This window comes from Kluyvera sp. CHPC 1.251, from assembly GCF_036759945.1.
GTDB lineage: Bacteria > Pseudomonadota > Gammaproteobacteria > Enterobacterales > Enterobacteriaceae > Kluyvera > Kluyvera sichuanensis.
Window position 1 is genome coordinate 116,297 of record NZ_JAPKIC010000009.1, and the last position, 95,377, is coordinate 211,673.

79 protein-coding genes, 3 tRNA genes, 1 other RNA gene, 3 pseudogenes and 1 other annotated feature are annotated in these 95,377 nt (G+C 53.7%); of the genes and pseudogenes, 43 read left to right on the forward strand and 43 right to left on the reverse strand.

Annotation, left to right across the window (positions count from 1 at the left end):
- Positions 1–11 precede the first annotated feature (11 nt).
- The 8 genes from V6940_RS17480 (at position 12) to luxS (ending at position 4,333) form a co-directional block, all read left to right on the forward strand.
- Positions 12–88, forward strand: a tRNA-Arg gene (locus tag V6940_RS17480).
- 62 nt (positions 89–150) lie between these two features.
- Positions 151–227, forward strand: a tRNA-Arg gene (locus V6940_RS17485).
- Positions 228–261: 34 nt separating this feature from the next.
- Positions 262–338, forward strand: a tRNA-Arg gene (locus tag V6940_RS17490).
- Positions 339–503: 165 nt separating this feature from the next.
- On the forward strand, positions 504–818 hold the full coding sequence (locus tag V6940_RS17495) for a BON domain-containing protein (RefSeq protein ID WP_035897502.1): 315 nt from the start codon (positions 504–506) through the stop codon (positions 816–818).
- Between the two features lie 123 nt (positions 819–941).
- On the forward strand, positions 942–1,508 hold the full coding sequence (yqaB, locus tag V6940_RS17500) for a fructose-1-phosphate/6-phosphogluconate phosphatase (RefSeq protein WP_333496710.1): 567 nt from the start codon (positions 942–944) through the stop codon (positions 1,506–1,508).
- The gene (locus V6940_RS17505) at positions 1,505–1,933 is read left to right on the forward strand and encodes a YqaA family protein (protein ID WP_185668706.1); all 429 of its coding nucleotides are present in this window, start codon (positions 1,505–1,507) and stop codon (positions 1,931–1,933) included. The genes yqaB and V6940_RS17505 overlap by 4 nt, the downstream gene beginning before the upstream one ends.
- 79 nt (positions 1,934–2,012) lie before the next feature.
- Positions 2,013–3,557, forward strand: a complete 1,545-nt coding sequence (gshA, locus tag V6940_RS17510; RefSeq protein WP_185668707.1) for a glutamate--cysteine ligase — start codon at positions 2,013–2,015, stop codon at positions 3,555–3,557.
- A 260-nt stretch (positions 3,558–3,817) separates the two neighbouring features.
- Positions 3,818–4,333: an S-ribosylhomocysteine lyase gene (gene luxS, locus V6940_RS17515; RefSeq protein WP_185668708.1), complete on the forward strand. Its 516-nt coding sequence runs from the start codon at positions 3,818–3,820 to the stop codon at positions 4,331–4,333.
- Between the two features lie 196 nt (positions 4,334–4,529).
- On the opposite strand, the gene emrB is transcribed toward luxS, so the two are convergent.
- From emrB to V6940_RS17555, 8 genes are all read right to left on the reverse strand, one after another.
- Positions 4,530–6,068 carry a multidrug efflux MFS transporter permease subunit EmrB gene (gene emrB, locus V6940_RS17520; RefSeq protein WP_333496711.1) on the reverse strand — a complete coding sequence of 513 codons (1,539 nt, stop codon included), beginning with the start codon at positions 6,066–6,068 and terminating at the stop codon, positions 4,530–4,532.
- A 16-nt stretch (positions 6,069–6,084) separates the two neighbouring features.
- A complete protein-coding gene (gene emrA, locus V6940_RS17525) occupies positions 6,085–7,257 on the reverse strand; it encodes a multidrug efflux MFS transporter periplasmic adaptor subunit EmrA (RefSeq protein ID WP_185668711.1) in 1,173 nt (390 codons plus the stop codon).
- Positions 7,258–7,371: 114 nt separating this feature from the next.
- Entirely contained in the window at positions 7,372–7,902 is a 531-nt protein-coding gene (mprA, locus tag V6940_RS17530) for a transcriptional repressor MprA (protein WP_185668712.1), read from the reverse strand.
- Between the two features lie 135 nt (positions 7,903–8,037).
- Positions 8,038–9,219 (reverse strand): MFS transporter, encoded by a 1,182-nt coding sequence (locus V6940_RS17535; RefSeq protein ID WP_333496712.1) that lies wholly within the window; start codon positions 9,217–9,219, stop codon positions 8,038–8,040.
- 283 nt (positions 9,220–9,502) lie between these two features.
- Positions 9,503–10,498, reverse strand: a complete 996-nt coding sequence (gene proX / locus V6940_RS17540; protein ID WP_333496713.1) for a glycine betaine/L-proline ABC transporter substrate-binding protein ProX — start codon at positions 10,496–10,498, stop codon at positions 9,503–9,505.
- 65 nt (positions 10,499–10,563) lie between these two features.
- Entirely contained in the window at positions 10,564–11,625 is a 1,062-nt protein-coding gene (gene proW, locus V6940_RS17545; protein WP_333496714.1) for a glycine betaine/L-proline ABC transporter permease ProW, read from the reverse strand.
- On the reverse strand, positions 11,618–12,823 hold the full coding sequence (gene proV, locus V6940_RS17550; RefSeq protein WP_220440948.1) for a glycine betaine/L-proline ABC transporter ATP-binding protein ProV: 1,206 nt from the start codon (positions 12,821–12,823) through the stop codon (positions 11,618–11,620). Before proV ends, proW begins: the two co-directional genes overlap by 8 nt.
- A gap of 409 nt (positions 12,824–13,232) precedes the next feature.
- The gene (locus V6940_RS17555) at positions 13,233–13,664 is read right to left on the reverse strand and encodes a carboxymuconolactone decarboxylase family protein (RefSeq protein WP_333496715.1); all 432 of its coding nucleotides are present in this window, start codon (positions 13,662–13,664) and stop codon (positions 13,233–13,235) included.
- Positions 13,665–13,750: 86 nt separating this feature from the next.
- On the opposite strand from V6940_RS17555, the gene pdxR reads away from it, so the two are divergent.
- Positions 13,751–15,100 (forward strand): MocR-like pyridoxine biosynthesis transcription factor PdxR, encoded by a 1,350-nt coding sequence (gene pdxR / locus V6940_RS17560; RefSeq protein WP_333496716.1) that lies wholly within the window; start codon positions 13,751–13,753, stop codon positions 15,098–15,100.
- 68 nt (positions 15,101–15,168) lie between these two features.
- Here pdxR and V6940_RS17565 read toward each other — a convergent pair whose 3' ends face one another.
- Entirely contained in the window at positions 15,169–15,495 is a 327-nt protein-coding gene (locus V6940_RS17565) for a DUF883 family protein (RefSeq protein ID WP_333496717.1), read from the reverse strand.
- A 150-nt stretch (positions 15,496–15,645) separates the two neighbouring features.
- On the opposite strand from V6940_RS17565, the gene V6940_RS17570 reads away from it, so the two are divergent.
- Positions 15,646–15,990, forward strand: a complete 345-nt coding sequence (locus V6940_RS17570; RefSeq protein WP_333496718.1) for a DUF2002 family protein — start codon at positions 15,646–15,648, stop codon at positions 15,988–15,990.
- A 43-nt stretch (positions 15,991–16,033) separates the two neighbouring features.
- Here V6940_RS17570 and alaE read toward each other — a convergent pair whose 3' ends face one another.
- The 4 genes from alaE to V6940_RS17590 form a co-directional block, all read right to left on the reverse strand.
- Complete coding sequence (alaE, locus tag V6940_RS17575; protein ID WP_123652669.1) at positions 16,034–16,483, reverse strand: L-alanine exporter AlaE; 450 nt, start codon at positions 16,481–16,483, stop codon at positions 16,034–16,036.
- 465 nt (positions 16,484–16,948) lie between these two features.
- Positions 16,949–17,128: a hypothetical protein gene (locus V6940_RS17580; protein WP_333496719.1), complete on the reverse strand. Its 180-nt coding sequence runs from the start codon at positions 17,126–17,128 to the stop codon at positions 16,949–16,951.
- A gap of 27 nt (positions 17,129–17,155) precedes the next feature.
- The gene (locus tag V6940_RS17585) at positions 17,156–17,695 is read right to left on the reverse strand and encodes a rhodanese family protein (protein WP_333496720.1); all 540 of its coding nucleotides are present in this window, start codon (positions 17,693–17,695) and stop codon (positions 17,156–17,158) included.
- 12 nt (positions 17,696–17,707) lie between these two features.
- On the reverse strand, positions 17,708–18,007 hold the full coding sequence (locus V6940_RS17590) for an ArsR/SmtB family transcription factor (protein WP_333496721.1): 300 nt from the start codon (positions 18,005–18,007) through the stop codon (positions 17,708–17,710).
- 626 nt (positions 18,008–18,633) lie between these two features.
- Here V6940_RS17590 and V6940_RS17595 point away from each other — a divergent pair.
- From V6940_RS17595 to V6940_RS17610, 4 genes are all read left to right on the forward strand, one after another.
- Positions 18,634–19,206, forward strand: a complete 573-nt coding sequence (locus V6940_RS17595; RefSeq protein ID WP_333496722.1) for a fimbrial protein — start codon at positions 18,634–18,636, stop codon at positions 19,204–19,206.
- 64 nt (positions 19,207–19,270) lie between these two features.
- Positions 19,271–19,936 carry a fimbrial biogenesis chaperone gene (locus V6940_RS17600; protein ID WP_333496723.1) on the forward strand — a complete coding sequence of 222 codons (666 nt, stop codon included), beginning with the start codon at positions 19,271–19,273 and terminating at the stop codon, positions 19,934–19,936.
- Between the two features lie 41 nt (positions 19,937–19,977).
- Entirely contained in the window at positions 19,978–22,470 is a 2,493-nt protein-coding gene (locus V6940_RS17605; RefSeq protein ID WP_333496754.1) for a fimbria/pilus outer membrane usher protein, read from the forward strand.
- 11 nt (positions 22,471–22,481) lie between these two features.
- Positions 22,482–23,588, forward strand: a complete 1,107-nt coding sequence (locus tag V6940_RS17610) for a fimbrial protein (protein ID WP_333496724.1) — start codon at positions 22,482–22,484, stop codon at positions 23,586–23,588.
- Positions 23,589–23,717: 129 nt separating this feature from the next.
- Here the strand turns inward: V6940_RS17610 and V6940_RS17615 are convergent, their stop codons facing one another.
- The 10 genes from V6940_RS17615 to V6940_RS17660 all read right to left on the reverse strand — a co-directional run bounded on the left by V6940_RS17615 (position 23,718) and on the right by V6940_RS17660 (position 34,885).
- A complete protein-coding gene (locus tag V6940_RS17615; protein WP_333496725.1) occupies positions 23,718–24,728 on the reverse strand; it encodes an ABC transporter substrate-binding protein in 1,011 nt (336 codons plus the stop codon).
- A gap of 11 nt (positions 24,729–24,739) precedes the next feature.
- Positions 24,740–26,872: a TonB-dependent receptor gene (locus tag V6940_RS17620; RefSeq protein WP_333496726.1), complete on the reverse strand. Its 2,133-nt coding sequence runs from the start codon at positions 26,870–26,872 to the stop codon at positions 24,740–24,742.
- Positions 26,873–27,098: 226 nt separating this feature from the next.
- On the reverse strand, positions 27,099–27,521 hold the full coding sequence (locus V6940_RS17625) for a hypothetical protein (RefSeq protein WP_333496727.1): 423 nt from the start codon (positions 27,519–27,521) through the stop codon (positions 27,099–27,101).
- A 136-nt stretch (positions 27,522–27,657) separates the two neighbouring features.
- A complete protein-coding gene (locus tag V6940_RS17630; protein ID WP_333496728.1) occupies positions 27,658–28,425 on the reverse strand; it encodes a heme ABC transporter ATP-binding protein in 768 nt (255 codons plus the stop codon).
- Positions 28,422–29,414, reverse strand: coding sequence for a FecCD family ABC transporter permease (locus tag V6940_RS17635; protein WP_333496729.1), 993 nt, complete (start codon positions 29,412–29,414; stop codon positions 28,422–28,424). The genes V6940_RS17630 and V6940_RS17635 overlap by 4 nt, the downstream gene beginning before the upstream one ends.
- Before the next feature lie 50 nt (positions 29,415–29,464).
- A complete protein-coding gene (gene chuY / locus V6940_RS17640) occupies positions 29,465–30,088 on the reverse strand; it encodes an anaerobilin reductase (RefSeq protein ID WP_333496730.1) in 624 nt (207 codons plus the stop codon).
- Positions 30,088–30,582 carry a heme utilization cystosolic carrier protein HutX gene (gene hutX, locus V6940_RS17645; RefSeq protein WP_185668731.1) on the reverse strand — a complete coding sequence of 165 codons (495 nt, stop codon included), beginning with the start codon at positions 30,580–30,582 and terminating at the stop codon, positions 30,088–30,090. The genes chuY and hutX overlap by 1 nt, the downstream gene beginning before the upstream one ends.
- Positions 30,583–30,594: 12 nt before the next feature.
- Entirely contained in the window at positions 30,595–31,932 is a 1,338-nt protein-coding gene (gene hutW, locus V6940_RS17650) for a heme anaerobic degradation radical SAM methyltransferase ChuW/HutW (protein WP_333496755.1), read from the reverse strand.
- A gap of 23 nt (positions 31,933–31,955) precedes the next feature.
- Positions 31,956–32,780 (reverse strand): heme/hemin ABC transporter substrate-binding protein, encoded by an 825-nt coding sequence (locus V6940_RS17655; RefSeq protein ID WP_333496756.1) that lies wholly within the window; start codon positions 32,778–32,780, stop codon positions 31,956–31,958.
- Between the two features lie 2 nt (positions 32,781–32,782).
- Positions 32,783–34,885, reverse strand: a complete 2,103-nt coding sequence (locus V6940_RS17660; RefSeq protein ID WP_333496731.1) for a TonB-dependent receptor — start codon at positions 34,883–34,885, stop codon at positions 32,783–32,785.
- A 524-nt stretch (positions 34,886–35,409) separates the two neighbouring features.
- Between V6940_RS17660 and V6940_RS17665 the strand changes: the two genes are divergently transcribed.
- The 4 genes from V6940_RS17665 (at position 35,410) to V6940_RS17680 (ending at position 39,471) form a co-directional block, all read left to right on the forward strand.
- Positions 35,410–35,742: a DUF1971 domain-containing protein gene (locus V6940_RS17665; RefSeq protein ID WP_035894643.1), complete on the forward strand. Its 333-nt coding sequence runs from the start codon at positions 35,410–35,412 to the stop codon at positions 35,740–35,742.
- A 10-nt stretch (positions 35,743–35,752) separates the two neighbouring features.
- Entirely contained in the window at positions 35,753–36,091 is a 339-nt protein-coding gene (locus tag V6940_RS17670) for a DUF1869 domain-containing protein (RefSeq protein WP_333496732.1), read from the forward strand.
- A gap of 764 nt (positions 36,092–36,855) precedes the next feature.
- Positions 36,856–38,688 (forward strand): PDC sensor domain-containing protein, encoded by a 1,833-nt coding sequence (locus V6940_RS17675; RefSeq protein WP_333496733.1) that lies wholly within the window; start codon positions 36,856–36,858, stop codon positions 38,686–38,688.
- Positions 38,689–39,471, forward strand: coding sequence for a putative bifunctional diguanylate cyclase/phosphodiesterase (locus tag V6940_RS17680; RefSeq protein WP_333496734.1), 783 nt, complete (start codon positions 38,689–38,691; stop codon positions 39,469–39,471).
- Between the two features lie 35 nt (positions 39,472–39,506).
- Here V6940_RS17680 and V6940_RS17685 read toward each other — a convergent pair whose 3' ends face one another.
- On the reverse strand, positions 39,507–41,087 hold the full coding sequence (locus tag V6940_RS17685) for a sensor domain-containing diguanylate cyclase (protein ID WP_333496735.1): 1,581 nt from the start codon (positions 41,085–41,087) through the stop codon (positions 39,507–39,509).
- Between the two features lie 382 nt (positions 41,088–41,469).
- Here V6940_RS17685 and V6940_RS17690 point away from each other — a divergent pair.
- A pseudogene (locus tag V6940_RS17690) lies at positions 41,470–41,751 on the forward strand (transposase); the annotation flags it as partial.
- Between the two features lie 57 nt (positions 41,752–41,808).
- A pseudogene (locus V6940_RS17695) lies at positions 41,809–41,892 on the forward strand (IS3 family transposase); the annotation flags it as partial.
- Between the two features lie 447 nt (positions 41,893–42,339).
- Here V6940_RS17695 and V6940_RS17700 read toward each other — a convergent pair.
- From V6940_RS17700 to V6940_RS17725, 6 genes and pseudogenes are all read right to left on the reverse strand, one after another.
- Positions 42,340–42,825: pseudogene (locus tag V6940_RS17700) on the reverse strand (integrase core domain-containing protein); the annotation flags it as partial.
- Between the two features lie 599 nt (positions 42,826–43,424).
- On the reverse strand, positions 43,425–45,758 hold the full coding sequence (locus V6940_RS17705; RefSeq protein WP_333496736.1) for a primase-helicase zinc-binding domain-containing protein: 2,334 nt from the start codon (positions 45,756–45,758) through the stop codon (positions 43,425–43,427).
- A 14-nt stretch (positions 45,759–45,772) separates the two neighbouring features.
- Positions 45,773–46,093: a DUF5375 domain-containing protein gene (locus tag V6940_RS17710; protein ID WP_333496737.1), complete on the reverse strand. Its 321-nt coding sequence runs from the start codon at positions 46,091–46,093 to the stop codon at positions 45,773–45,775.
- Positions 46,090–46,317, reverse strand: a complete 228-nt coding sequence (locus tag V6940_RS17715; RefSeq protein WP_199999022.1) for a hypothetical protein — start codon at positions 46,315–46,317, stop codon at positions 46,090–46,092. Before V6940_RS17715 ends, V6940_RS17710 begins: the two co-directional genes overlap by 4 nt.
- Positions 46,314–46,871 (reverse strand): host cell division inhibitor Icd-like protein, encoded by a 558-nt coding sequence (locus V6940_RS17720; protein WP_333496738.1) that lies wholly within the window; start codon positions 46,869–46,871, stop codon positions 46,314–46,316. Before V6940_RS17720 ends, V6940_RS17715 begins: the two co-directional genes overlap by 4 nt.
- A complete protein-coding gene (locus V6940_RS17725; RefSeq protein WP_000556587.1) occupies positions 46,868–47,134 on the reverse strand; it encodes a helix-turn-helix transcriptional regulator in 267 nt (88 codons plus the stop codon). The genes V6940_RS17720 and V6940_RS17725 overlap by 4 nt, the downstream gene beginning before the upstream one ends.
- 540 nt (positions 47,135–47,674) lie before the next feature.
- Here V6940_RS17725 and V6940_RS17730 point away from each other — a divergent pair.
- The 3 genes from V6940_RS17730 to V6940_RS17740 are packed head-to-tail and all read left to right on the forward strand — an operon-like array spanning position 47,675 to position 49,237.
- Positions 47,675–48,412 carry a glycoprotein 3 gene (locus V6940_RS17730; RefSeq protein WP_333496739.1) on the forward strand — a complete coding sequence of 246 codons (738 nt, stop codon included), beginning with the start codon at positions 47,675–47,677 and terminating at the stop codon, positions 48,410–48,412.
- Positions 48,409–48,654 carry an ogr/Delta-like zinc finger family protein gene (locus tag V6940_RS17735; RefSeq protein ID WP_000984211.1) on the forward strand — a complete coding sequence of 82 codons (246 nt, stop codon included), beginning with the start codon at positions 48,409–48,411 and terminating at the stop codon, positions 48,652–48,654. Before V6940_RS17730 ends, V6940_RS17735 begins: the two co-directional genes overlap by 4 nt.
- 16 nt (positions 48,655–48,670) lie before the next feature.
- The gene (locus V6940_RS17740) at positions 48,671–49,237 is read left to right on the forward strand and encodes a phage polarity suppression protein (protein WP_153752444.1); all 567 of its coding nucleotides are present in this window, start codon (positions 48,671–48,673) and stop codon (positions 49,235–49,237) included.
- Between the two features lie 353 nt (positions 49,238–49,590).
- Here the strand turns inward: V6940_RS17740 and V6940_RS17745 are convergent, their stop codons facing one another.
- The 3 genes from V6940_RS17745 to ssrA form a co-directional block, all read right to left on the reverse strand.
- A complete protein-coding gene (locus V6940_RS17745; protein WP_333496740.1) occupies positions 49,591–51,822 on the reverse strand; it encodes a hypothetical protein in 2,232 nt (743 codons plus the stop codon).
- A gap of 25 nt (positions 51,823–51,847) precedes the next feature.
- Positions 51,848–53,050, reverse strand: coding sequence for an integrase domain-containing protein (locus V6940_RS17750; RefSeq protein WP_200047633.1), 1,203 nt, complete (start codon positions 53,048–53,050; stop codon positions 51,848–51,850).
- Positions 53,051–53,234: 184 nt separating this feature from the next.
- Positions 53,235–53,597: a transfer-messenger RNA gene (ssrA, locus tag V6940_RS17755) on the reverse strand.
- 555 nt (positions 53,598–54,152) lie between these two features.
- On the opposite strand from ssrA, the gene V6940_RS17760 reads away from it, so the two are divergent.
- The 4 genes from V6940_RS17760 (at position 54,153) to V6940_RS17775 (ending at position 71,050) form a co-directional block, all read left to right on the forward strand.
- Positions 54,153–66,302, forward strand: a complete 12,150-nt coding sequence (locus V6940_RS17760; RefSeq protein ID WP_333496741.1) for an Ig-like domain-containing protein — start codon at positions 54,153–54,155, stop codon at positions 66,300–66,302.
- Between the two features lie 97 nt (positions 66,303–66,399).
- On the forward strand, positions 66,400–67,713 hold the full coding sequence (locus V6940_RS17765) for a TolC family outer membrane protein (protein ID WP_255581327.1): 1,314 nt from the start codon (positions 66,400–66,402) through the stop codon (positions 67,711–67,713).
- Positions 67,714–67,736: 23 nt separating this feature from the next.
- On the forward strand, positions 67,737–69,884 hold the full coding sequence (locus V6940_RS17770; RefSeq protein WP_333496742.1) for a type I secretion system permease/ATPase: 2,148 nt from the start codon (positions 67,737–67,739) through the stop codon (positions 69,882–69,884).
- Positions 69,881–71,050 carry an HlyD family efflux transporter periplasmic adaptor subunit gene (locus V6940_RS17775; protein ID WP_333496743.1) on the forward strand — a complete coding sequence of 390 codons (1,170 nt, stop codon included), beginning with the start codon at positions 69,881–69,883 and terminating at the stop codon, positions 71,048–71,050. Before V6940_RS17770 ends, V6940_RS17775 begins: the two co-directional genes overlap by 4 nt.
- Positions 71,051–71,094: 44 nt before the next feature.
- On the opposite strand, the gene smpB is transcribed toward V6940_RS17775, so the two are convergent.
- Complete coding sequence (gene smpB, locus V6940_RS17780; RefSeq protein ID WP_035894933.1) at positions 71,095–71,577, reverse strand: SsrA-binding protein SmpB; 483 nt, start codon at positions 71,575–71,577, stop codon at positions 71,095–71,097.
- 151 nt (positions 71,578–71,728) lie between these two features.
- On the opposite strand from smpB, the gene V6940_RS17785 reads away from it, so the two are divergent.
- Together V6940_RS17785 and V6940_RS17790 are read left to right on the forward strand one after the other, a co-directional pair.
- Entirely contained in the window at positions 71,729–72,166 is a 438-nt protein-coding gene (locus tag V6940_RS17785; protein ID WP_220439695.1) for a type II toxin-antitoxin system RatA family toxin, read from the forward strand.
- Entirely contained in the window at positions 72,156–72,440 is a 285-nt protein-coding gene (locus V6940_RS17790) for an RnfH family protein (RefSeq protein WP_333496744.1), read from the forward strand. The genes V6940_RS17785 and V6940_RS17790 overlap by 11 nt, the downstream gene beginning before the upstream one ends.
- Positions 72,441–72,555: 115 nt before the next feature.
- Here the strand turns inward: V6940_RS17790 and bamE are convergent, their stop codons facing one another.
- The 3 genes from bamE to nadK all read right to left on the reverse strand — a co-directional run bounded on the left by bamE (position 72,556) and on the right by nadK (position 75,667).
- The gene (gene bamE, locus V6940_RS17795) at positions 72,556–72,894 is read right to left on the reverse strand and encodes an outer membrane protein assembly factor BamE (RefSeq protein ID WP_035894936.1); all 339 of its coding nucleotides are present in this window, start codon (positions 72,892–72,894) and stop codon (positions 72,556–72,558) included.
- 148 nt (positions 72,895–73,042) lie between these two features.
- The gene (gene recN, locus V6940_RS17800) at positions 73,043–74,704 is read right to left on the reverse strand and encodes a DNA repair protein RecN (protein ID WP_333496745.1); all 1,662 of its coding nucleotides are present in this window, start codon (positions 74,702–74,704) and stop codon (positions 73,043–73,045) included.
- A gap of 84 nt (positions 74,705–74,788) precedes the next feature.
- Positions 74,789–75,667: an NAD(+) kinase gene (gene nadK / locus V6940_RS17805; protein ID WP_185668761.1), complete on the reverse strand. Its 879-nt coding sequence runs from the start codon at positions 75,665–75,667 to the stop codon at positions 74,789–74,791.
- A gap of 121 nt (positions 75,668–75,788) precedes the next feature.
- Here nadK and grpE point away from each other — a divergent pair, with 121 nt between their 5' ends.
- Positions 75,789–76,382, forward strand: coding sequence for a nucleotide exchange factor GrpE (grpE, locus tag V6940_RS17810; RefSeq protein WP_333496746.1), 594 nt, complete (start codon positions 75,789–75,791; stop codon positions 76,380–76,382).
- Between the two features lie 43 nt (positions 76,383–76,425).
- Here grpE and V6940_RS17815 read toward each other — a convergent pair whose 3' ends face one another.
- Entirely contained in the window at positions 76,426–77,712 is a 1,287-nt protein-coding gene (locus V6940_RS17815) for an HlyC/CorC family transporter (RefSeq protein WP_185668763.1), read from the reverse strand.
- Between the two features lie 16 nt (positions 77,713–77,728).
- The gene (locus V6940_RS17820) at positions 77,729–78,520 is read right to left on the reverse strand and encodes a cytochrome C assembly family protein (protein WP_185668764.1); all 792 of its coding nucleotides are present in this window, start codon (positions 78,518–78,520) and stop codon (positions 77,729–77,731) included.
- Between the two features lie 225 nt (positions 78,521–78,745).
- Between V6940_RS17820 and ffh the strand changes: the two genes are divergently transcribed.
- From ffh to V6940_RS17870, 10 genes are all read left to right on the forward strand, one after another.
- Positions 78,746–80,110 (forward strand): signal recognition particle protein, encoded by a 1,365-nt coding sequence (gene ffh / locus V6940_RS17825; protein WP_185668765.1) that lies wholly within the window; start codon positions 78,746–78,748, stop codon positions 80,108–80,110.
- 222 nt (positions 80,111–80,332) lie between these two features.
- Entirely contained in the window at positions 80,333–80,581 is a 249-nt protein-coding gene (rpsP, locus tag V6940_RS17830) for a 30S ribosomal protein S16 (RefSeq protein WP_185064520.1), read from the forward strand.
- An 18-nt stretch (positions 80,582–80,599) separates the two neighbouring features.
- Positions 80,600–81,148: a ribosome maturation factor RimM gene (gene rimM / locus V6940_RS17835; protein ID WP_035894946.1), complete on the forward strand. Its 549-nt coding sequence runs from the start codon at positions 80,600–80,602 to the stop codon at positions 81,146–81,148.
- A gap of 30 nt (positions 81,149–81,178) precedes the next feature.
- The gene (trmD, locus tag V6940_RS17840) at positions 81,179–81,946 is read left to right on the forward strand and encodes a tRNA (guanosine(37)-N1)-methyltransferase TrmD (RefSeq protein ID WP_333496747.1); all 768 of its coding nucleotides are present in this window, start codon (positions 81,179–81,181) and stop codon (positions 81,944–81,946) included.
- A gap of 41 nt (positions 81,947–81,987) precedes the next feature.
- Entirely contained in the window at positions 81,988–82,335 is a 348-nt protein-coding gene (gene rplS, locus V6940_RS17845) for a 50S ribosomal protein L19 (RefSeq protein WP_006687325.1), read from the forward strand.
- Between the two features lie 184 nt (positions 82,336–82,519).
- Positions 82,520–82,927 carry a DUF2946 domain-containing protein gene (locus V6940_RS17850; protein WP_333496748.1) on the forward strand — a complete coding sequence of 136 codons (408 nt, stop codon included), beginning with the start codon at positions 82,520–82,522 and terminating at the stop codon, positions 82,925–82,927.
- Between the two features lie 55 nt (positions 82,928–82,982).
- Entirely contained in the window at positions 82,983–84,353 is a 1,371-nt protein-coding gene (locus V6940_RS17855; protein ID WP_333496749.1) for a PepSY-associated TM helix domain-containing protein, read from the forward strand.
- A gap of 226 nt (positions 84,354–84,579) precedes the next feature.
- On the forward strand, positions 84,580–85,650 hold the full coding sequence (aroF, locus tag V6940_RS17860; protein WP_333496750.1) for a 3-deoxy-7-phosphoheptulonate synthase AroF: 1,071 nt from the start codon (positions 84,580–84,582) through the stop codon (positions 85,648–85,650).
- A 9-nt stretch (positions 85,651–85,659) separates the two neighbouring features.
- Positions 85,660–86,781, forward strand: a complete 1,122-nt coding sequence (gene tyrA, locus V6940_RS17865) for a bifunctional chorismate mutase/prephenate dehydrogenase (protein ID WP_035894955.1) — start codon at positions 85,660–85,662, stop codon at positions 86,779–86,781.
- A 62-nt stretch (positions 86,782–86,843) separates the two neighbouring features.
- On the forward strand, positions 86,844–87,716 hold the full coding sequence (locus V6940_RS17870) for an SMP-30/gluconolactonase/LRE family protein (protein ID WP_333496751.1): 873 nt from the start codon (positions 86,844–86,846) through the stop codon (positions 87,714–87,716).
- Here V6940_RS17870 and pheA read toward each other — a convergent pair.
- The 4 genes from pheA to bamD all read right to left on the reverse strand — a co-directional run bounded on the left by pheA (position 87,713) and on the right by bamD (position 90,497).
- Positions 87,713–88,873, reverse strand: a complete 1,161-nt coding sequence (gene pheA, locus V6940_RS17875) for a bifunctional chorismate mutase/prephenate dehydratase (RefSeq protein WP_333496757.1) — start codon at positions 88,871–88,873, stop codon at positions 87,713–87,715. The genes V6940_RS17870 and pheA overlap by 4 nt on opposite strands.
- A gap of 23 nt (positions 88,874–88,896) precedes the next feature.
- Positions 88,897–89,021: a sequence feature (Phe leader region), on the reverse strand.
- On the reverse strand, positions 88,973–89,020 hold the full coding sequence (pheL, locus tag V6940_RS22795; protein ID WP_369709598.1) for a pheA operon leader peptide PheL: 48 nt from the start codon (positions 89,018–89,020) through the stop codon (positions 88,973–88,975). Its footprint overlaps the feature before it by 48 nt.
- Positions 89,022–89,137: 116 nt before the next feature.
- Positions 89,138–89,479 carry a ribosome-associated translation inhibitor RaiA gene (gene raiA, locus V6940_RS17880; protein ID WP_185668771.1) on the reverse strand — a complete coding sequence of 114 codons (342 nt, stop codon included), beginning with the start codon at positions 89,477–89,479 and terminating at the stop codon, positions 89,138–89,140.
- A gap of 274 nt (positions 89,480–89,753) precedes the next feature.
- The gene (gene bamD, locus V6940_RS17885) at positions 89,754–90,497 is read right to left on the reverse strand and encodes an outer membrane protein assembly factor BamD (protein WP_062779280.1); all 744 of its coding nucleotides are present in this window, start codon (positions 90,495–90,497) and stop codon (positions 89,754–89,756) included.
- Between the two features lie 132 nt (positions 90,498–90,629).
- Here bamD and rluD point away from each other — a divergent pair, with 132 nt between their 5' ends.
- The 3 genes from rluD to clpB all read left to right on the forward strand — a co-directional run bounded on the left by rluD (position 90,630) and on the right by clpB (position 95,041).
- Positions 90,630–91,610 carry a 23S rRNA pseudouridine(1911/1915/1917) synthase RluD gene (gene rluD, locus V6940_RS17890; protein WP_035894959.1) on the forward strand — a complete coding sequence of 327 codons (981 nt, stop codon included), beginning with the start codon at positions 90,630–90,632 and terminating at the stop codon, positions 91,608–91,610.
- Positions 91,607–92,338 carry a purine nucleoside phosphorylase YfiH gene (gene yfiH, locus V6940_RS17895; RefSeq protein WP_220439699.1) on the forward strand — a complete coding sequence of 244 codons (732 nt, stop codon included), beginning with the start codon at positions 91,607–91,609 and terminating at the stop codon, positions 92,336–92,338. The genes rluD and yfiH overlap by 4 nt, the downstream gene beginning before the upstream one ends.
- A gap of 129 nt (positions 92,339–92,467) precedes the next feature.
- A complete protein-coding gene (gene clpB, locus V6940_RS17900; RefSeq protein ID WP_185668773.1) occupies positions 92,468–95,041 on the forward strand; it encodes an ATP-dependent chaperone ClpB in 2,574 nt (857 codons plus the stop codon).
- Positions 95,042–95,377: the final 336 nt, after the last annotated feature.

Sequence of the window (95,377 nt, forward strand, 5' to 3'; positions counted from 1 at the left end):
AGTTTCCCGATGCATCCGTAGCTCAGCTGGATAGAGTACTCGGCTACGAACCGAGCGGTCGGAGGTTCGAATCCTCCCGGATGCACCATCTCTTACTTGATATCGTTTTTATAGCGGTATCAATATCGGCAGTAAAGCAAATTTCCCGATGCATCCGTAGCTCAGCTGGATAGAGTACTCGGCTACGAACCGAGCGGTCGGAGGTTCGAATCCTCCCGGATGCACCATTCTTTGTTTTGCACGATAATTAGCTTTTCCGATGCATCCGTAGCTCAGCTGGATAGAGTACTCGGCTACGAACCGAGCGGTCGGAGGTTCGAATCCTCCCGGATGCACCATTATCTCGAAATATCCATTCTCTCAAATTTCTCCCCCAGTTAATCTTTCTCTTTTACTCAATAAAATCTTCTTCACACTTTTCTGATTGGCAACCCATTCTTTCCACTATAATTTATCTCTGTGACACCCTTATTCTGGTGATCTGAGTGCAAGGAGAGAAATCCATGAAATGGTTCAAAGCAATGGCTGCGTCTTGTGCAGCGCTTCTGGTAGCTATCTCGCTGTCTGGCTGTGCGGGTTCTTCAACCAAGGAAAGTACCGGCGGCTATATCGATGATACGGTCGTAACCACTAAGGTGAAAACCGCGCTGTTTAGCGACAAACAGATTAAATCCAGCGAAATTAACGTACAGACCTTTAAAGGTCGCGTGCAGCTGAGCGGCTTTGTGTCGTCGGCGGCTGATGCAAAACGTGCGGTAGAAGTAACGCGCCAGGTACAGGGCGTGCGGGTTGTTGAAAACGACATGCAGATTAAATAACCCCGCAGCCAGCAATATTCAAAAAGGCACCCTTTCGGTGCCTTTGTCGTCTCTGCGGCGGGCAGCGACAATCTGCCCCTTTTACGATAAAGTAACGTCACGTTGGCGAAGGGTGAAAAGACAATGTACGAACGCTATGCTGGATTGATTTTTGATATGGATGGCACCATTCTTGATACGGAACCTACGCATCGTAAAGCGTGGCGTGACGTGCTGGGACGATATGGAATGCAGTTCGACGAACAGGCGATGGTTGCCCTGAATGGCTCTCCGACCTGGCGTATTGCTCAGGCGATTATTGAAAGCCACCAGGCCGATTTAGATCCCCATCTTCTCGCACGTGAAAAAACCGCCGCGGTAAAATCAATGCTGCTGGACTCGGTCACGCCACTGCCGCTTATTGAGGTGGTGAAGGCGTGGCACGGTCGTCGCCCTATGGCGGTCGGCACCGGTAGCGAAAGCGCCGTGGCTGAAGCGCTGCTTGCGCATCTGGGACTGCGTCACTATTTTGCGGCCGTTGTCGCCGCCGATCATGTTAAACAGCATAAGCCTGCGCCGGATACGTTCTTACTGTGCGCCGAATTGATCGGCGTGCCGCCTGAGCGCTGCGTGGTGTTTGAAGATGCCGATTTTGGGCTTCAGGCCGCTGCGGCGGCGGGAATGGATGCCGTTGACGTACGTCTGTTGTGAGTGAATTTCTGGCGCTGGGGTCGCTGTTTGCAAGCAGCTTCCTCAGTGCAACGCTGCTGCCGGGTAACTCCGAAGCCGTGCTGGTTGCGCTGCTGCTTTCGGGCGCGAGTAAGCCCTGGCTTCTGGTAGTAATAGCAACAATGGGTAATAGCCTTGGCGGGGCTACTAACGTTATTCTTGGTCGTTTTTTTCCATTACGCAAAACATCGCGATGGCAGGAAAAGGCAGTGGGCTGGCTCCGACGCTACGGCGCGGCGACGCTACTGCTGAGCTGGATGCCGGTTATCGGCGATTTGCTGTGCCTGTTGGCAGGGTGGATGCGTATTTCCTGGGGACCAGTACTCTTTTTTTTATGCCTGGGGAAAGCGTTACGTTACGTCGCAGTCGCGGCGCTGACGCTTCAGGGCATGACGTGGTGGCACTAATTGGATGGCAGGTGGAATATCGCATCTCCACGATGACAATTATGCTTAATAAAATGAATTCGACAGGCGGGAGGTCAATTTGATCCCGGACGTATCACAGGCGCTGTCCTGGCTGGAAAAACATCCTCAGGCTCTTCAGGGGATCCACCGCGGACTTGAGCGCGAAACGCTGCGTGTTAATGCAGATGGTTCTCTGGCAACAACCGGTCACCCGGAAGCGCTTGGCGCAACCCTGACCCACAAATGGATCACCACGGACTTTGCAGAAGCCCTGCTGGAGTTTATTACTCCAGTCGACGGCGACATCGACCATATGCTGACGCTTCTGCGTGACGTGCATCGCTACACCGCACGTCAGCTGGGCGACGAACGCATGTGGCCGCTGAGCATGCCTTGCTACATTGCACCGGGTCAGGAGATTGAGCTGGCGCAGTACGGCACGTCGAATATCGGCCGCCTGAAAACGCTGTATCGTGAAGGTCTGAAGAACCGCTACGGCGCGTTGATGCAGACCATCTCTGGCGTACACTACAACTTCTCGCTGCCAATGGCCTTCTGGCAGGCGAAGTGTGGCACCGACGATAAAGAGGCAATTTCAGCCGGTTATTTCCGTCTGATTCGCAACTACTACCGCTTTGGCTGGGTGATCCCGTATCTGTTCGGGGCGTCACCGGCAATCTGCTCTTCGTTCCTGCAGGGCAAACCGACCACGCTGCCGTTTGAGAAAACGGAATGCGGCATGTACTACCTGCCGTACGCCACCTCTTTGCGCCTTAGCGACCTTGGCTATACCAATAAATCGCAAAGCAATCTCGGAATTACGTTTAACGAACTGCACGAGTATGTGGCAGGATTAAAGCGTGCGATTAAAACCCCGTCGGAAGAGTATGCCCGTATCGGCCTTGAGAAGGACGGTAAGCACCTGCAGATCAACAGCAACATTCTGCAGATTGAAAACGAGCTGTACGCGCCTATTCGCCCTAAGCGCGTCACGCGCGACGGCGAGACGCCTTCCGATGCGCTGCTGCGCGGCGGTATCGAATACATTGAAGTGCGTTCACTCGATATCAACCCGTTCTCGCCAATTGGCGTCGACGAGCAGCAGATTCGCTTCCTTGACCTGTTTATGGTCTGGTGCGTGCTGGCGGATGCGCCAGAGATGAGCAGCGACGAACTGCTGTGTACGCGCACGAACTGGAACCGCGTGATTCTGGAAGGGCGTAAGCCTGGCCTGACGCTGGGCATTGGCTGCGAAACGGCGCAATTCCCGCTGACCAAAGTGGGTAAAGATCTGTTCCACGATCTTAAGCGCGTGGCGCAGACGCTGGACGGCATCAACGGCGGAACGGCATACCAGAAGGTATGTGATGAGCTGGTTGCCTGCTTTGATAATCCAGATTTAACTTTCTCTGCACGTATTCTGCGTTCTATGCTTGATGAAGGCATTGGCGGTACCGGCAAGGCGCTGGCCGAACAGTATCGTACGATGCTGCGTGAGGAGCCGCTGGAGATTCTGAGCGAAGAGGATTTTGCGAAGGAGCGTGATGCTTCCCGCGCACGTCAGCAGCAGATTGAAGAGGCGGATAACGAACCGTTTGAAGCACTGCTGGCGAGACACGCCTGATACAAAAGAAAAAGGCCACATCACTGTGGCCAAAATATACATCTCTGAATCAGGGATGATGATAACAAATGCGCGTCTTTCATATACTAAGACTGGCATGGGAACAAAGAGTTCAGTTTATTTTTAAAAAAATCACATTATCCTGAAGCGGAGCGCGGTGAATTGCATAAAGTTGAATCTATTCATGTTGTTAGGTGATTTGGTGGATAGAAAAAAAGTGCAGCACGCGTGAGCATGAAGGTGATATCGGAGGTTACGAAATGCCGTTGTTAGATAGCTTCACAGTCGATCATACCCGTATGGAAGCCCCAGCCGTTCGCGTGGCGAAGAAAATGAACACCCCGCACGGCGACGCGATCACGGTTTTTGACCTGCGTTTTTGCATTCCGAACAAGGAAGTGATGCCAGAAAGAGGGATCCACACTCTGGAGCACCTGTTTGCTGGCTTTATGCGTGACCATCTGAACGGTAACGGCGTTGAGATTATCGATATCTCACCAATGGGTTGCCGTACCGGTTTCTACATGAGCCTGATTGGTACGCCGGACGAGCAGCGCGTAGCCGATGCCTGGAAAGCGGCAATGGCAGACGTACTGAAAGTGCAGGATCAAAATCAGATCCCTGAGCTGAACGTATACCAGTGCGGGACTTATGAGATGCACTCCCTCAGCGAAGCGCAGGAGATTGCACGTCACATTATCGATCGTGGCGTGCGCATTAACAGCAATGATGAGCTGGCGCTGCCAAAAGAGACGCTGAAAGAACTGCATATCTAGTTTGTGCGTTCAGCAGGCTGATAAAACCCGGAACGCTCCGGGTTTTTTTATTGCCCGTCGTTCAGGCCGGATAAGGCAACGCCGACACCCGGCAATCTGCGCCGGGCTGCCTGATGGCGCCACGCTTATCAGGCCTACCGAGCATGCGGGAATTCAGGTCAAAAAAAAGCCAGCTCAACCGAGCTGGCTTTTTTCATCAGTGGGCGCCTCCGCCTCCACCACCCGCACCAAACGGCGGTCTGGCGAACCATACCAGGCCCAACAGGATGAGGAATATCCCGGCCGAAACCCAGAAGATTTCGTTGGCGGAGACAATCAGCCCCTGGTTGGTGATCTGCTGGGCTATCCAGCCGGAAGCCTGTTGCTGCGTCATGCCCATACCCTGTAGCTGATCGTACATCTGCTGGGCGTTCGGGTTGAACGGCGTCACGGATTCCGTCAGCTGCGCATGGTGCAACGCCTCGCGGTTGGTCCACAGCGTGGTGGTTATCGAGGTGCCGATAGAACCTGCTAGCGTACGGGTAAAGTTCGACAAGCTCGAGGCAGCCGCCAGACGCTCAGGCGGTAGCCCGGAGAGCGTGATGGTGGTCAACGGCATGAAGAAGCACGCCACGGCGAAGCCCTGAATAAACTGCGGCCATGCCGATGCGCCGAAGTCCATCCCCGGTTCGAAGGTATAAGCGCGCCAGTAGAAACAGACGGCGTACATAATAAAGCTGAAGGTGACCAGACGGCGCATATCCAGCTTGTGGGCAAATCGACCGATGATCGGTGACAGCAGTACCGGGATAACCCCGACCGGCGCGGACGCCAGACCTGCCCAGGTTGCGGTGTACCCGTAGACCTCCTGCAATAGCTGCGGCAACAGAACAATGGCGCCGAAGTAGAGCATATAGGCAAGGCTGATACACAGACAGCCGATGGTAAAGTTTCGCGACTTAAACAACGACAGATCGACTATCGGGTTATCGTCGGTTAGCTCCCAGACAATCAGGAAACTCAGCGATACCACTGCCACCACCGTCAGTACGACTATCTCGGTTGAGTTAAACCAGTCGAGCTCTTTACCCTGGTCGAGCATGACCTGAAGGCTACCAATACCCAGCACCAGCAGCGCCAGGCCAATACCATCAATACGCCGCTGCTCGGTCTTCGTTTCACGGCCACGCAGGCTCTGGAGGCTTAACAGCACGACCAGGGCACCGATTGGCACGTTGATGAAGAAGATCCAGCCCCAGTGATAGTTATCGCTGATATAGCCGCCAAGAATTGGCCCGCAAATAGGTGCCACAATCACCGTCATCGACCACAGCGCCAGCGCGACGGCGCGCTTGGCCGGCGGGTAGTTGTTGAGCAACAGACTTTGCGACAGTGGGATCAGCGGCCCGGCAACTACCCCCTGAATCACGCGGAAGAAGATCAGCATGCCCAGGCTGTTAGATACCCCGCACGCCCATGACGCAATGACGAAGGCGACGGTTGACCACAGGAACAGCTTCACCTCGCCGACGCGTTTTGCCAGCCAGCCGGTAATCGGAATGGAGATGGCGTTCGCCACCCCAAACGAGGTGATGACCCATGTCCCCTGGCTCAGCGATGAGCCAAGGTTACCGGCGATGGTCGGAATAGCCACGTTGGCGATGGTGGAGTCCAGCACCTGCATGAAGGTGGCTAGCGACAGCGCAATGGTCATAATGACCAGCTGCGCGCCTTCCAGCGGTTTTTGCTGTTGCATTACGCGCACCCCAGCATTAGTTGGCGTTGGCCTGGACGATGTCGTTGATCAGCTTGTTAACCGGGTCGAGGCTGATTTCACGCGCGTTACTCTCGTAAACCGGGCTGGTGCGGATCTGGTTAGCCAGCATCTGACCGTCACGGTTGGAGGTGTCCACTTTCACCAGCGTAGACAGACCAATACGCAGCGGATGTTGTTCCAGCTGTTTCTCGTCCAGCTCGATACGGACCGGCAGACGTTGTACCACTTTGATCCAGTTACCGGTGGCGTTCTGCGCTGGCAGCAGGGAGAAGGCGCTACCGGTACCCATATCCAGACCGACCACTTTACCGGTGTATTTCACATCATCGCCGTAGATATCGCTGACGACGGTGACCGGCTGGCCAATACGCATATGCGCAAGCTGCGTCTCTTTGAAGTTCGCGTCTACCCACAGGTTGCTGGCAGGCACAACGGCCATCAGCGGTGTGGTTGGGCTAATCTGCGCACCCGGCTGTACGGAACGACGGGAAACGTAACCGCTCATCGGGCTGACGATTTTGGTACGCTGCAGGGCAAGCCATGCGTTACGTACTTCGGTCGCCGCCTGACGAACCGTAGGCTGATCTTCAAGCTTAGTGCCGAGGATCATCGCCTGGTTAGCGTTGTACTGTTGAATTGCCACGTCCAGAGCAGCCTGCGCGCTGGTGACGGCGTCTTTGGCGTGTTGCAGCTCTTCGCGGCCAATCAGGTTGGCGTTGCCCAGCGGAATACGACGGTTAAGGTCGGTTTGCGCCTGAGCCAGCGTGGTTTTGCGAATATCGATATTCGCCTGCAGCTGCTTGTTGTTGATCATCAGCTGACGCATCTGACGGACGCTTGAGGCAAGCTGAGTCTGCGCTTTCTCAAAGGCCTGCTGAGCATCGGTCTGATCGAGGGTGACCAGTACGTCGCCCTGCTTAATATAGTCGGTGTTATCAGCCCAGACTTTGGTCACGCTGCCAGATACCTGCGCCATGATTTGAACCTGGTTACCTGCCACGTAAGCGTCATCGGTTTCTTCATAATGACGCAACACCAAAAACCAGTAGCTCCCATAGGCTACGGCAATAATAACAAAGAGCAAGGTCAACAAGATGAGGGCGCTTTTACGTTTGCCTTTCTTGTTGGCGGTTTGCTGCGGGGCTTGAGTCTCCGCATTTGCGCTCATGTGATTCTCCACATTCTTATTATTTGTTTCGGCTTAGCCGACCTGTTTTTCCTACCAGAAAGGCCAGCAGAAGTTATCTGCTGGCCTTTCATCTGCTTTTTTAACGCGGTGATATCAGCGCAGGGCATCCAGTACGGAACCATCTTCTTCCATCTGATCCAGACGGGTGAGGAGCTTGCGGGTGATATGTTCGAGCTGGTCTTTTTCAGCCAGGCTCAATGAAGACCAAAGCTGATGCAGACAGTGATGCTGAGGAGGCAGCACCTCGCGCAGGAACTCATGACCCTTTTCGGTCAACTGCAGGTGCAGACAACGGCGGTCATTGTCGCTTTCACGACGTTCAATCCAGCCGCGTTTTTCCAGTTCATCGGCGATACGCGTGGCGTTGGTGCGCGATGAACCCAGCGCGCAGCTGAGCTCGGAAGGCTGAATACTGTGATTTTCTTGAGACTCCAGCGTGATTAGCGCCATAAACAACGTCTCGTTAATCCCCTGAGCCTTCAGCATTTTATTACGATTGTCCAGCAGCTTGCCCTGCATGTGCATGCAAAGGCGGGTGAGAAGGATCTCCTGGAAAGGGAACTCTTCGCTGCGGCTGGCGCGGAATTTCAGCATTTGTTCAATGGGCGTAAACGAACTATCCATCTGGGCATTACCTCATTAGTTACAGTCGATATAGTAACGACAGTGACAAATAAAGTAAATGAATTATTGTCCGTAATTTATGTGGTTAGTCTATGACATAACGCTGCCGGATACGTAGACCCGGCAGCAGTGCCGTTATTCCGCTTCCTGGCGATGATAACCCCACCACCAGACTAGCAGGTTAGCGACGGCCATCAGGCTGCCTGCCAGGCATACGCCCAGCCAGCCGGCGTGCTGCCAGGCAGAGGCCGAAAGCAGCGAGCCCGCCGCGCCGCCGATAAAGTAGCTGGTCATATAGCCTGCGGTAAGGCGGTTACGGGCAGCCGGCTGTACGCGGTATATCACCGTCTGGTTGGTGATATGCACGCCTTGCACCATCAGGTCGAGCACCAGAATCCCGATGATCAGCGCGATAGCGGACGTATGCCCGTACCAGATAGCGACCCAGGATAGCAGCAGCAACACCAGACCCCAGGTGGTGGTCAGATGCGCTTTGCCTTTATCCGCCAGCCCGCCGACCGGACGCGCACCCAACGCACCGGCTGCGCCCGCCAGGCCAAACAGGCCGATAGTGCCTTCAGAATAGTTAAACGGTGTGCCGGAAAGCAGAAATGCCATCGACGTCCACAGAATGCTGAAGTTGGCGAAGGTCAGGCAGCCGAGCAGCGCGCGGGTGCGCAGCAGCTTGTCGCTGGCGAAGAGGCTAAAGATGGAGCCTAGCAGCTGCGGATAGTTAAGATGCGTCTCCTGCTTGAGCTTCGGTAGCCCGCGCCACAGCGCGAAGGCCAGCAGCACCATCAGCGCGGAGGCGACCCAGTAAACGGTGCGCCAGCCGCCGAGGCTTGCCAGCAGCCCGGCAACGGTGCGCGCCAGCAGTATCCCCAGCAGCAGTCCGCTCATCACCGTACCGACAACTTTGCCGCGTTTTTCCGGTGCGGCGAGGGTGGCGGCCATCGGCACCAGTAACTGGGCGACAACGGAGAACAGCCCGGTCAGTGCGGTACCGAGGATCATCATACCGAGCGAGCTGCTGCTGGCGGTGATCAGCATGCCGCCTGCGGCCAGCAGGGTCATGAAAACGATAAGCGAACGACGCTCGAACATATCCCCGAGCGGCACCAGAAACAGCAGCCCGGCGGCGTAGCCTAGCTGAGCGGCGGTGACGATAAAACCGGCCTGTCCTGCGCTAAGCGAGAAGTGGCGGGCGATGGTCTCCAGCAGCGGCTGCGCGTAGTAGTTACTGGCAACGGCAAGGCCGGTAGCGACGGACATTAAAACGATCAAAGCCGGGCTAAGCCCGTGAGCAGGTTTAGTCATGGTATTGAGAAAGTAAGGAAAGATGCGGTCGATAATAACGAAAGGCGCGGGGGAGGGGGGAAATGATGCGTAGCGGATTGTGCTTTTTGGCGGAGCGGTGTTTTCCCGGCGCCGCGTTGCTCGGCCGGGCTACCATTCAGTGCTGCGGTCATGCCGGATGGCGCTGCGCTTATCCGGCCTACTGTCGTGCTGCTGTTCCTGTAGGCCAGATAAGGCAAAGCCGCCATCCGGCAATCGGTGGCGGCTCTGGTGCCTTCCCGGTGTCAACCGGAGGCATCACATTTTATTTCTGCGCGGCCAGCGCTTCTTTCACCCAACCATCAAATACCTGCTGGTGGGCTTTGATCCAACCGTCGACCTGACCCTGCACGTCGGCTTCTGACGCTTTACCGTCATGCATCATGGCGTTCTGTGCGTTGATGTCGGACAGCGGCAGCTTCATGATGGCAAACAGCTTCGCCGCCGCCGGGTTTTTCTCGGCCCAGGCTTTGTTGGCCACAATGTGCATGGTGCTGACTGGGAAACCGTAGTTTGCGCCGTTAGACAGCTTGGTATCGATGTTTTTCTGTACGCCCGGCAGGGAGGAGAACGGCACCTGCAGCCAGACAACATCTTTACCCGGCTTCAGCACATCGCTTACCCAGTAAGGCGTCCAGGTGTAGTACAGAATTGGCTTACCTTCTTTAAAGCGGGTGATGGTATCGGCCATCATTGCCGCATAGTTACCCTGGTTATGCTCGACCGATTTGGTCAGATCATAGGCCTCCAACTGGTGGTTAATCACCGCTTCACAGCCCCAGCCAGGGTTACAACCGGTCAGATCGGCTTTGCCGTTACCGTTGGTGTCAAACAGCCTGGCAATCTTAGGATCTTTCAGCTGTTCAATATTGGTGATGTGGTATTGGTCGGCGGTTTTTTTATCAATCAAATAACCCTGCGCCGCGCCGTTAACCAGTGTGCCTTCACGATAGAATTTCTTGTCGCCACCGGCGGCAGCGTACATATCATCATGCAGCGGGATCCAGTTGACGGCGGTGAAGGTGGCATCACCCGCGGCCAGTGAGGTGTAAGCCACGTTGTAGTCGACTTCGTTCGGCTTATCGACGGTGTAGCCCAGTTTTTCCAGCGCGCGGCTCACCAGCAGCGTCTGGAAGGTCTCTTCGGAGAGGGTGCTCTGCACCGGCTGAACGGTGATGCCTTTCCCTGGGAGGTCGGCGGCGAAGGTGCTGGCTGAAACCAGCGTAGTGAAAGCGGTAGCTAAGACGAATGAGTGTCGCATCGTTGTTCCTTTAATAGTGATTGTTGCGGAGCATTGGCCCGACGGCTGTCGGGCCAATACGATGGTTACTTAGAGAAGGGGCGCATCAGGAGGCCAACCGGGCCGGTATTGAACCAGCGACGGTTGCCTTTGCTGCGAGAATCGCGGCCTACGGCCTGGGTCAGGCGGTCGAGAATAATCGCGAGGATAACGATCCCGACGCCGCCCACGGTGGCAAGGCCCATATCCAGACGGCCGATACCGCGCAGTACCATCTGGCCCAGGCCGCCAACGGCGATCATCGAGGCGATAACCACCATCGACAGCGCCAGCATCAGCGTCTGGTTCACACCGGCCATAATGGTCGGCATCGCCAGCGGCAACTGCACTTTGAACAGCATCTGGCGCGGGCTGGCACCGAAGGAGCGCGACGCTTCGATAAGGTCGGCCGGTACCTGGTTAATCCCGAGAATGGTCAGACGCACAATCGGCGGCAGGGCAAAGATAATGGTCACCACCACGCCCGGCACGTTACCGATACCGAACAGCATGACGATCGGCACCAGATAGACGAATGCAGGCGTGGTCTGCATCGCATCGAGCAGCGGCCGGATAATCTTCGATGCCCGCGGACTGCGCGCCAGCCATATGCCGAGCGGCAGGCCTATCACCACGCAGAACAGCAGCGCGGTCAGCACCAGGGCCAGCGTAATCATCGCCTGCGACCACGCGCCGATAGCGCCGATAGCAATCAGCGAAATCAGCGTCGCAATGCCCATACCGAAGCTGGAAATCTGCCAGGCGATCAGAGCGAAAATAATAATCGCCACCGGCGCAGGCATCCCCAACAGCAGTTGCTGGAAGGCACTCAGGATATAATCGACGGGCACACGAATGCCCTGGAACACCGGGCGGAAGTGCGTGACTACCCAGTCGATCCCCTGCGTCACCCAGCTATCAAGCGGGATCAGCGTCTTATGGAACGGGTCCATAATATTGAAGTGCTCCGGTTGCGGTGCTGGCGCGTTATGCAGCCAGTCGGCGCCGCCGCCGGACGGTGCTGATGCTGGTGAACCCCAGGCATCGGCGGAGTTAGCTGCGCTATCGGCAGCCGGTGTGGTATCCCACGGATTTGATTGATCAGCCATTGTTTGTTGCCCCCTCGCGATCTAATGCCTGTAGCAGCATTCTTTTTGAAATAACGCCGACGTACTGCTGTTCTTCTCCAACAACCGGTACGGCGCAGGGTGCATGACCCACGTGAGAGAGTAATTCGCTGAGCGGCGTCTGGGCATCGACGGCCAGCGGCTCGTCAATTAATGCCGCCTCGATTCCCTGATTCGCCTTTAAGGCTTCCTTCAATGAGTCGATGGAGACAATGCCAACAAACTTATTACCGCGTTCGATGACGTAACCATATTCACGGTCATCATCCTGTAATAATTTCAATGCTGAACGAGGGCCGAAACCTGGCGTTTTACGGATAAGGCCATCCGGATTACGACGGGCAATATCTTTAGCGCTAAAGACCTGGCTAATATCCACGCCACGGAAGAAGGTGCGGACATAATCATTGGCCGGATTATTCAGAATTTCATCAGGCGTGCCAACCTGTACCACTTCGCCATTTTGCATAATGGCAATACGGTCACCAATTCGCATCGCTTCATCGAGGTCATGGGAAATAAAGACCACGGTGCGCTGATGCTTCGCCTGTAATTTTACCAACTCATCCTGCATCTCGGTGCGGATTAATGGGTCGAGCGCTGAGAAGGCTTCATCCATTAATAGAATGTCGGGGTTGATGGCGAGCGCGCGGGCTAAACCGACGCGCTGACGCATGCCGCCGGAGAGTTCGTCCGGGTAACCATGAGCGTAGTTCTCAAGGCCAACCTGACGCAGCGCATCCAGCGCTTTCTCCTGACGTTCCTGGGCGGGAACGCCGGCGAGATCCATGCCGAAGGCGGTATTTTCCAGTACGCTCATATGCGGCATTAGCGCAAATGACTGGAATACCATCGCGATTTTTTTACGGCGAACTTCCCGCAGCTCGGCATCGGATATTTTGGCAATATCCATACCGTCTATCAGCACCTGACCGCGAGTCGGTTCTATCAGACGATTGAGAAGGCGTACCATGGTGGATTTGCCAGAGCCAGATAACCCCATGATGACAAATATCTCGCCTTCTTCAATGGCCAGACTGGCGTCTTTAACGCCAAGTGATAATCCAGTTTTATCGAGAATTTGCTCTTTGGTAAAACCTTTCTCGATATATTTAAATGCTCGCTGTGGGTGCTCGCCGAATATTTTATAAAGATTCTTAACTTCTAATTTAACTGCCATGCAATATGCGATTTCCTGTTTTTAGTTTATGTCGATATGCTACCTGATGAAAATAATGACCTGTTTATACCCTAGCATACTGAGACGATGTGACAACCCTCTATCCGTTTTCAAATGAAATAACCAATAGGGTGATATCGCCGCCATTTCCCATGATATAAGGGCTGAGGGCAAATTGACGCTGATTGATTTTTTTAAGAATTTTGATAAGAAATTTGGTTGAGATCTTTAAAAAGGCATGAATATTGCCTGGGAATTCACGACCGAATTTCGCACGATATTTGTATGATGATGGTGATTTTTTAAGAAATATCCGGGTAATCACCAGGGGGATATTTGGCAGCAAAATGGAGAGTAATAGAGGAAAATAAACGCCCGCAAATAGCGATTATTTGCGGGCGTTTTTTCACTACATACGCATACTGACGGCAAGGCGGTTAAAGGCGTTCATCAGGCTGATGGCGAAGGTCATATCGCTAATCTGCTCGGCGCTGAAATGAACCAGCAGGGGCTGGTACACGCTGTCTTCCGCGCGGTTTTCAGCGATGTGGGTCAGATCTTCAGCCCAGGCCAGCGCTGCACGCTCGGCGTCGCTGAAGTGATTGCTCACTCGCCATCCCGCCAGCGCATCCAGCTTCACCTGGTCCACGCCAGACTTACGCAGCGCTTTGCTGTGCATCTCCAGGCAGAAGGCGCAGCCGTTAATCTGCGACACGCGCAGGTAAAGCAGTTCCAGCAGGGGGCGCTCCAGCGAGCTTTTTTCCAGGGCGATGCTGGCCTGAACCAGCCCGGCATAGACGTTCGGGCTCAGTTCACTATAGTGTTGGCGTAATGCAGTCATATTGTCACTCCTCGTTCAAGATGGGATAAAAATAGCACTATAATGGTCTTAAAAAGATAGCCATATTTGGAGTAAAAAATAAGACCATGAAACCGGGCGGCGTACCACGCTATCAGCAGATTGCCAGAGAACTGAAAGCGGCGATAGAACAGGGCGAACTGACGGCGGGCAGGCGCTTACCCTCCAGCCGGGTTTATGCGCAGGAGCTTGGCGTCTCAAGGGTGACGGTGGAAAACGCCTACGGCGAGCTGGTGGCGCAAGGCTGGCTGGAGCGTCGCGGGCAGGCGGGCACGTTTGTAAGCGATCACTTAACCCTTGAGCCGGTTGCTGCCGAGCCTCTCGGCTTTGGCGGAGAGCACTTCCAGCCACACCCTTTCCAGCTTGGCCTTCCCGCGCTGGATCTCTTTCCCCGCGGCCAGTGGGCGAGGGTGATGGGGCATCGGCTGCGCATCCAAACGCGCTTCGACCTTGCGCTGGGTGACGTGTGCGGTGAACTGTCTCTGCGTCAGGCCATCGTTGAGTATCTTCGTCTTTCCCGCAGCATTGAATGCGAGGCCGAGCAGGTGTTTATCACCTCCGGCTATGCGGCTTCTATGGGGCTTATCCTGCAGGCACTGGAGGCGCACGGGGAAGGAATGTGGATGGAAGACCCCGGATTTCCATTGATTCGCCCGATCATTGAACAGGCGGGTGTGACGCTACATCCGGTGGCGGTAGATGAGGACGGCATGGACGTGGAATGGATAACCCAGCACCCTACGACCGCGCGCTTTGCGCTGCTCACCCCGGCCCATCAAAGCCCCACTGGCGTGGCGCTGTCGCTGCCACGGCGTCGACAGCTGCTGGATTGGGCTGCGCATCATCACGCGTGGATTATTGAAGATGATTATGACAGCGAGTTCCGCTATCAGGGTAAACCGCTGCCGCCGCTAAAAAGCCTGGATGCGCCGCAGCGGGTTATCTACGCCGGTACTTTCAGTAAATCGCTCTTCCCGGCACTGCGCACCGCCTGGCTGGTGGTGCCGATACCGCTGGTGGCGGCATTTCGCCGTCAGGCGCAGCGGCTGGCCTGCCCGGTGCCGGTGCTCTGTCAGCAGACGCTGGCGGATTTTCTGCGCGAAGGGCACTTCTGGCGACATCTGAAGAAGATGCGCGTTCACTATGCCGAGCGTCGGCGCTGGCTGGAAACATCGCTACGGGCCAACGGCTTTCAGGTGCTGGAGCAGTTGGGGGGTATTCAACTGGTGGTGACGGTAGACGGTGACGACCACCTTATGGCGCAGCAGGCCAGACAAGCGGGGCTGGCAGTGCAGGCGGTAAACGACTGGCGAATCAGCCAGCGGGGTCAGGCCGGGCTTATCATGAGCTTTACCAATATCGTATCGCAGCAGATGGCCGATGCTCAGGTCGCTGCGCTGAAGGCGGCTATAAAATAAAAAACCCCGGGCATCAGAGATACTCCGGGGGGAGACGCGTTTTTATTATCAACATCGTTGTGATGATATTATCGACGACTGCCTAATAATACGCCAATAAAAATCCCCACTGCCGCGGCAGCGCTCACACTTTGCCACGGTTTATCGCGAATATAGTCATCGGCACAGCCCGCAACGTCACATACGCTTTGCTGTATGCGGGTACGACCATTAATGCGCGCACGGGTTTCGCTCAGCAATTTCTTCGCATTGTGGCGGACGGCCTCAATTTCGTCTTTGTCTTCACTGGCCCAGCTCTTCAGGATGCTCTCAAGGCTGTCGGCTAATTGGCTGACGTCATTATGAATATCCTGGACTTCATCATCAGCATCTTGGCGATTAAGTGATTTAAACATGAGGTTCTCCACAAATTTTGTTGGAGCAATAAGTGTAGGTCACCCGACATAATTTGCCGGAGATTGGCTGGTTTCTGGAATTATCTGAAAGCGAGGCGAATACTGATTACGGTAAGGTGGCGATGCAGTAAAAGATAAAGAGGATAATATATGTATTTACGACCTGATGAGGTGGCGCGCGTTCTTGAAAAAGCGGGCTTTACCATGGATGCGGTAACCTCGAAAGCTTACGGCTACCGTCGTGGTGAGAATTATGTGTACGTTAACCGCGAAGCGCGAATGGGGCGCACGGCGCTGATCATTCATCCGGCGCTTAAAGATCGCAGTAACAAATTTGCCGAACCGGCTTCTGATATTAAGGCCTGCGATCACTACGCAGAGTTTCCGCTCTATTTAGGCGGCGAAGTTGAGCAGCATTATGGCATCCCGCACGGCTTTAGTTCACGAATGGCGTTAGAGCGCTTTATTGATGGGCTATTTGGCGAGAAGTTGTAAGTCAGTGACTGGCTAGCTTAGCCAGTCACTTATACCAATATGATTATGCTTTTGCCTGGGTGTACTGTTCCACGCGGAACAGGCGACGGCAGAAGTCAAGGAAGTAGCCGTATGCGGCTCCCATCACCAGCGATACCACGGCGTTAGAACTTACCGCCGCCAGGATCTGGTGCCAGTCGGCACCCACGCTCAGCAGAATCAGCACATACACCGGCGACTGGAAGGTGACATAGGCCAACGGATCCGCCACGCGTTTTACCCAACCCGCCGGGCTAATGCGAGCCGCCTGTCGCATAATAAAGTCGCGATAAATACCGTACGGCCACGCAATAATAATGTTGACCGGGATAGCAACCAGACGCGATGAAAGTGACTGCTCAAAGGTCATTCCTGAGAGAAATATTTCAATCATCATGTTCACGACGGAACAGTAGACAACCATGGCGAAAGTGTCTGCTGCCGCATGACGCAGGCGTGACTGCGCAGAGAACATCGGTATGCTCCTCGAAAATGAACGGTTAATACAGAAAGTGGTCTGTTTTATGGCGTTTTGGGTTGCTTTAATTGACGTGTATAGATTATCCATCTGGATTGGAACAAACAACTAGTGAAATATTTTTATTTAATGCGCTTTTTTCAATAAAATGCTCTGTTTTTGGTTGTTTTATGTTCGTCGCGCTATTTTTGTTTTTGTTGTCTATTTTTTATATAAAAATCATTTAGTTAATCTCTGTTTCGAAATCGTAAAAAAGGATGGGAGATAGTGTGTGTCGGCGTAAAAGCACGGCAATGCTGATTTTTATGTGAATAAGGTCACATTCAGCGTTTTTATCCGTAAATAAGCGACTGTTTTGGCGTTTAGTTCTGTAGCGGGTGTTTGGAGGATATGCGTGATTTGTGGGTAACTATTCATAAACGCAGAAGTGAGGCGGTGAGCGATGCTCACCGCAGCGCAACATCAGCAAACGCCAAAGTCGCCTTCTTCACTATACGGCGCAACCTCCGCCGCCTTTAATGTGTACTGCTTGCCGTTTTCATCACTGGCCTGAACCGCCACGATGCTGTCTTCATGTGCTTCAATCACTTTTAACTTTGGTCCGCCCATTTTTGGTTGAACCAGATCGCCAGGTGCAAACATCTCAGGTGCTCCTTTGTTATTGAGTTCTTATACGCCGTTGGTGGATGAGCGCCGATTCCACGGCATCACCGCCAGCAGTCGCGCCATGCCGCAAAAACCGGTCACGCCGGCAAAGGTTAAACCTGCACCTACAAAGGCGCTGAGCAGGAAGAACGCGCTGGAGAGACTATAGCCGAGCACGACGCCCAGTAAAATTAGCACGCCGGCGGCAATCTGTACCTGGCGCATTAGGGGTAGGGGCTGCGATTTATCCACCGCCGTGGTGAGGCCGGCCTGACGCCAGGCTTCAATGCCGCCTGCCAGGAGTTTGACCTGTGCAGGTGCCGCGGCGGTGATTAAGCGGCTCTGGTTGTTGCGCGTGCGATTGCCGGACTGGCAGTGAAAAATAACGACGGTATCGGCGCTGGCTGCAAACGTTGCGCCTTGTTCTATGCTGCTGAGCGGCAGCAGGCGAGCGGCGGGGATGTGTTCACGGGCATATTCGTCCGTATCGCGGATATCAACGAGGGTTGCACCTTGCTCAATCAGCGCAAGGGCCGATTGTGGGGAGATCTCTTCAACGGTCATTTGGCTTCTCTCTTAGGGACAGTAGAGCGTTTTTAAGGTGGCGACAATCTGCTGCACCGCCTCGTTACGGATGGAATAGTGAATCCGCTGCGCATCGCGCTGGCGGTCAATCAGCCCCTCTTCCCGCATGCGTGCGAGATGTTGTGAAGTGGCTGATGGGCTGAGTCCGCTAGCTTTCGCCAGTTCACCGGCGCTGGTGCCGGGGGCATCGCACAGCATGCAGAGGATCAGCAGCCGGTTGGGGTTACTCATTGCTTTTAGCAGCGTTGCCGCTTCACCGGCACGGGCTAGCAGGCGTTCACTATCGTTCATATTTATTTAGCCTTTTCTTAATTAAGTTAATGCTAAACTAAAGAGTGAAAGTTGGCGAGATAAAAGATCAACATGTTAATGAAAATGTTGATTCTTCTGCTGGTGGTTTAAAAGTCGACGTTTGTGCATAAAAATGCGCGTAGGAATCATCTTAGTTTGGCGCGTCGACCGCATTTTTAGTCATTACTCACGGGGCGCAATGTGCATCTGCGGGTTAATTTCGTTAACTTTGCGCCAGGAATGTTAAAGCAAGTTATTATTGTTGGTGATTTATTGTGTGTTAATTTCATCTTAAAATAACATAAAGTGATAATATTCTATTTTTATTTATACAGCTTAAATGTCTTTACGGCTATTTTACTAAATAATTTATTGCATCGATTTTTAATGCGAATATGATCTTAATCGTATTTCTAATAAATTAATTGCCGCTCGCCATTGGCGTGGCGTAAATATTAAATCGCCTTTTAATTGTATACATTAATTAGAGCGGTACGGTTACGCATTTAATACCCTGCTGATGGAATAAAGATTTAATAAACATGGAGGATATGACGGCAGAGGCCGGGTAGGCCATATTGGCCTGCAGGGCGACTGCATAAGTATAAGTTAACCAGAGATCGAAAATGAAAACACAACTCCGCATCATGGCCTGTGCTATTGCTGTATTAGTTTCCGGCGCGGCTACGGCTGCTGTTTCAACTAACCCAGGTGCATCTGCCGGGACTCAGGGAACGGGCGGCCAGGTTAAATTCACCGGCGAAATTACTGATGCCTCCTGTAATGTAGACAGCAACAGCGCAAACCAGACCGTTGACCTTGGTAAATGGGCGAAATCCTATTTCACCAGTACAGGTGTCGAAACCACCAAAACGGCTTTCCATATCAAAGTCAAAGATTGCCCGACCTCCGTTAAGCAGGTGGCTGTCCTGTTCGATGGCAATAAGGATAAGGTTGATACCTCGCTGTTTGCCGTGACTGCCGGTGCAACCGGGGTGGGCATCAAACTGTACGAAGATGATCAGAGTCAGCAGATTATTCCTGGCGCCGTGACGAAAAAACATGCCGTTATTGCGGGTGCTCAGGGGGCAACCAGCACCGCCGACCTGACCTTCTATGCAGACTACCGGGCCACCAGCGCAACCGTCACTACCGGTGCAGCCGATGGCGTAGCTGATTTTAATATGATCTACAACTAATGAATCCGAGAGCAGAAGGTGACTTCTGCTCTCTTTTTTTCATTCTGGATGGTTGGGTACTCCCATGAATCGTTTGATTATGAGCGTTGCTCTTTCTTTATTTATCGTCTCAGCGACGGCGCAGGCCGGTATTGTCATGGGCGGCACTCGAGTCATATATGAAGAAGGTAAGCGTGAAGCTTCTATATCGGTAACTAACGCCGATGAAACCGTTCCCTATTTAGTGCAGTCGTGGGTTGAGAATTACGCCACCAGCGATAAAAGCCAACCGCCGTTTATTGTTACGCCGCCGCTGTTTCGCCTTGACCCAGAACAGAAAAACGTTCTCCGTATTAATTTTACCGGTGCGAAACTACCTGCCGACCGTGAGTCTGTTTTCTGGCTGAATGTGAAAAGTATTGCACCATCGAATAAGAACGACACGAATAAATTACAGGTCAATATTAAATCGAAGTTTAAGATTTTCTATCGCCCGAATAATCTTGCCGGTGAGGCCAACGACGCGTTTCAACAACTGACGTTTGAAACGCGCGGTGCCAGCCTGGTCGCGCATAACCCTACGCCGTACTTTGTCTCTTTCTTCTCATTATCTGTCGGGGGCGTTGATCTGGAATCACCGGGGATGATTGCGCCGTTTGGCGATAGAACCTGGTCCATCAGCCGCACCGGTGTGGTGAAGTGGCGGGCGATCAACGACTTTGGTGGCGCGACTGACTTCGCGCAACGGTAACCGTTTTGTCGGCTTCTCTTGTGAAAAAATATACTCCAGATATGCCGTCCGACGAGGCGGCGGTTGCTGCTAGCACCCTGCTGGCCTGTGTACCGACGGCGCTACTGCTGTTGTGTTACCACGCTCCCGCCAGGGCTGATGACTATTTTGACCCGGCAGCGGTGGAGCTAAGCGACCCGCGGCAGAAAAGCGCTGACCTGCACTATTTCGCTAAATCCGGCGGCCAGCAGCCGGGGCGCTATCCGGTGTCGGTGTGGGTTAACAACCAGCAGGTGAGCCAGGAGACAATTGAGTTTGTTGAGGATGATGGCCAACTGCTGCCGCGACTGACCACGGCCCAGCTTGCCGAATACGGCGTCAACGTCAGCGCCTTTGCTACGTTCAATCAGCTGCACGACGGCGAACCGCTGACCCGCATCGGGCGATTTATTCCCAACGCCAGCAGCACGTTTGACTTCACCGCGCAACGGCTGAATCTGAGCATTCCGCAGGCGGCGATGAACCAGCAAAGCCAGGGCTACGTTGATCCGGCGCGCTGGGATGACGGTATTCCGGCAGCCTTTGTCGACTACAACCTGACCGGAGCTCAGGCGCGGCAGGATGGCGGCGACAGCCGTACCAGCTACCTGAACCTGCGCAGCGGCGTGAACCTCGGCAGCTGGCGGCTGCGTAATATCGCCGCAATGCAGTACGACAAAACCCGCCGCTGGCGCTCGCAAAGCACTTATCTGCAGCGCGATATTCGAGCGCTGAAAAGCCAGCTGCGGATGGGCGACACCTATACCAGCGGCGATGTTTTTGACAGCGTGCAGTTTCGCGGCGTACAGCTGATGTCGCAGGAGGAGATGCTGCCGGATAGCCAGCGCGGCTTCGCGCCGGTGATTCGAGGGATGGCACACAGCAACGCGAAAGTGACCGTCTCCCAGCACGGCTATGTCATTTATGAAACCTTTGTGGCCCCCGGCGCGTTCGCGATTAATGACCTCTATCCCACCGCGCAGAGCGGCGATCTGGAGGTGACGGTGACCGAGAGCGACGGATCGGTACGCCATTTCACCCAGCCGTTTTCCGCCGTGCCATTTATGCTGCGCCAGGGGCGCATAAAGTACAGCGCCAGCATCGGACGCTATTACTCAACCCAACCGCAGACCCGTCAACCACAATTTATGCAGTCGACGCTATTTTACGGCCTGCCTGCCGATATCACCTTTTACGGTGGAGCGCTGCTGGCGGATGACTATCAGGCGTGGTCGGTTGGCCTGGGCCACGGTTTTGGCGAACTGGGTTCGCTGGGGGCCGATTACACCAGCGCCGCCACCCGCACGCCTTCCGGGCTTCGCTTTCACGGTAACTCCGCGCGGTTGCAGTACCAAAAGAGCTTCGCCTCTACCGGCACGATGCTGAGCCTGGCGAGCTATCGCTACTCCTCCAGCCGCTATTACGATTTTGGCGAGGCCAATGCGCTGGAGGGACGCTACGGTGTCTCCGATAACAAGCGCAGCCGCGAGGAACTGTCGTTGTCGCAGTCGCTCGGCGATATGGGCAGCCTGTCCGCGTCGGCCTGGACCCAGACCTACTGGCATTCACAAGGACAGGATGAGACCGTGCACGTCGGCTTTTATAGCGCCTGGAAAGGGATCTCCTGGGGTGTGGGCTACTACTTTACGCAGTCGACCCAGAATAATAAGAGCGATCGTTCGTTCTCCTTTAACCTCAATATCCCGCTGGGCAGCCAGCTGGCGGACAGCTCCGTCAGCTACAGCACCACCTCCGATAATAATGGCTATACCTCACAGCAGGCCTCGCTGTACGGTTCGGCGCTGGAGAAAAATAATCTCTACTACACCGTTCAGCAGGGGTACGGCAACAAGGGGCAGGGGAGCAACAGCGGCGTGTCGCTGGATTATCGCGGCGGCTATGGTGAAACGCAGCTGGGTTATCAGCACGATAACGTGAATAGCCAGGTGACCTGGGGGGCGTCAGGGTCGATTGTGGCGCATCCGCACGGCGTTACCTTCGGTCAGTATACCGGCGATAGCTTTGCTGTCGTGCGGGCTCCGGGCGCCAGCAACGTCGATATTCAGAACGGCGCCGATCTGCACACAGACTGGCGCGGCTACGCCATTGTGCCGACGCTCACCGCCTATCGAAAAAATGACATTAGCCTCGATACCGAATCGCTACCTGACGATGCCGACGTGGATCTGCAGGCGCAGACCGTGATCCCCGACGGCGGTGCCATTGTTGAAGCCGACTACCACACCCATATCGGCAGCCGCGTACTCTTCACGCTGCGCGGCGCGCAGGGGCCGCTGCCGTTTGGCGCCAGTGCGCGTCTGGTTGGTGACGACGAAGCAGCATCCGGCATCGTGGCGGAGCAGGGGCAGGTCTATCTCAGCGGGATGCCGGACGAGGGCATCGTTGAAGTCAGCTGGATGGACAGTCGCGTCACGCAGACCTGCCGCGCCCATTACCATCTTCCCACCACTATGCAGGCTAACCTGGTAAAAACGGTTAGCGCGCCATGTCTATAAAAGGTATGCCTATGAGCAGAAGCTATATCGTTATCCGCCTGTTTATTCTGCTGGTTGTCGCCTTTGGCTGCCCGCGCGTGTGGGCGGAAAGCTGCAGTAATACTATTGGCGATATGACGATTAATACCCAGAACATACAGTATCTGCCTACGCTGCCGGTGAACTCGCAGATGTCGCATTCGATGGCCGACAACGGCAGCGGGGTGCGATTTACCTGCGATCTCCAGCTGCCCGCCGCGAACTGGAAGCGGGTGGTCTATCAGCAGGTGGATACCTCAGGATCGGCGCTAGCCGTCAACGGGGTGCATATTTTTTCCACTCAACTGTCGGGGCTCGGCTATTCACTGGGTTTTCAGTGCAACGGCGGTGCGGTGCACTATATTGACGGCAGCAGTTCGCCGGCGGGAAGTGACTCGGCGACCATTTGTGACAGTGACGAGTTGCCGGCGCTGCTGACGCAAAAAGAGATCGTGATTAAAGCCTACGTGACCTTCTACAAAACCGGCGATGTGAATCTGTCCGGTGGCAACCATACCAACGTGAATGCCCAGCCGCAGGTCGGCAAACTGTTTGTGGAGCAGCGATCATCGGCGGTTAACGGCACGACCAGTACATTGCCAACCTTTCTGGGGCTGTCGGCGCTGAACGTGGATATCGGTGCCAGCGGCAGTTGTCAGGTGACCACGCCGACTATCAACGTGAAGCTGGGCGCGGTGAATAAAATGGAGTTTAAGGGGGTGAATACCACCGGCGGCACCGCGCAAAACTTTGCGATCCCGGTTTACTGTTCCCAACCTACCGATGTGCGCATTGGCTTCTTTGGTCAGGAAGCCGATCCGGCGTTCCCGGATACGCTGGCGATTACTCAGATGAGCGGAGCGGCTGGTGGTGTCGGCGTGAAGCTGAGCTACGGCAACAACGGCGCGCCCGCCCCGGCCGCGGGGACGGCGGTGCGTATCAACGAAGCGGCTAATCTGCCGCTGCTGAGAACGGTGAAGGCAAGCCAGGCCGCCAACGCCGAGCGCATTAACTATACTGCCCAGTATGTGCAGACCGGCAGCGTGGTGAGTGCGGGGATGGCGAACAGTATGGCGACGTTTACGCTTATTTATAACTGAGGGTGGGGAAAGACGGTGCTGGAACCCTCACCTCGACCCTCTCCCATAAAAAGGGAGGGGGAGAAAACCGCACCAAACGGTCCCCTCGCCCCTTTGGGGAGAGGGTTAGGGTGAGGGGGAAAAACATCACTACTGAGCAGGCTTCTGCGCATGCAAAATCCGCTGCGTCTCATCGTCACTGAGTGTGTAATCAAAGAAACGCTGATAGAAATCCTGCGTCACCTTCGCCATATCCACACCCGGAAAACGATTCGGGTGCAGCATCAGCGCCGCCCACTGGATCTGCAGCGCGCTTTCGGTGCCGTAACGATCCCACGGGAATACCCCGGCCGGGTTTTGCAGCACCTTGCCGTTTTTCACCGCCTTGAGCTCCGAGAACAGCGCCGCGTACGGTGAGTCAGCAATCTGCCCACTGTTTGCCCCAAGAATAATCACGTCCGGCTGCCAGGCAAGTACCCGCTCCGGCGACACCTCTTTCATATTGCCCTGAATCTCCGCCGCCGCGTTTTTCCCACCGGCGAGGTGAATCCAGGTATCAATCAGCGTCTGGCTGCCGTCCACCTTCAGCGGTTTCAGCGACTGAATATGCAGCACGCTGGGCCGTTGTTCGGCGGTCAGCCCGTGCATTTTGCTTTGTACGGTATCAATGGTGGTTTGCAGATACTGGTTATAGGCCTTTGCCCGTGCCCGCGCGTCGTCGGTACCCAGCACCTCGGCGGTGGTGGTGACCGATTTCATCAGCGACGGATAGTCGGTGAAGGCCATTTGTAGCGTAGGCAGCCCTGCCTGGCGGTAGCTCTCCGCTTTATCATTGCCCGCCGAGGTGAACACGACATCCACCTTTTTAGCCAATAGGCTTTCGGGATTAAATGCGGTGCCGCGCACCTGCAGAGCCTGATTCAACGTCGGCGCGATTTTGAACATCCACGGCTGGCTTTCCGGATGGTTGACGGTGGCGACGATTTTACTGCCTGCCCCCAGGGTCATCAGCACCGAATGGTGCGCAAACCAGCCGTCGGCGATGGTGTTCACCTGGTCGGGAACGGTAACGGTATGACCGGCATCATCCACGACCTGGCGAGAAGCCAGGGCGGGGAAGGCCAGCCAGGCGCAGAGTAACCACGCTTGGCGACGTTTCATCGAACTACTCCTTAGAAATCAATCTGCATAGAGAGTTGAGCTTCACGCGGTGCACCAAGCTGAGCGCTGGCGTTGCCCGCGCCGGTATAACCGGTTAATGCGCCCGGAACCACGTTGGTCCAGTAGCGGCGGTTAGTCAGGTTGGTGACATCCAGACGGAAGGTGACGGGGGTGTTGTACATTCGGGTGGCGTAGCTCGCTCCGGCATCCACCGTGGTGTAGCTGCCTACCCAGCTGTCATTGGCGTTATCGGTCGCGCGGCGGCCAACGTAGCGCACGTTGGTATCCACATCGACGCCCGGTAGCTGCTCAATGCTGTAAACCGCCAGCATGCTGGCAGTGAAGCGCGGTACACCGACCACCTGTTTGCCGTCAGCGCTGGTGTCTTTGGTGTCGTGCAGACGCGGGTCAAGCCAGGTCGCGCCGCCGAACAGACGTAGGTTGTGGGTGACGTGGCCGTCGGCCATCAGTTCCAGTCCGCGGTTTTTCTGCGTGCCGTCCTGGGCGAAATCACCGTTGTCATTGGTATAGGCGAAAGGACGTTTCGCCTGGAACAGCGCGGCGGAGAGCATCAGGTCACGCATTGGGGCATATTTCGCGCCCACCTCCACCTGATGGCTGCGGTACGGGTCGAGGATCTGCCCGGCGTTGTTCGTGCCGGTTGGTGCCGTGTCGCCCTGCTGCATGCTGTCAGCCCAGGTGGTGTAGAGCGTGATGTTATCGATAGGTTTGTACATCAGGCTCGCCGAACCGCTGGCACCGTTATCTTTTTTGTCGCTGGTCTGCGAGCCGGTCTTGTTGTAGTTGCTGACCGTAAACAGGTTTTCGCTGCCGGAAAGCAGCAGGCTCCACTGCGGGCTGAAGTGCAGGGTGTCGCTCAACAGGAAAGCATGCTGGGTGGTGGTCGCCGATTGATAGCGTTTATTAAAGTCCGGATACGGTGGACGCGGGTAGACCGGGTGCTGATCCAGTGAGGATTTACCCAGCGTAAAGGTGCCGCCGTCGACCGGGTTATAGTTTTTCCACACAAAGCCACGTACTCCGGTGCTGATGTCGTGGGTCAGCCAACCGGTGTCAACGCTGCCGGTCAGGTTTGCCATATAGCTATTGATGGTAAAACGGCTGGCGGCGGAGTCGGAGGTAGTGGTGGTGTAGCTGCCGTGATTATCGGTCAGCGTGTTGGTGACGGTGGTGGATTCGCGGTCGGCGATTTGACGCAGCACACCGACATCGAGCAGCCAGTTGCCGTCAAAATCATGCTTGAGGTGCAGGCTGGCGGTGCTGGTTTCATCATCGTTACCGGCATAGCTCTGACCGTATTTCGCTTTGGTCGGGTCGAGCGGGGAAGGGAAATGCACCCCTTTTGCCAGTGCGAAGGAGCCCGGCATGCCTTTTTCGTAGTAGTGGTAGTAGCTGAAGTTGCTCTCCAGTACCGTTTTATCGGTGAGCTGGAAGTCGAGGCCAAGACCGGCATACTGACGACGCTTGTGGCTGCCGCTGGTGTAGCCGTGGCCTTCATCGTTGAGCAGGTTGAGGCGGTATTTCACGCGGTCGCCGTCATCGATCGGCCCGCTAAAGTCCATTGAGGTCAGCGTGCCGTTACCGGTGCTGCCGCCGATGGTCACACGGTGCAGCGGGGTATCCGTCGGGCGTTTGGAGACCAGGTTAAACATCCCCGCCGGGTTTGCCGGGCCGTACAGCGAGCCTGCCAGACCGCTCAGCACTTCGACGCTCTGGAATTGCTCAGCCGGATATTCGGTGGTGGAGACGGCGTTCAGGCCATCAATCATATGGTTCTGTACTACGCTGCCCTGCATGCCGCGGGTTTGTGGGCGAACCCCATCACCCTGTACGGAAGGCATATAACGATAGACATCTTTGACGCTTTTGAGCTGCTGCTCGTTGATAAGCGGCGAGGACAGGGTCTGAACTGACCAGGGAACATCCATCACCGTCCGTTTTCCCAGACTGCCTAAAGTGGCCTGCTTCTCTGAAGCCGGCGGCTCCTGCGCGCTGCTGTTATCGGCAGCGGCGGCGCTGGCAGAGACCACCATGGTGTCCTCCGCATAGCCAGATTGCGACATCGCCAGGCATGAGAATGCCAGGAGCCCCGAAGCGAGCGGTATTGTTTTATTATCAAACATTTTTAGATTCAGTGTGTTAGCGGAAAGACTGGTGGTAACCGGGTTACCATCTACGCATGAGGGGAACAGCTATTATTATTTGTATGACGAATATCATGAGGATTGTCGCTATATATGTCAATACACAACGAGTGGTAGGTAAAACGGATGGGCAGAGGTGCAGGGTTGTCCTGACAGGCATAAAAAAAGCCGCATCAGCGGCTTTTTTTGACTCGGTAAGTTAGTGTTATTCGCTGACTTTTTTCTCCAGTTCAGCGGCACCGTCTTTGGTTTTATCCCAACCTTTCTGCGCTCCATCTTTGGTCGCGTCCCACCCTTTCTGGGAGGCATCTTTGGTTTTATTCCAGCCTTTCTGGGCACCTTCTTTGGTGGCATCCCACCCTTTTTCAGTCCCTTCTTTGGTTTTATGCCAGGTTTTCTGAGCGCCTTCGCTCACCTGACTACCGACGCTGTCGCTCTTACCTTCGGTGGCGTGCTTAGACTTCAGCTTAAGCTCTTCACCCTGGTTTTGTGCCTGATGCAGTTTTTCTTTCGCGGTATTCGCGTTTGCCTGTGCCTGGGCAACCGTGTCGTCGGTGGCGTGTGTGGTCGCTGCGAAAACAGGGGAAGCCAGCAGGAGTGCTGAAAGTGCAATTGTTGTTTTTTTCATAACAAATCCTCATCAGTTTGTGAGCGTTAGAAAGGATGGCACAGACGTTTGGATGAGGCTTTAGGAATAAACTGTAATTGAATCATCGTGTTCCAACAGGCGGTTTTGGCAAGTGCGCTAAACCGCCTGTGAATCATCATCTTTCCAGGACGATCATCGGAGCATCATCACGGGTTCGGGTAACGGCGACTTCCGCTTGATAGAGGTTACGCAGCGCGGATTCCGTCAGCACCTCTTGTGGCGTGCCGTTATCGACGACCTGGCCTTTTTCCAGCAGTACGATACGGTCGGCGTAGCGTGCGGCCAGGTTGAGGTCGTGCAGTACGCAGCAGACGTTAAACTGCCGATGCTGCACCAGCTCGCGTAGCAGGCGAAACAGCTGCTGCTGGTGGTGAATATCCAGCGCTGAGGTGGGTTCGTCGAGAAACAGCCACTTTGGCGTAGGTTCCGGCTCCCAAAGCTGCACCAGCAGGCGCGCCAGCTGTACCCGCTGCTGTTCGCCGCCGGAGAGGTGGCGGTAATCGCGGGCGGCCAGTTCGCGGCAGCCGCATAGCGCCATGATGTGCTCCGTCTCGTCGCGCGGGTTGCTGCTACGATGGGGGTGACGGCCCATACGGATCACCTCCATCACGCTAAAGGGAAATGCCATCTCCTGGTTCTGGCGCATCACCGCGCGGGTGCGGGCCAGCGTCTCCGTTGACCACTCATCCAGCGCTTTGCCAAACATCGAACAGCTGCCGCTATCGGGTTTCAGGTAACCGGTCAACTGGCGCAATAGGGTGGATTTTCCCGCGCCGTTGGGGCCAAGAATAGCGACTATCTCTGCGCCGGGAAGCGTCAGCGAAACGTTATGGGTCAGGCGACGGCCGTTGATGCTATAGGTGAGATTCCGGGCTTCAATCATAGCGCTCTCCGTGTCCGCAGGATTAGCCAAAGAAAATAGGGGCCGCCGATAAGACTGGTCAGTAGGCCGACCGGCATTTCAGCAGGCTGCACTAGCGTGCGCGCCAGGGTATCGGCGACCAGCAGCAGGCAGGCTCCGGCCAGCGTCGAGCAGGGCAGCAGCCAGCGGTGGTCGGCACCAATGGTCATGCGGATAAGATGTGGAATGACCAGGCCGATAAAGCCAATAACACCGCTGACCGACACCGCAGCACCCACCAGCAGGGAGCTGAGTAACAGCAGTAGCTGGCGCTTGCGCTTAACGTTCACGCCGAGGTAGTGCGCCTCTTCATCGCCCAGTTGCAGCAGGTTCAGCGTGGTGGCAAGCCAGGCGGTGGCGATCATCGCTGGCAGCGCAAACGACGCGGCAACCAGCAGCGTAGGCCACTGTGCCTGCCCCAGGCTACCCATCATCCATAGGGTCAGTTGACGCAGTTGCTGTTCATCGCCGACGTAGCTCAGGATGCCGATCGCCGCGCCGCAGAGCGCGTTGATGGCGATCCCCGCCAGCAGCAGCTGGATCATGCCGCCGTGCTGGTGGCGCAGGCTAATCAGGAAGATCACGGCGCACACCACCAGGCTGCCGACGACGGCGAAAATCATCTGTTCGTACAGCAGAAAAGCGGCGGGAAGCGAAACGGGGAAGATGATGGCGACGCCAACCATCAGCGCCGAACCGCTGCTCACCCCTAACAGACCCGGGTCGGCCATCGGGTTACGAAACAGCCCCTGCATGATCACCCCGGCGGTAGCCAGCGCGCCGCCAACCAGCACCGCCAGCAGCACGCGTGGAAGACGAATGTTGAGCCAGATGTCGCGGTAGTGCGCATCCTGCAACGAGGCAAAGGTGATTTTTAGCGCCCCCTGGCTGGCGCCGACCAGCACAAGGGTCGCCAGTACCAACAGTAGGCCGATAAAAACGCTGAAAGAAGAGAGTGAATCCTTGAACACGCCAAGCTCCGTTACATCGATGCGGCGCGATGTACCGCGCCGCAGGGGAATTACGCCGGTTTGAGGCCCGGCTCAACCAGGCTGTAAACCTGCTGGTCGAGCGCCGGGGCGCTGGCTAACGCCTGAATATGCGCTGCGACGTCCGCGCGCTGCACAAATCCGTGGACTTCCTGTTGCTGCACGCGCAGTGCGTTACCGGTAGCCTCACCGCTAAGCAGCCCTGCAGGGCGCAGAATGGCGTAGTCCAGCGTGCTGGTTTGCAGCCAGCTTTCCGCCAGGCTTTTTTCACGCACGGCCTGACCAAATGCCGCTTTGGCACGCGGTGAGAGGAACGGCCAGCTATCGCCGCAGCCGAGTGAGGTCACCAGAATCATCCGACGAATACCCGCTTTTTCGGCTTCATCAATCACCGTGCGGTGAGCGAGATAATCCTGCGCGCCGCCCATGGTGGAGATAACCGTTGCCGTTTCACCGGCGGCCTGACAGGCCTTCGCGACTATGTCAGCGTCGCAGGCATCGCCAATAAAAACCTGTGCGCCCAGCGCTTCCAGCCGAGCGGCGGCCTCCGGGTTGCGCACCAGCGCGACCACCGGGCGTTTTTCTGCCAGCGCCAGTTCGGCTGTGAGCGCACCGACGCCTTTACCGCCCGCACCAAATATTAACCACGGGGTCATCATGCCTCTCCTTTCAGCACGGCGGCGAGGGTACGGAAGGCGTCAACCTGCTCGCTCAGCAGCTGGCGATGGTCGTCGCGGCCGAGGAAAATTTTAAACATTGCGCTGCCCGCAGCGTTGAAGAACAGGATAGAGGCGGTATCCATCGCCATAAATTTGCGTTCTACCAGGGCAATGTGGGTGCAGTTTTCTGCCTTGATGTGGCCGGTCATGCCCTTCTTGCCGCGCAGGTTGAAGTAGCCGTGGCGGTGGAAGCCGGACGGCAGCTCGCCGGTGAATTCCAGAATCACATCGGCGGTATGCACAAGCGTTGTGACCTTGCCCCATTCCGCGACGGTGTCCCACACGGTGTCAAACTTGTCGCCCGTCACCAGCGTGTGGGATGGCAGGTTTTTTACCACCTCCAGCAGCGTGGTGTGGTACTGGCTGGCGATCGCTTCCAGCGTGCCGTCAGGCTCGGTTTTTAAAAAGTCCTGTAGGGATACGTTGCTCATCGTTAACTCCTGTTATTGGGTTTCAACCGCAATGCGCGGTGCATTAAGTGCCTGAATAAGTTCATCAAGAGACTGTAAAATGTTGCTCGCCCAGAAGCGCCCTTCGTTGGTCAGACGCAGGCAGGTTGAGTCGTCGCACGTCAGCCCGGCGCGGTGCCATTGGGCCAGCAGTGGGGCGAGCGTCGCGGCGTGTGGGGTCAGCGCATCCAGCGGCACGCGGGCGGTTTCTACACCAGATTGCAGCAGGTGCCGCCACTGGAAACCGCGCTCGGCGGTGCGCATCATCATCATCAGCGGCTTTTTGCCCGCGGCGATAGCGTCGTGCCAGGTATTGAGGTTGCGCTCGACCATCCACGAATAGCCGTTGACGGAGCCGCCCGCGCCGGAGCCGAGTGCCAGGCAGTCAGCGCCCTGTTTAATCAGTAAATTATAGAGATTGCGCTCGCGGGTGGTGCGCGCCCAGTGGCTGTTGCTGATGCAGCGCCAGCCGGCCTTGTCCATAAAGTCGCAGCCCTGAAGATAGAGGTCACGGCGTTCGGCGGGCTGCGGCACGCTGGTGCGTCCGTTCTCAACCGCTTTGCCGAGCGGCGTGTTGGGCAGCAGGTTGAGAGCGTAGAGGTCGACGCCGTCGAGGCCAATATCGCGGGCGATCGCCAGATCTTCTCCCCACAGCGCGGCGTTCTGGCCGGGCAGGCCAAACAGCAGATCGCAGACCACTGCGGCACGGTCGCGCTTGACCAGCCCTTCCATAAAGGCGATGGCGGTAGGGCCATCGGAGGTGCGGGCCATCTTCTTACGAATTTTGCTGTTAAACGATTGAATGCCGATGGAAAAACGGTTCGCGCCAGCATCGAGGCAGGCGTCAATTCGCGCATCGTCGAAGTTCAGCACCCGGCCTTCAATGGTGATTTCACAGTCCGGTGCCAGCGGCAGGCGCTCGCGCAGGGTGGTGATAATGCGTGCCAGATCGCGGGCTGACAGCGCCGACGGCGTGCCGCCGCCGAAATAGACCGCGTGAATAGGTGCGGACTGGTGCAGTACGCTGTCGGCCTCCATCTCGATTTCACGCAGCAGCGCGTCGGTGTAACGCGCGCAGTGGTCCTCTTCATAGCGATTCTGATAAAAGCCGCAGAAGGTACAGTGGGTGGCGCAAAACGGAATGTGCAGATATAGCAGACGCTTGCGCGGCGGCGCGGCGTGGTTCAGCACCTCCTGCCAGGTTTGCTCAAGCTGTTCTTTGGCGATAGGCACCGCGCCGCGCCAGGGCATCGTCGCCCGGCGGTCTTTAAAGGGCTGGCCGCCCTCCAGCGCAAAGTGCGGGGTTAAATCCAGGTCGATAGGGGTATTCAACATCATCGGTCTTTCAACATCCTTTAGTGTGGCCAGAACTGGCGGTGCAGCGTTTCAACCGCGTCGGCGACGCGCGGGCCCATGCCGAGGATCAGGGCCTGATCGATAACGACGATGCGCTGGTTTTTCCACGCGTTGGTGCGGGTGATCCCGGCGATCGCGCTCAGGCGGTTAAGATCGCCGTTGACCATTTGCGCGGTGACGATAATCACCTCTGGGTTGGCGGCAATCAGCGCCTCCGCGCTGTAGCTACGATACTGCGGGTGCTCAGCCACGTTGCGGGCACCGGCGAGCGCCATGATGGCGTTGGCAACGCTGCCTTTCCCCGCCACCTGCGGGGCGCTGCCGCCCGCGCTGAGAATAAACAGCGCGTTTACCGGCGATGGTTTACTGGCGCTGCTCTGCGCGACCTTTTCCAGACGCTGGCGAATGTTTTCCACCAGCGCGGTGCCGCTGTTCTCACGCCCCAGAGCGCTGGCAAGCGTGTGGATATTGGCGTACATCTGCTCAACGGTGGCGGGGACTCGTGGCAGGGTGAGCACCTCAACGTGCTGGCTGCGCAGCTGGTCAAACACCAGTTGCGGACCCGCGTCCTGCCAGGTGATAAAGCGGTTTGGATGCAGCGATAAAATGCCTTCGCTGCTGAGCTGCTTCCAGTAACCGATGTGCGGCAGCGCGGCGGTTTCCGGCGGATACGAGGTGGTTTCATCCACCCCGACCACCTGACTGCCCGCGCCCAACGCGTAAATTAGCTCGCTGAGCGAACCGCCGGCAACCACGATGCGGTCAGCAGCCTGGGCGCTGAACACGGCGGCCAGCGCCAGTAATCCGATAGCCAGTTTTTTCATCATCAGAAGTTCCATGTAAAGCCGACCGCGGCGTTCAAACCTGCCGCCGGAATGGACTCATGCGCCGTGCGATAGCGTTTATCGGTCAGGTTGTTGAGCGCCAGGTTGACCTGATACTGATCGTTAGCGCCAAATTCGGTATTTACCGCCAGGTTCAGCGTGGCCCAGCCTGGCGTGCGGGTCTCTTCCTTACCGGTATCGTCTTTGGCGCTGGAGGCCGCGCGGATAAAGAGATCGGAGGTGACGTTTGCCACATTGAGCATTAGCGTGTGTTTCACCCCGACGCGGCCGTTAATGGCGGGCTCGCCGGTATGGGTGGTTTTCCCAGCAGGGGTTTCATATTCGCGGCGGATCAGGTTACCGCTGATGTACGGTGAGACAACCCAGCCGTTATATTCGGCGCTCAACTCCATGCCCCATGTATTGGCACGGTCAATGTTGTCGTAGTAGTAGTTGCCGCTACGCGCTGAGTTGGTCGTGCCGTTGCAGATAGCCTGGCCGGAGCAGGCGACGGTAGCGATATAGTCCTTCGCCTGAGAGTAGTAGACCGCGCCATCGACCAGCCAGAGGTTACCGTTGTAGCGGGCGCCCAGTTCATAGTTGTTGGAGTGTTCGGCTTTTAGATTGGCATTGCCGTAGGTCGTCCCCCCGCCCGCGGCGGTTTGCGAAAACAGCTGTGTCAGCGTCGGGAAGACGTAGCCCTGAGCGAACGCGGCTCTCAGTTCGACGTTGTCGAAGCCCGAGTACCGCAGGCTGGTAGCACTGACCAGGGCATTGTCACTCGTTGACTGCGCGCCGATAGAGGTGTCTTTGGTGATGCCGTTCGTTGTGGCATTCGAGTCGCCGCGGGTGAGTTTTGACGACAGCCAGTACTGACGCGCGCCGAGCGTCCAGGTCCAGTTGTCGGCAAAATGCCAGTCATTCTGGGCGAATAGCGAGGTATTACTCTGCTCAGACTCGTTATAGGCGCGGGTTTGGGTCTCCCGTGACATCGGCTTCAGGTAGGTTGAGCCGTCGGTGGTTTGCGAGACGCGGTCGCGCTGGTACTGCGTGCCAACGACCAGCGCATTATTAGCAGGCAGCGAGAAGTTACTCTGTAGCGTCACGCCCTGGGTGTACTGCTTATCGTTGGTTTTGGTCTGATTATGGATAACCGACGTTAGCACCTCGTTTTCAAACTGACGGGCGATGGTCTGCTCGTAGGCATCGAAGTGAATTTTCTTCAGATAATCACCGTCGACATCTACGTCGTAGAACAGACCAACCTTTTCCCGCTCCAGCTTCGGCAGCTTGACGCTAAAGGCATCGTACTCGCCGTCCGGGTCTTCGTAATAGGTTTGGGTCGAGAGCTTGTAGCGGTCGAGAGAAAGCCCGAAATGCTGGTTATCCAGGTTGTAGCCGAGCCAGATGCCCTGGCTGTTATTGCGAAAATGGGTATTCGGCAGACGGCCGTCCGGCGTATCGCGATCGCCCTGATCGGAATAGCTGCCGTTAATTCGGTAATCAAACTGACCAATGCTGCCCCATGCCGCCGCCGACTCTTCCCAGCCCGCCGTCGCGGAGTTATAGACCGCTTTCACCGTCCCGGCGAGGGGCTTATCGCCCCCTTTTTTGGTGATAAAATTCACCACGCCGCCGATGGCCTGCGAGCCGTATAGCACCGAGTAGGGGCCTTTGACCACTTCGATGCGCTCCAGCGCCGATTCATCAATCAGTAGCCCGGCGCCGTAGTTTTGCCCGGCGCGCTGGTAGGTGACCTCCTGACCGTCGATCAGGATCAGTACGCGGGAAGAGGCTTCGCCGCGAATGCGGATTTGCTTGCGCCCGGCGAGTGCGTTATCGGTAATCTCTACGCCCGGAATATCCTGCAGATCGTCGGCAATGGAGGTACTGGTGGAGTTTTGCAGCGTCTGATGGTCGATAACCTGAATGGTTGCCGGACTGTTCCAGAGCGAGCTTTCTGAACGATTCGCGGTCACAACCAGCGTCTCTTCCTTACTGGCTTTGTGCGGCGTATCAGATGATGTGGCGGCAGAGGCCGCGCTGGAGACGCAGAGCGCCAGCGCGGAGAGTACGAAGGACCCTCGGGTAATGGAATGCAGCATCGGTATCCCTACAAATGAATATGATAATGATAATAACTATCAATTACATTTACACATCAACGGAAACACGTCCAGCCTCGAAGGTATAAACAAAATGCATCTTTGATTTGCATCAATTTATGCCAGCGACAGGGCAGTAAAATGTGATTTCGATCACCACAATACTGAGCATTATTAAGTGGTTAATACTGCTGGTTTGCGATAGGTGAGGGTGTTTAGCGGGAGGCGCAATGCTGGAAGGAGAGGGGATTATTAATTGATTACGGGAATGTATCAGCTGTCGGCGATCGCATTGAACGTTAACGGGTAAAAAAAGAATCGGACGGTTAATTACATTGTTGAATAGGCACTATCTGAGGTGGATATACGTATTTAAAATAATCTAATCCTTATTGAGTATAAATAGGGGTATAGCCTGATGAAATTAAAAAATAATACCCTCAGTGATTAAAAGGGGTATAAGATATGCAACATATTTTCCCATTCCAGACCGCGCCTGAACGCGTGGAAAGAGAGGCAGAATCATGCAGCGAATCATCATCCCCACCCATTACGTCCATACCCGTACCACGCCGCTGTGGACCAAAGAAACTGCGCCCGCATCCATCTGGAAGCGTCATCTTGATGCCGGTACGCGGCAGGGCGTGTTCCCACGCCTGGCGGTGATGCAGGGGGCGATACGCTATTATGGTTATGCCGATGAGACCAGCCCGGACCCCGTTGAAACGATGACCATCGAAGCCGGGCAGTTTGGCGTTTTCCCGGCTGAGAAATGGCACCGTATTGAAGCATTAAGCGACGACACCGTATTTAACGTTGATTTCTATGTCGATCCTAAGATTTTGATAGAAGGATGAAACTGAACTGATGAACAGTGAAAATAAAGGGTATTCATTAGCGGTTATTAATGGCAATAACAAAGAGAAACAGGAAAAAGTCTATCTGAAACCGATGGCGCTTTATGTTCCTGATATTGCCGTACAGGCTGTCGCCGAGCTTATTTCCCCGCTCTCTCCTGATAACGCGCAGGGTAAAGGTTTCTTGCTGACTGTCACCAATAATAATAACGGTGTGTCGGTGGATAAAGAATTTGCTGAATTGAGCGAGCTGCAGGACCCGACCGTTGCCGCCGATGCGGTTAAAGACCTGGTGAACATCGTTCGCGGGTATGAGTCGGATGAAGAGACTAACGTCTGCGGCTGGTAGTGTTGTCGTTCCATTCTGAACCTTACTTAGCAGCGAGCAGATATCCTGGCGGGCTATCTGCTGCTGCCTGACCCATCCCTCCCTTCATCAATATGGGCCGAGTAATCAGGATACCCCGCCCTATTTCGTTCGCTTCATTGACCTCTTGAGCTGTAGGATTTCTCTTTTGTTCCAGTCTCACCCCCTGCCATGCCGCTGCTTAGCGTACGCGTGCCAGATAGCCACAGCTAACGGCTCCCTGGTGAGCTGGCGCTTGCTGACTCCCTGAAACACGCTATCTGATCGCCGTGTTTTCTAGCGGCCTTTATAGCGTAAAAATAGTCAGGCCCTGGTGGGTTGCATGGAGCGACATCAGCTGCTCAGAATGTCCTGAACTCAGGATGTGAGTATTCACAATCGGGTAGTGCATGGGTATCTCTCTTGAGTGAGTAAATATCCATTTCTACACGAAAAATTTTAACTCAGATTAACCCCATCGTGTTAGTATCAGCAACGAAGTCAGTGAACTTATTTACTATAAAAATAAAGAGTTGTTAACGCTTCGTTTTTAAATGTTATGTTTTAAGTAAATTCTGGATGCATTATGCGATCTGTTTTACGGTGGTGATGTTTAATCTTTTCATGCAAATAATAAACTCAAATTAAAATATATTTTATTAATTATAACTTAACATTACATTTCCAATCTGCGGCGAACATATGCACGTTAATTAACAGAAAAAACGCTGGGTGTTAACGGTTCGCGAAAGGAGTGCTGGCGTCTCATGTCAAATAACGTGAAAACAAACACAGAACCATTCAGCGGTGAGATTAAGCTCGAGAGGAAGGTTTTTCCTCTATCGCTATTAAATACCGTAATAATTTTCCTTGTTTTTTCTTTTGCCGGCATTTTCTTTACCGTTTATGATTACATCAGTCATGAAACGGATGCTATTCTTGACCTTATGGTTGAGAAATTGATTCATTCAAAAGGGCAATCTGTTAAGAATGCCATCAATTATTATGTCAACATCCCGCGTCAGGCTAATTTAATTATTGCCCATGGTCTTAAGGAAAGTGGTGAAGTCATACCATCCCTGACGCTGGTACAATCAGAATTACAGAACATTGTTGATAATGTTTTTAATGAAAACAATTATCTCAGCTCTGTTGCCTTTGGTAGCAGCAATGGCGACTATGTTGGCATTGCTCGCAAAAACAACTCGTTGTCTGATAAATACCTTACCCTCAAGTCGGTGAAAACCAATAACGAGTTAACCTTTTTCAATGGTACCAGTATTGAGTCTGGGGTTGAGGATATTCTATATGGTTATGATATGTCGATCAGACCATGGTATGCCATAGCCAGTAAAACACGTCGTTCAAGCTGGACGCCGGCATACCGGGATATGAACTCCACGAATGGTGTCAGTATTTCCTATAGCTCACCAACCTATAACAAAAATGGAAAATTCACCGGTGTTGTCTCAAGTGATCTACATCTGACTGAATTAAATACATTTTTAGATACGGTTAAACCATTTCCGAACAGCTTACTGTTGGTTTTAAATAACAATAATCAAATTGTCGCTTCGAACGATGCCAGTCTGACTACCGGTAAGTCGCAGGGCCGACTGGTGGACCAGAAAGGGCTGACCCTGCCGCTGATTTCCGCATCCTCTTCAAGATCAGCGCGGGCAGCAGGCGCGCTAATGAATACGAGTGAGAAAAGCAGTCTTGCCGAATTCCATCTCAACGGTGAACGTAATTTTGTCCTGTTCATGCCAATCGGTAGGCATCTTGAGTTAGTCGACTGGAAAGTGGTCATTATTGTGCCTGAAGTGGCGCTGATGCAGGAAATGAGCCATGCCCGCCATATAGCATTGATGATCTGTCTGGCTATTTTTACCCTCGGATTAGCCTTGATTCTTGTGGTGGTCTCCCGTGTTATTTCACCACTAAAGCTCATTACTCAGAAAGCAGATAAGTTGGTCGATCAGCCCTGGATATTATCTTCAAACACCTGGCGTTTTCCCGAGATCGCCTACCTCGATCTGGCCTTTTTCCGTTTATCCCAGAAGGTGAGTCGTAGTTTTCTCGCTCTTGAGAAACAAATCAATGAAGATGCTTCAACAGGGCTAATGTCACGCGCAGGTCTACTGCAATCACTGCGTCATGCACCGGACAAAAAATATAACCTCCTGGCAGTCGTGTATACCGCTAGCCTGAGTTCAATTACCAACCTGCTAGGTAGTGAATACGCTGAAAAGTATCTCAGCGATTTTATCGAAGTCATGAAGAAAAACCTTCCCGCGGGCGTATTATTATGCCGTGACTGCGTAGATAAATTTATCATTATTTATCCGGGACACTTCAGTCAGCAGATATGCGAATATTACCAGCACCGGCTTGATGTATTATTTGGCGGGGTAAATGTCTACACAACGCATAATGTTAATAAGTATACGTTTACCGGTTATGTCGGTATGACCTATGAGGATATTACTGCTGATTCGGTACACAGCAGTATTATGAATGCTTATATTGCGTTGAAAAAGGCTCAGCAGGATGGACAGTCACGGGTCAAGCTCTACGAGCAATATATGCGCGAACAATAGTTGCGTAACATCCGTTTGCATGAAAGCCTGCGAAATGCGCTTCTGAACGATGAGTTCTATCTGGTGATGCAGCCAATCGTGGATCTGCAAACCACAGAGTGCGTGGAGGGTGAGTGCCTGATTCGCTGGCAATCACCTCAATGGGGACCTGTCTCACCGGATTGCTTTATTACGCTGGCGGAAGAAACCGGTTTAATGCTGCCTTTAGGCAACTGGATTATTGAGAAGGCATGTGCGGAACTTGCCGCCCTGATAAGCCAGGGGGCATCGCCAGATTTCAAATTGCACATTAATATTTCCGCTAACCAGTTACTACAGCACAACTTTTCAAACCATTTGCTGAAAACTATCCAACAACAGGGGTTGGTCAATCAGAACATTTGTATTGAGATTACGGAAACGGTGTTGCTGCGTGAAATTGCCTATATCAATGAAACGCTTTGCTCTCTACGTCAGCTGGGTATCAGCGTGGCGATCGACGATTTTGGTTCCGGTTTTTCCAGTCTTTCTTATTTATACAAACTGCCTTTTGATGCTATTAAGATCGACCGCCTGTTTGTTGCCGATGTCGTTACCGATAAGAAGAATGCATCAATCATTTCTTCGGTTATTACCCTCGCTGAAGGCTTTGGTGTGCCATTGATCGCAGAAGGTATCGAAACGGAAGAGGTTCGTCAGTGCTTGCTGGCGTTAGGCTGTAAAAAGGCGCAGGGCTATCATTTCTGCCGACCAGTGCCTTTTGATACCTACACGTTCAATGATGGAAAATTGGTTTACCACTGAGTCAATAGCTGGATGGTTTCGGCTCTGGCATGGGATTAGAGCGCGATTTCCGAGAGCCGGTTACGCCCCCCCTGTTTTGATTGGTATAAGGCTATATCGGTCATTTTTATTGCATATTCGAGAGTTGTACGTTCACTCGTAAAACTGGAGATCCCAAGCGATAGGGTGATATTTGTTGCATCGTCGTCAGGGAATAAATCGTGCGTATTCAGAAGACACCGACCTCGCTGTACCGCTTCCTCTAATACCATGTCCGGTAATAGAATCAGGAACTCATCACCTCCGATACGAAAAATAATATCGCTGCTGTCGGTGAATTTCCGCAAATGTTCGGCAACCCGTTTCAATACGACATCACCAAAATCATGACCCTTAGTGTCATTGATAAACTTGAATCGGTCGATATCGATCAGAATAAGCGAAACGTTTTTTGCTGAACCAGGTAGATTCTCATGATAGGGTTTGAGCGCACGTCGGTTATACAGTCCCGTCAACGGATCGGTCAGTGTTTCTGCGTGCAATTCACCGATTCGGTCGTGCATACTGCCAATACCTGTTTTCATCATTTTTCGCAGGCGTTGGGCTTCAAAATAGAAGGCACTAATGTTGTCAATCTGTTGTGTAATGGCCGGTGCATCCATACGATCCGCACACTCCGCCAGTTTATTTAACGGACGAGAAATTTTGCGTGCTGCAATAGCGATTAGCACCAGCGTAATGAGCAATACTGGAATTGTCGTTTTCAGCACTTCATACATAACCTGTTGAATGGCCTGGGTGATCGTCTGTCCCTTTGTGAGTGTTATGACCGTCCAGTCAACTGCGGACATTTTGGCAAAGCCGACAATAACCATTTTACCATCGTCTTGTTCGACTTCGCGTACTCCTTCTGAAGAGTTACCCATTGCCGAGAGGATAGACCCAGCAAGTTTGCTACCTATTTTGTATTCTTCTTCATGGTAGAGGATGGTACCGTCACTGCTGACCACCACGGTACTGGTGTTGATACGATGAAAATGATTGCGCATCATATCGGAGAGCATGTTTCTGCTTTTTAGATAGATAGTTCCCGCAACATACCCTTGGTATTTTCCCGACCCACTCTTAAGTGGTGCTGTCACCATGACGATAAGATTTCCCATCACGGAATAGAGTGGTTGACTGATATTTGTCTTTTCCAGTTGATGATTTTTAACACTGATTTGAGTATTTTTACCTATTGCTCTGATGAGAGTAGGCGCCACCGCTACCACGACATTCCGTTTATTAACGATACCAACCGAATTAAAAAAATTATTCTGCTCAAATACCAGCTGTGTTAAGCGTTCCAGTTGCTGAGGCTTGGCCATACCAGAGTCGGCTTCCTGCGCGGTATGCTCGAGTTCTCTTTTTGCCGAATTGAAAAAACCGTCCAGCGTAGAGGCCAGTTTTGATGAATATGCTTGATCATCTTTTTCTGCAAAATCGGTTAATAGCCGTTTTTGTACAAAGTAGACTGAAGCCAGGCTATTAATAAATGTTATTGCAATGCTGACAATAACGAGCAAAACAATTACAGTCTGTAATTTAATGCTTAAAGATGATTTTATGTAATTGTTCTTAATTATTTTCCACATTGTTAATAATATTATCCTAAAATCTCGCTAGTGCGAGATTAATTAACTTGATAAACGATTATTAGTTTCTAATCATAACAGCAATGAATGTCTTTGTATCGTATGGTCAGTCGTTTTATTTCTTCTTTTTTTTCTCTCAATGGGCAACCATTGGATTTTACTTTCTATCAAAAGTAGTATTTCATCTTCGTTTTAAGTCAAAAGAAAGTAACGAACTTAAAGCCACGAAAGGGTATGACTACAGTATAAAATAGCATCGCTATCCGTTTTACGGATTATCTATGGTAATAGGCGAAAAATGTGGCAAATGCAGGGAGTGTGATAGGGGATTTGGGACGGGGCCCGTCCTGGTAGACGATTTAGCCCTATAGTTTGAGCATAGGTGGAGCATAGGGGCACACCACGATTTACACCTGAATTTAAGGAAGACGTCGTCCGTCAGATAACGGCACGCGGTTACTCCGTTGCCGAATTATCTGATCGTCTGGGCGCTTCTGTGCACAGACTCTACAAGTGGCTATGGGCTATCAAACCTGATAACAGTGAACTGCATGCCTGGGGTTTAGCCGCTAAAACGTACCAAAGAAGAACGGGATATCCTGAAAAAGGCCGCGCGGTACTTTGCAAAGGAGCCCGACTGAAGTACCGCTTTATCAATGAACATTGCAACTGAACCGGATTAAAGCTGCACGCGGCTATAAAGCCCCACGTCTTATTACCGGCAGATATCTTCGATTACATTGACGTCTTCTATAACCGGTCCCGGCGACACCGTCATCTCTGCGGCGTCAGTCCGGAGGTCTTTGAACAGGCCTTGTCGCGAGAACATAATTTGTCTACGGCCGTGGGGACAGTTCACTCTTTCATGCACATACCCGCCAGAGGCTCGACAAAGTGGCGGCAAAAAAGCAGGTGCGTAAACCGTAACCCTGTCAAAGGAGCAGTCATCTGTCTTTGTATCTTTCACATGAAATAATTGCATAGAAATAAGTACTGTCCTTTCTAGATCGAGCATTCTCTCTTTTTCTTACATATCTGGAAAGATGACGAGCTATAGCTGAGGATGTTGAACCGGTAATAAATACAATTTCGGCTGCGCTCATAGCGCCTGTTCATATTCAGAATATTCTAAATATTTAGTAGATGATTTATCATCTGATTGAAATGTATCAGTAGGAAACCAGAAGCCATTTAATGGTGTGAAAAATAGTTGTGTTTCTAGCTGAAGAAGAAATTTTATCGCGTCAGTGACCTGCCGCCAGTCATTAATGGCTTTCCTGGCGTGAACGATATCGCTGAACCAGTACTCATTCAGACATTTATCGCGAAATCGTCCGTTAAAGCTCTCAATAAATGCGTTCTACGTTGGCTTGCCCAACTGGTGAACTCCGCCTCCTGGACAGTTCTTATCGTCACCGGATAGCCTCGAAGCAGTGCAATGCTGTCCAGAATACGCGTGACCTGAACGCCTGAAATCCCGAATGCGATGGTAATTGTCAGGCACTCCTTCGTGACGTCGTTCACACAGGTCAGGTTGGGGGCTGTCGGGCGGAGCAGCGGTAGCCAAAATGCCTGCGCGCCAGAGCCATCTGAAGTGCCTCCTTATCCAGCATGGCTTCTCACGCCTGGTATAAAAGGTGGCGTCGGAAATGGCGTGCTTGCGGCAGAGCTCACGGGCAGAAACCCCGGCTTCAGCTTCGTGGAGGATACTGATGATCTGTTCATCGAAAAAACGCTTCTACATGGGGATGTCTTCATGTGGCTTTTGAAGACATGGCTAACATCGCGGTGTGTTCATCAACGGAGAGTCGATCAATATCTGGATCCCTTCCATAGTGGGTACACGTATTGTGGACCACATCATAGCGTGTGCCTAAACGTGTACCAATTATCTCTGGATTCAGGGGGGTCGTCTTGGAAGATTACAGACACAAAAAAGCCCGCCAGGCTTACGCCATGCGGGCTTTCAGGACTTCATCTCAGGCTCTGGTGACCATCGACAAAGAATTTTGGTGGGCTGGCGGAGTCTGAATAATTCCCGTAACTATCTGTTATAAAGTAATTTTAACCAATTCAACTTTCATTGGTATACCTAAGCGTATACCAATGGTGATTTGTTGCAGCGCTTCCTGTGGTTAAGTGAACCTGTTTTTGAATAGATCACATCAAGAAAAAAAACTTTTTTTTAGAAAAACTGTTCACACTGTTCACTAATGGTTTTTGTTTATAATATTCATTAAGTTATGCGGTGAATGGTTGGTGAACAGTGAACACTTTACTGTTCACTTTTGCCATTTTGCAGGTAAAAAAAGACCGGCGATTGCCGGTCAGGGTAGGTTATTTCGCTATGGGTTCATCACATTTCGGCAGCCAGTCGGCGTTGCTTTCCTCTCTTAGCGCGAGATTGGTTTGTATGCCCTGATTTTTTCGGCGCTTCTCATAACTCAGCCCGTACTCTTTCAACATGGCTGGCAATCCCTTACCGAACATGGTGAGGCTGAGTGTATTCCTGTAGCCATGGGCTTCCATATACGCCAGATAGGCATGATACAGATACAGGCGCGGCTGACGCGGAATGATGTTGGCATTGCCAATATACATCCCCTCAGGCTCCGGCAGGGCTTCCAGATAGCCGCAAAAATCAAATGTCGGGTCGGCATCGCGCTTGATGCTGAGAGCCTCGTCGGAGTTCTGCTGTGACTGGAGCAGTGCGCGCGCGGTGATCGGGTCGCTGAACTTCTGCATTAACTGGCGTACAATCACGGCCAGCTCACGGGCGATTTTGTTTTTAAGCTGCGGGTCGCGTTCCTCCGGGGCAATCTGCTCCGGGAAATGCAGGATCACCCGGCGTCGGGAAACTCCGCCGCTGCGATCGGTAAAGCGCATCGGGTTATTGTTCACGGCCAGAATCACCGCCGGAATATGGGTGGAGTACGCATCCTTGTATTTCGGGTCAACGGAGACCGCATCCCCGCCGGTGATGGCCTTGAGTCCTGCCCCGTCACCACTCCACTTTTCCTGGTCTGGCAGACGGATAAGCGAGAAGCCAATTAGAGCAGCGCGTTCGCGGGGTGACTCCAGCGTTTCAATGGTGGCCGATGTGGCGTTATCTTCCCCGGCAAGCATGGTCGCAATTTCAGCCAGAATACTTTTCCCGCTGCCACCCGGCCCGGTCACTTCGAGAAAGAGCTGCCAGTCGTAGCGGTTCGCCAGTACCATAAACAGCGCGGCAAGTATCACGTCGCGTTTTTGTGGATTTTTACCGGCCGCACGGTCAAGCCAGCGCCAGAAGTTCGGCGCGTGAGTCACCAGCATTTCGCCTTCCACCGGCGGGGTAAAATCCACGTCGCACAGCGTGCGCAGCCAGTGCGATTTATGATGCGGGCTGAAAGTACCGGTGGCGGTATCGAGTACGCCGTTGCGAAAACCAATCAGACGGCGCGCCGGGGCGTCCTGCTGCGGAATAATCAGTTTCAGGGTCTCCACAACTGAGGCGATTTTCCCCGACGAGAACGGCGCGCGCAGACGCTGGAACAACCCGGCCACATCGCGGGCAAAATCTGACGGCGGAATGATTTTCCATATCCCGGCCTCATAGCGGGACAGGAGCTGGCCGTTCGCATCCACGGCCAGCGCTTCGCCGTAGTGTTCATGCACCCGCATTGCCTTTTCACTGGTGCTCATGGCGGTAAATTCCGCCTCGCTCATGGTAGTGAAAGGACTGTCAGCCGGTGGCCGGATGGCGTCATAAATCGCTTTCCGCGTCGCCTCTTCGCCTTTCTGAACGAACGCATCATTCCAGTCACCGAACACCGGCGGCAGGGCAACAACGCCCTCACAGGCATCTGCGGCCGCAACGGCTTTGCTCTGGCCGTCGCCGTTAAGGTCACGGTCGGCAGCGAGCACAATCTTACAGGCCGGATATTTCTGACGGGCAAGGCTCGCCAGAGAAAGGAGGTTCACGGAGGACAGCGCCACCATGACGGTTTCGCCGGTCAGGTGATGCACGGTGAGCGCGGTCGCATAGCCCTCCGCTATCCACAGACGTTTTCCTGCCTGTTTCTGCCCCTCGATGATATGGCATGTACCTTTTACCGCTCCGCCTTTCAGGGTGCGTTTGAGACCGTCAGAATTAATAAGCTGAAGGTTAATCAGTGCGCCGGTATCGTCATACAGCGGGACAACCACATCCCCGGCGCGGAACGTCACGCCGCCGGTTTTATGCATGACGGTGAGCGTCAGACATTCCAGAGCGGGGAAACCCTTGCGGGTGAGGTAGGCGTTGCCGGTGGCCGCAAGGGTTTTCTCCATGAGCCTGACGGCCAGCGCGGCCGCCGCTTTGCGGTCAGCCACCGTTTCAGCCTCTGCGGCCACAATCACCTCCGGGGCAACCGGCGGCAGGTTGCCGGTGACAGCATTCACCTTTTGGGCGGCCTCTGATGCGGTTACGCCGAACACTTTCTCTACCAGCTTAAGCCCGTCACCCGCGCCGCACTGGTTACAGAACCACGTCCCGCGCCCCTCTTTGTCGTCAAAGCGGAAACGGTCAGAGCCGCCGCACACCGGACAGGACTGATGGCGGTTTTTAATCACCTTCACACCCAGTGCCGGGAGAATGTTCGGCCAGTGGCCGCACGCCTGTTTTACGGTTTCCGTTACATTCATTTTCATTGTTATTTTCTCCCTCAGTGCAGTACCGGTGCGGTGATATGACGGGCGCAGAGTTCATCCATTACGGCGAGCCCAAGAAAGGACAGCGACGGCACGGCTTTGAGTGGTCCGGCTTCCATTAAATCTTCCAGCAGTGCACAGGCAATCTGGCGGCCTTTTTCCTCGCCGTGCTGGCGCAGGTAGAAGCCCTCCAGCTCGGCGGCAATGGCGCTTTCCAGTGTGTCGAGGGTGAGGTGCGGGTAGCGGTGCTGACGTTCGCACAGGGTCAGCCAGGCACAGGCCACGGCGCGACGATACAGCGCGGCGCGTAATACGGGTGGTAATGGCTTTTTCATACGTTACCCTCCCCGGTCAGCCACTGCTGATTGCAGCGTTCGACCACGCCGTCGAGCTGGGCGGTCATGAGGTAAATCACGGAGGTGAGCTGTAAGTGCTGCGCCGGGTCACGACGAACGGTGGCGCAGTCCTGTACCTGCATCAGGTCGCCGACGAGCTGGCCGACGTTGCGCATGTGCTCAAGGCATTCGAGGTCACGGGCGGTAATGGTGGTGTGTTTCATGCGCGCACCTCCGCAACCGGAAGACGGCCAGCAAACGAGAGGACGTAATCGCGAACGAGGGAAAGACGTGCGGCGTGTTCATCACCGGCAACGGTGCGAAGCATACAGATACGGGGTTTACGGTCTGCGCGACGAACAGCGGCAAACACAAAGACAAACTGCGGGTGTGACGGGGTGAGGGTAGTAGCCATGATGGCAGCCTCCTTGAAGTAGTTTGAAAAACTACCACCGGAAACGCCAATTTCACTGGTGGCAGCCCGAACGGGGTTGGCGTAACCGGCCTTCAAGGAAACCGGCCAGCCCGAAGGCTGCCCCGCCCGGACTACCATTATCAGAAAAGGACTCTGGTGCACGAATAAACACCACAGCCCTGAAAATGGGTGTGCCTGAGCAACGACATAAAAAAACACGCATGGCGCGTGTCGTGTCGCCTTGAAGTTATTCGGAACGCCAATTCCGGCTGCCGATTTTGCGACAGCGGGAAAACTATACCTGGAAACGGCGAAAAGAAGCAAGCCAGAAAAAGGGGCTGTTTGCTGAACGGTCATCATCATGCGTCATAGCCCCGGTTGCGTTCGGCAATGCGATCCGCCATCCATGCGGTGATTTCAGACTGCGCCCACGCCACGTTTTTACCGCCCAGGCTGATTTGTTTCGGGAAAGCCTCCCGGCTGATGAGGTCATAAATCGTCGACCGGGACAGGCCGCACAGATGCATCACTTCGGGCAGACGGATAAAGCGCTCATGAACGGTATCAGAGACCGGCATCAGCGGCGCGGCAGGAGCAGAAGACGGGGAAGAAAAAGCGGTGTGCATCGGGCTACCTCACAAAGTCCATACAGTGCCGGTCGTGTCCGTCCGGCTTCGGGTAGCTCTCTATTTTGTGAATATTTTCCCTCAGGGCAACAAGTCTTTTTATAGCTCCTCGCCACACAACAGAGCGATTTTTGAACAATGGCAAACGCTGGCAAACAGATGCAAATCAATGCATTACATTGCAGTAACTTTAAGTACTTTCACTTATATATTTCCTCATAATTAATCGAAAAAAAGACTAAATCCGGCAACCTAGGTAAAAAGCAAAAGGTGAACAGTAGTGAACAGTCGGTGAACAGTTACACCCTCAACTGTTCACCCTTTATCTTTCTGTATTACTTATCTTTTTCTTTTCAGTGAACAGTAGTGAATAGTTATAAGTAAAAAAACAAACGGTGAGTAAGGTTTTCCTGAGACCTTTCTCTGGCCAGCCGGGTTTTAAGGTCTGTTTGTGCCATTTTTGCCACAACGGCAATGAATCGTGTTGTTGTGTCCGGCGCGGCAGAATCTCCTCAGATTGAAACGAAGAGGAGAGCCGACATGACTCAGACCGCTGTTATTCCCGACTACCTTAAACCCGCAATAGAAAGTCTTGAGACGGCCAGAGAAGCGCATCTCACCAGTGCCCGACGCATGGATGAAACCACGGCGGCCATCAGCCAGGTGAAAGCACAAAAAAAGGAACTGGAGCAGGAAAATGAGAATGATTGCGGCGCATGGCGCACCGCCTTTCGTGCCGGTGGTGCTGTCATTACTGACGAGCTGAAACAACGCCATCTGGCACGCGTGGCACGGCGGGAACTGGCGCAGGAATGTGACAATATGGCTGAGGTTCTGTCTTTTGAACTGGACAGCCTTAAAGGAGTGTGTGACCGGACGGCCAGAGCATACCGTCAGGCACATCACAGCGTCCTCAGCCAGTACGCAGAGCATGAGCTAAATGCTGCCCTGCGTGATACCTGTAGCGCGCTGGTCAGGGCAATGAAACTTAACATACTGGTTCTGAATAACCCGCTTGCCAATACCACCGGGCATCAGGGATATATCCAGCCAGAGCAGGCCGTTATGCAGCAGGTGAAAGCGTGGCTTGAACAAGCCGTGAAAGGCTGCAATATCCGTCTGACCGATGAACCGGTGCTGTTTAAAACAGGGCTCTCATCCTCCACGCTGCCACATATGGAGCATGATGTTGCGGTCACGCCCGGCCAGCGTCAGGTATGGTTTGAGAAAATGAAAAAACGTGAGTCTGACCTTAAGGCTCGGGGGTTACTGTCATGATGCGCTGCCCTTTCTGCCGCACAGCGGCACACGTTCGCACCAGCCGCTATATGTCTGAAAGCGTCAAAGAGAGTTACCTGCAGTGCCAGAATGTACACTGCTCGGCGACATTTAAAACGCATGAGTCGATTTTTGAAGTGATACGCTCGCCGGTCGTCGATGAGAAACCCGCGCCGGTGCCGACAGCCCCCGTGGCACCCCGTCGGGTAAAAGGCTGCTACAGCTCGCCGTTCCGCCATTAATCAGGAGAGACAACCCGTGACCACTCTGACATTACAGCAGGCTTTTGAAGCCTGCCAGACGAACAAAACCGCGTGGCTGAACCGTAAAACCGAACTGGCCGCCGCAGAGCAGGAATATCAGGAATTATTGCTGGGTGACAATGCATCAGGTTCCCGCAGATTACAGTCGCTGCGTGACCTGATTGACGTAAAAAAATGGGAGGTTAATCAGGCTGCCGGTCGCTACATCTTCTCGCATGAGGAAGTGCAGCGCATCAGCATCCGTAACCGGCTGCATGATTTTATGCAGCAGAACGGCGCAGAGCTGACCGCGGCACTGGCACCGGAGCTAATGGGGATTAAAAACCAGCCCGCGATGATAAAAAATCGCGCGATTGACCGTTCAGTCTCTTACCTGAGAGAAGCTCTTTCCGTCTGGCTGACCGCTGGAAATGACATTAATTATTCTGCACAGGACAGCGATATTTTAACAGCTATCGGATACAGGCCTGACGCACCTTCGCGGGATGATAATCGTGAAAAATTCACCCCTGCACAGAACATGATTTACGCCCGTCGACGCGCCGGACTGGCCGCGCAGTAGTCTGTCAAAAAATCCCTGTAAATCCCGTCATTTTTCCCGAATTTAGCCATGCATCCCTAAGGTGCATGGTTTTGCATGCGTTTTCCCGACCCGGCACTCCCTGCCAGCGCCAGTTGCGGCGCGGCCTGAGGCCACCTTTGCACCTGCATTAAAAGCGGTCCCTTAAGCGGGCAGGCGTGGCGGGGAGAGCATTGCGCGCTGCCTGCAGAGCTAAATTATTTTATTCATCCAATTTTAGTGATGGTTGGGACGGGCCGAATTTCGTGAATTTCCGAAAAAGAGTTAAAGTTTTTATCCCAATTAACATAAAACTATATTGCGGATGTTTGTTTTAGCCCTTTCTCTCGTAAGATTCATAAAAGTATTGGCCCTTTATTAAAATCATTGGTTTTGAAGTTTATTTCAAAGTGTTTGTATATTCGAGCCGGTTTTTCGGCAAAAAGTTCGTTTGCAGTTACGATGAATGCCGGGATATCCAGTTCTTTAGCATTAAGATACTCTATTGTTTTAATGATTCGCTCATCATCCTTGCTGAGGAGACAAGAAAACATTATAAAGTCACAATTCACCAGTGCGGCTATCTTGAGAAGTTCGTCGATTTGCTTGGTGCTGAATGTAGCATTAGACTTGCATTCGCATAGGCCCAATTTATGACCAATCTTCACAAAAACATCGATGTCAGATATTAGTTTTGTTTCTTTAAATACTTCATAGTTGGATTCATAACTAAAATGGTTATAGCCTTGTTTATTAATGTAATTTATTAATAATAAAGTGGCTAATTGACCTTGGTCTACCGCGCGGGCTACTAGTTGATTTAACTTATAGTGGTCGTTTAGTACTTTCCCGTTATCGAATAAAGGTATGTTAATCACGTTCCCACATTCGACGCAGTGGTTTATCCGTTGTAAGGTTTCCAAGGGGAACCATAGCATTGCTGAACAATGCTCACATTGGAAATGCTTCCCTCTTAATAAAATGTTTGCATTATATAAGTTTTGCAACTTCCCTTGGTAGAGTGCGGGTGATGTGTTTTTGTCTTTTAATTTATTCTCTATGGTTTCCATAGGAATAATGGTGGATGATAACGATATGTCGCCTCGCTCTTTTAGAGTGCCAATGTGAGAAATTAAGTCATCGTGTGAAATATTATCTTCAAGATTAGGAAATGCCTTTTTAACAAGTCGTTCTGTCCTTGTATGCGGGGTCAGCGATACCAATAAATCAAATATTTTTTTGTCGCTAATTAATTTAGCGTTATCAACTCCGCCGAGTAGTTGTATTAATTGCTCTAAAATAAACGTTTTTGCTGTTTGCTTTAATGTGAGACTATAATGGTGGAAATGTGAGTGAAGTAAATCAACAAATGAAGGTAGTTTGAATGTTTCAGTTATTCCTGATGTGCTGTAAGGAGAGAAATGTTTGAAGTACTTGGATAACCCCTTCTTGGATAAGCGTGTAAAGTGGTGCGAAAACATTGAGTTATCTACGAGGTTATCAGAAAAACAATGGCCTAAAAAATATTTTTTTGGATAGGATAGTTCTGCTGGCCCTCTAACTTCAAAAACAAATCCTCCTCCAAAACCTATATCAGCGAATGTCTTTTCATTAGGGTGAGTTAGGGTTTTGATGTCTGATGGGTCTGTGAGATATTGGTTATGTTCAAAATTGGTCCATCTTTCTTTATTACTTGGGAAGTAGTATTTGTCAGCAATAATATATTCATTGCTTGAAAGGTTGGACGGTAATTTATTTATTTCGTTTTCATTGCTTACGACCAATATGGTTTCATTAGATATTATCTCTCCATATCTCTCAATTTCTTCAAGCGGCAACCAAGCTAATTTGGCATAGTTATAGCTGTTTCTGGTGTTCCAAAAGTAAAGAATGAAATTGAAGTCAGACGAGTGTGAGATAAACAGATAATCCTTGTCTTTATCTGCAAAAAAAACTTTATTATTATGGTTTTTGTCATAGATACTTGATGATGTATATGCAGAGCCTATAGCGTTGGTTAAATTGTGATATTTTGTTTTGTTTTCGAATATATTTGATTTTATTTTATTAGGGTCGGCGATGCATGAAATGGTTACATCTTGAAAAATTGATGGCATTCTCTTTAAGTGGACATAGTTTCTTTTATCTATTACACCAAAATTTAAAGCGAGGAATAACGAGTTGGCAGTATATTCAATATTTGATGATGCATAAACTTTACTAGGTATTAATGTTGGGTCTTTTGTGGCTAAATAAGGAGTGCTAGAGAACGTGAAAATTGGAGAGCAAAAGTTTAGTAAATTATAGTTAGTTGACTTGGAATTGTAAGTTATAGCATTAAAGAATTCTGAAATGGTTTCATCTTCAAGGTTTGAATAGTTGAGTACAACATCAGGATCATAGCTATCAACAAGTGCCTTGTTTACTTCTGAAAGCAATGAATTATCATTTTTTAAAATTAAATTTAGGATGCCATCAATATCTTGCATTAACGACATGAATATTGATAGGAATATTTCATGATCATCTTCGATGATAAACAACTTTCGAATGGGACGGACTTTGGTTGTAACAAATGAATTATACATTTTTTCGCATTCCTTTTATTATTTTTTAATTACTGGCTGATAGTGACTTAACGTAATTCCCCCACCAACCCATTAGCTCTATCCTTTGTTCTAAATAAATTGAACGATTATAAGCTCTACGTACTTCATTTTTATCGGTGTGCGCTAATGCTGACTCTATGACATCCGCATTCATCCCCGCTTCATTCATCGCTGTACTCGCAATAGACCTTAAACCATGAGCAACAAGCTTTCCACCATATCCAATTCTCTTCAGCGCAGCATTAGCCGTCTGGCTATTCATTGGTTGCTTTGGGTCATTCCTGCTCGGAAAAACGTGCTCTCGATTGGCACTAATAGGTTTCATCACTTCGAGAATCTCTAATGCCTGAGTTGAGAGAGGAACTATGTGCTCACGTTTAGCCTTCATTCGTTCGGCCGGAATCGTCCATAGCTTTGTATCGAGATCGATTTCAGCCCACCGAGCACCGGAGGCCTCAGAAGGGCGCACAAGGGTCAGGAGTTGCCATTCGATTAGACAGCGAGTCGGAACAGACAGATTTGACATGACTAAAGAACGCATCAGCTTCGGCAATTCTTCTGGCCGCAACGTCGGCATGTTTTGCTTTTTGGGCTTCTCAAAGGCCATGCCAACACCGGATGCTGGATTGGCATCAATCAGACCAGTGTTTACGGCATAAATCATGATTTCGTTAATACGCTGCACCAGTCGACGTACAGTCTCAAGCGCCCCACGTGCTTTTATTGGCTCAAGGGCTTCAACCAAAGTTCGGGCTTTGATTTGCTGAACGGGGATCTCACCGATGGCAGGGAATACATCTTTCTCCAGTGAACGCCAAATGTCTTTTGCGTAATCAGGGGTAACGCTTTTGCTTTTGAGATGGAACCAGTTAGCGGCGACCGTTGAAAAAATACTGTCCAGAGCGATTTGCTGCTGTTCCTCTGCAACTTCGGCCTGAATTTGCGGGTCAATTCCGTTGGCTAACAAGGCAAGGTAATCCGCTCTTAACCCTCGGGCGTCAGCAAGTGAAAGGGCGGGGAAAGCACCTAGCCCCATCATTGTCCGCTGTTTTGTCGCCGGACGTTGATAACGGAAACGCCAGAGCTTTTTCCCGCTGGTTTTCACTATCAGGAAAAGGCCATCGCCATCATGCAGCGTTAGATCCTTCTCTAACGCTTTAGCGCGCAGAACTTCGGTGTTGGTCAGGGGGCGTGTTGTCCGTGCCACTGTGGCCGCTCCTTCATGAATTGGTATACGCTTTTAGGTATACATCCTACCGTATACCTAAACGTATACCAATAATCACCGGATTTAGCCGGATGTTCTCGGACAACGACAGACACAAAAAAGCCCGCAGGGCTTGTGCCGTGCGGGCTTTCTGTACTTCACCGGACGTATCCGGATCATGATTTGGTGGAGCTGGCGGGAGTTGAACCCGCGTCCGAAATTCCTACATCCTCGGCACTACATGCTTAGTCAGTCTTTACATTCGCCTGGCACCTGCGGACAGACACGCCACTACCAGACTAGCCTGATTAGTTTTAACGCTTCAACCCCAGGCAGGGCTTCCACGCGATCTCTTTTGGGTTTGACCTCTCTTTGATCCCCGTCTTAAGAGCGGAAGCTAGGGAGAGAGGGCTCAGAGCAGGTTATTAAGCTGCTAAAGCGTAGTTTTCGTCGTTTGCGACTATTTTTTGCGGCTTTTTACGAGGCCAACCGCCCCTCGGCATGCACCTTGGGTTTCGCAAATCCCGTCGAATCCAGAATCAGCCCCAATAGTGTGGTAACAAGTATAACAGATTTGTTATGCGGCATACCAGCCCAGATTGTGGTGGGGTGTTGATATGGAAGATGTGGCTAGAATATGAACAGACACTGTGCAGTGGCTACGGTCTCTGTTTTTGCGTTTATGACTATAGAAACGTATCGATGATAAAATATTAAAATAAAAACATGATATATCATATATATTCGCAATATTCTTTTTAATGTGTTGATTATTTAAATTTTAATTAATTTTCTTCTATCACCGATTTAGTCAGGCTTAACTTATTTTTTGATAATTGAGAGATATATTGTACATCGTGAAAATTACCAATATTTTGTTACCTTTGCATTTGCCTATACATAGAACATTGTATATATGTGTTTATATTGCTGTTTTTTGATTTCAAAGGTTTATGATTGTTTTTCCTTTAAAAACAATCAGATGAGTTTTATTTAAGAGTGTGTAGCAGAAGCCATAAATTTCACAAATTTAATACTGTGCGTTAGCTCTCGTATAGACGAGGGTTGATGACCATATTCGAAATTTTTTCGAGGTGAATCTATGCCCCCGTCAAATAGCCTGCCAGGCGCCGTCGATGTATTAAACCGGAAAACCGGTAATCTCGTGATGGAATATACAAAAGAAAGCGATCGGGTTGTCAACCTGACGCAGTCGAGTGTCGTTCGCGTTCATGCTTCTCCTGACGTTGTGGGTTCTTATGAACGCCAGGGAAATGACTTGATTATCCATATGAAGGATGGCACGACGGTGCGCTACCAAAACTTCTTCCTGTTGGATGAAGAGGGGTTGCATAGCGAGCTTATCTTTGAAGATCAGTTGGGCGTTCATCATGCGGTATTCCCTGCGGCGGCGGAGGCGGGGCCTATTGCTGCCGAAGCGATCGTGCCTGTATTCAGCGATGTGGCGCTGGGTTCGCTGATTGGCGCGGGCGGCCTATCTGCGCTTGCCGCACTGGGCGGGATTGCTGCCATTGGCGGCGTGATTGGCGTCGCGGCAGCGGCAAGCAATAGTGGCGATAGTCATGATAATAAGCAGTCAGCGCCGACGACACCAACCATAACCATTGCTCCTGTTGCGACCGATAACATCATTAATAAACAGGAAATTGGCTCGGCGCAGACCGTTAGCGGTAGCGTTCAGTCTCAGTTTGCGGGCAGTACGCTGACGATTAGCCTGAATGGTCAGACCTGGAGCACGACGATTAATGCTGACGGTACCTGGAGCTCCCCGCTGCCGCCTTCACTTCTGCAAACGCTGGCTGATGGTATCTATTCCCTCAAAGTCACCCTCACCACCTCTGGCGGTGCGACTTATTCTAAAGAGAGTGTGATCACGGTGGATACCGTACCTCCTCAGCTAACGGTGACGCCGTTTACAACTGGGGGAACGGTGACGCAGGCGCAGCATAGTGCCGATAAGATTGTGAGCGGCACTATTGATGTGAAAGATGCGGGATCAACAATCGTTGTCACGCTGAATGGCAAACAATACACCACGGTGCCTGACGCGAACGGGCAATGGAAGTTAACTATCCCTCAGGCGGACATGGCGCAATTGAGTGATGGTCGGGACTACACGATTACCTACAGCGCGACGGATCCTGCCGGTAACGTGACCACCAGCAGCGAGACTGTTCATACGCATTTTGTTATCTCAAGCATTACCATTGATCCCTTTACGAGCGATAACAGTATCAGCAGTGCGGAAATACTGCTTAATCAGACGGTGAGCGGCCATTCCATAAATCTCCCCACAGGGACGATTCTGACCATCACCATTTCAGGGATTAATAAAGCCTATTACGCCCAGGTGTTAAGTGATGGCTCGTGGAAAACGACCATCCCAGCGGGAGATTTAGGATCGTTGGCCGATGGGACTTCAACGATTACTGTATCGGGGAGCGGTACCAGTGCGACTGAAAATTTTGCCGTTGATACGTCTCACTCCGCCATCGCCATCGCCATCCTCTCGGTCGATGATTACCTGAATGCCAACGAAGCGTCGCAGCCGCTGGAAATACGCGGCGTGGTAACGGGATTTGCGCCAGGCGTTACGGTTAGCGTAACGATAGATGGAAAACACTACCCTGTGAGCAATATTGACGCCGCCGGGAACTGGAGTGTGGCGATCCCGTCGGATGATCTCATCGCCTTGTCGGATGGACCTAAAACGATTACAGCGGAGGCCATTCTCAATACTGATACTGCAACGGATGAGCACACGCTGAATGTACAGATCCACAACCTGCCTAATCTGGAATTTGACCCGGTGTTTGGTGACGGTTATCTGAATGCGAGCGAGCAGAAATCTGATCAGACTTTGAGTGGTAGCACTCACGTAACGGGGGCGGGTCAAACGGTTACCGTTCAACTCGGCGGTAAAACCTATAATGCAACGGTCGATACCAACGGTACGTGGAAGGTCACGGTTCCTGCGGGTGATTTGCAAAAAATAGCCGATGGCGTGCTGACTGTAACGGCAAATGCTAGTGATGCCTCAGGCAATACCAGCAAAGCGTCGGCAACGGCCGTTGTGGATACCGTTCCGCCACCTCTGACCATCCTGCCGCTAACGGGAGACGGCAAGCTTAATGGCAGCGAGTTGTTGAGCGACCAGACGTTAAGGGGAATGAGTTCGGTGAGCGAAAGCGGGAAAACCGTGGTGGTGTCGCTCAATGGAAAGACCTACCCTGGCGTGCTCGTTGGAGAAGATGGTTCCTGGCAGATTTCATTGCCAACAGCGGACCTCAGTAAACTGGTAGCCGGCAATAGCACTCTGATCGCTACGTTAACCGATGCGGCAGGAAATACCACCACGGTAACGCAAACGGTCAGCGTGAAAACGGCGGTGTTGAAGATCTCGGTGCAGGCTTTCACCGACGGCAACGTGCTTGATGCGGCGGAGGTCAAATCCGATCAAATCCTGCGCGGAGGGTCGAACGCAGAGGCCAATAGTTCGGTGACGGTGGTATTGAATGGCAAAAGCTACCAAACCGTCACCAACGCATCCGGTGATTGGCAGGTTACAATTCCGGCTGCTGAGTTGCAAAAATTAGAGGATGGTTCACAAAACCTAACGGTCAGCATAACGGATGGCTACGGGCAAAACACAACGCTTAACTCCAATTTTAGCGTCGATACCAACAGCGATGCGCTGTCCATTAACATTGTCGCTGGCGATGATTACCTGAATATCGCGGAAGCCAGCGGCGGCCTGATCATCCGGGGAACCAGCGCCGGTTTGCCGCAGGGAACCGTTGTTACCGTGATGTTCAACGGTGTGGCGTATACCGCCACCGTCTTAGCGGATGGCTCCTGGCAGACAAACCCTTTATCGTTAACCGGCCTGGCGGATGGGCCGATTACGCTCACGGCGAGCGCCACAAGCAACGGGGTCACCGTGATTGATAGCCATAGCTTTACGGTGGCTATCCATACCAAATTTGCGTTTTCCGTCGATCCGCTTTTTGGCGGCGATAATATTGTTAACCTCAGCGAATCGTCTAAAGACCAAACGATTACCGGGAAAACGGGTGTTTCCGGAAGTGGTCAAAAAATTGTCGCGATGCTGAATGGTCAGCAATACGTTGGCGTTGTACAGGCTGACGGTTCATGGTCAATCACGCTGCCGAAGGGGGCGATGGGGAGCCTGGCCGATGGCGCCAATTCGATAACCTTTAACTACTCCGACGTGGCGGGTAACCCCGGTTCCACCTCTGCCTCCTTTACTGTAGATAAAACACCGCCGGTATTAACGGTCGCACCGGTTAACGCTAACGATCTGTTGGGCAGTATTAATATTGCTCAGGGCGTTACCCTGACGGCCAGCGCGTCAGCCGATGCACAATCGGTCGTGGTGACGATTAATAATAAATCCTATCCGATGACGCTTCTCAACGGCAGTTGGTCAGTTGCGCTCGACACCGTTGCGCTGTCCGTCTTACCCAACGGCGTCACGACCATTACGGTGACCGCGACGGATGCCGCAGGTAATAGCACGACGGTGAACCATAACGTCACCGTCGACACCATTGCGCCGAACGTGGTGATTGATCCCGTGACCAAAGACAATATCGTTGATATTGCGGAGCTAAATGCGGGTATTACGCTAACAGGGAAAGTGGTACCGATGGAGGCCGGTGCTAAAGTCACGGTGATTTTTAATGGTAGCGCATTGTCTGATGTCATCGTGGGTTCAGACGGCAGTTGGTCGGTATTTGTCCCTTCCTCAACGCTCTCCGGGATGTCCAAAGGAACCTATAGCGTGACGGCTACCGTCACGGATACGGCTGGCAACACCTCGCCATCGGTCAGCGAAGATTTCCGCGTTGATACCGATATCAGTGCGCTTACCGTGGGCCCCGTCGAGGGAACGGATAAAATCAACGCGGCGGGCATCGATGATGGGTTGACCATCAGCGGTACCTCTGCGCGGATCCCTGAAAATAGCGTTGTGACGATCACCATTAACGGCGTGCAGTATGCCGCCACCGTTTCCGCAAGCGGAGCCTGGACTACGACGGTGCCGAAGCAGAATGCCGCTGCGATTGCAGATGGAACCGCGACGATCACCGTTTCAGCGCTGGATGTGGATGGCAAAGTCGTCTCCAGCGAGCACCAGTTTACGATTATTACCCAGACGCTGCCGCAGCCCGCGATTCATTTGCCATTTGGCGATGGCGTAATTAATGCCGCCGAAGCGCTGGTTGGCGGAAGCCTGAGCGGCACTACCGGCATCAAGGGGGCAGGGCAGCTTGTTACTATCACCCTGGATAATGGTACTCCGCTGAACGCCGTCGTTGATGCAAACGGCAACTGGACGCTGGCGCTGACGCCGGGGCAGCTGGCGGTATTAGGCAATGGCGATCATACGGTGAACGTTAGCGTTATTGATGCCGTCGGTAATCAGAATTCGGCAACGGCTCCGTTGGTGGTGGATAAGATTGCGCCAACGTTTAGCGTTGACTCGGTCACCGTCGATAACATTGTCAACAGCATTGAAGCCGCGGGCCCGCTGACGATTAGCGGAATGGGGACGTATGACTCTAAGCACGTGCTGACGCTCGTCGTACTGGTAAACGGGCAAAGTTATGATGCAATACTCCAGTCGAATGGCACCTGGAGTATTATGCTGCCTGCTGGCGCGCTCTCTGGCGTGCCAGATGGCCCGGTCACGGTGAAGGTGACGGCCACAGACTATGCGGGTAACAGCACGACGACATCGACAAGCTTCACGCTGGATGCGTCACCGCTCAATGCGCCGAAGATTCAGATAGACAAAATCTCGACCGATGATTACGTCAATAAAGTTGAAGCCGGTAGCGATCTCATCATCAGCGGTACCACGCTGAACGTTGAGGTTGGCCGGAGTGTGACGGTTATTTTTGGCGGTCAGACCTACACCACGAAGGTGCAGGCTGGCGGCACGTGGTCACTCACCGTTCCTCAAACTGATGTTGCCAATATCCTTGACGGCGCGCAGGTGATTAGCGTGACGGTCAGCGATCTTGCCGGGAATATTGCATCAGGCGAACATTCTGTCACCTTTATCGCCCAGCCAGCTTCACAGCCGACGCTCGCTATCACCGTGATCGCGCAGGATGATGTGATTAACGCCCTTGAACATCAGACCTCGCTACTGATTAACGGTACATCGACAGGGTTGGCTACCGGGACGGTGGTGTCGGTAGTACTGAATACGAAGTCCTACACCGCGACCGTAGACAAAAACGGTAACTGGAGTTTCACCGTACCGAAGGGCGATGTCCAGGCACTGACGGATACCTCTTACACTATCAAGGCGGATGCCGCTGATGCAGCGCAAAACCCTGCCAGCACCACGCATAACATCACTGTAGATACGGCTGCGCCAACGCTTGTGGTGGACGTGGTGAATTCGGTCTTCAGCGACGGCTATCTCAATATTGCTGAAGCGGCGGTCGATCGCATCGTTAGTGGTAAGGGGAGCGTGGGTGAAACCGTGTCGCTCAACATCAATAACAGAACTATCTCGGCGGTCGTCGACGGTCAGGGCAATTGGCAGATGACGCTGCTGGCAGCCGACCTGCAATCGCTCCCGCCGTCGGCATCGCTTGTTTTTACCAGCACCGATGCGGCAGGAAATACCGCGAAAAATACCGTGAATGTGAGCGTCAACACGACCAGTGGGCCAAGCATCACGCTGGGGTCAATGTTTGTCGATAATATCGTCAGCATCGCTGAGGCGAAGGCAGGTGCTACGCTGAGCGGAACGGTCACCGGTTTGGTAAATGGCACTTCGGTTACGGTAACGATTGGCAATGATAAGTTTTACGGTACCGTTTCAGGCAATACCTGGACCGTGGCTGTCACGCCTGGGGCGCTGAAAACCAGCGGTCAGTTGGACGTAACGGTTACCGCGAATGATGCCTGGGGGAACCCGGCCACGGCGCACGGAAATCTGGATGTGGTGCTGGGTGTGGCTCAGGCAACGCTGCCTGCCAATGTGTTTGGTACCGACAATATTTTAAGCCAGGCAGAAGCCAGTGCCGGGATCACGTTGACCGGGAGTACCGGGCAATCCGGAGGCGGACAAACCGTTAAAATTACGCTGGATGGCTCCCTGGCGTTCACCGGTACGGTTGATATTAATGGCAACTGGTCGGTGGTACTGACGCCATCCCAGTTGAATGCCATCCAGGATGGTGGCCATAAGCTAGCGCTGGTGGTGGGGGATAGAGCGGGTAATCAGGTAGTGTCCGACGCGCTTGATGTGAAGGTCTATACCGACCCGTTGACCCCTCCGACTCTGGCTAAACCGTTCATCGATGGGATATTAAACGCAGTTGAAGCATCCGGTCCAGGTGCTCTGACCGGCGCACTTAATATCGATTCTACGCTGGTGAAATCGGTAATGGTCAGCATCAATAACGGGCCGGCGGTTGCCGCTCAGGTATTGAGTAATGGCACCTGGTCATTGCCAATGTCGAGTGCGGATCTTAAGGCGCTGCCGGACGGCGTGCTGCAGGTTAACGTGACCGTGACCGATATTGCCGGTAACCAGATTTCCGGGCAGGGCAGTTTTGAGGTGCTAACCCATACGCTGCCGGTGGCAACTTACCTCACGCCGTTTGGTGATAGCGTTATTAACTACGCCGAAACCCAGACGGATCAAATTATCAAAGGGAATACCGGTGTTATCGGTACCGGTCAGAGCGTCGTGTTGACGTTAGGCGGCACGGTTTATACGACAGGCACGGTAGATGCTAATGGCAACTGGTCGGTCACCATCCCGCAATCGAATCTGGCGGCGCTGAAAAATCTGGACTCCCTGGGCTTTACCGTGACGGTGACCGACCGCGCGGGCAACAGCAATACCTCCACCCCTATCAATGTCACAGTACATTCTGTGCGGCCTTCTCCAGAGGTGATTAACCCATTCGGCGATGGCTTCCTCAATATCAAAGAGGCGGCGGGCGCGGCGACGTTGACCGGCAAAACCGGGGTTACTGGGGCGAACCAGTATGTGACGGTGAAGGTTGACGTTAACGGCGTGCTTTACACGGCAACGGTTGATGCGGGCGGAAACTGGACGGTTAACTTGCCTGCCGGGTCTTTACAATCGCTCTCTGCTGGACAGCATCAGATAGTCATCTATGCGCAGGATCAGTACGGCAACAGCACGACCAGTACGACAAATTATCAGGTTGCGCTGACGCCACCTTCGGTGACCGTCACCGCGCCAACGTTTGTTAACGCGGTGGATGCGTCAACGGGCAGCGTGACGTTCAACGGCACGCTTTCGTCACCGTATGCGTCTGGCTCGACGGTGAAAGTGACGATCGGCACACATACGTTTGATGCCCAGGTAACGGGAACCTTGTGGACGCTGAAGCTGACCGCCGATCAGTGGTCGGACGTTAGCGAACGCGGTTTGCAGAATATCACCGTGTCACTTGATGATGGTGTCCATAACACCAATACCGCCAGCGCGACGGTTACGTTGCTGCTGGACAAGCCGACCGTTACCGTCACTACACCGTTTGCTGGCGATAACACGCTGACTTACATCGAAAGTTTGACCAATCAGGTGATTAGCGGTACCTCCAGCCATCTGCAGAAGGGCGATACGATTACCGTCACCTTTACTGGCACCGGCAATAACGTCTTCAGCACCACGGTGCAGGCCGACGGCAGTTGGTCGCTTCAGTTAACGCCTGCGCAGATGCAATTGCTCGGCGCCGGAGCTATTTCGGTTACGGCGGTAGATCAGGCGGGGAACACGGCAACAGCAGGCAATGCCGGGGCGCTGGTTATTAACCTCACCAATACGGCGCCTTTGATCAGCGTTGATGCGGTGGCTAGTGATAACTATATCAACAACGATGAACTCTTAAGCGGTAATGTGTTGATTTCCGGCCACGCGCTTAACCTTCCCGTTGGTGCGAGTTTGCTTGTCACCATTCTGGATCTGTCAACAGGCACCCCCACGCCTTTCATTATTCCCGCAGTGAACGGTGATGGAACCTGGAGTGGGTCGCTTCCGACTGTGTTGTTCCCAACTGACGGCAATTATACGATCACCGTAACCAGCTCTGCCGCGCCAGGGGTGATCGTTACTCAAACGGTGATTGTTGACCGTGTTGCCCCAACGTTAGGTCTGAATACGTTTGCTACGGATGGCTTTGTGAATATCAGTGAAAAAGGGATGGTGCAGGTTATCAGCGGAACGTCCGACATGAATGGCGGCTGGGTGACCATTACGCTGAACAATAAAACGTATTATGCACAGGTTTCAGGGGGCGTCTGGTCGGCGAACGTGCCGATAAGCGATATGACTGCGCTGAGTAATGGAACTTACGAAATTAAAGCAGTCATCAGCGATGCGGCGGGTAATATCAAAGATGGAACGCAGATCATTACTGTCTATGGCACCGCGCCAACGCTGAGCGTGACGGCAGGTTTGCCGGCCGTATTGACGACGCTTAATATTGATACCGGCCCTTTGCTAAAAGGGGTGGTGGCGCCGGGCAACACCGTTACGGTTGATTTTATGTCCACGCATTTGAGCGCTACGGTCGATGGGGCCGGAAACTGGAGCGTGAAGCTTGATGCTGCGGATTTAGCAAAATTAAGTGATGGCCCGCTGTCGCTGACGGTTACCACCACCGATACGGCAGGCAACACCACCACTCAAAACCTGTCGACGAACATCGCGCTTAACCCACTGCTGGACGTGCAGTTCAATAAGGTCACCGCTGATAACGTGGTCAACCTTGCTGAATCGCTGGTGACGCAACTGCTGACCGGTAAGATTACGGGGAACGCGCAGGGAGCAAAAGTCTCACTGATCATTGCGGGTATTACTATCGCCAAAGACATCCCTGTCGCAGCGGATGGAAGCTATTCCATCGAACTTTCGCCTTCTATCTGGCTGGGTCTGACGGCAGGTTCGCTCACGATGAACGTCGAGGTGGTTGATAGCTATGGTAATAAGGCCAGTGAGTCCACGGCGGTGGGTCTGGCGCTAACGAACCTTCCCGCGATAACTAACGTGCTGGTGACGGCGGATAACGTCATTAACCTGGTGGAAAGCGGCTCGAATCAGGTCATTTCCGGGGTGGTCAGCCAGGCTGCGAACGTCAAAACGTTGGTGCTTACCCTTGGTGGTCAGACGATACAGGCGACGGTGGATGCGCTCGGGAACTGGACGGCTTCGCTGCCAACCAACGTACTCAAAGCCCTTCCGGATGGGATGGCGACGGTCGGCGTGACGATTACCGATACGTCGGGCAACGTGATTAACACCAGCGCCAGCTTTAATGTGGTCACCCATAATCTGCCGGCAATCTCTCTCGACACGCTATTTAGCAACGGCATATTGAGCATTCCTGAACTGGCGGGCGCGCTCCTCAGCGGGACGGCGACCAATCTTGCGGGCAAAACCCTGACCATCCAGGTTGGTTCTACCACGGCGTTTACGACCAACGTAGACGGTACTGGACATTGGTCGGTGAATTTACCGGATACGGTAAAAACGGCTTTGCAGGGGCTGGGGACAGGGAATGTGGGCATTACGATTACGGCGGCCGATCAGTACGGTAATACCGCGAGTCAGACCGGGTCGATTAAGCTGGATCTGGTTGCTCCGGTCCTGCAAAACATGACGCTGTTTGGTGACAATCTGCTGAACCTTCTTGAGTCGCAGTCGAACCAGACGATCGTCGGTACGATTGGCAATGCGCCGATAGGTTCAACGGTCCAGGTGTCCTTTGGAACGAAAATCTTTAACGGCGTCGTTAGCACCAGTTCGGGTGGGTTTACGATCAACCTGTCGCCGAGCGTTCTTGCCAGCCTGTCGGATGGGCTATTTGTTACCAGCATCACCGTGACTACGCCGGATGGTAATAGCTTAACCACGGTGGGGCCTAACATTACCATTGGGCTGAAAAACCTGCCGATCGTCGCGATCACCTCGCTGTTCGGCAACGACGGCTATCTTAACCATGCAGAAGCCATTGCGACGCAGACTATCTCCGGTACGGTGACCGGTCTGGCTGATGGCGTAAATAAGGTCAAGGTGACGGTAAACGGTACGGATTATCTGGCCGATCTCAGTGGTGGCAACTGGACGTTATCGCTGCCAGCGGGAACGCTGTCGCAGATTAAAGACGGTGTATTCAACGTTACCGCATCGGTGGTTGATGCCGTGAACAATACGGTAACCGGCAGTAAAACGGTGAACGCGATTGTACAGGCCGTACCGTCGCTGCACCTGAACACGCTGTTTGGCGATGGGACGTTGGATCTTATCGATCTGCTGACCAATCCTGTGTTATCCGGCACCAGCAGCAACCTGGCGGTGGGTACGCAAATTATGGTCAGTGTGGGGGCGCTGAGTATTCCGGCGACCATCGGCGCCAACGGACTGTGGCAAATAACGCTATCGGCTGCCTCATTGCAGAATCTGCAGGATGGCTCGGGTTTGAACGGGCTGCAGGTTAGCGTGACGATGACCGATGCCGCAGGCAACGTCGCATCGGACTCTCAGCAGGTTACCGTTGCGATTCAGGCGACGCCTTCCGTGACGATTACTTCACTGTTCGGCGATAACCTGGTGGGGGGCGTGCTGAACGGCGGGTTGAACAGCGCGGAATCGAAGGTTGCGCAGACCATTTCAGGTATCAGCCAGAATGCCATCGGTTCGCAGGTAAAAGTGCTGGTGGCCGGGGTTAGCTATTTTGCCACCGTGGCGGCGGACGGTACCTGGGCAGTATCGGTTCCATCCAGCGCGCTGACTGGCCTGAGCGATGGTCAGCAAAGCGTTAGCGTGTCGGTGACCAACTCCGCAGGTAAAGTGGCAAGCACGACGGGCGCACTGGATGTCATCCTTCATACGCCATCCATCTCGGTATCCACGCTGTTCACTGATGGCAAACTCAATATCAGTGAAGCGGCTTCCGGGCAGATAATTAGCGGCACAATAACCAACGCTACCAGTGGCTCGGTGGTGACGGTAACCGTGGGTGGCGTCTCGTTCAGCGGCACGGTAAACGGTAACGGCACATGGACGGCCTCCATCAGCAATACGGTGTTAAAAGCGTTGCAGGGGAATACCGCCACCATTACCTATTCCGTCACCGACCGGGTAGGTAATACCGACACGAAATCAACCGACGTTGCGGTGAAGTTGACCCAGCCAGATCTGGGCCTGACGCCAGTGTTATCGGGGGTAATCTCTGGCCTTCTGGGGCTTGTCGGTGGGCTGCTGGGGTCGTTAGGGTTAACCAAACCGGCTATTCTGACCCTCAGCGGCACATCACATTACCTTGAGGCAGGATCGCTCGTTAACATTAACCTGGCGAATTTGGCATTCGGAAGCGCGACGGTTAGAGCAGACGGAACATGGAGTACGGATCTTAATCTCAGTTTGGATCTGGTGAAAATCCTCTCGCTGAGCACGATTGTTTACCTTTCTTCAGCAGATTCGGCGGGCAATATGGCCTATCTGAATGTTGGTCTTGGCGGCGGAAACCCAACCACCACACCACCACCGGGTACTTCAACGTTGATGACGGAAGCGGCCAGCTTCTCCGTGCTTGCTGCCAGTGCCAACGAAGGTTCGGACAACAGTTCGCAGACAAGTTCGGACAGTTCGAACACCACGACCACCACCGCCGCCACTCATGAGACGGCCACCACCACAGATACCACTACCACGGAGACCACCTACACCATTGGCGGCCTGAGCATCGACCTTGCTGACGGCACCACGCAGACCGGCGATACGGTACATGGCGGCACCGGTAACGACACCATCCATCTCTCATCGCTGGGCTTTACCGAAATCGACGGCGGCGCGGGAACCGATACCCTGGTGCTGGATGGCTCCAATATCATTCTGAATCTCATCGACCTGGCAGGAAAAGTTCACAACATTGAAGTGATTGATCTGGGCAAAGCCGGGAACAACAGCATCACGCTGGACGTTAACGAAGCGCTGACGATCACCGATAAACCGGAAGACGATCTGCTGATCAAAGGCAGCGACGGCGACCAGATCAACCTGAAACAAGGCACGGGTGATACCTGGGCGATTACCGGGCAGCGTGAGGTGAACGGCGTGCAGTTCGACGTCTATCACAACAGTTCGCAAACCAATACGCTCAGCGATGTCCTCATTCAGCATGGACTGCATGTCAACATGGTCTAACGGGAATTAACACCTCAGGGATGAGGCGGGCAATCAACAATATCACCACGGGCAATCCTAAGGTGGAAAAATGAAACGTGCCGTATCTCTACTGTTAATGATGTTACCGATGGCTAATCTGTTGGCGGCTCCCGGTAACGAAGGACAATATCGGTGGCAATCGGCCCCAAGCGAACAGCTTCAGGCTCAGCTGACCATTAAGGAAGCGATACTGCGGGCGTTTGCCCGCAACCCAAAAATCGCCCAGGCCTCCGCGCAGATTCGCGTCGGCCGGGCGAATCTTGATGAAGCGAAAAGCGCCTGGTTCCCGCAGATCTCCCTGCAGGGCAACATGGGGCGATCGCACCGTACTGACTCCGCCGGATCGTTGAATAACAACGGTTCTGGCGGCGTTTCGCTAAAACAGCTGCTGTACGATTTTGGTAAAACCGGCGGCAGTATCGATGAGCAGTACAACCTCTCCGACGCATGGCGCTTCGAGCTGTACAGCGCCCTCAACGATGTTGGTACGCAAACGCTGCAAACCTATCTTCAGGTAAAGCGCTATCAGGCGCTGGCGCAGGTAGCGCGTAATAATATTCAGTCGCTTCAGGCTATTCAGGAGATGGCGAAACTGCGTGCCCAGGCGGGCCTGAGCTCGCAGTCCGACGTGCTACAGGCGGAGTCGCGTATCGCTGGCATGAACGCCACGGTTGCCCAGTTTGAGGCGCAGAAACGCACCGCACAGGCGGCGCTAAGCGTGCTGACGGGAGTGGTGTCTGACAACCTGCCGGACCTTCCTGAAGATCTGATGAAGCAAAAATTCTCCGTTAACTCCCTTCCGTATGAACGCAGCAATGCGGTGCGCAGCGCCCAGTCTAAGCAGCTGGCGGCGGAACAGCGTATTCGTCAGGCGCAGGCCCAGCATTGGCCGACCATCTCGGTGCAGGCCGGGCGGACGCGCTATGAAAACGATCAGAGCAACTACTGGGACGATCAGGTGCAGCTGGTGGTTGATGCGCCACTCTACCAGGGCGGTGCGGTCAGTGCTCGCGTGGATGCCGCAGAAGGGGACCGGGCAAGCGCTCAGGCTCAGGTTGAAGCGAGCAAGCTGGACATGAACCAGCGCGCCGCGACCGCCTGGGCCGATCTGACCGGTGCTCAGATTCGCCAGCAGGCAGGGGAAGCGCAGTCGGCCACCGCCGAACTGGCCCGCCGGGTTTATCGCGATGAATATCGCCTCAGCAAGCGCAGCCTGAACGATTTGCTGAGTATTGAACAGGACGTTTTTCAGGCCGATAGCGCCACCATAACCGCACGCTATGACGCGTGGGATGCTGCCGTACGCTACGCGGGGGCCGCCGATAACCTGCTTGATATGTTAGGCATCGAGCGCAGCCGAACCGTTGGTGATGACTTACCCGCACTATAGACAACACGGATGCAGGAGTGGTTATGCAACAGCCGGATACCGAAAGCTGGATCAATGTGATGGTGCGTGCGGCAGGCCGCTTTGGCCTGCCTGCGGATGCACCTGCCGTGCGTCAACAGATGCGCTGGTTTGAAAATTTACCGATCGACGTACGCCTGCAAAGGTTGAGTGGGCTGATGGGGCTACAGGTGCACCGTGTCCCGGTGGCGAAAATGCGCTGGAGCGCACAGAACCTGCCCGCCATCGTACAGATGGAAAGCGGCGAAATCATGCTGCTGGAGTCGCTCAACGCCGAGGGGCTGGTGACCTACTGGCTCAGCAACGGTGGCGATCTGGTGCGGGAAGAGGCGCTGGAGACGCTGCTTGAGCGGATTACTTCTGATGTGGTCATGTTGGGCATTGCGGTACGCGGGCGTGACTCGCGTATCGATGACTTTACCCGCCCGTGGGAGGCGCACTGGTTCTGGCGTCATTTTCGTCATACCGGACGCAAGCTCTCCGAAATCGCGCTGGCCTCTATCGTCGGCAACGTGATGGCGCTGGGGGGGATTCTGTTTTCGATGCAGGTCTATGACCGGGTTATTCCTGCCCAGTCGTTCCCTACGCTGTGGGTACTGTTTTTTGGCGTGCTACTGGCGGCGGCGCTGGAGTTCTTTATCCGCCTGGCGCGAACCTACATCTCAGACATTATGGGTAAACATATCGACCTGAATTTATCGTCGATGTTTTTTGCCAGGGCGATGTCGATTAAAAATGATGCCAGGCCGAAGTCCACCGGATCGTTTATCTCGCAGCTGCGCGAGCTGGATCAGGTGCGCGAACTGCTGACCTCCACGACGGTGGGTGCGGCGATGGATATGCCCTTCGTGCTGCTGTTTATCGTGATCATCGCGATGGTCGGCGGCCCGTTGGTGGTGATCCCGCTGATCGCGATCCCGTTGATTGTGATCCCCGGTATTTTAGTGCAATGGCCGATGGCCAAGCTTGCTAAAGAGGGGATGCGTGAGAGCGCCATTCGCAACGCCGTGCTGGTGGAGTCGATTGAAGGGGTTGAGGACATTAAGGCGCTGCAGGCGGAGCCTTACTTCCAGCGTCAGTGGGAAACGACGCACGCCGTCGGGGCCAGCATCGGCATGAAGCAGCGAATCTGGGGGGCGCGGCTTAGCGGCTGGGCATCCACCGTTCAGCAGATCACCTACGCCGGCATGTTGGTGTTTGGCTGTTTCCTGGTAATTGATGGCAGCATCACCACCGGTACGCTGGTGGCGTGCAGCATGCTGTCGTCACGCACCATTGCGCCGCTGATGCAGCTGACGATGGTCTTCTCGCGCTGGCAACACGCGAAATCGGCGATGACCGGGCTGAACGAACTGCTGAAAAAACCGCTGGATAAAGAGTCGGATAAGAAGATGGCGCACTGCCCGGTGCTGGCGGGCCACTATCAGATGCAGCAGATGCAGTACAGCTATGACGTGGAAAAGGGCGAGCAGGCGCTGAATATTGACGGGCTGGAGATTATGCCTGGTGAACGGGTCGCCATTCTGGGGAAAACCGGGGCCGGAAAATCCACGCTGCTGCGGCTTTTTTCAGGGCAGGTTCAGGCCACCAAAGGCAAAACCATTATCGATGGCGTTGATATGGCGCACATCGACCCAACCGATGTCAGGCGGCAGGTTGGGTATCTCTCGCAGGACTCCAGGCTCTTTTTCGGCACGCTGCGGCAGAACCTGATGCTTGGCCATCCTCATGCGACCGAAGCAGAGCTGATTCAGGCGCTGCGGATTAGCGGAGCGATTACGCTGGTGCAGCAAAATGCCGCGAGCCTCGACCGCATGATTAACGAGGGTGGCCGCGGTTTATCGGGCGGGCAGCGGCAGATGGTGTTGCTGAGCCGCCTGATTGTGCGTAACCCGCAAATTGTGCTGCTGGACGAACCGACCGCTTCGATGGACGAACAGTTGGAAGAGTGGGTGATTCGGCAGCTTCAACAGTGGCTAACCGGGCGCACGCTGGTGTTGGTTACCCATCGCCCAGCCTTGCTCAAGCTGGTCGATCGCATTGTGGTGCTGGAAAACGGGAAAGTGGTGGCCGACGGCCCGCGCGATACGTTACTGAACCAGGCGAGGAAGAACAGCAACGTTGCCTCGATTGTTCCCGGAGGTGCGCAATGATTGAAGCGAAAATGCAGGATGAGCTGAATCGCCAGAGTCGTCTCTCGTCGTCGGTGGTTTGGTTAAGCTTTCTGGGGCTTGTCGTCTTTGTGCTGTGGGCCCGTTGGGCGATTCTCGATGAGGTGACCGTGGGGACGGGCAAGGTTACACCCTCTACCCATGCGCAGGTGATTGAGAGCCTGGACGGCGGTATCGTCAGCCAGTTGCTGGTGAAAGAGGGCGATATTGTCAATCGTGGTCAGATGCTGGCGCGCCTCGACCAGACGCGCTTTCAATCGAACTTCGGCGAAGCGGCGGTACGCGTCCGTTCGCTTCGGGCATCGAGCGAGCGTTTAAGCGCGGAGTTGAGCGGGTTGCCGCTGAAGTTTAGCGCCGAATCACTCCAGGAGCCCGCGCTGGTCGCCCGTGAGAAGCAACTGTATGAGTCCCGGCGCAGAACGCTGAATGAAACCCTCAGCAATCTGCAAAAAACGCTGCAGCTGGTGGATGCGGAAATCCGGATGACGAAGCCGCTGATTGCCCGAGGGGCAGCCGGTGAGGTAGAGGTGATCCGCCTTGAACGTCAGGCCGCTGAGCTGCGTGGCAAGATGGATGAGGCGCGCAACCAGTATGCGGTGAGGGCGCGGGAAGAGCAGGTGAAGAATGATGCCGACCTGGATGCGCAGCTGCAGGTGATGGCGGGTAAAGCCGACCAGGTTCAGCGAGCATCACTCTTTTCACCGGTGCGTGGAGTGGTGAAAGATATCCAGGTGAATACCGTCGGGGGGGTGCTGCAGCCCGGCGGCAAGCTGATGGAGATTGTACCACTGGAGGATCAGCTGCTTATCGAATCGCGGATTAACCCTCGCGATATTGCCTATATCCGCCCAGGCCTACCGGCGACCGTCAAGATTACCGCCTACGACACCTCTATCTATGGCGATTTAAAAGGCACCGTCGAGGTGGTTTCGCCTGACACTTTGCAGGATGAGGTGCGCCGAGATCAGTTTTACTACCGGGTTTACGTACGCACTCAACAGGCGGAGCTGGTAAATAAACAGGGTAAGCGTTTCCCGATCATGCCGGGGATGATTGCTAACGTGGAAATTAAGACCGGGCAGAAATCGGTATTGGATTACCTGATTAAGCCGCTGAACAAGATGAAGGAAGCGCTGAGGGAACGGTGAGTGAAACAATGCTTGCCTGCGGGTGCAGGCAAGCGTTGCCATAACTAGCGGCCAGCATGTTTCATAATGCGGGCTTTATCGAGCTGCCATTCGCGATCTTTCAGATCGGAACGTTTGTCGTGTTGTTTCTTCCCTTTCGCCACGCCGATTTTTACCTTACACCAGGCGTTTTTCCAGTACAGCGACAGCGCCACCACGGTGTAACCTTCGCGGTTGATACGCCCGAACAGCGAGTCCAGTTCGCGCTGGTTGAGCAGCAGTTTACGGGTGCGTGTAGGATCGCAAACGTAGTGCGTTGATGCTACGGCCATTGGGGTGAAGTTCGCGCCAAACAGGAAGGCTTCGCCATCTTTCAGGATGACGTAGCTGTCGCCAATGTTGGCTTTACCTGCGCGCAGGGATTTCACTTCCCAACCCTGGAGGGCAAGGCCCGCTTCAAATTCTTCTTCGATAAAGTATTCGTGGCGGGCGCGTTTATTCAGCGCAATCGTGGCTGATCCAGGTTTGTGTGCTTTTTTCTTTGTCATAATGTCCTGAACTTATCGCTTATCTCAATAACACTGCCTCAAGCTCCCGCGAGGCGCAATGGGTTATCTTAGCACGATATAGCCCGCCTCCGTTTTTTTTAGCAGTAGATAAATGATACTATTTACGCCGTGTTCGTGAATGGAAATTGCTATGCCTCAGATTAGCCGTACTGCGCTGGTTCCCTACAGCGCGGAGCAAATGTATCAACTGGTGAACGATGTGAATGCCTATCCGGATTTTATCCCCGGTTGTACAGGCAGCCGTGTTCTGGAGTCCGGCCCGACGCAAATGACGGCGGCGGTGGATGTCTCTAAGGCTGGTATCAGTAAGACCTTTACCACGCGTAATACGTTAACCAGCAACCAGAGCATCCTGATGCATCTGGTCGATGGGCCGTTTAAGAAATTGATTGGTGGCTGGAAGTTTACGCCGCTGAGCCAGGACGCCTGCAAGATTGAGTTCCAGCTTGATTTTGAGTTTACCAATAAGCTTATTGAGCTGGCGTTTGGCCGCATCTTTAAAGAGCTGGCGCTGAATATGGTGCAGGCGTTCACGATGCGCGCCCGCGAGGTGTACAGTGCCGGGTAAAATTGCCGTCGAAGTCGCATATGCGCTGCCGCAAAAGCAGTATCTGCAGCGGGTGACGCTGGATGAGGGCGCGACGGTGGAGCAGGCCATTCAGGCCAGCGGCCTGCTGACTCTGCGTGAGGATATTGACCTCGCTAAAAACAAGGTCGGTATCTACAGCCGCCCGGCGAAACTTGACGATGTGGTTCATGACGGTGACAGGGTAGAGATTTATCGCCCGCTGATTGCCGATCCGAAAGAACTGCGTCGCCAGCGCGCCCAGCAAAAGAGCTGACCACTCTGTAGGCCGGATAAGGCGAAGCCGCCATCCGGCAATCTGCGCAGATTGCAGACATAAAAAAAGCGCTCATTGAGCGCTTTTTTTGCATTTGTTACACACCGCCGCTGATTTATTTGGTCAGCGCTGGTTTGTTGTCGATGTTCGTCAGTACGCCGCTGCTGTTGAAGGTCAGGGTCAGCGTCTGCTGAGTGACGGACTCATGGCCCGGCTGCTGGCGGAAAACGTAGAACCAGGTGTTGGTGCCGAACGGGTCGGTCATCATCGGGGTACCTAAGGTATAGGCAACCTGTTGTTGCGTCATGCCAACACGAATTTTGGCAACATCATTAGGTACCAGATAGTTCCCCTGACTAATATCAGGACGGTAAACCACTCGCTCCAGAGTGGAACAGCCTGCAGTCATCATCAGAAGAACCGCTGCGGCAGCAGTCAGCGTTTTACAGCGCATAGTGATTTGATTCCTTTTCGGGCCCGAGCAGTACGCGGCTCATATGTAATGTGCCGATGATAATAGACCTGAGGTGAGTTGGAAACCTTTGATATCAGGTCTTACGGCGTTTTTATTGTGAACTCAGACTCTAAGAAATCAAAAAAGTTTATGCAGCCAGCAACTCTTTCGCGTTCGCCAGCGTATTCCGCGTGACTTCGCTACCGCCGAGAAGGCGCGCCAGCTCCTGCAGACGAGCACGTTTGTCCAGCGGCTGCATGTGCGTTTCGGTCATTGCGCCGTCGGTCTCTTTGCTGACGTAGAAGTGGTGGTGACCACAGCCTGCAACCTGCGGCAGGTGCGTTACGCACATCACCTGAGTGGATTCTCCCAACTGGCGCAGCAGCTTGCCGACGACTGCCGCCGTCGGGCCGCTGATACCCACGTCCACTTCATCGAAGATCAGCGCCGGGGTTTCCATCTTACGTGCTGTAATCACCTGAATGGCTAGCGCAATACGCGACAGCTCACCGCCGGACGCCACTTTGGCAATCGCCTGCAGCGGCTGACCGGGGTTGGTCGTCACGCGGAATTCAATGCGGTCTGCGCCTTCGGCGGTCAGGTGTTGCTCTTCAAAGCGGACGTCGATATCGAACAGGCCATGCGGCATGGAGAGCATGTGCATGCTGTCGGTAATCAGCTGTGAAAGCTCCTGAGCGCTTGCCTGACGCTGCGCATGCAGCTGGTGGGCCGTTTCCATCGCCAGCTGGTGATGGCGGGACACCGCGTGTTTCAGCGTCTCCAGCGAGTCGCTCTGATCGTCGAGTAGCTGCTGTTCGTCCAGCAGGGATTGATAGTACTCTGGCAGCGCTTCCGGCGAGATTTGATGCTTACGCGCGAGTGAAATCTGTTTCGACAGACGCTGCTCCAGCTCGTACAGACGGTTAGGGTCGAGATCCAGACGGTCGCAGTAGTGGCGCAGCTCGTCGCTGGCTTCACTCAGCTGAATGGCCGCTTCTTCCAGCATATCCAGCACGCCAGCGAGTTTGCCATCCATGCTCGCCAGTTCACCTGCCAGCTGGCGGGCGGTGTAGAGCTGGCTTTGCAGGTTGGCGTCCTCACCATCGGCAAGGATGGCCAGCGCATGCTGGCTGGTGGCGATAAGCTGCCCGCTGTTGGCGAGGCGCTTGTACTCTTCGTCAATTTGTTCGTATTCGCCCGGCCGCGGGTGGAATTCGATAAGCTCTTTCAACTGATACTGGAGCAGCTCTGCGCGAGCGGCACGTTCCTGGCTTTGCTGCTGATGAGTTGCCAGATCGCGGCAGCTTTGGTTCCACAGACGGTAATGCTCGGCCATTTGTTGTGCGAGCGCTGACTCACCGACGTAGGCATCAAGCAGGGTTTTCTGATGTTCAGGCTTCACCAGCTGCTGGTGCGCGTGTTGACCGTGGATCTGGATAAGCAGCTGACCCAGTTCACGCAGCTGCGACAGCGGCACGGCGGTGCCGTTGATAAAGCCGCGTGAGCGGCCATCGCTGCTGATGACGCGGCGCAGCAGGCATTCACGGCCATCTTCCAGCTGGTTCTCTTCGAGCCAGCGCAGGGCGGCAGGGGTATCTTTGAGTGCGAAGCGGGCGCAGAGGTCGGCGCGGCTGGCGCCAGCACGAACCATATCAGCTTCGGCGCGGCCACCCAGGCATAAGCCGAGGGCATCGATTGCAATTGATTTACCGGCCCCGGTTTCGCCGGTGATGGCCGTCATGCCGCTGTTGAAGTCGATTTCAAGTTCACGAACGATGGCAAAATTGCTGATGGTCAGTTGTGCTAACATAGCCGCTTCCTGTATGAAAACCCATAACTGTGTTTTCATACAGTATAAACTGGTTTTTTATCCAGTAAAGAGGCGGCGACAAAATTAGAACAATTTTTTTGACCAGCCGAGCTTGGTGCTTAATGTGTTGAAATAGCTGTAGTCTTTAGGGTGGATCAGGTTGAGGTGATAATCGCTGCGGCGAATGAGCACATCTTCTCCTTCCTGAATCGGCAGCGCTATCTGGCTGTCACAGCTGATTTCAAGGTCGCTGCGGCGGTGCGAGAAGCGCAGGCGAATGGTGCTGTTGCTGTTAATCACCAGCGGGCGTGCCGACAGCGTGTGCGGGAACATCGGCACCAGGGTGATGGCATCCAGAGAAGGCGTCAGAATGGGGCCGCCCGCCGAGAGTGAGTATGCCGTGGAACCGGTTGGTGTAGAGATAATTAATCCGTCTGAGCGCTGGGAGAAGGCGAAGGTTTCGTCGATATAGACTTCAAACTCAATCATATGGGCGACTTTACCTGGATGCAGCACGACCTCATTGATGGCGGTACTGATGCGCTTCTGGCAGTTTTGCTGGCAAACCTGCGCTTCCAGCAGGAAACGTTTTTCGGCAATAAAGTTACCGTCCAGCACATCGGCTAATTGCTGGTGCGCATTGTCAGGGTCAAGGTCGGTGAGAAAGCCGAGGTTGCCGCGGTTAATGCCGATAACGCTGATGTCGTAACGGGCAAGGGTACGCGCCGCGCCGAGCATATTGCCGTCGCCGCCGACCACCACCGCCAGATCCGCTTTCTGGCCAATTTCCGCCAGCGTACCGGTCTGGACGTTATCCAGTTTGAGTTCTTTGGCTATCTGACGCTCGACAATCACCTCGTAGCCTTTGGTGCACAGCCAACGATAGAGCATTTCATGTGTCGTCAGCGCCGTTGGGTGACGTGGGTGTCCTACAATACCGATACACTTGAAATGATTGTTCATTTTCTGAATGTCCTTGTGCCAAAGATGGGTGACAATGTGAGAGCTTCCCTTGAAACCCGGAATCTGATCCCCATAATAAGCGAAGTTAGCGAGATGATTGCGAAAAAACGCGGAGAAATTCATGAGTAGTAAAGAACAGAAAACGCCTGAGGGGCAATCCCCGGAAGAAATTATCATGGATCAGCACGAAGAAGTTGAGGCGGTTGAACCAAACGCTGCTGCTGAACAGGTGGATCCGCGCGACGAAAAAATTGCGAACCTCGAATCGCAGTTAGCGGAAGCCGAAACCCGCGAACGCGAAAGCGTCCTGCGCGTGAAGGCGGAAATGGAAAACCTGCGTCGCCGTACTGAAATCGATGTTGAGAAGGCGCACAAGTTCGCGCTGGAAAAATTCGTCAACGAATTGCTGCCGGTGCTGGATAGCCTGGACCGCGCGCTGGAAGTGGCGAACAAAGACAACGAAGACATGGCGCCGATGATCGAAGGTATCGAGCTGACCCGTAAGTCGATGCTGGACGTGGTGGCGAAGTTTGGCGTGCAGGTCGTGGCGGACATTAACGTCCCAATGGACCCGAACGTACACCAGGCCATTGCGATGGTTGAGTCCGAAGAGGTCGCTGCTGGCAACGTGCTGATGGTGATGCAGAAGGGTTATACCCTGAACGGTCGTACCATTCGCGCGGCGATGGTCTCCGTCGCGAAAGCGAAAGCATAATCTTCGCTTAACCCTCTCCCCTGGCGGGGAGAGGGGCTATTCTTTAGTCCTTCACGCTTTCCCGTAGCGGCTTCACCGGATTCACCTGCACCTGCTTAATCACGTTATCCTGTACGTCGAGAATATCGATATCGTACTGGGCGATGCGCACGCGCGTACCCGCTGCTGGGATCTCTTCTAACGCTTCCACAATGATGCCGTTAATGGTGCGCGCTTCGTCCTCCGGCAGATGCCAGTTGAAGGCTTTATTTAGCTCGCGCACGTTGGCACCGCCGTCGATAATCACCGAGCCATCGTTCTGCGGGTTAACCTCTTCGGCCAGCGATGGTGACATTGACGTGGTAAAGTCGCCGACGATCTCTTCCAGAATATCTTCGACCGTGACCAGCCCCTGAATATCACCGTATTCGTCGACCACCAGGCCGACTTTCTTCTTGTTGCGCTGGAACTTCACCAACTGTGTGCTAAGCGGGGTACCTTCCGGGACGAAGTAAATCTCATCGGCGGCGCGCAGCATCACCTCTTTGGTAAACTCCTTTTTCTCGGTCATCAGGCGATAGGCTTCGCGTACGCGCAGCATGCTGATGGCATCGTCCAGCGAGTCACGGTACAGCACGATGCGGCCGTGCGGCGAGTGGGTGAGCTGGCGAACGATAGATTTCCAGTCATCGTTGATGTTGATACCGACGATTTCATTGCGCGGCACCATGATGTCATCGACGCTGACTTTTTCGAGATCCAGCACCGACAGCAGCATGTCCTGGTTGCGGCGCGAGATCTGCGAGCGGGATTCGTTCACGATGGTGCGCAGTTCATCTTTACTGAGCGCACTGCTGATGGTGATATCGGTTTTAATGCCCATCATGCGCATCAGAATGCGGGTAATCAGGTTCAGGAACCAGACCAGCGGCATCATCAGAATTTGCAGCGGTGCCAGCAGGAAGCTGCTTGGATAGGCCACTTTTTCCGGGTAGAGCGCGGCAATGGTTTTTGGCAGTACTTCTGCGAATACCAGCACCACGAAGGTTAGCACCCCGGTGGCGATAGCGACGCCCAGGTCGCCATACAGGCGCATGCCGACGATGGTGCCAAGCGCTGAGGCCAGGATGTTGACGAGGTTGTTGCCAATCAGCACCAGGCTGATAAGACGGTCAGGCTTTTGCAGCAGCTTTTCGACGCGACGCGCCGGTTTGTTGCCCTGTTTTGCCAGATGACGAAGCCGATAGCGGTTCAGCGTCATCATGCCGGTTTCAGAACCTGAGAAATAGGCAGAGATGACCACCATGATGATCAGCGTAACGATCAGCGTGGTGGTTGAGATATGTTCCAAGAGGATTCCTTAGTACTTAGCCCACAAATTGTTGAATGACACGACTACCGAAATAGGCGAGCGTCAGGATGCCGGCACCGGCAACGTTAAACCAGACGACCCGGCGACCGCGCCACCCTTCATGGTAGTGGCCCCATAACAAGACGATATAGACGAACCAGGCGATGATGGAAAGGACGGCCTTGTCGATATTTTCCATGCTAAAGAGGTTATGCATGTAAAACAGGCCGGTACAGAGCGTCAGCGTGAGCAGCACGACGCCAACCTGGGTGATGTGAAACATTTTACGTTCAATGACCATCAGCGGCGGCATTTCATGGCTGAACGCCAGCTTCTTGTTCTTAAGCTGATAGTCAATCCACGCCAGCTGCAGCGCATACAGCGCGGCAATAATCAGCGTGGCATAGGAAAACAGCGATAGCCCGATATGCACCATCATTCCCGGCGTGGCTTCCAGGTGAGTAATAAACTCGTTGGGCATAAAGGTGGCGAAGGCGAGGTTGATCAGCGCAAAAGCGTAGACGATAGGCAACAGCAGCCAGCCGCGGTTTCGCGAGGCGACGATGGTCATCACCGTACAGATCATCAGGCTCACCAGCGAGCCGACGTTCAACAGGCTGAGGTTCTGCCCGCTTTCACCGCCCGGTAGAATACGGGCTTCCAGCGCAAACGCGTGGCACACCAGCGCAACGGTGGCAGAAAGAATCGCCATACGCCGCCAGCCGCTGTTTTTTTGCAGCAGACCGGGAATGATCAGCGCGAGGCTGATGGAGTAGGCAACAAGCGCGAGCAGGGCAAAAACAGGCATAAAGTGTCGGCAGTCGTCAAATAGAAGAAAGAGAAGCAGTATATACGCAAAATCATTCGAGTTGTATCAAGGCGCATAGCCTGCGTGAAGGATGATGTGAATGGCGTAACGTGATGCAGCGCTAACCGCAGCATCACAACTCCTCCGCTGTCGTGTTATACTCCGGCAAATTTCCGTATTTTTGGTCGCGTTAGCGACTCACGTTTCCACCCCAGGCGAGAGACAATGTTTGATAATTTAACCGATCGTTTGTCGCGCACGCTGCGCAATATCAGTGGCCGTGGACGCCTTACTGAAGACAACGTAAAAGAGACGCTGCGCGAAGTGCGCATGGCGCTGCTGGAGGCTGACGTTGCGCTGCCGGTAGTGCGTGATTTTATCAATCGCGTAAAAGAAAAAGCGGTTGGTCACGAAGTTAACAAGAGCCTGACTCCGGGTCAGGAGTTCGTCAAAATCGTTCGTAGCGAACTGGTTTCGGCGATGGGTGAAGAGAACGAGACGCTAAATCTGGCGGCGCAGCCACCGGCCGTAGTGCTGATGGCGGGCCTGCAGGGTGCGGGTAAAACCACAAGCGTCGGTAAGCTCGGTAAGTTCCTGCGCGAGAAGCACAAGAAGAAAGTGCTGGTCGTCTCTGCCGACGTTTATCGCCCGGCGGCGATCAAACAGCTGGAAACCCTGGCTGAACAGGTTGGCGTAGACTTCTTCCCGTCCGACGTGGGCCAGAAGCCTATCGACATCGTTAACGCGGCGCTGAAAGAAGCGAAGCTGAAATTCTACGACGTGCTGCTGGTGGATACCGCCGGTCGTCTGCACGTTGATGAAGCGATGATGGACGAAATCAAGCAGGTTCACGCGGCGATCAAGCCAGTTGAAACCCTGTTTGTCGTCGACGCAATGACCGGCCAGGATGCGGCGAATACCGCCAAGGCCTTCAACGAAGCGCTGCCGCTGACCGGCGTGGTGCTGACCAAGGTCGACGGTGATGCGCGCGGCGGTGCGGCGCTCTCCATTCGTCACATTACCGGTAAGCCAATCAAGTTCCTCGGCGTCGGCGAGAAAACCGAAGCGCTGGAGCCGTTCCATCCGGATCGTATCGCCTCCCGTATCCTCGGCATGGGCGACGTGCTGTCGCTTATCGAAGATATCGAGAGCAAGGTTGACCGCGCGCAGGCTGAGAAACTGGCGACTAAACTTAAGAAGGGCGACGGTTTCGACCTGAATGACTTCTTAGACCAGCTGAAGCAGATGAAGAACATGGGCGGTATGGCAAGCCTGATGGGCAAACTGCCGGGCATGGGTCAGCTTCCTGACAACGTCAAATCCCAGATGGATGACAAAGTGCTGGTGCGTATGGAAGCGATCATCAACTCGATGACGCTGAAAGAGCGCGCGAAGCCGGAAATCATCAAAGGTTCCCGCAAACGTCGTATCGCCCAGGGCTGTGGCCTGCAGGTGCAGGACGTGAACCGTCTGCTGAAGCAGTTCGACGACATGCAGCGCATGATGAAGAAGATGAAGTCGAAGGGCGGCATGATGAAAATGATGCGCGGAATGAAGGGGATGATGCCACCAGGATTCCCTGGCCGTTAATCCCTCCGTTGAAGTGTGCTGGCTTCGGTTAGCGCACTTCGACAATGACAAACACGCCGACTTTGCTCTGCCTATGACGGTAACGCCCTGGTTATCGTGCGGTAAAAGGCAGATGTTGATTGCAATTCCCCCAAAAATGAGTAAAATTTTCGGGCTTTTAATATGACACCGGGCCCCTTCCCTCGATGGGGCCCGGTTGTTCTATTCACACAAGAGGATGTTATGGTAACTATTCGTTTAGCTCGTCACGGCGCTAAAAAGCGTCCGTTCTACCAGGTTGTTGTTACTGACAGCCGTAACGCACGTAACGGTCGCTTCATCGAGCGCGTTGGCTTCTTCAACCCAATCGCTTCTGCGACTGAAGAAGGCACCCGTCTGGACCTGGATCGTATCGCACACTGGGTTGGCCAGGGCGCAACTATCTCTGATCGCGTATCTGCGCTGATCAAAGAAGCTAAGAAAGCAGCTTAATCTGTCACGGTGGTCATGATGAGCAAGCAACACACCGCACAAGCACCTGTTGATCCGATCGTATTGGGGAAAATGGGTTCTTCCTACGGTATCCGTGGTTGGCTCAGAGTGTTTTCCTCCACCGAAGACGCCGAAAGCATTTTTGACTATCAGCCCTGGTTAATCCAGAAGGCGGGTCAGTGGCAGACCGTTGAGCTGGAAAGCTGGCGCTACCACAATCAGGATATCGTCATTAAGCTGAAAGGCGTTGACGATCGCGATGCCGCGAATCTGCTGACGAACTGCGAAATTATCGTGGATTCCTCGCAGCTGCCGGCGCTGGAAGATGGAAGCTATTACTGGAAAGACCTGATGGGCTGCCAGGTAGTGACCACTGAAGGCTACGGTCTCGGTAAAGTCATCGATATGATGGAAACCGGGTCGAATGACGTTCTCGTCATTAAGGCAAACCTGAAAGATGCATTTGGCATCAAGGAGCGGTTGGTTCCGTTCCTCGATGGGCAGGTTATCAAGAAAGTCGATCTCGCTACTCGTACTATCGAAGTAGATTGGGATCCTGGTTTTTAAACCACCGGATAAACGGTAAAAGACGGCGCTATGTGGATTGGCATAATTAGCCTGTTTCCTGAAATGTTCCGCGCAATTACCGATTACGGGGTAACTGGCCGGGCAGTTAAAAATGGCCTGCTGAACATCCAGAGCTGGAGTCCTCGTGACTTCACGCATGACCGGCACCGTACCGTGGACGATCGTCCTTACGGCGGCGGACCGGGGATGTTAATGATGGTGCAACCTTTACGGGACGCCATTCATGCAGCAAAAGCCGCGGCAGGTGAAGGCGCGAAGGTGATTTATCTGTCACCTCAGGGACGCAAGCTTGATCAAGCGGGCGTCAGCGAACTGGCCACGAATCAAAAGCTGATTCTGGTATGTGGTCGCTACGAAGGCATAGATGAGCGCGTGATTCAGACCGAGATTGACGAAGAATGGTCTATCGGCGATTACGTTCTCAGCGGTGGTGAGTTACCGGCAATGACGCTGATCGACTCCGTTTCCCGGTTTATTCCGGGCGTACTGGGTCATGAAGCTTCAGCATTCGAAGATTCGTTTGCTGATGGATTGCTGGACTGTCCACACTATACTCGCCCTGAAGTGTTGGAAGGGATGGAGGTACCGCCGGTTCTGCTGTCGGGAAACCATGCTGAGATACGTCGCTGGCGTTTGAAGCAGTCGCTGGGCCGCTCCTGGCTTAGAAGACCTGAACTTCTGGAAAACCTGGCTCTGACTGAAGAGCAAGCAAGGTTGCTGGCGGAGTTCAAACAGGAACACGCAAAACAGCAACATAAACATGATGGGCTGGTCTGAGACCCCCAAATATCAGTTTACCCAGGATAAGAGATTAAATTATGAGCAACATTATTAAGCAACTTGAACAAGAACAGATGAAGCAGGACGTACCTTCCTTCCGTCCGGGTGATACCGTGGAAGTGAAAGTATGGGTTGTTGAAGGTTCCAAAAAACGTCTGCAGGCATTTGAGGGCGTGGTTATCGCTATTCGTAGCCGCGGTCTGCACTCTGCATTCACTGTTCGTAAAATTTCCAACGGCGAAGGCGTTGAGCGTGTCTTCCAGACTCACTCTCCAGTTGTTGACAGCATTGCTGTTAAACGTCGTGGTGCTGTACGTAAAGCTAAACTGTACTACCTGCGTGAGCGCACTGGTAAGTCTGCTCGTATCAAAGAGCGTCTTAACTAAGATTCGCGCAAGCGACATCCTGTTAAAAAGGGCTGGCCGAAAGGCTGGCCCTTTTTTATGTCTGCGGCCAACGAGAGGGCAGCGTAGCGCTAACGATGTAAAAATCCCCCATAAAAAATGGCACCTCTCGTTAACAGTTATTGGCTAAATCATTTACAATGCCCGCTCGCGTCAGGAGAGTCGAGTGAGCAGAAAAGCCTTCAACATATCAGCACTAAAACAGCGAGCCGCCTGGCTTGCGCTGTTTGCTATGGCGCTGATTATTGTTGCCCCGCTCATCTCAATTTCATTGCAGCAATCGCCCATGAGCGCCATGCCGGGTATGCATCATGACATGAACATGTCGATGCCAATGCCAGCTCACCATTCTGTCCCTGAAAGCATGCCTATCGATCACGGTGAGGCCTGCGGCTACTGCGTGCTTCTCACCCATGTGCCGGGCCTGATTCTGGCCCTGTGCGTTTTGCTAAGCGCACTGATGCTTCGGGTGACGACCGCGCCTTTCCCGCCGTTGGTTTTCCACTGGCGTGACTTTCCCTGGCTCTTCCCTGATACCCGTGCGCCGCCGGCGCCGTCTGCTTTACCTGCTTAATAACGATAACTGACGCTTTAGCGTCTCATCGCTCTCGTTTGCATAAAGGAAGAGTATGACAACCTGCACCTCGCGGGCGGCATGGGTGCACCTGCTGCGCCGCCTGCACTTTTTTATTGGCCTCTTTGTCGGGCCCTTTATTTTCGTCGCGGCCTTAACCGGCACGCTGTATGTGGCCACGCCTCAACTGGAGAACCTGATCTATCGCCAGGCGCTACAGGGGGAGGTGAACGGTGAAAGGCATTCGCTCACAGAACAAATCGCTGTGGCTGAACGTGCGTTGGGTACACCGCTGCGCCTGAGCGCGGTACGGCCTGCGCTGGAGGCGGGGGAGACGACGCGGGTGATGTTCGACGACCCTGCGCTTGCGCCGTCTGAGAACCGCGCGATCTTTATCGACCCGATAACCCTCGCGGTGAAAGGCGATATGACGGTCTACGGCACCAGCGGCATCTTACCGCTGCGCCAATGGATCGATTATGCCCATCGCTCGCTGCTGTTAGGTGATGTAGGGCGTTTATACAGCGAGCTGGCGGCATCATGGATGTGGGTTGCTGCGTTGGGTGGGGTTGCACTGTGGGCCTTTACCCGACCAAAACGCCGCATCAAAAATCGCCTGCAGAATACCCGCCGCGTTCACGTTACTCTTGGCTGGTGCCTGCTTGCCGGCATGCTGCTGTTTTCGGCGACCGGCTTAACCTGGTCCCAATGGGCCGGTGGCAATGTTGATAAGCTGCGCGCTACCTTTGGTTGGTTGACGCCGCAGGTCAATACCCAGCTACACGGTACTGAGGCGATGGTGATGGACCCGCATGCGGAGCACCATTCTCATCATCAGGGAATGGTGATGAGTGAGCCGACGATCGCCGTAGACAAGATCGATGCGATCCTTCAGGCCGCGCAGCGAGGTGGCATTGCTGCAACGCATCTCGAGATCCGACCGCCGCGCAGTGCGGATCGCGCCTGGACGGTGACGGAAATCGATCGCCGCTGGCCGACGCAGGTTGACGCGGTGGCTATCGATCCCGGCTCGCTGGCTATTCTCGACTATACCCAGTTTGCCGATTTCCCTCTGATGGCAAAACTCACCCGTTGGGGCGTGGATTTCCACATGGGCGTGCTGTTCGGCTTGCCAAACCAATTGCTGCTGATGGCGTTTGGCCTGGCGCTCTGCGTCGCGATCCTGATGGGGTATCGCCTCTGGTGGATCAAACGCCCGGCACAGTCATCGGTGAGCCCTGTCCAGACGCTGGCGCAAAGCTGGCTGGCGCTTGCTCTCCCTGGTAGGGTTCTCACACTGCTGCTGGCGATAGCGTTCGGCCTGGCGCTGCCGGTGATGGGGGCGAGTCTGCTACTGTTTGTGATTATCGACTGGCTGCGCTGGCGTAATACGTTGGTTCAGCGGGTGTCGCAGACGGCTGAGTAGCGGCCTCAGTACCGTTGCGTATCGTAGGGCGAGCACGCAGGTGCTCGCCTTTTTTATGAGTGTAATTTTAAATTTACACTTTATGAGCGATTATTTTGCGATTAAATGGCTTCTGTAAATAATAATTTACGGATTTTGGATTGAAATCTTTACTCGTTATGATATTGTGGCTGCACCTCATTGAGGAAACCACTATCGCAAACGAGCCATAACAGGTAATGCCATCATGCAAAAAGACGCGCTGAATAACGTAAATATCGCCGATGAACAGATTCTGATCACCCCGGATCAGTTAAAAGCTGAATTCCCGCTCACCGTTGAGCAGGAAGCGCAAATCGCCCAGTCACGTAAAACGATTTCTGACATTATCGCCGGCCGCGATCCGCGCCTGCTGGTAGTGTGTGGGCCTTGCTCTATTCACGATCCTGAAGCTGCCATCGAATACGCGCGTCGATTTAAAACCCTTGCGGAAGAGGTCAGCGATAGCCTCTACCTGGTTATGCGCGTCTATTTTGAAAAGCCTCGTACTACCGTGGGCTGGAAAGGGCTTATCAACGATCCGCATATGGATGGCTCGTTTGATGTGGAAGGTGGTTTGAAAATTGCGCGTAATCTGTTGGTAGAACTGGTCAGCATGGGGCTGCCGCTGGCAACCGAAGCGCTGGACCCGAACAGCCCGCAGTACCTGGGCGACCTGTTTAGCTGGTCCGCGATTGGTGCGCGTACCACCGAATCTCAGACCCACCGTGAAATGGCATCGGGTCTGTCGATGCCGGTTGGTTTCAAAAACGGTACCGATGGTTCACTGGCGACCGCTATCAACGCCATGCGTGCGGCGGCGATGCCACACCGCTTTGTCGGTATCAACCAGGCCGGTCAGGTTTGCCTGCTGCGTACCCAGGGTAACCCTGATGGTCATGTGATTCTGCGCGGCGGTAAAAAACCAAACTACGGCCCGGAAGATGTGGCGCAGTGTGAAAAAGAGATGGAACAAGCAGGACTGCGCGCATCACTGATGGTAGATTGCAGTCATGGTAATTCCAATAAAGACTACCGTCGTCAGCCTGCGGTGGCGGAATCCGTTGTCGCACAGATCAAGGACGGTAATCGTTCCATTATTGGTCTGATGATTGAGAGCAATATTCACGAAGGTAACCAGTCTTCCGAGCAGCCGCGCTGTGAGATGAAATACGGCGTATCGGTCACCGATGCCTGCATCAGCTGGGAAGTGACGGACGCGCTGCTGCGTGAGCTCGACAAGGATTTGCGCGGCCATCTGGCGGCTCGTCTGGCGTAAGAGGATTGTATGGTTGCTGAACTGACCGCGCTGCGCGATCAAATTGATGAAGTAGATAAAGCGCTGCTGAGCCTGCTGGCTAAGCGCCTGGAACTGGTGGCGGAAGTCGGGGAAGTCAAAAGTAAATATGGCTTACCGATTTACGTCCCGGAGCGTGAAGCCTCTATGCTGGCTTCACGCCGTAAAGAAGCGGCCGCGCTGGGCGTGCCGCCCGATTTGATTGAAGATGTGTTGCGTCGCGTAATGCGCGAATCTTACTCCAGCGAAAACGACAAAGGCTTTAAAACCCTGTGTCCGTCGCTGCGCCCGGTGGTGATCGTGGGTGGCGGTGGCCAGATGGGGCGGCTGTTTGAAAAGATGCTGACGCTGTCTGGCTATCAGGTACGGACGCTGGAGAAAGATGACTGGGCACGGGCGCCAGAGCTGGTCGCTGACGCCGGAATGGTGATTGTCAGCGTCCCTATCCACGTGACCGAGCAAATCATCGAGAAGCTGCCGCCGTTGCCTGCGGATTGTATTCTTGTCGATCTGGCGTCGGTAAAAGCGGGCCCGTTACAGGCTATGCTTTCCGCCCACCAGGGCCCCGTTTTAGGGCTGCACCCGATGTTTGGCCCGGACAGTGGTAGCCTGGCAAAACAGGTGGTGGTGTACTGCGATGGCCGCCAGCCGGAAGCGTACCAGTGGTTCCTCGAACAGATTCAGGTCTGGGGCGCGCGTCTGCATCGCATCAGCGCGGTTGAGCATGACCAGAACATGGCCTTTATTCAGGCGTTACGCCACTTTGCGACCTTTGCTTACGGCCTGCATCTGGCAGAAGAGAATGTCCAGCTAGAGCAACTGCTGGCGCTCTCATCACCCATTTACCGCCTGGAGCTGGCGATGGTCGGGCGACTGTTCGCTCAGGACCCTCAGCTGTATGCTGACATTATTATGTCGTCCGGGAACAACCTGGCGCTGATTAAACGCTACTACCAGCGTTTCGGTGAGGCTATCGGGCTGCTGGAGCAGGGGAACAAGCAGGCGTTTATCGATAGCTTCCGCAAAGTTGAACACTGGTTCGGTGACTACGCACAGCGCTTCCAGAGTGAGAGCCGCGTCCTGTTACGACAGGCGAACGACAGTCGGCAATAACGAAACTGTATATACTTGAAAGCCAGGGGAAATCCTCTGGCTTTTTTTATGGGATAACGAGAATGGCTGACGTAAACCTGCTGTTTGATTACACCGGCCACCTGCCGGAATGCCCGACCTGGAGCGAAGCGGAACAGGCGCTCTATTGGGCGGATATCATGGAGTGTGAAATTCATCGCTATGCGCTGGCGACCGGTGAGCACCGGGTTTTACAGTTCCCGGAAGAGGTGGGCTGTTTTTCGCTGCGGGAGAACGGTGGCTTTATCGTGGCCCTTCGTAGCGCCATCTGGCTTGCCGACAGCCGTGGACTGCTGCAGCATAAAGTTTGCGATAACCCGAGTAACCCGCAGCTGGCGCGCTTTAACGACGGCGGCACCGACCGGGACGGGCGCTTTTACGCCGGAACCTTCTGGGGGCCGGGTGACTATAATGGCGCGCTGCTGGTACGAATTGATAATCAGCTGACGCCGAAAGTCGTGCAGTGTGATATTCATGGCGCCAACGGGCTGGCCTTTAGCGAAGATAAACGCTGGATGTACACCTCCGATACGCCAAACGGCGTGATTTACCGTACGCCGCTGGATGAGCATGGCGAGCCGCAAAAGCGTGAGGTGTTCCGCCAGTTTATAGCGGGGGAGGGCATTCCTGATGGGGCGGCTATCGACGAAGAAGGATGCTACTGGAGCGCGATGTTTGACGGCTGGCGAGTGGCGCGTTTCTCGCCGACGGGTGAACAGCTCGCCGAGTATCGCTTACCGGTACGCTGCCCGACGATGGTGTGCTTTGGTGGCGCGGATAGGCGCACGCTGTTTATCACCACCACCCGCGAGAATATGTCGGCGGAGGAGGTAGCGCAGTATCCGCTTTCCGGCGCCATCTTCACCCTGCCGGTAGAGGTAGCAGGGATGAAGACGCTGCCGTTTATTGAACGCTAAACCGGGTCGACGGGTACCACGTTTTCGCTTGGGTAGCAGCCCAGCACTTTCATGGAACGGGTGATTCCGGAGAGCTCTTTCAGCGCCTTTTGCATCGGCAGGGATTCCAGGTTGGCCTGGATGTCGAGATAAAACATCTCTTCCCACGGGTTGCCGTAAATAGGGCGTGATTCGAGCTTGGTCATGATCAGGTTGTGGTTGCGCAGCACCAGCAGCGCTTCAACCAGCGCACCGGCCTGTTGTCCGGTAGCAATAAGCAGGGTCGTTTTCGCCGGAACCTGATCGGAGACGTTCACCGATTTGCGTGCCAGCACCAGGAAGCGGGTAATGTTCTGCGTCTGGTTAGCCTGGCAATGTTCCAGTACCTGCAGGCCGTACAGCTTGCCACCGGCTTCACTGCCCAATGCGGCAACGGTTGGAGAGTTGGCCTGCGCCACTTTTTCCATCGCCGCTGAGGTGCTCTCGGTGTACTCAATTTTCCATTGCGGGTAGTGGCTCAGGAACTGGCTGCACTGCTGGAACGGCTGTGGGTGGCTGTAGACCGTCTCGATGGTCTCAAGCGTCGTTGTACCGTTCACCAGCACGCAGTGGTCGATAGGCACTGTCATCTCGCCCACAATCGACAGGCTGGTGTGCTGCAGCAGGTCGTAGACATCGTTAATCCCGCCGGAGCTGGTGTTTTCGATAGGCACGACGGCGTAGTCGGCCTGACCGGTCTCGACCTGATTAAAGATATCGGCGAACTTCAGGCAGCCGCTTTCGATGAACTGTTCAAAGTGGCGAGCGGCGTACTGACGTGCAGCCAGATGGGAGTACGACCCTTTTGGTCCCAGAAATGCGATGCGCGCAGAGTGTGGGTTAATCTGGTTTAAATGCTGCTGCAGCAGGGTTTGCTGGGTCAGGACAGAATCTTCAATGATGAGCTGGAACAGTCGCGTGATGTAGTGCGCATCAAGCTGGTGGGTTTTGCCGATGGTGATAAGACGCTCCAGCAGATCACGCTCGCGGTCGATGTCGCGCACCGGGCGATGGGAGGCCAGCTTGGCTTTGCCAACTTCCACGGCGAGGCCGCGGCGTTCTGCCAGCAGGCTGACCAGTTTTTCATCGAGGGCGCTTATCTTATCGCGTATTGCCAGTAACGGGTTTTCCGAAGTCATCATGTTTGCCTTTCTTGTTATCAATAAAAAAGGCCTCCCGGGTGGGAGGCCTTATTGTTCGTCTTCGCATTCTTTATCTCACGACGAAACGCCTCCCAGTCAGGGGAAGGTAAAAAAGAATGCGAAGAAAAACGGTAGTCGTATCACTGCAGGTTAATTCCTTAGTGTGGTGAGGTTTTACAGTACCCGCTCTGTTTTCATTCTGTCAATAAAAAACGCGCCCGAAGGCGCGTTGGTGATACACATTAAAGTACAAAGTTCAGTTTACTCTTCTTCAACTTCTTCTACGAAGCTTGCGTCTTTCACCGATGTGGTGGCGCGACGGGCTTCCCCTTTGTGTTGCACCTTATTGAGCTGCCGTTCCAGCTTGTTGATCAATTCGTTAATGGCGGTGTACATATCTTCGTGTTTAGCGCTGGCGACCAGATGCCCGTTTGGGGTATTCATCGTGGCGTCCGCTACAAATCCCTGTGGCTCTTTGGACAGGATGATATGTGGGTTGATTAAGTGGGTTTGCCATTTTTCCAATTTTGAGAGACGGTCTGCGACATGCTGGCGAATAGCCGGAGTAATTTCCATTTGTTTACTGGTAATGTTCATTGTCATAAATTTTACCTCTTGTCTTTCCGTCTTGGTGATTCCAGCATACCTCGGATTTGGTTAAAATGTGTGATTAAGATCGCATTATTTTGTCACTTTTTGTCAGTGCATTCATTTTGTGAGTCAGGACAGGAAGAAGTGATTTTTTACTTGTCGGTTCGGGAAAATACAGCCATATTTGATAGGATGACCTGGAGCTAAACCGCTTCAGCAATGACGTGAAACGAATAAAAAAACGGCAGCCTCAGGGCTGCCGTTTTGCTTGATAGGATGGTCCGAATCAGGACTGGGTGTTTTTGCTGTTGGCCGCAATGATTTTTGCGACTTTGTCAGCCTGCGCGGTCATCTGCATTTCACGATAGGCGTTTTCCATCTTAGGAAGCGCGTCTCGGGTTGCCTGAGTGTCCGGGTAGTTACGCATCATGTTTTCAGTGCGGTTAACCACAGCTACCCATGCACCGCGTGCAGTGTAGTAATCAACAACGGAAAGTTCATATTTCGCCAGACGATCTTTCAGGAAGACCAGACGCTTGTTGGCATCGGTGACGTACTGACTGTTCGGGTAGCCGCGCACCAGCTTCGAGAAGTCATTGAATGCATCACGTGCGTGCTGCGGATCGCGGTCGGAACGATCGACGCCGAAGAAGCCCTGCAGCGCGCTATCATCCAGCGCCATATTCGTCAGACCACGCATGTACATCACGTAGTCGATGTTCGGATGGGTTGGATTCAGACGGATGAAACGGTCAATTGCGGCCTGGGCCAGCGGCAGATCGGCATTTTTATAGTATGCGTAGATCAGATCCAGCTGAACCTGCTGAGAATATGGTCCGAACGGATAGCGGTTATCCAACGCTTCCAGTTGCGTTATTGCCTGTTTCCAGTTACCGTCCTGCAGCTTTTGCTGAGCAGTTGCGTAGATTTCATTAGGCGGATTATCAGGAACTTCGTCCTTTGAACCAGAGCACCCCGCCAAAGCCAGGCTCAACGTGGCCGCTGCCACCAGATATTTCATGCGCGTCATGACGTTTTGACTTTCCTCAAAATGTTTATACGGGATATTCATAGTTCCTGTTCCCGATTAAGACCAGCTACAATAGCACACTATATTAAACGGCGAAGCCGTAAAAACCCAACGTTAACGAAGAAGCTGTATATGGCACAACGAGTACAACTCACCGCAACGGTGTCCGAGTCACAACTTGGACAACGCTTAGATCAGGCTTTGGCCGAAATGTTCCCTGATTATTCGCGTTCGCGCATAAAAGAATGGATCCTCGACCAACGCGTACAGGTAAATGGCAAAGTTTCAGACAAGCCAAAAGAGAAAGTCATGGGCGGCGAGACCGTCTCTATTGACGCCGAAATCGACGAAGAGATCCGCTTTGAAGCGCAGGATATCCCACTCGATATCGTTTATGAAGATGACGACATCATGGTCATCAACAAACCGCGTGACCTCGTGGTGCACCCTGGCGCCGGTAACCCGGACGGCACGGTGCTGAACGCGCTGCTGCACTACTATCCGCCGATTGCTGATGTGCCGCGTGCGGGCATCGTACACCGTCTGGATAAAGACACGACCGGTTTGATGGTGGTAGCGAAAACTGTCCCAGCGCAAACGCGTCTGGTGGAATCGCTGCAGCTGCGTGAGATCACCCGCGAGTACGAAGCGGTAGCGATTGGTCACATGACCGCAGGCGGTAGCGTTGAAGAACCGATCAGCCGTCACCCGACCAAGCGTACGCACATGGCGGTACACCCAATGGGTAAACCGGCGGTAACGCACTATCGCATCATGGAGCACTTCCGTGTGCACACGCGTCTGCGACTGCGTCTGGAAACCGGACGTACGCACCAGATCCGCGTGCACATGGCGCATATCACCCATCCGCTGGTGGGCGATCAGGTTTATGGTGGTCGTCCGCGTCCGCCGAAAGGCGCATCGGATGAGTTCATTTCCGTACTGCGTAAGTTTGACCGTCAGGCGCTTCACGCGACCATGCTGCGTCTCTATCACCCGATTTCGGGGATTGAAATGGAATGGCATGCGCCAATCCCACAGGACATGGTTGATCTGATTGCGGTGATGCGCGACGACTTTGAAGAACATAAGGATGACGTAGACTGGCTATGACCAAAATCATTGTCCCGGAGTGGCCGCTGCCAGCAAGCGTAGCGGCCTGCAGTTCAACGCGCGTGGGCGGGGTCAGCGAGGGGGCGTGGGATTCTCTGAATCTCGGCGCCCACTGTGGCGATAACCTGGAACACGTAGAAGAGAACCGTAAGCGTATGTTCGCGGCAGGTAAACTGCCGTCGAAACCGGTATGGCTTGAGCAGGTACACGGTAAAGAGGTTTTGCATCTGACCGGTGAACCTTATGCCTCTAAGCGCGCCGATGCTTCCTATAGCAATACGCCCGGGACCGTGTGTGCGGTGATGACAGCCGATTGTCTGCCGGTGCTTTTCTGTAATAAAGCCGGAACCGAAGTCGCTGCGGCGCATGCCGGATGGCGCGGGCTGTGCGACGGCGTGCTGGAAGAGACCGTTGCCTGCTTCAAAGATAGCCCAGAGAACATTATTGCCTGGCTTGGCCCGGCGATTGGGCCGCTGGCTTTCGAAGTCGGCCCGGAAGTGCGTGAAGCGTTTATGGCGAAAGATGCCAATGCGGTTAGCGCATTCCGTCCTGCCGGCGAAAAATACTATGCTGATATCTACCAGCTGGCGCGTCAGCGTTTGGGGAATATCGGCGTAACCGCACTCTTTGGCGGCGACCGCTGTACCTTCAGCGAAAAAGATGATTTCTTCTCTTACCGCCGTGACCGTACTACGGGTCGTATGGCAAGTTTCATCTGGCTGATATAACCTATAGAATCAAGACGATCCAGAAGGCAGACATTTTTTTCTCATTGACCAGGTCATTTAACCTTGAATAATTGAGGGATGACCTCATTTAATCTCCTGTAGCAAATTTGACCTAGTATGGGAGGAGTCATGCGTCTGGATCGTCTTACCAATAAATTCCAGCTTGCTCTTGCCGATGCCCAGTCGCTCGCACTGGGGCACGACAACCAATTTATCGAACCTCTTCATTTAATGAGCGCCTTGCTGAATCAGGAAGGGGGCTCGGTACGTCCGTTATTAACCTCTGCTGGCATTAATGCTGGCCAGTTGCGTACCGCTATCGATCAGGCATTGAGCCGTTTACCTCAGGTGGAAGGCACCGGCGGTGACGTGCAACCGTCTCAGGATCTGATGCGCGTGTTGAATCTTTGCGACAAGCTGGCGCAAAAACGCAACGATAACTTTATTTCGTCAGAGCTGTTCGTTCTGGCGGCGCTTGAGTCACGTGGCACTCTGACCGACCTGCTGAAATCAGCGGGGGCGACAACGGCCAATATTACTCAGGCTATTGAACAGATGCGCGGGGGGGAAAGCGTGAACGATCAGGGTGCCGAAGACCAACGTCAGGCATTGAAAAAATACACGGTCGATCTGACCGAGCGCGCCGAGCAGGGCAAACTTGACCCGGTTATCGGCCGTGATGAAGAAATTCGCCGTACCATCCAGGTACTGCAGCGTCGTACTAAAAACAACCCGGTGCTAATCGGTGAACCGGGCGTCGGTAAAACCGCCATCGTCGAAGGTCTGGCGCAGCGCATTATTAACGGCGAAGTTCCGGAGGGCTTAAAAGGCCGCCGTGTACTGGCGCTGGATATGGGCGCGCTGGTGGCCGGGGCGAAATACCGCGGCGAGTTTGAAGAGCGTCTGAAAGGTGTGCTGAATGACCTGGCGAAACAGGAAGGCAACGTCATCCTGTTTATCGATGAGCTGCATACCATGGTTGGGGCAGGTAAAGCCGACGGTGCGATGGATGCTGGCAACATGCTGAAACCGGCGCTGGCGCGTGGGGAACTCCACTGCGTAGGTGCGACGACGCTGGATGAATATCGCCAGTACATCGAAAAAGATGCGGCGCTGGAACGTCGATTCCAGAAAGTGTTTGTCGCAGAGCCTTCGGTGGAAGACACCATCGCGATTCTGCGTGGTTTGAAAGAACGTTATGAACTGCACCACCACGTGCAGATTACTGACCCGGCAATCGTGGCGGCAGCCACGCTGTCTCACCGCTATATTGCCGACCGTCAGTTGCCGGATAAAGCTATCGACCTTATCGATGAAGCGGCATCCAGCATTCGTATGCAGATTGACTCGAAGCCGGAAGAGCTCGACCGACTCGACCGCCGTATCATTCAGCTGAAGCTGGAACAGCAGGCATTAATGAAAGAGTCTGACGAGGCGAGTAAGAAACGTCTCGACATGCTGAACGATGAGCTGAGCGATAAAGAGCGTCAGTACTCTGAGTTAGAAGAAGAGTGGAAAGCGGAAAAAGCCTCCCTCTCCGGCACGCAGACGATTAAGGCTGAACTGGAACAGGCGAAAATCGCCATCGAGCAGGCGCGTCGCGTCGGCGATCTGGCGCGAATGTCCGAACTGCAGTACGGCAAAATCCCAGAGCTGGAAAAACAGCTGGAAGCGGCAACGCAGTCTGAAGGTAAAACCATGCGTCTGTTACGTAATAAAGTGACGGATGCTGAGATTGCCGAAGTGCTGGCGCGCTGGACCGGTATTCCGGTTGCCCGCATGCTGGAAGGCGAGCGTGAGAAACTGCTGCGTATGGAGCAGGATCTGCACAGCCGCGTGATTGGGCAGAACGAAGCGGTTGAGGCGGTATCGAATGCGATTCGCCGTAGCCGTGCAGGGCTGTCCGATCCGAACCGTCCGATTGGTTCATTCCTGTTCCTGGGGCCTACCGGGGTAGGTAAAACCGAACTGTGCAAAGCGCTGGCTAACTTTATGTTCGACAGCGACGATGCCATGGTGCGTATCGACATGTCCGAGTTTATGGAGAAACACTCCGTGTCTCGTCTGGTCGGTGCGCCTCCGGGATATGTCGGTTATGAAGAGGGCGGTTATTTGACGGAAGCCGTTCGTCGTCGTCCTTATTCCGTCATCCTGCTGGATGAAGTCGAGAAAGCGCATCCGGATGTGTTCAACATTCTGCTGCAGGTTCTGGACGACGGTCGTCTGACCGACGGGCAGGGGAGAACGGTCGACTTCCGTAATACGGTGGTCATCATGACCTCTAACCTTGGTTCCGACCTGATTCAGGAACGTTTCGGCGAACTGGACTACGGGCATATGAAAGATCTGGTACTGGGCGTGGTCAGCCACAGCTTCCGTCCAGAGTTCATCAACCGTATAGATGAAGTGGTTGTCTTCCATCCGTTGGGTGAAAAACATATCGCTTCAATCGCCCAGATTCAGCTGCAGCGTCTGTACCAGCGTCTGGAAGAGCGTGGCTACGAAACGCAGATGTCTGATGAAGCGCTGCAGTTGCTGAGTCAGAATGGTTACGATCCGGTATATGGTGCACGTCCGTTGAAACGTGCTATCCAGCAGCAGATCGAAAACCCGCTGGCCCAGCAGATTCTCTCCGGCGAGCTGATTCCTGGCAAAGTTATCCGCCTGGAAGTCAAAGACGACCAGATTGTGGCAGTGCAGTAAGTCACAAAAAGAAGAAAACGAGCCCTTTGGGGCTCGTTTTTGTTTAAAAACCAGGCAAAAATAAGAGTGTTGGATGAAAAGTAAGCGAACGATAAGTTTTTTATAATTTATGCTTGCGACTTCTCAGTATCTCCCTATAATGCGCCTCCACTGACACGGAACAACGGCAAACAAGCCGCCGGGTCAGCGAGATTCTCCTGAGAATCTCGAGAGACGAAAGCGAAATTAAACGCTTGACTCTCAAGCGGGAAAGCGTAATATGCACATCCCGCGCCGCTGAGAAAGCGAAGCGGCACTGCTCTTTAACAATTTATCAGACAATCTGTGTGGGCACTC

Excerpts from the sequence above, each read along its gene's own strand:
- V6940_RS17600 (WP_333496723.1), top strand. The coding sequence starts at position 19,271 with ATGAATCGTTTGATTATGAGCGTTGCTCTTTCTTTATTTATCGTCTCA.
- V6940_RS17710 (WP_333496737.1), bottom strand. The coding sequence starts at position 46,093 with ATGAAAAAGCCATTACCACCCGTATTACGCGCCGCGCTGTATCGTCGC.
- V6940_RS17580 (WP_333496719.1), bottom strand. The coding sequence starts at position 17,128 with ATGTTTGCACCTGGCGATCTGGTTCAACCAAAAATGGGCGGACCAAAG.
- V6940_RS17495 (WP_035897502.1), top strand. The coding sequence starts at position 504 with ATGAAATGGTTCAAAGCAATGGCTGCGTCTTGTGCAGCGCTTCTGGTA.
- rimM (WP_035894946.1), top strand. The coding sequence starts at position 80,600 with ATGAGCAAGCAACACACCGCACAAGCACCTGTTGATCCGATCGTATTG.
- proX (WP_333496713.1), bottom strand. The coding sequence starts at position 10,498 with ATGCGACACTCATTCGTCTTAGCTACCGCTTTCACTACGCTGGTTTCA.
- mprA (WP_185668712.1), bottom strand. The coding sequence starts at position 7,902 with ATGGATAGTTCGTTTACGCCCATTGAACAAATGCTGAAATTCCGCGCC.
- nadK (WP_185668761.1), bottom strand. The coding sequence starts at position 75,667 with ATGAACAATCATTTCAAGTGTATCGGTATTGTAGGACACCCACGTCAC.
- proV (WP_220440948.1), bottom strand. The coding sequence starts at position 12,823 with ATGGCAGTTAAATTAGAAGTTAAGAATCTTTATAAAATATTCGGCGAG.
- V6940_RS17730 (WP_333496739.1), top strand. The coding sequence starts at position 47,675 with ATGACTCAGACCGCTGTTATTCCCGACTACCTTAAACCCGCAATAGAA.
- V6940_RS17820 (WP_185668764.1), bottom strand. The coding sequence starts at position 78,520 with ATGCCTGTTTTTGCCCTGCTCGCGCTTGTTGCCTACTCCATCAGCCTC.
- V6940_RS17870 (WP_333496751.1), top strand. The coding sequence starts at position 86,844 with ATGGCTGACGTAAACCTGCTGTTTGATTACACCGGCCACCTGCCGGAA.
- ffh (WP_185668765.1), top strand. The coding sequence starts at position 78,746 with ATGTTTGATAATTTAACCGATCGTTTGTCGCGCACGCTGCGCAATATC.
- V6940_RS17625 (WP_333496727.1), bottom strand. The coding sequence starts at position 27,521 with ATGAAAAAAACAACAATTGCACTTTCAGCACTCCTGCTGGCTTCCCCT.
- V6940_RS17720 (WP_333496738.1), bottom strand. The coding sequence starts at position 46,871 with ATGATGATGACCGTTCAGCAAACAGCCCCTTTTTCTGGCTTGCTTCTT.
- proW (WP_333496714.1), bottom strand. The coding sequence starts at position 11,625 with ATGGCTGATCAATCAAATCCGTGGGATACCACACCGGCTGCCGATAGC.
- bamD (WP_062779280.1), bottom strand. The coding sequence starts at position 90,497 with ATGACGCGCATGAAATATCTGGTGGCAGCGGCCACGTTGAGCCTGGCT.
- yfiH (WP_220439699.1), top strand. The coding sequence starts at position 91,607 with ATGACCAAAATCATTGTCCCGGAGTGGCCGCTGCCAGCAAGCGTAGCG.
- emrB (WP_333496711.1), bottom strand. The coding sequence starts at position 6,068 with ATGCAACAGCAAAAACCGCTGGAAGGCGCGCAGCTGGTCATTATGACC.
- smpB (WP_035894933.1), bottom strand. The coding sequence starts at position 71,577 with ATGACAAAGAAAAAAGCACACAAACCTGGATCAGCCACGATTGCGCTG.
- emrA (WP_185668711.1), bottom strand. The coding sequence starts at position 7,257 with ATGAGCGCAAATGCGGAGACTCAAGCCCCGCAGCAAACCGCCAACAAG.
- V6940_RS17765 (WP_255581327.1), top strand. The coding sequence starts at position 66,400 with ATGATGTTACCGATGGCTAATCTGTTGGCGGCTCCCGGTAACGAAGGA.
- V6940_RS17785 (WP_220439695.1), top strand. The coding sequence starts at position 71,729 with ATGCCTCAGATTAGCCGTACTGCGCTGGTTCCCTACAGCGCGGAGCAA.
- bamE (WP_035894936.1), bottom strand. The coding sequence starts at position 72,894 with ATGCGCTGTAAAACGCTGACTGCTGCCGCAGCGGTTCTTCTGATGATG.
- V6940_RS17685 (WP_333496735.1), bottom strand. The coding sequence starts at position 41,087 with ATGTGGAAAATAATTAAGAACAATTACATAAAATCATCTTTAAGCATT.
- V6940_RS17705 (WP_333496736.1), bottom strand. The coding sequence starts at position 45,758 with ATGAAAATGAATGTAACGGAAACCGTAAAACAGGCGTGCGGCCACTGG.
- V6940_RS17555 (WP_333496715.1), bottom strand. The coding sequence starts at position 13,664 with ATGACTGCATTACGCCAACACTATAGTGAACTGAGCCCGAACGTCTAT.
- V6940_RS17725 (WP_000556587.1), bottom strand. The coding sequence starts at position 47,134 with ATGCACACCGCTTTTTCTTCCCCGTCTTCTGCTCCTGCCGCGCCGCTG.
- V6940_RS17535 (WP_333496712.1), bottom strand. The coding sequence starts at position 9,219 with ATGACTAAACCTGCTCACGGGCTTAGCCCGGCTTTGATCGTTTTAATG.
- luxS (WP_185668708.1), top strand. The coding sequence starts at position 3,818 with ATGCCGTTGTTAGATAGCTTCACAGTCGATCATACCCGTATGGAAGCC.
- aroF (WP_333496750.1), top strand. The coding sequence starts at position 84,580 with ATGCAAAAAGACGCGCTGAATAACGTAAATATCGCCGATGAACAGATT.
- V6940_RS17760 (WP_333496741.1), top strand. The coding sequence starts at position 54,153 with ATGCCCCCGTCAAATAGCCTGCCAGGCGCCGTCGATGTATTAAACCGG.
- rplS (WP_006687325.1), top strand. The coding sequence starts at position 81,988 with ATGAGCAACATTATTAAGCAACTTGAACAAGAACAGATGAAGCAGGAC.
- V6940_RS17855 (WP_333496749.1), top strand. The coding sequence starts at position 82,983 with ATGACAACCTGCACCTCGCGGGCGGCATGGGTGCACCTGCTGCGCCGC.
- V6940_RS17655 (WP_333496756.1), bottom strand. The coding sequence starts at position 32,780 with ATGAAAAAACTGGCTATCGGATTACTGGCGCTGGCCGCCGTGTTCAGC.
- chuY (WP_333496730.1), bottom strand. The coding sequence starts at position 30,088 with ATGACCCCGTGGTTAATATTTGGTGCGGGCGGTAAAGGCGTCGGTGCG.
- hutX (WP_185668731.1), bottom strand. The coding sequence starts at position 30,582 with ATGAGCAACGTATCCCTACAGGACTTTTTAAAAACCGAGCCTGACGGC.
- pdxR (WP_333496716.1), top strand. The coding sequence starts at position 13,751 with ATGAAACCGGGCGGCGTACCACGCTATCAGCAGATTGCCAGAGAACTG.
- V6940_RS17615 (WP_333496725.1), bottom strand. The coding sequence starts at position 24,728 with ATGAAACGTCGCCAAGCGTGGTTACTCTGCGCCTGGCTGGCCTTCCCC.
- V6940_RS17610 (WP_333496724.1), top strand. The coding sequence starts at position 22,482 with ATGAGCAGAAGCTATATCGTTATCCGCCTGTTTATTCTGCTGGTTGTC.
- alaE (WP_123652669.1), bottom strand. The coding sequence starts at position 16,483 with ATGTTCTCTGCGCAGTCACGCCTGCGTCATGCGGCAGCAGACACTTTC.
- grpE (WP_333496746.1), top strand. The coding sequence starts at position 75,789 with ATGAGTAGTAAAGAACAGAAAACGCCTGAGGGGCAATCCCCGGAAGAA.
- raiA (WP_185668771.1), bottom strand. The coding sequence starts at position 89,479 with ATGACAATGAACATTACCAGTAAACAAATGGAAATTACTCCGGCTATT.
- V6940_RS17770 (WP_333496742.1), top strand. The coding sequence starts at position 67,737 with ATGCAACAGCCGGATACCGAAAGCTGGATCAATGTGATGGTGCGTGCG.
- recN (WP_333496745.1), bottom strand. The coding sequence starts at position 74,704 with ATGTTAGCACAACTGACCATCAGCAATTTTGCCATCGTTCGTGAACTT.
- V6940_RS17605 (WP_333496754.1), top strand. The coding sequence starts at position 19,978 with ATGCCGTCCGACGAGGCGGCGGTTGCTGCTAGCACCCTGCTGGCCTGT.
- V6940_RS17775 (WP_333496743.1), top strand. The coding sequence starts at position 69,881 with ATGATTGAAGCGAAAATGCAGGATGAGCTGAATCGCCAGAGTCGTCTC.
- V6940_RS17745 (WP_333496740.1), bottom strand. The coding sequence starts at position 51,822 with ATGTATAATTCATTTGTTACAACCAAAGTCCGTCCCATTCGAAAGTTG.
- V6940_RS17660 (WP_333496731.1), bottom strand. The coding sequence starts at position 34,885 with ATGCTGCATTCCATTACCCGAGGGTCCTTCGTACTCTCCGCGCTGGCG.
- rpsP (WP_185064520.1), top strand. The coding sequence starts at position 80,333 with ATGGTAACTATTCGTTTAGCTCGTCACGGCGCTAAAAAGCGTCCGTTC.
- V6940_RS17735 (WP_000984211.1), top strand. The coding sequence starts at position 48,409 with ATGATGCGCTGCCCTTTCTGCCGCACAGCGGCACACGTTCGCACCAGC.
- V6940_RS17565 (WP_333496717.1), bottom strand. The coding sequence starts at position 15,495 with ATGTTTAAATCACTTAATCGCCAAGATGCTGATGATGAAGTCCAGGAT.
- V6940_RS17630 (WP_333496728.1), bottom strand. The coding sequence starts at position 28,425 with ATGATTGAAGCCCGGAATCTCACCTATAGCATCAACGGCCGTCGCCTG.
- V6940_RS17675 (WP_333496733.1), top strand. The coding sequence starts at position 36,856 with ATGTCAAATAACGTGAAAACAAACACAGAACCATTCAGCGGTGAGATT.
- V6940_RS17715 (WP_199999022.1), bottom strand. The coding sequence starts at position 46,317 with ATGAAACACACCACCATTACCGCCCGTGACCTCGAATGCCTTGAGCAC.
- yqaB (WP_333496710.1), top strand. The coding sequence starts at position 942 with ATGTACGAACGCTATGCTGGATTGATTTTTGATATGGATGGCACCATT.
- clpB (WP_185668773.1), top strand. The coding sequence starts at position 92,468 with ATGCGTCTGGATCGTCTTACCAATAAATTCCAGCTTGCTCTTGCCGAT.
- V6940_RS17570 (WP_333496718.1), top strand. The coding sequence starts at position 15,646 with ATGTATTTACGACCTGATGAGGTGGCGCGCGTTCTTGAAAAAGCGGGC.
- trmD (WP_333496747.1), top strand. The coding sequence starts at position 81,179 with ATGTGGATTGGCATAATTAGCCTGTTTCCTGAAATGTTCCGCGCAATT.
- tyrA (WP_035894955.1), top strand. The coding sequence starts at position 85,660 with ATGGTTGCTGAACTGACCGCGCTGCGCGATCAAATTGATGAAGTAGAT.
- rluD (WP_035894959.1), top strand. The coding sequence starts at position 90,630 with ATGGCACAACGAGTACAACTCACCGCAACGGTGTCCGAGTCACAACTT.
- V6940_RS17590 (WP_333496721.1), bottom strand. The coding sequence starts at position 18,007 with ATGAACGATAGTGAACGCCTGCTAGCCCGTGCCGGTGAAGCGGCAACG.
- V6940_RS17620 (WP_333496726.1), bottom strand. The coding sequence starts at position 26,872 with ATGTTTGATAATAAAACAATACCGCTCGCTTCGGGGCTCCTGGCATTC.
- V6940_RS17595 (WP_333496722.1), top strand. The coding sequence starts at position 18,634 with ATGAAAACACAACTCCGCATCATGGCCTGTGCTATTGCTGTATTAGTT.
- V6940_RS17670 (WP_333496732.1), top strand. The coding sequence starts at position 35,753 with ATGAACAGTGAAAATAAAGGGTATTCATTAGCGGTTATTAATGGCAAT.
- pheA (WP_333496757.1), bottom strand. The coding sequence starts at position 88,873 with ATGACTTCGGAAAACCCGTTACTGGCAATACGCGATAAGATAAGCGCC.
- V6940_RS17665 (WP_035894643.1), top strand. The coding sequence starts at position 35,410 with ATGCAGCGAATCATCATCCCCACCCATTACGTCCATACCCGTACCACG.
- V6940_RS17585 (WP_333496720.1), bottom strand. The coding sequence starts at position 17,695 with ATGACCGTTGAAGAGATCTCCCCACAATCGGCCCTTGCGCTGATTGAG.